The organism is Paenibacillus sp. NMA1017, from assembly GCF_058895805.1.
In genome coordinates, this window is record NZ_JBZXYR010000003.1 from 1 (window position 1) to 115,343 (window position 115,343).

113 protein-coding genes and 1 tRNA gene are annotated in these 115,343 nt (G+C 45.0%); 85 read left to right on the top strand and 29 right to left on the bottom strand.

The window, feature by feature from the left end:
- Positions 1-334: 334 nt before the first annotated feature.
- Both AC5ELV_RS08685 and gyrA read right to left on the bottom strand, forming a co-directional pair.
- The gene (locus AC5ELV_RS08685; RefSeq protein ID WP_493430397.1) at positions 335-1,423 is read right to left on the bottom strand and encodes an HD-GYP domain-containing protein; all 1,089 of its coding nucleotides are present in this window, start codon (positions 1,421-1,423) and stop codon (positions 335-337) included.
- Between the two features lie 215 nt (positions 1,424-1,638).
- Positions 1,639-4,203 carry a DNA gyrase subunit A gene (gene gyrA / locus AC5ELV_RS08690; RefSeq protein WP_493429875.1) on the bottom strand — a complete coding sequence of 855 codons (2,565 nt, stop codon included), beginning with the start codon at positions 4,201-4,203 and terminating at the stop codon, positions 1,639-1,641.
- Positions 4,204-4,669: 466 nt separating this feature from the next.
- On the opposite strand from gyrA, the gene AC5ELV_RS08695 reads away from it, so the two are divergent.
- Positions 4,670-5,497, top strand: coding sequence for a YheC/YheD family protein (locus AC5ELV_RS08695; RefSeq protein WP_493429876.1), 828 nt, complete (start codon positions 4,670-4,672; stop codon positions 5,495-5,497).
- Positions 5,498-5,638: 141 nt separating this feature from the next.
- On the opposite strand, the gene gyrB is transcribed toward AC5ELV_RS08695, so the two are convergent.
- The 6 genes from gyrB to dnaA all read right to left on the bottom strand — a co-directional run bounded on the left by gyrB (position 5,639) and on the right by dnaA (position 11,959).
- Complete coding sequence (gene gyrB / locus AC5ELV_RS08700) at positions 5,639-7,549, bottom strand: DNA topoisomerase (ATP-hydrolyzing) subunit B (RefSeq protein ID WP_013308100.1); 1,911 nt, start codon at positions 7,547-7,549, stop codon at positions 5,639-5,641.
- A gap of 30 nt (positions 7,550-7,579) precedes the next feature.
- A complete protein-coding gene (gene remB, locus AC5ELV_RS08705; protein WP_007433255.1) occupies positions 7,580-7,831 on the bottom strand; it encodes an extracellular matrix regulator RemB in 252 nt (83 codons plus the stop codon).
- A 16-nt stretch (positions 7,832-7,847) separates the two neighbouring features.
- On the bottom strand, positions 7,848-8,963 hold the full coding sequence (gene recF / locus AC5ELV_RS08710; RefSeq protein ID WP_013308098.1) for a DNA replication/repair protein RecF: 1,116 nt from the start codon (positions 8,961-8,963) through the stop codon (positions 7,848-7,850).
- 54 nt (positions 8,964-9,017) lie between these two features.
- Positions 9,018-9,236, bottom strand: coding sequence for a S4 domain-containing protein YaaA (gene yaaA, locus AC5ELV_RS08715; RefSeq protein WP_023986416.1), 219 nt, complete (start codon positions 9,234-9,236; stop codon positions 9,018-9,020).
- A 47-nt stretch (positions 9,237-9,283) separates the two neighbouring features.
- A complete protein-coding gene (gene dnaN, locus AC5ELV_RS08720) occupies positions 9,284-10,426 on the bottom strand; it encodes a DNA polymerase III subunit beta (protein WP_493429877.1) in 1,143 nt (380 codons plus the stop codon).
- Between the two features lie 186 nt (positions 10,427-10,612).
- On the bottom strand, positions 10,613-11,959 hold the full coding sequence (gene dnaA / locus AC5ELV_RS08725; RefSeq protein ID WP_103049703.1) for a chromosomal replication initiator protein DnaA: 1,347 nt from the start codon (positions 11,957-11,959) through the stop codon (positions 10,613-10,615).
- A gap of 1,071 nt (positions 11,960-13,030) precedes the next feature.
- Between dnaA and rpmH the strand changes: the two genes are divergently transcribed.
- From rpmH to AC5ELV_RS08780, 11 genes are all read left to right on the top strand, one after another.
- Positions 13,031-13,165 carry a 50S ribosomal protein L34 gene (gene rpmH / locus AC5ELV_RS08730; protein WP_007433250.1) on the top strand — a complete coding sequence of 45 codons (135 nt, stop codon included), beginning with the start codon at positions 13,031-13,033 and terminating at the stop codon, positions 13,163-13,165.
- Positions 13,166-13,428: 263 nt separating this feature from the next.
- Entirely contained in the window at positions 13,429-13,779 is a 351-nt protein-coding gene (rnpA, locus tag AC5ELV_RS08735; RefSeq protein WP_013312817.1) for a ribonuclease P protein component, read from the top strand.
- A 71-nt stretch (positions 13,780-13,850) separates the two neighbouring features.
- On the top strand, positions 13,851-14,717 hold the full coding sequence (locus AC5ELV_RS08740; RefSeq protein ID WP_493429878.1) for a YidC/Oxa1 family membrane protein insertase: 867 nt from the start codon (positions 13,851-13,853) through the stop codon (positions 14,715-14,717).
- Positions 14,714-15,475: an RNA-binding cell elongation regulator Jag/EloR gene (gene jag, locus AC5ELV_RS08745; protein WP_493429879.1), complete on the top strand. Its 762-nt coding sequence runs from the start codon at positions 14,714-14,716 to the stop codon at positions 15,473-15,475. The genes AC5ELV_RS08740 and jag overlap by 4 nt, the downstream gene beginning before the upstream one ends.
- A 128-nt stretch (positions 15,476-15,603) precedes the next feature.
- Positions 15,604-16,980: a tRNA uridine-5-carboxymethylaminomethyl(34) synthesis GTPase MnmE gene (gene mnmE, locus AC5ELV_RS08750; RefSeq protein WP_493429880.1), complete on the top strand. Its 1,377-nt coding sequence runs from the start codon at positions 15,604-15,606 to the stop codon at positions 16,978-16,980.
- 97 nt (positions 16,981-17,077) lie between these two features.
- Positions 17,078-18,967: a tRNA uridine-5-carboxymethylaminomethyl(34) synthesis enzyme MnmG gene (gene mnmG / locus AC5ELV_RS08755; RefSeq protein ID WP_493429881.1), complete on the top strand. Its 1,890-nt coding sequence runs from the start codon at positions 17,078-17,080 to the stop codon at positions 18,965-18,967.
- Entirely contained in the window at positions 18,967-19,689 is a 723-nt protein-coding gene (gene rsmG / locus AC5ELV_RS08760; protein WP_023991153.1) for a 16S rRNA (guanine(527)-N(7))-methyltransferase RsmG, read from the top strand. Before mnmG ends, rsmG begins: the two co-directional genes overlap by 1 nt.
- A 429-nt stretch (positions 19,690-20,118) precedes the next feature.
- Positions 20,119-20,937: a nucleoid occlusion protein gene (gene noc / locus AC5ELV_RS08765; protein ID WP_013312811.1), complete on the top strand. Its 819-nt coding sequence runs from the start codon at positions 20,119-20,121 to the stop codon at positions 20,935-20,937.
- A 186-nt stretch (positions 20,938-21,123) separates the two neighbouring features.
- Positions 21,124-21,885 carry a ParA family protein gene (locus tag AC5ELV_RS08770; protein ID WP_023991152.1) on the top strand — a complete coding sequence of 254 codons (762 nt, stop codon included), beginning with the start codon at positions 21,124-21,126 and terminating at the stop codon, positions 21,883-21,885.
- The gene (locus AC5ELV_RS08775) at positions 21,878-22,720 is read left to right on the top strand and encodes a ParB/RepB/Spo0J family partition protein (RefSeq protein ID WP_013312809.1); all 843 of its coding nucleotides are present in this window, start codon (positions 21,878-21,880) and stop codon (positions 22,718-22,720) included. The genes AC5ELV_RS08770 and AC5ELV_RS08775 overlap by 8 nt, the downstream gene beginning before the upstream one ends.
- Before the next feature lie 197 nt (positions 22,721-22,917).
- Positions 22,918-23,439, top strand: coding sequence for a DUF4446 family protein (locus AC5ELV_RS08780; RefSeq protein WP_013312808.1), 522 nt, complete (start codon positions 22,918-22,920; stop codon positions 23,437-23,439).
- Here the strand turns inward: AC5ELV_RS08780 and yyaC are convergent.
- A complete protein-coding gene (gene yyaC / locus AC5ELV_RS08785) occupies positions 23,393-23,998 on the bottom strand; it encodes a spore protease YyaC (RefSeq protein WP_103049709.1) in 606 nt (201 codons plus the stop codon). The genes AC5ELV_RS08780 and yyaC overlap by 47 nt on opposite strands.
- Before the next feature lie 374 nt (positions 23,999-24,372).
- Here yyaC and AC5ELV_RS08790 point away from each other — a divergent pair, with 374 nt between their 5' ends.
- The 3 genes from AC5ELV_RS08790 (at position 24,373) to AC5ELV_RS08800 (ending at position 25,705) form a co-directional block, all read left to right on the top strand.
- Positions 24,373-25,323 carry a mechanosensitive ion channel family protein gene (locus AC5ELV_RS08790; protein ID WP_493429882.1) on the top strand — a complete coding sequence of 317 codons (951 nt, stop codon included), beginning with the start codon at positions 24,373-24,375 and terminating at the stop codon, positions 25,321-25,323.
- Complete coding sequence (locus AC5ELV_RS08795; protein ID WP_025723137.1) at positions 25,313-25,537, top strand: DUF951 domain-containing protein; 225 nt, start codon at positions 25,313-25,315, stop codon at positions 25,535-25,537. Before AC5ELV_RS08790 ends, AC5ELV_RS08795 begins: the two co-directional genes overlap by 11 nt.
- 77 nt (positions 25,538-25,614) lie before the next feature.
- Positions 25,615-25,705: transfer RNA gene (locus AC5ELV_RS08800), tRNA-Ser, on the top strand.
- Between the two features lie 187 nt (positions 25,706-25,892).
- Here the strand turns inward: AC5ELV_RS08800 and AC5ELV_RS08805 are convergent.
- Entirely contained in the window at positions 25,893-26,153 is a 261-nt protein-coding gene (locus AC5ELV_RS08805) for an XRE family transcriptional regulator (RefSeq protein WP_493429883.1), read from the bottom strand.
- Positions 26,154-26,419: 266 nt separating this feature from the next.
- Between AC5ELV_RS08805 and AC5ELV_RS08810 the strand changes: the two genes are divergently transcribed.
- Positions 26,420-26,554, top strand: a complete 135-nt coding sequence (locus AC5ELV_RS08810; protein WP_493429884.1) for a hypothetical protein — start codon at positions 26,420-26,422, stop codon at positions 26,552-26,554.
- Between the two features lie 97 nt (positions 26,555-26,651).
- Here AC5ELV_RS08810 and AC5ELV_RS08815 read toward each other — a convergent pair whose 3' ends face one another.
- Positions 26,652-26,969 carry a hypothetical protein gene (locus AC5ELV_RS08815; RefSeq protein WP_493429885.1) on the bottom strand — a complete coding sequence of 106 codons (318 nt, stop codon included), beginning with the start codon at positions 26,967-26,969 and terminating at the stop codon, positions 26,652-26,654.
- A gap of 366 nt (positions 26,970-27,335) precedes the next feature.
- The gene (locus AC5ELV_RS08820; protein WP_013312803.1) at positions 27,336-27,530 is read right to left on the bottom strand and encodes a YjzC family protein; all 195 of its coding nucleotides are present in this window, start codon (positions 27,528-27,530) and stop codon (positions 27,336-27,338) included.
- Between the two features lie 318 nt (positions 27,531-27,848).
- On the opposite strand from AC5ELV_RS08820, the gene rpsF reads away from it, so the two are divergent.
- The 32 genes from rpsF to AC5ELV_RS08980 all read left to right on the top strand — a co-directional run bounded on the left by rpsF (position 27,849) and on the right by AC5ELV_RS08980 (position 61,232).
- Positions 27,849-28,133 carry a 30S ribosomal protein S6 gene (rpsF, locus tag AC5ELV_RS08825; RefSeq protein WP_013312802.1) on the top strand — a complete coding sequence of 95 codons (285 nt, stop codon included), beginning with the start codon at positions 27,849-27,851 and terminating at the stop codon, positions 28,131-28,133.
- Between the two features lie 49 nt (positions 28,134-28,182).
- Positions 28,183-28,674 (top strand): single-stranded DNA-binding protein, encoded by a 492-nt coding sequence (ssb, locus tag AC5ELV_RS08830; protein ID WP_013312801.1) that lies wholly within the window; start codon positions 28,183-28,185, stop codon positions 28,672-28,674.
- Between the two features lie 21 nt (positions 28,675-28,695).
- The gene (gene rpsR / locus AC5ELV_RS08835; RefSeq protein ID WP_013312800.1) at positions 28,696-28,968 is read left to right on the top strand and encodes a 30S ribosomal protein S18; all 273 of its coding nucleotides are present in this window, start codon (positions 28,696-28,698) and stop codon (positions 28,966-28,968) included.
- Between the two features lie 525 nt (positions 28,969-29,493).
- Entirely contained in the window at positions 29,494-31,233 is a 1,740-nt protein-coding gene (locus tag AC5ELV_RS08840) for an ABC transporter substrate-binding protein (protein WP_493429886.1), read from the top strand.
- A gap of 68 nt (positions 31,234-31,301) precedes the next feature.
- Entirely contained in the window at positions 31,302-32,264 is a 963-nt protein-coding gene (locus AC5ELV_RS08845; RefSeq protein WP_039272122.1) for an ABC transporter permease, read from the top strand.
- Between the two features lie 11 nt (positions 32,265-32,275).
- Positions 32,276-33,199, top strand: a complete 924-nt coding sequence (gene opp4C, locus AC5ELV_RS08850) for an oligopeptide ABC transporter permease (RefSeq protein ID WP_493429887.1) — start codon at positions 32,276-32,278, stop codon at positions 33,197-33,199.
- Positions 33,200-33,212: 13 nt separating this feature from the next.
- Complete coding sequence (locus AC5ELV_RS08855; RefSeq protein ID WP_493429888.1) at positions 33,213-34,196, top strand: ABC transporter ATP-binding protein; 984 nt, start codon at positions 33,213-33,215, stop codon at positions 34,194-34,196.
- Positions 34,193-35,158 (top strand): ABC transporter ATP-binding protein, encoded by a 966-nt coding sequence (locus AC5ELV_RS08860; RefSeq protein WP_039272116.1) that lies wholly within the window; start codon positions 34,193-34,195, stop codon positions 35,156-35,158. Before AC5ELV_RS08855 ends, AC5ELV_RS08860 begins: the two co-directional genes overlap by 4 nt.
- 159 nt (positions 35,159-35,317) lie before the next feature.
- Entirely contained in the window at positions 35,318-36,259 is a 942-nt protein-coding gene (locus tag AC5ELV_RS08865) for a D-alanyl-D-alanine carboxypeptidase family protein (RefSeq protein WP_493429889.1), read from the top strand.
- 234 nt (positions 36,260-36,493) lie between these two features.
- Positions 36,494-37,552 (top strand): LCP family protein, encoded by a 1,059-nt coding sequence (locus AC5ELV_RS08870; RefSeq protein ID WP_493429890.1) that lies wholly within the window; start codon positions 36,494-36,496, stop codon positions 37,550-37,552.
- Positions 37,553-37,597: 45 nt separating this feature from the next.
- Positions 37,598-38,026: a CBS domain-containing protein gene (locus AC5ELV_RS08875; RefSeq protein ID WP_013312792.1), complete on the top strand. Its 429-nt coding sequence runs from the start codon at positions 37,598-37,600 to the stop codon at positions 38,024-38,026.
- A 121-nt stretch (positions 38,027-38,147) separates the two neighbouring features.
- Positions 38,148-38,450 carry a MazG-like family protein gene (locus tag AC5ELV_RS08880; RefSeq protein ID WP_013312791.1) on the top strand — a complete coding sequence of 101 codons (303 nt, stop codon included), beginning with the start codon at positions 38,148-38,150 and terminating at the stop codon, positions 38,448-38,450.
- Positions 38,451-38,455: 5 nt separating this feature from the next.
- The gene (locus AC5ELV_RS08885) at positions 38,456-39,373 is read left to right on the top strand and encodes a DUF2232 domain-containing protein (protein ID WP_493429891.1); all 918 of its coding nucleotides are present in this window, start codon (positions 38,456-38,458) and stop codon (positions 39,371-39,373) included.
- Positions 39,374-39,384: 11 nt separating this feature from the next.
- Complete coding sequence (locus AC5ELV_RS08890; protein WP_029518947.1) at positions 39,385-41,373, top strand: DHH family phosphoesterase; 1,989 nt, start codon at positions 39,385-39,387, stop codon at positions 41,371-41,373.
- Positions 41,370-41,813: a 50S ribosomal protein L9 gene (rplI, locus tag AC5ELV_RS08895; protein WP_013312788.1), complete on the top strand. Its 444-nt coding sequence runs from the start codon at positions 41,370-41,372 to the stop codon at positions 41,811-41,813. Before AC5ELV_RS08890 ends, rplI begins: the two co-directional genes overlap by 4 nt.
- A 2-nt stretch (positions 41,814-41,815) precedes the next feature.
- On the top strand, positions 41,816-43,174 hold the full coding sequence (gene dnaB / locus AC5ELV_RS08900) for a replicative DNA helicase (protein ID WP_023991136.1): 1,359 nt from the start codon (positions 41,816-41,818) through the stop codon (positions 43,172-43,174).
- Between the two features lie 376 nt (positions 43,175-43,550).
- Complete coding sequence (locus AC5ELV_RS08905) at positions 43,551-44,837, top strand: adenylosuccinate synthase (protein WP_029518946.1); 1,287 nt, start codon at positions 43,551-43,553, stop codon at positions 44,835-44,837.
- A 202-nt stretch (positions 44,838-45,039) separates the two neighbouring features.
- Positions 45,040-45,864, top strand: a complete 825-nt coding sequence (locus tag AC5ELV_RS08910; protein WP_029518945.1) for an ABC transporter permease — start codon at positions 45,040-45,042, stop codon at positions 45,862-45,864.
- A gap of 53 nt (positions 45,865-45,917) precedes the next feature.
- Positions 45,918-46,949, top strand: coding sequence for an ABC transporter ATP-binding protein (locus tag AC5ELV_RS08915; protein ID WP_493429892.1), 1,032 nt, complete (start codon positions 45,918-45,920; stop codon positions 46,947-46,949).
- A 98-nt stretch (positions 46,950-47,047) separates the two neighbouring features.
- Positions 47,048-48,217: an extracellular solute-binding protein gene (locus tag AC5ELV_RS08920; RefSeq protein ID WP_493429893.1), complete on the top strand. Its 1,170-nt coding sequence runs from the start codon at positions 47,048-47,050 to the stop codon at positions 48,215-48,217.
- A 2-nt stretch (positions 48,218-48,219) separates the two neighbouring features.
- A complete protein-coding gene (locus tag AC5ELV_RS08925) occupies positions 48,220-49,062 on the top strand; it encodes an ABC transporter permease (protein WP_493429894.1) in 843 nt (280 codons plus the stop codon).
- A 31-nt stretch (positions 49,063-49,093) separates the two neighbouring features.
- Positions 49,094-50,608, top strand: a complete 1,515-nt coding sequence (locus tag AC5ELV_RS08930; protein WP_493429895.1) for a hypothetical protein — start codon at positions 49,094-49,096, stop codon at positions 50,606-50,608.
- On the top strand, positions 50,605-51,072 hold the full coding sequence (locus AC5ELV_RS08935) for a hypothetical protein (protein WP_348623991.1): 468 nt from the start codon (positions 50,605-50,607) through the stop codon (positions 51,070-51,072). The genes AC5ELV_RS08930 and AC5ELV_RS08935 overlap by 4 nt, the downstream gene beginning before the upstream one ends.
- Positions 51,065-52,072, top strand: coding sequence for a CehA/McbA family metallohydrolase (locus AC5ELV_RS08940; protein ID WP_493429896.1), 1,008 nt, complete (start codon positions 51,065-51,067; stop codon positions 52,070-52,072). The genes AC5ELV_RS08935 and AC5ELV_RS08940 overlap by 8 nt, the downstream gene beginning before the upstream one ends.
- Positions 52,073-52,099: 27 nt before the next feature.
- Positions 52,100-52,816 (top strand): GntR family transcriptional regulator, encoded by a 717-nt coding sequence (locus AC5ELV_RS08945; RefSeq protein WP_493429897.1) that lies wholly within the window; start codon positions 52,100-52,102, stop codon positions 52,814-52,816.
- A 147-nt stretch (positions 52,817-52,963) separates the two neighbouring features.
- On the top strand, positions 52,964-53,620 hold the full coding sequence (locus AC5ELV_RS08950) for a hypothetical protein (RefSeq protein WP_493429898.1): 657 nt from the start codon (positions 52,964-52,966) through the stop codon (positions 53,618-53,620).
- 365 nt (positions 53,621-53,985) lie between these two features.
- Positions 53,986-55,509 carry a peptidoglycan DD-metalloendopeptidase family protein gene (locus tag AC5ELV_RS08955; protein WP_493429899.1) on the top strand — a complete coding sequence of 508 codons (1,524 nt, stop codon included), beginning with the start codon at positions 53,986-53,988 and terminating at the stop codon, positions 55,507-55,509.
- A 232-nt stretch (positions 55,510-55,741) separates the two neighbouring features.
- Positions 55,742-56,473 (top strand): response regulator YycF, encoded by a 732-nt coding sequence (gene yycF / locus AC5ELV_RS08960; RefSeq protein ID WP_493429900.1) that lies wholly within the window; start codon positions 55,742-55,744, stop codon positions 56,471-56,473.
- A gap of 71 nt (positions 56,474-56,544) precedes the next feature.
- Positions 56,545-58,299, top strand: a complete 1,755-nt coding sequence (gene walK / locus AC5ELV_RS08965; RefSeq protein WP_493430398.1) for a cell wall metabolism sensor histidine kinase WalK — start codon at positions 56,545-56,547, stop codon at positions 58,297-58,299.
- Positions 58,296-59,636 carry a YycH family regulatory protein gene (locus tag AC5ELV_RS08970; protein WP_493429901.1) on the top strand — a complete coding sequence of 447 codons (1,341 nt, stop codon included), beginning with the start codon at positions 58,296-58,298 and terminating at the stop codon, positions 59,634-59,636. The genes walK and AC5ELV_RS08970 overlap by 4 nt, the downstream gene beginning before the upstream one ends.
- Positions 59,637-59,654: 18 nt before the next feature.
- A complete protein-coding gene (gene yycI / locus AC5ELV_RS08975) occupies positions 59,655-60,419 on the top strand; it encodes a two-component system regulatory protein YycI (protein ID WP_028540969.1) in 765 nt (254 codons plus the stop codon).
- A 6-nt stretch (positions 60,420-60,425) separates the two neighbouring features.
- Entirely contained in the window at positions 60,426-61,232 is an 807-nt protein-coding gene (locus tag AC5ELV_RS08980) for an MBL fold metallo-hydrolase (RefSeq protein WP_023991120.1), read from the top strand.
- On the opposite strand, the gene AC5ELV_RS08985 is transcribed toward AC5ELV_RS08980, so the two are convergent.
- Complete coding sequence (locus AC5ELV_RS08985) at positions 61,201-61,407, bottom strand: hypothetical protein (RefSeq protein ID WP_025723164.1); 207 nt, start codon at positions 61,405-61,407, stop codon at positions 61,201-61,203. The two genes, AC5ELV_RS08980 and AC5ELV_RS08985, sit on opposite strands and share 32 nt — an antisense overlap.
- 503 nt (positions 61,408-61,910) lie before the next feature.
- Here AC5ELV_RS08985 and AC5ELV_RS08990 point away from each other — a divergent pair.
- A complete protein-coding gene (locus AC5ELV_RS08990; RefSeq protein ID WP_493429902.1) occupies positions 61,911-63,146 on the top strand; it encodes a S1C family serine protease in 1,236 nt (411 codons plus the stop codon).
- A gap of 84 nt (positions 63,147-63,230) precedes the next feature.
- On the opposite strand, the gene AC5ELV_RS08995 is transcribed toward AC5ELV_RS08990, so the two are convergent.
- Positions 63,231-64,952, bottom strand: a complete 1,722-nt coding sequence (locus tag AC5ELV_RS08995; protein WP_493429903.1) for a cellulase family glycosylhydrolase — start codon at positions 64,950-64,952, stop codon at positions 63,231-63,233.
- 214 nt (positions 64,953-65,166) lie between these two features.
- Here AC5ELV_RS08995 and AC5ELV_RS09000 point away from each other — a divergent pair, with 214 nt between their 5' ends.
- The 4 genes from AC5ELV_RS09000 (at position 65,167) to AC5ELV_RS09015 (ending at position 67,769) form a co-directional block, all read left to right on the top strand.
- Positions 65,167-65,931 carry a class I SAM-dependent methyltransferase gene (locus tag AC5ELV_RS09000; protein WP_493429904.1) on the top strand — a complete coding sequence of 255 codons (765 nt, stop codon included), beginning with the start codon at positions 65,167-65,169 and terminating at the stop codon, positions 65,929-65,931.
- A 105-nt stretch (positions 65,932-66,036) separates the two neighbouring features.
- A complete protein-coding gene (locus AC5ELV_RS09005) occupies positions 66,037-66,204 on the top strand; it encodes a CxxH/CxxC protein (RefSeq protein WP_013373879.1) in 168 nt (55 codons plus the stop codon).
- Positions 66,205-66,316: 112 nt separating this feature from the next.
- Entirely contained in the window at positions 66,317-67,252 is a 936-nt protein-coding gene (locus tag AC5ELV_RS09010) for an AraC family transcriptional regulator (protein ID WP_493429905.1), read from the top strand.
- A 28-nt stretch (positions 67,253-67,280) separates the two neighbouring features.
- Positions 67,281-67,769 carry a DinB family protein gene (locus AC5ELV_RS09015; protein ID WP_493429906.1) on the top strand — a complete coding sequence of 163 codons (489 nt, stop codon included), beginning with the start codon at positions 67,281-67,283 and terminating at the stop codon, positions 67,767-67,769.
- A gap of 82 nt (positions 67,770-67,851) precedes the next feature.
- Here AC5ELV_RS09015 and AC5ELV_RS09020 read toward each other — a convergent pair whose 3' ends face one another.
- Both AC5ELV_RS09020 and AC5ELV_RS09025 read right to left on the bottom strand, forming a co-directional pair.
- Positions 67,852-68,196 carry a helix-turn-helix domain-containing protein gene (locus AC5ELV_RS09020; protein WP_493429907.1) on the bottom strand — a complete coding sequence of 115 codons (345 nt, stop codon included), beginning with the start codon at positions 68,194-68,196 and terminating at the stop codon, positions 67,852-67,854.
- A gap of 62 nt (positions 68,197-68,258) precedes the next feature.
- Positions 68,259-68,603, bottom strand: coding sequence for a helix-turn-helix domain-containing protein (locus AC5ELV_RS09025; RefSeq protein ID WP_069012356.1), 345 nt, complete (start codon positions 68,601-68,603; stop codon positions 68,259-68,261).
- Between the two features lie 165 nt (positions 68,604-68,768).
- On the opposite strand from AC5ELV_RS09025, the gene AC5ELV_RS09030 reads away from it, so the two are divergent.
- Positions 68,769-69,620 carry a DNA-binding protein gene (locus tag AC5ELV_RS09030; RefSeq protein ID WP_493429908.1) on the top strand — a complete coding sequence of 284 codons (852 nt, stop codon included), beginning with the start codon at positions 68,769-68,771 and terminating at the stop codon, positions 69,618-69,620.
- A 161-nt stretch (positions 69,621-69,781) separates the two neighbouring features.
- Positions 69,782-70,261, top strand: coding sequence for a 23S rRNA (pseudouridine(1915)-N(3))-methyltransferase RlmH (gene rlmH, locus AC5ELV_RS09035; RefSeq protein ID WP_013312768.1), 480 nt, complete (start codon positions 69,782-69,784; stop codon positions 70,259-70,261).
- 45 nt (positions 70,262-70,306) lie between these two features.
- Here rlmH and AC5ELV_RS09040 read toward each other — a convergent pair whose 3' ends face one another.
- Positions 70,307-71,689 (bottom strand): hypothetical protein, encoded by a 1,383-nt coding sequence (locus tag AC5ELV_RS09040; RefSeq protein WP_493429909.1) that lies wholly within the window; start codon positions 71,687-71,689, stop codon positions 70,307-70,309.
- A 708-nt stretch (positions 71,690-72,397) separates the two neighbouring features.
- On the opposite strand from AC5ELV_RS09040, the gene AC5ELV_RS09045 reads away from it, so the two are divergent.
- From AC5ELV_RS09045 to AC5ELV_RS09115, 15 genes are all read left to right on the top strand, one after another.
- Positions 72,398-74,245, top strand: a complete 1,848-nt coding sequence (locus AC5ELV_RS09045; RefSeq protein ID WP_493429910.1) for a DEAD/DEAH box helicase — start codon at positions 72,398-72,400, stop codon at positions 74,243-74,245.
- On the top strand, positions 74,245-74,676 hold the full coding sequence (locus AC5ELV_RS09050) for a hypothetical protein (protein ID WP_493429911.1): 432 nt from the start codon (positions 74,245-74,247) through the stop codon (positions 74,674-74,676). The genes AC5ELV_RS09045 and AC5ELV_RS09050 overlap by 1 nt, the downstream gene beginning before the upstream one ends.
- A gap of 210 nt (positions 74,677-74,886) precedes the next feature.
- The gene (locus AC5ELV_RS09055; RefSeq protein WP_493429912.1) at positions 74,887-75,819 is read left to right on the top strand and encodes a ParA family protein; all 933 of its coding nucleotides are present in this window, start codon (positions 74,887-74,889) and stop codon (positions 75,817-75,819) included.
- A 33-nt stretch (positions 75,820-75,852) separates the two neighbouring features.
- Entirely contained in the window at positions 75,853-76,500 is a 648-nt protein-coding gene (locus tag AC5ELV_RS09060) for a hypothetical protein (RefSeq protein WP_493429913.1), read from the top strand.
- Positions 76,501-76,933: 433 nt separating this feature from the next.
- On the top strand, positions 76,934-77,266 hold the full coding sequence (locus AC5ELV_RS09065; protein ID WP_493429914.1) for a hypothetical protein: 333 nt from the start codon (positions 76,934-76,936) through the stop codon (positions 77,264-77,266).
- Between the two features lie 102 nt (positions 77,267-77,368).
- Positions 77,369-78,250 (top strand): phosphotransferase family protein, encoded by an 882-nt coding sequence (locus AC5ELV_RS09070; protein ID WP_493429915.1) that lies wholly within the window; start codon positions 77,369-77,371, stop codon positions 78,248-78,250.
- Positions 78,251-78,827: 577 nt separating this feature from the next.
- Positions 78,828-80,612 carry a M3 family oligoendopeptidase gene (locus AC5ELV_RS09075; protein ID WP_493429916.1) on the top strand — a complete coding sequence of 595 codons (1,785 nt, stop codon included), beginning with the start codon at positions 78,828-78,830 and terminating at the stop codon, positions 80,610-80,612.
- Between the two features lie 360 nt (positions 80,613-80,972).
- A complete protein-coding gene (locus tag AC5ELV_RS09080) occupies positions 80,973-81,326 on the top strand; it encodes a hypothetical protein (protein ID WP_493429917.1) in 354 nt (117 codons plus the stop codon).
- A 216-nt stretch (positions 81,327-81,542) separates the two neighbouring features.
- On the top strand, positions 81,543-83,507 hold the full coding sequence (locus AC5ELV_RS09085) for a GTP-binding protein (RefSeq protein ID WP_493429918.1): 1,965 nt from the start codon (positions 81,543-81,545) through the stop codon (positions 83,505-83,507).
- A gap of 104 nt (positions 83,508-83,611) precedes the next feature.
- Positions 83,612-84,172 (top strand): DUF4303 domain-containing protein, encoded by a 561-nt coding sequence (locus tag AC5ELV_RS09090; RefSeq protein ID WP_493429919.1) that lies wholly within the window; start codon positions 83,612-83,614, stop codon positions 84,170-84,172.
- A 141-nt stretch (positions 84,173-84,313) separates the two neighbouring features.
- Positions 84,314-84,841 carry a hypothetical protein gene (locus AC5ELV_RS09095; RefSeq protein WP_484669116.1) on the top strand — a complete coding sequence of 176 codons (528 nt, stop codon included), beginning with the start codon at positions 84,314-84,316 and terminating at the stop codon, positions 84,839-84,841.
- Positions 84,842-85,126: 285 nt separating this feature from the next.
- Positions 85,127-86,461 (top strand): SMI1/KNR4 family protein, encoded by a 1,335-nt coding sequence (locus AC5ELV_RS09100; RefSeq protein ID WP_493429920.1) that lies wholly within the window; start codon positions 85,127-85,129, stop codon positions 86,459-86,461.
- 278 nt (positions 86,462-86,739) lie between these two features.
- Positions 86,740-87,273, top strand: a complete 534-nt coding sequence (locus AC5ELV_RS09105; protein WP_493429921.1) for a YceI family protein — start codon at positions 86,740-86,742, stop codon at positions 87,271-87,273.
- A gap of 225 nt (positions 87,274-87,498) precedes the next feature.
- Positions 87,499-88,113, top strand: coding sequence for a class I SAM-dependent methyltransferase (locus AC5ELV_RS09110; protein WP_493429922.1), 615 nt, complete (start codon positions 87,499-87,501; stop codon positions 88,111-88,113).
- 44 nt (positions 88,114-88,157) lie between these two features.
- Positions 88,158-88,619 (top strand): DUF8821 family protein, encoded by a 462-nt coding sequence (locus AC5ELV_RS09115; protein WP_307350663.1) that lies wholly within the window; start codon positions 88,158-88,160, stop codon positions 88,617-88,619.
- A gap of 77 nt (positions 88,620-88,696) precedes the next feature.
- Here the strand turns inward: AC5ELV_RS09115 and AC5ELV_RS09120 are convergent, their stop codons facing one another.
- The 3 genes from AC5ELV_RS09120 to AC5ELV_RS09130 form a co-directional block, all read right to left on the bottom strand.
- The gene (locus AC5ELV_RS09120; protein WP_493429923.1) at positions 88,697-89,638 is read right to left on the bottom strand and encodes an NAD(P)H-binding protein; all 942 of its coding nucleotides are present in this window, start codon (positions 89,636-89,638) and stop codon (positions 88,697-88,699) included.
- A 91-nt stretch (positions 89,639-89,729) separates the two neighbouring features.
- Positions 89,730-90,617 carry a LysR family transcriptional regulator gene (locus AC5ELV_RS09125; RefSeq protein WP_493429924.1) on the bottom strand — a complete coding sequence of 296 codons (888 nt, stop codon included), beginning with the start codon at positions 90,615-90,617 and terminating at the stop codon, positions 89,730-89,732.
- 120 nt (positions 90,618-90,737) lie between these two features.
- Positions 90,738-91,826 (bottom strand): GntR family transcriptional regulator, encoded by a 1,089-nt coding sequence (locus AC5ELV_RS09130; protein WP_493429925.1) that lies wholly within the window; start codon positions 91,824-91,826, stop codon positions 90,738-90,740.
- A 128-nt stretch (positions 91,827-91,954) separates the two neighbouring features.
- Between AC5ELV_RS09130 and AC5ELV_RS09135 the strand changes: the two genes are divergently transcribed.
- Positions 91,955-92,077, top strand: a complete 123-nt coding sequence (locus AC5ELV_RS09135; RefSeq protein ID WP_493429926.1) for a hypothetical protein — start codon at positions 91,955-91,957, stop codon at positions 92,075-92,077.
- 194 nt (positions 92,078-92,271) lie between these two features.
- Positions 92,272-92,571, top strand: coding sequence for a hypothetical protein (locus AC5ELV_RS09140; protein ID WP_493429927.1), 300 nt, complete (start codon positions 92,272-92,274; stop codon positions 92,569-92,571).
- A 135-nt stretch (positions 92,572-92,706) separates the two neighbouring features.
- On the opposite strand, the gene AC5ELV_RS09145 is transcribed toward AC5ELV_RS09140, so the two are convergent.
- Positions 92,707-93,300, bottom strand: coding sequence for a TetR/AcrR family transcriptional regulator (locus AC5ELV_RS09145; protein WP_493429928.1), 594 nt, complete (start codon positions 93,298-93,300; stop codon positions 92,707-92,709).
- A 116-nt stretch (positions 93,301-93,416) separates the two neighbouring features.
- Between AC5ELV_RS09145 and AC5ELV_RS09150 the strand changes: the two genes are divergently transcribed.
- The 8 genes from AC5ELV_RS09150 to AC5ELV_RS09185 all read left to right on the top strand — a co-directional run bounded on the left by AC5ELV_RS09150 (position 93,417) and on the right by AC5ELV_RS09185 (position 102,740).
- Complete coding sequence (locus tag AC5ELV_RS09150; RefSeq protein WP_493429929.1) at positions 93,417-94,835, top strand: MDR family MFS transporter; 1,419 nt, start codon at positions 93,417-93,419, stop codon at positions 94,833-94,835.
- Between the two features lie 520 nt (positions 94,836-95,355).
- Positions 95,356-96,969, top strand: a complete 1,614-nt coding sequence (locus AC5ELV_RS09155; RefSeq protein ID WP_493429930.1) for a xylulokinase — start codon at positions 95,356-95,358, stop codon at positions 96,967-96,969.
- Position 96,970: 1 nt separating this feature from the next.
- Entirely contained in the window at positions 96,971-97,666 is a 696-nt protein-coding gene (locus tag AC5ELV_RS09160; protein ID WP_493429931.1) for an L-ribulose-5-phosphate 4-epimerase, read from the top strand.
- 34 nt (positions 97,667-97,700) lie between these two features.
- Positions 97,701-99,125, top strand: a complete 1,425-nt coding sequence (gene araA, locus AC5ELV_RS09165) for an L-arabinose isomerase (protein ID WP_493430399.1) — start codon at positions 97,701-97,703, stop codon at positions 99,123-99,125.
- Between the two features lie 170 nt (positions 99,126-99,295).
- Positions 99,296-99,811: a P-loop NTPase family protein gene (locus AC5ELV_RS09170; protein ID WP_493429932.1), complete on the top strand. Its 516-nt coding sequence runs from the start codon at positions 99,296-99,298 to the stop codon at positions 99,809-99,811.
- 138 nt (positions 99,812-99,949) lie between these two features.
- Positions 99,950-100,738, top strand: coding sequence for a class I SAM-dependent methyltransferase (locus AC5ELV_RS09175; protein WP_493429933.1), 789 nt, complete (start codon positions 99,950-99,952; stop codon positions 100,736-100,738).
- Positions 100,739-100,976: 238 nt separating this feature from the next.
- Positions 100,977-102,476, top strand: coding sequence for a malate:quinone oxidoreductase (locus AC5ELV_RS09180; RefSeq protein WP_493429934.1), 1,500 nt, complete (start codon positions 100,977-100,979; stop codon positions 102,474-102,476).
- 138 nt (positions 102,477-102,614) lie between these two features.
- Positions 102,615-102,740: a hypothetical protein gene (locus AC5ELV_RS09185; protein ID WP_442955628.1), complete on the top strand. Its 126-nt coding sequence runs from the start codon at positions 102,615-102,617 to the stop codon at positions 102,738-102,740.
- Between the two features lie 62 nt (positions 102,741-102,802).
- Here the strand turns inward: AC5ELV_RS09185 and AC5ELV_RS09190 are convergent, their stop codons facing one another.
- Positions 102,803-103,549 (bottom strand): SDR family oxidoreductase, encoded by a 747-nt coding sequence (locus tag AC5ELV_RS09190; RefSeq protein WP_493429935.1) that lies wholly within the window; start codon positions 103,547-103,549, stop codon positions 102,803-102,805.
- Between the two features lie 185 nt (positions 103,550-103,734).
- On the opposite strand from AC5ELV_RS09190, the gene AC5ELV_RS09195 reads away from it, so the two are divergent.
- Positions 103,735-104,658, top strand: coding sequence for an AraC family transcriptional regulator (locus AC5ELV_RS09195; RefSeq protein WP_493429936.1), 924 nt, complete (start codon positions 103,735-103,737; stop codon positions 104,656-104,658).
- A 70-nt stretch (positions 104,659-104,728) separates the two neighbouring features.
- Here the strand turns inward: AC5ELV_RS09195 and nudK are convergent, their stop codons facing one another.
- Positions 104,729-105,691 (bottom strand): GDP-mannose pyrophosphatase NudK, encoded by a 963-nt coding sequence (gene nudK, locus AC5ELV_RS09200; RefSeq protein ID WP_493429937.1) that lies wholly within the window; start codon positions 105,689-105,691, stop codon positions 104,729-104,731.
- A gap of 1 nt (position 105,692) precedes the next feature.
- Entirely contained in the window at positions 105,693-106,877 is a 1,185-nt protein-coding gene (locus AC5ELV_RS09205; protein WP_493429938.1) for a MerR family transcriptional regulator, read from the bottom strand.
- A gap of 189 nt (positions 106,878-107,066) precedes the next feature.
- Between AC5ELV_RS09205 and AC5ELV_RS09210 the strand changes: the two genes are divergently transcribed.
- The gene (locus AC5ELV_RS09210; protein WP_493429939.1) at positions 107,067-107,642 is read left to right on the top strand and encodes a histidine phosphatase family protein; all 576 of its coding nucleotides are present in this window, start codon (positions 107,067-107,069) and stop codon (positions 107,640-107,642) included.
- Positions 107,643-107,732: 90 nt separating this feature from the next.
- On the opposite strand, the gene AC5ELV_RS09215 is transcribed toward AC5ELV_RS09210, so the two are convergent.
- Positions 107,733-108,758, bottom strand: a complete 1,026-nt coding sequence (locus AC5ELV_RS09215) for a DUF4367 domain-containing protein (RefSeq protein WP_493429940.1) — start codon at positions 108,756-108,758, stop codon at positions 107,733-107,735.
- Entirely contained in the window at positions 108,731-109,309 is a 579-nt protein-coding gene (locus AC5ELV_RS09220) for an RNA polymerase sigma factor (RefSeq protein WP_493429941.1), read from the bottom strand. The genes AC5ELV_RS09215 and AC5ELV_RS09220 overlap by 28 nt, the downstream gene beginning before the upstream one ends.
- Before the next feature lie 306 nt (positions 109,310-109,615).
- Here AC5ELV_RS09220 and AC5ELV_RS09225 point away from each other — a divergent pair, with 306 nt between their 5' ends.
- Positions 109,616-109,948 (top strand): hypothetical protein, encoded by a 333-nt coding sequence (locus tag AC5ELV_RS09225; RefSeq protein WP_493429942.1) that lies wholly within the window; start codon positions 109,616-109,618, stop codon positions 109,946-109,948.
- A 63-nt stretch (positions 109,949-110,011) separates the two neighbouring features.
- Here the strand turns inward: AC5ELV_RS09225 and AC5ELV_RS09230 are convergent, their stop codons facing one another.
- The 3 genes from AC5ELV_RS09230 to AC5ELV_RS09240 form a co-directional block, all read right to left on the bottom strand.
- Entirely contained in the window at positions 110,012-111,457 is a 1,446-nt protein-coding gene (locus AC5ELV_RS09230; RefSeq protein WP_493429943.1) for a DEAD/DEAH box helicase, read from the bottom strand.
- 329 nt (positions 111,458-111,786) lie between these two features.
- Complete coding sequence (locus AC5ELV_RS09235; RefSeq protein ID WP_493429944.1) at positions 111,787-112,233, bottom strand: GNAT family N-acetyltransferase; 447 nt, start codon at positions 112,231-112,233, stop codon at positions 111,787-111,789.
- A gap of 79 nt (positions 112,234-112,312) precedes the next feature.
- Positions 112,313-112,894: a TetR/AcrR family transcriptional regulator gene (locus AC5ELV_RS09240; RefSeq protein ID WP_493429945.1), complete on the bottom strand. Its 582-nt coding sequence runs from the start codon at positions 112,892-112,894 to the stop codon at positions 112,313-112,315.
- Positions 112,895-113,211: 317 nt separating this feature from the next.
- Between AC5ELV_RS09240 and AC5ELV_RS09245 the strand changes: the two genes are divergently transcribed.
- Both AC5ELV_RS09245 and AC5ELV_RS09250 read left to right on the top strand, forming a co-directional pair.
- Entirely contained in the window at positions 113,212-114,273 is a 1,062-nt protein-coding gene (locus AC5ELV_RS09245; RefSeq protein ID WP_493429946.1) for an LLM class flavin-dependent oxidoreductase, read from the top strand.
- Positions 114,274-114,297: 24 nt separating this feature from the next.
- Positions 114,298-115,236 (top strand): alpha/beta hydrolase, encoded by a 939-nt coding sequence (locus AC5ELV_RS09250; protein ID WP_493429947.1) that lies wholly within the window; start codon positions 114,298-114,300, stop codon positions 115,234-115,236.
- The last annotated feature ends 107 nt before the right edge of the window (positions 115,237-115,343 follow it).

The window sequence follows — 115,343 nt, forward strand, 5'->3', positions numbered from 1 at the left end:
TCAAACTCTCCATTAAAGACCAACCGAAGCTGGTTTATAGAAAGAGCGATAAGCTCATTTTGAAACTGACGAGATAAAATATCTCTTGTTTGATTTTGCGAACAAAATCGTTTTACTCACTCGTTGTTCAGTTTTCAAAGATCAAACATTTATTGTCGGCCTTGGCGTTTCTTTCAACCCCTCAGCAACTTTTATAGTTTATCATATTTTCTAGAGTTATGTCAACACTTTTTTTCAAAAGTGTTTTTCGCTCTTTTTGATAAAACTTGAAGCGACAAGAAGTAATATATCATACTTTCTTTATATTGGGCAACTGTTTTTTTAAAATACTTAGTTAAGTAACAATACACTCGATATAAAGCTCTCTTTGCAGCATTAAGTTAATGATTTCCCCATCTACTTGAATCAACGGACGAGTCGGATGATCTCGATCAGCAAATATAATTTCCCCTGTACGATTATCATTGAGGCGCACCTTGGTTCCATTATTGAATTGGGTTAACTTATGAATAAAAACTTGTACGACACTTGGGTCCAGCTTTCCAAATGATTCTGACTTGATTTGCTCTAGAACTAGATACGGTGATTGGGCAGGCCGGTATGTTTTCTCTAGAGTCATAGCATGGAATACATCAGCCACTCCAACGATTTTAGCGTAAATGTGGATTTGTTCTCCTTTAAGACGCAGTGGATATCCGGTACCGTCCACTTTCTCATGATGCTGAAGAGCCGCCAAACGCACACCTTCGTTAATAGCTTTCACATTTTTAAGCAACTGGTATCCTAGTGATGTATGGCGACGTATTTCTTCTTGCTCTTCCCACGTTAGTTTGGAGGGCTTGTACAGAATGACCGGGTCCATTTTAGCGTTCCCTATGTCATGAAGCAATCCAGCAAAAGCCACTTGCATCCAATCCTTTTGAGGTAATCCGATCCATTGTGCAATGGAGTAGGAAGTAAGGGAGGTTAGCACGGCGTTGTGAAAAATATAGTCCACTTCGATCATGGAGGGCGGAGTATAGGTCATTACATTATAGCGCTGAATGTGCACCAGTAAGGACTCCAATTGTCCCCGTAGCTCATATATAGATAAATTAGAGACGAGTACCGATTGAAATGCATTCTTAACGAGCATCACCATTTTGTCATACTCATCCTGAAATTGTTCAGATTCATCTCGTCCATCTAACGATGGTCCTTGCGATTCAGATGTCCCAGATCGAACTGTCGTAGACTCGCTACTGGATTTTGTAAGATCATCCGTCCCTACCTCAACCTGCTGGATCAGGAACGCCTGTAAAATCTCCAAGTCACGTGGCAGCAGAATGCGCCCTTTCGGCAGCAGCAAGCTGCCCATTTCTGTAAATACATCGCTTTGCAATCTAAGTCCTGCTTTTAATTCGGATACGGGTACAGTTGTCATGGTCAACCTCTCTGTTCTCACAACAGCTGCTCCAGCTGCCAGTTATGATGTCATTATATTACTTGGGAATGATCCTGTACATTCATTTTATGCCATTTAAAGCATACTTGTCTGAATTCGTTAATCAGAAAATGAAAAAGACTCTCCAACCAAATAGTCAGAGAGTCTTTTTCATCTAAAATTTAATAACCACTGTTGTTTCCATATTCGATCTCTTATTCGCCCTCAGAAGATTCTGGGTCGCTGCCTTCCGTATCTTCTGTATTCGTTTCGAGAGTTGGTTCAACAGATGATAGAGATGAGCCTTCTCCAGCTTCCCCATCCTCTAATAATTCTTCAAGCAGTTCATCCTGCTCCTCATTCTTGTTCGCTCGACAAACAGTTGCAACCGAATCATCATCGCGAATATTAATCAGCCTTACCCCTTGTGTATTCCGACCCATCGTGGAGATTTCCCCCATGCTAGTCCGAATCAAGGTGCCACTAGCTGTAATGATCATCAGATCCTCTTCGGTTTTTACAACCTTGAGACCGACAACCGGACCATTTTTATCCGTAACATTAATCGTCTTGATCCCCTTACCTCCACGGCTTTGGATACGATAATCCACAACAGGGGTACGCTTGCCATAACCTTTGGCCGTTACAATCAGGATATCCAGGCTGGTATCCACGATGTCCATACCAATTACAGCATCACTCTCATCAAGGTTGATCCCTTTAACCCCTGTAGCGCTACGGCCCATAGACCGTACATCACTTTCAGGGAAACGGATAGACATGCCTTGTGCTGTACCAATAATCATTTCCTGCTGTCCGTCCGTGAGCTTCACTTCGATCAGGGCGTCATCTTCACGCAAGTTAATGGCGATCAAGCCACCTTTGCGGATATTTGCATAATCGTCAAGCGGTGTCTTCTTAATAATTCCATGCTGGGTCGCAAAGAATAGATAGCTATCCTCCACAAATTCCTCAATTGGAATCACCGCATTGATCGATTCACCCTGTTCAATCTGAATCAGGTTAATAATCGGCGTCCCCCGGGCTGTCCGGCTTAGATCAGGAATCTCATAAGCCTTAATCCGATATACCTTACCCTTGTCGGTAAAGAATAACAAATGATGATGTGAATTCGTAATGAACAGATGCTCTACGAAATCCTCATCTTTGGTATCCATACCCACTACACCACGACCACCGCGTTTTTGACTGCGATAAGTAGTAACAGGAAGGCGTTTGATATATCCCGTATGGGTTACAGTAATAATAACATCTTCACGCGGAATGAGATCCTCATCCAGAATACTCTCTTCACCCACTGTAATTTCAGTGCGACGTTCATCAGCGAAACGTTCCTTAAGTTCATTCAGCTCTTCGCTAATGATGTTGAGTACCAGATGCTCGTTCGCCAAAATCTCACGGTATTCCGCAATCTTTTGTATTAGCTCGTTATATTCGTTTTCGATCTTCTCACGTTCCAAACCGGTTAAGCGTTGCAGACGCATATCGAGAATAGCCTGAGACTGCTCAAGAGTGAGCGAGAAACGCTCAATCAGTCCTTCACGAGCTGCTTCTGCAGTTTGTGAAGAACGAATCAAGGCAATAACTTCGTCCAAATGGTCAAGAGCAATGCGCAAGCCTTCCAGAATGTGCGCTCTAGCTTCGGCTTTTTTCAGATCAAATTCTGTCCGGCGACGAATAACTTCGACCTGATGTTTGAGATAATGATACAAGACATCCTTCAGGTTCAAAATCTTCGGTTCGTTGTTTACAATGGCAAGCATATTAATACCGAAATTCGACTGCATAGCCGTATGTTTAAACAAATTATTCAGAACGACATTCGGGTTCACGTCTCTACGCAACTCAATAACGACACGCATACCCGTACGGTCCGATTCATCACGGAGATCCGTAATGCCTTCAATACGTTTGTCACGTACTAATTCGGCAATTTTCTCAACCAGGCGAGCCTTATTCACTTGGTAAGGCAGCTCATGCACGATAATCCGTGCTTTATTACCAATCTCTTCTATGGTGGTCTTCGCACGCATGGTCACAGATCCGCGGCCCGTCTGGTACGCCTGACGGATACCAGAGCGTCCTAAAATATAACCTGCTGTCGGGAAATCGGGCCCTTGAATATAATCCATAAGTTCCATCGGCGTAATGTCAGGGTTTTCGATCAGTGCTTGTACACCATCGATAACCTCTCCCAAGTTATGCGGAGGAATATTGGTAGCCATCCCGACTGCAATTCCGCCGACGCCATTCACCAGCAAGTTAGGATAACGTGCAGGTAATACGACGGGCTCACTCTCTTCACCATCGTAGTTCGGCATAAAATCAACGGTTTCTTTGTTCAAATCACGTAGCATTTCCATGGCAATCTTGGACAACCGTGCTTCAGTGTAACGCATCGCAGCCGCCATATCTCCATCCACAGAGCCAAAGTTTCCGTGTCCATCCACCAACATATAACGCAAAGAAAAATCCTGCGCCATCCGCACCATCGTATCATATACAGCCGTATCACCATGAGGGTGATATTTACCGATAACTTCGCCGACGATTCTTGCCGATTTTTTGTAAGGCTTATCTGGCGACATGCCTAGCTCGGACATCGCGTACAAAATACGACGGTGTACCGGCTTCAGTCCGTCCCGCACATCAGGCAAGGCACGGCTAACAATAATACTCATGGCATAATCCATAAAGGATTCGCGCATTTCCACTCCGATATCCCTATTGATGATTTGCGAGTTATTTTGATCCGCCATGCTGGTCCTCCTTCTTATCCTTCAATACAATGCTCTCTATGTGAAAAGCCTAACAAGATACTGCCTATACACTCCGCTCTCTGCGCAGGATTTTGGCTGAAATCCTTATCTGTATAATTATATTACTTTCACAAAAAGAGCACAATTAAACGCATCTGTCCTCTTTACAGCGTAAATCCCTCGTCATTCTCTCTCTGCCTGTAGCAGATCGCTATTCTCTTGTACAACTCACAAGCCCTGATTATAACAAATTCCCCAGAGCTGGGGATTAGCCCCCACCATAAGGGCCTTTTCCACATACAATACGTATACGGTCAGGGTTCACTTAGCAAAATTCCGAAAAACGCCGTATTTCTCTATTATATCATTGTTTTACGCGCTTGTCCTTTAGTTTCCCTTGTTTTGTCAAAGTGTTGCGGATTCCAAGTACATGACTCATATTTCGAAAAGAAAGGGATGAGATTACTTGTCTATTCAGCGAGTATCCAGTAAGTGGACCAAAACAAATGCCATTCTCCCCAATCCGACATTGGCCGCTTATGTACCAGAAACACGATTGTACACATTTGATCACTTGAATGAAATGTTGGCCGTATATGGCACTGTCTATATTAAGCCGGATAACGGTACTTATGGAAAAGGGGTTATGCGGGCAGAGAGGCTAACAGAGCCGCTTCCGCCGACGGAAGAAGGAATCATCGAAGAGAGAACTTGGTATGTGCTTCGCTATGAAGTAGATACCTTCACCTTCGAAAGTCTAGAAGATCTGCATAGAGTGGTTTCCTCTCGCATACGAAAACGTCCATATCTGATCCAGCGTGGAATCCCACTTCTTCAGCATGAAGCACGCCCCTTCGATCTGAGAGTATTAACCCAGATGAACTTGAGACACCAATGGGAAACAACGCTTATTGTAGGACGCGTAGCTGCTCCTGACAAAGTTGTCACCAATCATCACAGCGGTGGGACAACGCGCTTTTTCAATGAACTGGTCGCTCCATACATGGATGTAAAGGAAGCTGTACGACTGGAGCAAAAATTATCGAAAATGGGCGAACGGGTAGCCTGGCAGTTGCATAAAAAATACCCACGTTTAAGGGAAATTGGATTAGATGTGGGACTGGACCAGCAAAATTATCCGTGGATTCTGGAGGTTAATACGAGACCAGCAATCAAGGTGTTCTCTTCCCTTCCAAACAAAAGCCTCTATCATAAAATATTCAGATATGCAGTAGGCTACGGCCGGTACTCTTCATCCACGGGCAAACCCGTACGCTCTAAGAAAAAAGCCTAGAACAATGAGATTAAATATTCAAATACACCCGGGCTGGTTAATGACAAGAAAAGGGACGCCCATTTGGGCGCCCCTCGTGAACTCTTACAAAATACTACCTAATGAGCACATAATACAGCCACTAGGAAGGAATATCACATATTAAAAATCGAGATTTTTCACGTACTTGGCATGTTCTTGGATAAAGTCACGACGAGGTTCTACATTATCACCCATCAAGGTATTGAACAGTGTATCAGCCAGCATCGCGTCACTGACAGTTACCTGAAGCATAGTACGACTCTCAGGGTCCATCGTAGTTTCCCAAAGTTGGGTCGCGTTCATCTCACCCAAACCTTTATAGCGCTGTACATTGTACTTCGCATTCTCTCCAAATTCCCTGATGATCTCATCACGTTCCGCCTCGGAGTTCGCATAACGTACAACTTTGTTACGCTCCACTTTGAATAGTGGTGGCTGAGCAATATAAATATAGCCTGCATCAATGATTTTACGCATGTACCGATAGAAGAACGTCAGCAACAACGTACGAATATGGGCACCATCGACATCCGCATCTGTCATGATAATGACCTTGTGATAACGGGCTTTGGCGATGTCGAAGTCGTCCCCGATCCCTGTACCCATTGCTGTAACCATCGACCGGATTTCATCACTGGACAAAATACGGTCCAAGCGTGCTTTTTCAACATTCAGGATTTTACCGCGAATCGGCAAAATAGCTTGAAAGTGACGATCACGACCCTGCTTGGCCGATCCCCCTGCGGAGTCACCTTCGACGATGTACAGTTCACTAATTGAAGCATCCTTAGAGGAGCAATCCGCCAGCTTGCCTGGGAGCGAACTGATTTCCAGCGCACTTTTACGACGTGTAAGCTCACGCGCTTTACGCGCTGCTTCCCGGGCACGTGCTGCTTGTAATGATTTATCAACCACACGGCGGGAAACAGACGGATTTTCCTCTAGGAATTCCTGAAGTTTCTCTGCAAATAGGGATTCGACAATCCCTCGCACCTCACTGTTACCCAGCTTTGTTTTGGTCTGACCCTCAAACTGTGGTTCTGGAATTTTGACGGAGATAATTGCCGTCAATCCTTCACGCACATCGTCACCGGTCAAGTTGGCATTGTTGTCCTTAATTAAGCCATTTTTACGTGCATAATCGTTAATAATCCGGGTTAATGCACTCTTGAAGCCTGATTCGTGGGTTCCGCCCTCATGGGTATTGATGTTGTTGGCAAAAGAATAAATATTTTCGGTATAGCTGTCGTTATATTGCAATGCAACTTCGACCTGAATCATATCACGCGAGCCTTCGACATAAATCGGCTGTTCATGTAACGCTTCTCTTTTTTGATTCAAGAATTGCACATATTCACTGATTCCGCCCTCGTAATGGAATGTATCGCTGGCTCCCGTCCGTTCATCAGTCAAGCTGATTGCAATGCCTTTATTCAGGAAAGCCAACTCACGAATCCGCGTTTGGAGCGTATCATAATCATATACGGTCGTTTCTGTAAATATTTGGTCATCCGGATAGAAGGTCGTTTGGGTACCCGTCTCGTCTGTATCGCCGATGACTCTGACATCATACTGCGGAGCACCACGGTGATACTCCTGCTCATACAGATGTCCATCCCGTTTAACATGAACAATCATTTTGCTGGAGAGAGCGTTCACTACGGATACCCCAACCCCGTGCAGACCACCGGAGACCTTGTACCCTCCACCTCCGAATTTACCGCCTGCGTGAAGTACAGTCATAACGACTTCCAGCGCAGATTTTTTCATTTTGGCGTGTTCGCTTACCGGAATACCGCGTCCGTTATCTGTAACGGTAACGCTGTTATCTTCGTGAACCACAACTTGAATGCTGTCACAGTAACCCGCCAGCGCTTCGTCAATGCTGTTGTCCACAACTTCCCAGACCAGATGATGGAGACCTTTGGCGCTCGTGGAGCCAATATACATCCCGGGACGTTTCCGAACCGCTTCCAGGCCCTCGAGGACCTGAATCTCGCCCGCATCATAAGACGGTTGATTCATAGACATGCCTTTCACCTACTTCTATAGATTCTATGGTTAAGCATTGGCAACAAACTGGTTTGCCCGCTTTTTGAGTGTTGTTGAGGAGATGGGGGAATAATACACCGTATTCTGAGTCACTACGATGGACTTGGCTTCCTCTTCGCCAATCATCTCGACATGCTTTTGCTGTTGGGCGTGGTTCACGTATTGCTTGGAGATTTTAGAGGATTTTTCAATCGAGATATCGAAAATAGCCACAAGCTCTGACGAGCGGATGATTTTTTCTCCACCCAGATGAATATACATAGCGGTCACTCACTCCTTAGTGTTCCACATGCCCGTCGTGGACGTGATAAATATTGGCATCCTTGAGTCGTTCTGCGTTCAAAGTCTCAACCCCGGTTGCCGTGATAAAGGTCTGTACCTTGCTTTGGAAAGTCTCGATCAGCTGGGTCTGACGGTAGGGGTCCAGCTCAGACAAAACATCATCCAGCAGCAAGACAGGATATTCACCAATTTCCTCATGAATTAACTCTATTTCGGCCAACTTCAAGGACAGGGCCGTCGTCCGCTGCTGCCCCTGAGAGCCATACGTATGCACTTCTCTGCCGTTAATGGCAAAGGCCAAATCATCACGATGGGGTCCCGCCAAAGTCATGCCACGGCGGATTTCCTGTTCCCTCATTTGGGATAACTTTATCATAAATCGCTCCAATAAGACAGCTTCATCTTCTTCCTCCGGCTCACTGAAGGAGGGAACATAGGTTAATTTTAACTCTTCTGTCCCACCTGCAATCCCTTCATGAATGGCCTGAGCCCACTTTTGTAGCTTTGTTATAAATTGTTTCCGCTTTTTAACAATTTTAACACCATGCTCAACAAGTTGCTCATTCCATACCTCCAGCATCAGCTGCACTGACGCCATATCCTTACCCCAAGCCTGCTTGAGCAGGTTGTTTCGCTGAACCAATACTTTCTGATATTGCTGCAAATGATACAGATATCCTGGCGCAACCTGTCCGATTTCCATGTCAAGAAACCGGCGGCGAACCCCCGGTGTTCCTTTAACAATTTCCAGATCCTCAGGTGCAAACATGACCACATTTAACGAACCAATAAAATCGCTCAGTTTTCGCTGCTCCAGTCCGTTGATCTTTGCTTTTTTGCCTTGTGTGGATAACGCGAGATCCAGTCTGATTTTCCCGTATTTTTTATCCACATCCGCAGCTAAGTGAGTGGAAGTAGCCCCGAAAGAGATTAACTCCTTATCGCGGGACGTTCGATGACTTTTGGTTAGAGCCAGTACAAAAATAGCCTCTACCAGATTCGTTTTGCCCTGCGCATTTTGTCCGATCAGCAAATTAACGGGTCCAAATTCATTCAGCTCCAGTTGTTCATAGTTCCGGTATTGCTGCAAAACAATGTTGTTCACAAACACATAGGGTCCCCCTTGTTACTCCGTACCTAAAAGGAGTCCTTGCCACCCAGGCGATCATGCTCCTGCTGTAACTTCGAAACTTCCGTTGTCCTCTACTTCTACGGTATCACCCGGGTACAGTTTTCTTCCACGACGTTCTTCCGGTTCACCATTCACACGGACTTGTCCCTCTTGCAGCAGGGCTTTAGCCATGCCTCCTGTGGATACACAATCGGCTAATTTTAAAAATTGATCGAGCTTGATGTATTCGGTCTGTATAGATATCTGTTTCAAGGCTTGTTCATCCTTTCGCTTGTCCTCGGGTGGGTTAACGCTAAACGTCAGTTGGTTGTGCGATATGGCAGGATGATATACAGCGCATTGCTGGAATCTGCCGGTTTTAAAATAATGGGACTCATAATGCCGGTAAAAGCAATCGTCAGCTGCTCGCTGTCAATCACCTTGAGCACGTCGAGCATGTATTTGGAGTTGAACGAGATTTTGAGCGGCTCTCCCTCAAATTTGGACACCGTTACTTCCTCACGCACTTTGCCAAGCTCAGAGGAACTAGAGGAAATTTCCAAACCTCCATTTTCCAGCGACTGCATTTTTACAATATTCGTTTTTTCCTCACGGGACAGCAAATAAGCACGGTCAATTGACTCACTTAAACTTTTTGTATCCACAATCAGTTCTGTTTTGTAGGAGGTCGGAATAATTCTAGAAGTATCAGGATAGGTGCCGTCCAAGATGCGGGAATAAAATAGCACCCGATCTACTTTGAATAATACCTGATTGTCCGCTACTACGATATCCACAAGCATATTTTGATCCGGAATAATTTTGCTCAGCTCATTCAGCGTTTTGCCCGCAATGACAACATTGCTAAAGCGCAAGCCTTCAGACGTCTCCAAATGAGCGCTGCGGGTGGCAAGGCGGTGGCGGTCCGTTGCGACAAACTTTAGTTCCCCCTCAGCCAGATTCCACAACACGCCGGTTAAAATGGGTGTCGTTTCGTGGGTGGAAATGGAGAACACCGTCTGTTTAATCATATTTTTAAGTAAATCTCCTGGCACAGAGATGACTTGATTTTCTTCAATGTTGGGAAGCACCGGGAATTCTTCAGGGTCCAAGCCAACAATCTGAATTTCAGTTGCACCGGACGAGATAAAGGTTTGGAATTGGTCTTTTACCTCCATACGGATCTCCTGCGACGGCAACTTTTTGATAATTTCGACAAAGAATTTGGCAGGCAGCACAACACTACCGGGTTGTTCGACCTGAACGACAGTTTGGTCACCATCCTCCATCGGAATAAAGGATTGAATGGAGATGTCTGTATCGCTGGCGGTCAGTGTGACTCCCTGGTGATTCACATCCAGCTTAATACCACTCAGAATTGGAATCGTAGTCCGACTTGATATCGCTTTGGATACATGTTGTATAGCCTCGTTCAAAACGTTTTTCAGAATGCTGATCTTCATAAGTTCCTCCTACGGGTTTTAATCCTTCAAGCACGCGTTGACGCGGGCCTTATTTAGGTGATGTATATCTTTAAAATATATTAGTAATAGTAATAGGCGCACTGAATATGTGGATAAGTCACTGTAACCCTAATAAAATCAAGCCTATCCACATGTGTATAAATTGTGTATAGGCTCTGAACTTGTTCAGGTTGGATTTTTGATTTTTTCTATTAGGTTGTTGATAACTTTAAACAGATCCTGATCCACTTGAATGGATTTGGAGATTTTTTCGTGCGCATGAATGACAGTCGTATGATCACGCCCACCGAAAGCTTCGCCGATTTTCGGCAAAGAATAGTCGGTTAGCTCACGAGACAGGTACATGGCAATCTGTCGTGGAAAAGCTACAGCCTTCGTCCGCTTACGCGCTTTAAAATCCTCCAGCCGTAGATTGTAAAATTCCCCGACTTGATGCTGTATATCCTGAATCGTGATCATTTTTGGACGGCTGGACGGGATAATGTCCTTCAACGCTTCAGCCGCAAGATGACTTGTTACATCCTGATTGGTTAAGGAAGAATAGGCGACAACGCGTATTAGTGCCCCTTCCAGCTCACGGATGTTCGTATCAATTTGATTAGCGATATACATCATGGCCTCATTGGGAATATCCAGGTTTTCCGCCCGCGCCTTTTTCCGAAGAATAGCAATTCTCGTCTCCAGATCCGGCGGTTGAATATCCGTAATAAGTCCCCACTCGAAGCGAGAGCGCAGCCGTTCTTCCAGCGTTGGAATTTCTTTAGGCGGCCGATCGCTTGAGATTATAATCTGCTTGCGTTCCTCATGAAGCGCGTTGAACGTGTGGAAAAATTCCTCCTGCGTCGATTCCTTGCCCGCAATGAATTGAATATCATCAATGAGCAAAATATCAATGTTACGATATTTATTCCGGAAACTTTCCCCGCGGTTGTCACGGATGGCATTAATGAATTCATTCGTAAACTTCTCCGACGATAAATAAACGACCTTGCTGGTCGGATTGTGCTCCAAAATATAGTGTCCGATAGCGTGCATCAGATGCGTTTTCCCCAGCCCCACACCACCGTATAAAAACAGCGGATTGTAAGCTTTGGCCGGCGCCTCGGCGACGGCCAACGATGCCGCATGGGCAAAACGGTTCCCCGATCCGATGACGAATGTATCGAATGTATATTTGGGATTCAGCATATGGGACACAGCTTCTTCATGAACGACCGGCTGCTGCTGAGGTTGTTGCTGAAGGTCGACCTCGGCGGGCTTGTTCTCTTCAATAACGAACTTGACCTCTAGTTGTTTGCCCAAAATTTCATAAACCGTTGCTCCGACTAGCTTGGTATAGCGGCTTTCAAGCCATTCCACGGCAAAAGTTGTCGGTGCAGAAATCACAATGGAGTGGTCATTTAGTTTCGCTGCCTTGGTAGCCTTAAACCAAGTGTCGTAACTCGGCTTACTCAGCTTGGTTTGTATGATGGATAGAATTTGCTGCCATAGTTCAGAGGTATGGCTGTCCACAGACGTCACTCCTTTTAAATCCTGACATTTTACCGAATTAAGCTGCAGAGAGCTGCTCTTGGCGCTTCGGCAAAACGCCTAAAATCACAAAAATGTTGTTGAAGGCCATAAAAAGACATACCGCCGCCTAAATCATGCGGCAGTGTGGTGAGAGAACGCAGCACAAAATGACCCTGAAAAATAGCTAATGGAAATTCCGCTGCTGACCAGCAGAAGAAAGGCGATATTTCTCAGGAGGGAATGTGCGGCACGATCCGTTCTCTTGATCCCGCAGGCCAAAACGGGATTGCAATATGTCGAAATCAAATGAAAAATGTAGAATATATCCCCAGAATCCCGAATCCGCACAAAAATAAAAAGATGGATAAATTGAACTTGTTCACAACTTTATCCACAGGGTGTTGATAATATGGAGGGTAAAACAACATATTCACATTCAAAAGTAATATCATCATAGCAAAAGAAGCCTTGTATTTCAATGACTGGTGGTTATTTATCCACAAATTCAATCTGTTGTGTACAATTTTTATTCACAACACAAGATATTGTTTATAATTTGTTCAGTTTTCGACAATAACTCTTTTTTACTCTAAAATGTTATGCACAGGTTATGACCATTTAAATCACAATTCAGTTTTTTTTGTGGATCTGTGTACAACAGCTGTTGCCTTTTGGTCATAGAGGCTTATTTTTCTGTTGAAAATTTCCGGTAACGTTTCCGACAATATTTTTGAACGAACCTGATAACGTTGATCTGAAAATAGGATGGATTCAAGTTACAGAATGAATAAATGTAAAAAACAGTTTTTGGAGGAGCGAAAACGACAAATAGAATACTGATGATGGAGGAGAGGTGAAAGAAATTTTATGAAGTAAGGGAATAAAAGAGTGAAGTGAGTGAGCGTGGGAAGGGGAGGAGGCTTCCTGAATGCGAAAAAGAGGGAGAGGATTCACAAGTACATTGACTTTGGCCGCTATTTGTGGTTAAATGTACAAAGGTGTTTTTTGTGGAGATTGCTACGTTAGGTATATTCCATATAAAACGTATTCCTTGTAAGGAGGTGCAGCACAATGAGACCGACTTTCAGACCGAATGTCAGCAAACGTAAAAAAGTTCACGGCTTCCGTAAAAGAATGAGCACGAAGAATGGCCGTAAAGTTTTGGCAGCTCGTCGCCAAAAAGGTAGAAAAGTATTGAGTGCGTAATGCGTGCATAAAGACCACTACGGTGGTCTTTTTTTTCATAATTGAGGTATTCAGGGATTGGATCCCTTCTTTTATTGTTGTAAAAATGTAGTGAAAGAAGAGGGAGAAGTCCAGCATCCTGTCCTATATTAGATGAAGCTTTTGAAAACGGATATAAAATAAGCGAGATTACCATGTTGGAATGTTGTCCATACTTCTTACTATATAAAAGGTATAGGTTAGCTTACCGACATGTGTAAAAGAGATGAGCAAGGAGAAGCGCCGTGCAAAAAAAATTGCGTCTACGAAACCGGGCGGACTTTGGGCGCGTATACCGCCATGGCAAATCTTTTGCCAACCATCAGTTTGTGGTGTACTGGTTCCGCCGCAGAGAGGTAGAGCAGTTCCGCGTCGGAATTTCGGCCAGCAAGAAGATCGGCAATGCAGTAGTTCGCAACCGGATGCGTAGAATCGTTAAGGAAATTGTGCGCCATCATGAGCATGAATTGGTGGAGCAGATTGACCTGATTTTCATCGTTCGTAAAGGTGCGGTTACCATGTCGTATCAAGAGCTGGAGAAAAGCGTGCTGCACGTTCTACGCAAAGCCTCGCTGCTCAAGTCTTCACGCCGATAGTCAGTATCTTTGTCCTACAGGATATGGTATGATTTACGTTGGAATGGATTGGTTAAGAAAGGGGTTATGAAGTGTCGCGTTTGAAGACTCAACGGGGAAAATGGTTCCTCCTGATTGCCTTATTGGCACTTGTTGCTGTGCTGTCCGGATGTGCCCAGACGGCCCACAATTCTTACACGACGGCAGACTTGGCCAATGGATCGTTTTGGCAAAGATATGTCGTTTACTGGTTTTCGTATGCGTTAGATACATTTGCCCAATGGTTCTCTGGAGAGTATGGCCTGGCCGTACTGATTCTGGTGATTATCGTGCGAACCATTATTTTGCCGCTTACACTCAAGCAAGTACGTAGTTCCAAAGCTATGCAGGCCATTCAGCCACAATTAAAAGAAATACAAGCGAAATACAAGGATACGCCTGAAAAAGTCCAGCAAGAGACGATGAAGTTGTTCCAGGAAAATAAGGTCAACCCGATGGCTGGCTGTCTTCCTTTGGTAGTACAGATGCCCATTTTCATCGCGCTTTATAATGCCATTTATTATAACTCGGCATTGCGGGATCATGACTTCTTGTGGCTCCAGTTAGGTAAACCGGATCACTTGTTTATCCTGCCGATTTTGGCAGCGATTACGACATTTGTCCAAACCTGGATGATGATGAAAATGAATCCGACGCCGCAGCAGGGACCGATGCAATTTTTGCTGTATGTCTATCCGGTGCTGATTCTGTTCATGTCGTACAACTTCCCATCCGCTTTGCCGTTGTACTGGTTCTACAGTAATATTTACACGATCATTCAAAACTATTTCCTTTATCGGAATAAGGATAAAGAAGCAGCACTGGCGAATGTGAAAACAGCCAGTCTCGCGAAAACAGGTTCCTCCAATAGCAAGAGAAAAGGTGGCAAAAACACGAAGGGGGCTAAAAAGTCGAGATGACCAAAGTCGTGACATCAGGAAAAACCGTTGAAGATGCTGTAAAACAAGGACTCTCCCAGCTGGGAGTAAGCCGTGAACGGGTAACCGTAAACGTGTTGGAACAGCCGTCAAAAGGATTCCTGGGGTGGCTCGGGGTCAAGAAGGCGAAGGTGGAGCTTACGCTGCTCTCTGAGCCGTCTCCTGAAACCACACACGCGGCTGAACCTCATGTATCGGCTCAAGCGCCTTCTAGCGTGGGACAGGCTTTATCAGAAGAAACTGGGCCTGTTGTGCAGGAAGCACAGATGAACATGGAAGCACCCACGGGACATATAGATCCTTATGAAGAGGCGGTGCGTTTCATCCGTGAAACAGCAGCAGGAATGGGACTGGACGTTGAAGTCGATGTCCGCCACCGCAAGGATGAAAGTACACTGGATATCTCCGGTCCGTCGCTCGGTATGTTGATCGGCCGCAGAGGACAGACATTGGATGCATTGCAGTACCTGACGAATATCGTTGCCAACCGTCATTCTGACAAATTCATCCGAATTGTGCTGGATGCCGAGCAATTCCGTGCACGTCGGCAAAAAACGCTGGAGGATTTGGCAGATCGGTTGGCGAACCAGGCTGTTCGTTATGGCAAGGAAGTGGTACTGGAGCCAATGCCGTCACAGGAGCGGAAGCTGATTCACGCCAAGCTTCAACAGCATGCGCAGGTTAGAACATACAGCAAGGGGGACGAGCCCAATCGGCGCGTCGTCATTGCTAAAAAATAATCCGACGCAATGGCTCTCTGCAAGATGCAGAAGCCATTGCTTTTTTTCTTATATTTCTCGCTGAAACGGCTGCCGTCCTTGATGAAGGACGGTAATGCCGTTTCTACTTGATAGGAGGTAGAAACTTTATGCTGAGCGATACTATAGCTGCCATTGCAACGGCTGTCGGCGAGGGCGGCATTGCGGTTGTACGGGTCAGCGGACCAGAAGCGGTCACGGAAGTGGAGGCTTTGTTCCGTAGTAAAACGCCTCTAAGCAAGGCTCCAACGCACACGGTACACTACGGACATATTATAGATCCTCAAAGCCAAGAAAAGGTGGAGGAAGTTTTAGTTACAGTGATGCGGGCGCCACGCTCTTTTACAACAGAAGATGTCGTAGAAATCAGCACTCATGGCGGGGTTGTAGCCGTCAAACGAGTGATGGATTTACTACTGCTGCAAAATATACGTCTGGCTGACCCAGGTGAATTTACGAAACGTGCTTTTCTGAATGGTCGTATTGACCTGAGTCAGGCGGAGGGTGTCATTGACTTAATTCGCTCCAAATCAGATAAAGCCTTTTCGGTGGCTTTGAAGCAGGTAGATGGACAACTGTCCCAGAATATTCGGCGTTTGCGTCATGTTTTGGTGGAGACACTTGCTCATATTGAAGTGAACATTGATTATCCTGAGCATGATGTTGAATCTTTTACATCTGACTTAATCAAGGATAAAAGCAGTCAGGTCATGACGGAAATTGATCGACTGCTGCATACGGCGGAGCAGGGAAAGATTTTGCGTGAAGGGCTGACTACAGCGATTGTAGGAAGGCCAAATGTGGGCAAATCGTCACTGCTGAACACATTGGCTCAGGGCGAGCGGGCAATTGTGACCGATATTCCGGGCACAACCCGTGACGTTATTGAGGAATATGTGACGATTAATAGTATTCCGCTCAAGTTGCTGGATACAGCTGGAATTCGCGAAACGATGGACGTCGTGGAACGGATCGGAGTAGAACGATCGAGAACGGCGGTTAGTGAAGCGGATCTGCTGCTCATCGTAATTAACGCCAACGAACCACTGCATGAGGATGAAATGGCATTAATGGAACAAATCCGCGGTAGACAAGCGATTGTCATTATGAATAAAATGGACTTACCGGCCCAAGTAGACCGGGATTTGTTGCTGCGTTATGTTCCTGAAGAGCTTATCGTACCGATGTCTGTAAAGGAAAATGAGGGAGCGGACCGACTGGAGCAGGCGATATCGAATCTATTCTTTAGCGGCAAGCTGGAATCAGCGGATATGACATATGTCAGCAACGTACGGCATATTGCTTTGTTGAAGAAGGCGCGCCAATCGCTGGTAGATGCCTATGAAGCCGCTGATCAATTTGTTCCGATTGACATGATCCAGATTGATGTAAGGCTGGCATGGGAGCATTTGGGGGAGATTGTAGGCGATACTGCGCATGATGCGCTAATAGATCAAATATTTTCACAATTTTGTCTCGGCAAATAGAACATTCAAGCATGGCTGATATAAGCCTGCTATCGTTATAGATATACAAGAGCATATTCGGCGTGAAGACCGGAATGTATAAGGAGGTAAGAAAGGTATGGGTTACCAAGGAGGCGACTATGACGTAATTGTCGTAGGCGCGGGCCATGCGGGCGTAGAATCAGCCTTGGCAGCAGCACGGATGGGCTGTCGCACGTTGATGATCACAATTAACCTGGACATGGTCGCGTTCATGCCCTGCAACCCGTCTATTGGGGGGCCTGCAAAAGGGCATGTGGTGCGAGAAATTGATGCACTGGGCGGCGAAATGGGTCGGAATATCGATAAGACATTTATCCAAATGAGAATGTTAAATACTGGTAAAGGCCCGGCGGTTCATGCATTGCGTGCACAAGCAGACAAGTTCTCTTATCAGCATGCGATGAAGGAAACGATGGAAAAGGAACCGAATCTGACTTTACGTCAAGGTATGGTTGAAGAGCTGATTATGGAAGACGGTCATTGCGTAGGTGTAATTACGAAGACGGGCACAGAGTATCGAAGTAAAGCAGTTGTCCTGACCACAGGCACTTATCTGCGCGGAAAAATCATTATGGGCGAGCTGATGTATGAGAGTGGTCCGAACAACCAACAGCCTTCGTTGAGATTGTCTGAGCATTTGAGAGAGCTGGGTTTTGATCTGGTTCGATTTAAGACAGGAACGCCGCCACGTGTGCATAAGGACACGATTGATTTTAGCAAAACGGAAATACAACCGGGTGATGATCAACCGAAGTTCTTTTCCTATGAAACGAAGTCTTCGGATAATGAACAGCTTCCTTGCTGGCTGACATATACTTCAGTAGAAACACATCAGATTATTAATGATAACTTGCACCGTGCGCCCATGTTCTCTGGCCTGATTGAAGGAACGGGACCACGTTATTGCCCATCTATCGAAGATAAAGTGGTACGTTTCAGTGATAAGCCTAAGCACCAAATCTTTTTGGAGCCTGAAGGTAAAAACACATCTGAATACTATGTTCAGGGCTTGTCGACTAGCTTGCCAGAGGATGTGCAATTAGCTGTGCTGCGTTCGATTCCGGGGATGGAAAAGGTAGAGATGATGCGCAATGGCTATGCTATTGAATATGATGCAATGGTGCCTACACAGTTATGGCCTACTTTGGAAACGAAGAAAGTCCCAGGCTTGTTCACAGCAGGTCAGATTAACGGTACCTCCGGTTACGAAGAAGCTGCGGGTCAAGGGATTATGGCAGGGATTAATGCAGCTCGCAAGGTGCAGGGGAAAGAGCCTGTCGTATTAGACCGTTCGCAAGGCTACATTGGGGTTCTGATCGACGATCTGGTGACGAAGGGGACGAATGAGCCTTATCGTCTGCTGACGTCGCGTGCAGAATACCGTCTGTTATTGCGTCATGATAACGCGGACCTGCGATTGACTCCGATTGGGCATGATATTGGCCTAATTACGGATGAACGATACGAGCGCTTTTTGGATAAAAAGCAAAAGGTAGAGCAAGAGATTGAACGTTTGCGCTTGGCGAAGGTTCGTCCGGTTGATATAAATGAGATGCTGGAGCAAGGCGGATCTGCACCAATACAGGATGGCAGTAATTTGTTAACGGTGCTGCGTCGACCAGAGATCAGTTATGCGCAAGTAGCACAAATCTCACCTTCACCTATAGCTCTTACTGAGGAAGAACAGGAGCAGGTGGAAATCCAGATTAAGTATGCAGGCTACATTGAAAAGCAATTGATGCATGTGGAGCGTCTGCAAAAGATGGAGAAGAAGAAGCTCCCAGAGGATATTATATACAATGAAGTTCAAGGACTGGCCATTGAAGCTAAGCAGAAGCTTGAAAAGATCCGTCCGATGTCGATTGGTCAAGCATCCCGTATTTCGGGTGTAACTCCTGCGGATATTTCCATTTTGCTGGTTTATCTGGAGCATTATAACCGCGTAACGGCAGCAAGGGGATCATAATGGACGCGATACAACAGCAATTTAAGCAGCGATTGGCAGAGCATAGTATTGTGATTAATGACAGTCAGTTAGAGCAGTTTGAAACATATTACCGTGTGCTGGTTGAGTGGAATGAAAAAATGAACCTGACGGGTATTACTGAGCGTGATGCAGTGTACACCAAGCATTTTTATGATTCTCTTTCCCTGGCCTTTTATGTTCCGTTAAAAGATGTGGAAAGCCTAGCTGATATTGGGTCAGGTGCAGGCTTTCCAGGCATTCCTTTGAAAATATGCTTTCCGCAGATTCAGTTGACTATTGTAGATTCGTTGAACAAACGTATACAATTTTTGGCCCATGTAGTAGAGCAGTTGGGTTTGGAAAATGTTGAACTGATTCACAGCAGGGCAGAGGAATTGGGGCGTAAACCAGGATACCGCGATAGCTATGATCTAGTGACAGCCAGAGCTGTTGCCCGCCTCGCGGTATTGAATGAATTTTGTTTGCCGTTTGTCCGTGAAGGGGGATACTTTGCCGCGATGAAGGGCAGTGATCCTACAGAGGAAATCAAGGAAGCTTCCTACAGCTTGAAAGAGCTAAAGGGAAAAATCAAACATGTTCAGGCTTTCCAGCTACCTGTTGAAGATGCAGCCAGACATATGATTATTATTGAGAAAAGAGCGGCTACACCACGGAAATATCCGCGTAAGCCGGGTACTCCTTTGAAGACGCCGTTAGTGTAATTGTTTGAAAGAAAGTGAATGTTTCACGTGAAACATTCACTTTTTTTATGGTTGACAGACTCTTTACATAAAAGGCACTTTGCTAAAATGCGTTCTTGTTTACATGTGGGAGGAGATGGATAGATAGTTTCGAAGAAGATGCATAATTTATTCTCTGATCCTTCCGAAAAGCTGGTAGAGACGATAGGATTATGGCTGGAAAAGTGATAGAATAGAGATAATCGTTTTAATGTAAGTTGACTGCTCCTGTACCCATGAATTCAGATATACATATAGGGGAGTGGGACAACAAATGTCAGGGGAGTACGTGGACTGTACCCGCTTACGGCGCTGTTTCATATAAAAGGGTCTACGATCCGCGTAAGGAACTGTTTTTCACGAAGCGCTGTTAGTATGGTGCTATTATGAAATTAGGTGGTATTATACGGAATGAAAGAACAATTTTCCAAGCTATTTGGTTTGACGGAGCGATCTACTGGGGACGAAATAAAACAAATTCCAGTTCGGGATATTGTCAGCAGTCCTTATCAGCCCCGCACCATATTTGACGACGAGAAGATTGATGAGCTATGCCAGACCATTAAGACGCATGGTGTAATTCAACCGATTGTCGTTCGTTTCCGTAATGGACAATATGAGATTATAGCAGGGGAACGTCGTTGGAGAGCTGTCACCAAGCTGGGTATGGAAACTATTCCAGCCATTGTTCGTGAGTTTAATGATTCACAAGCTGCATCCATCGCGTTGATTGAGAATCTTCAACGGGAAGGGTTAACTGCGATTGAAGAGGCTGTAGCTTACCAAAAGCTGATTGATCTACATCAACTCACCCAGGAAAGCCTTGCTCAACGACTTGGCAAAAGCCAATCCACTATTGCTAACAAGATACGGCTGCTTCATCTGCCGGAGAGAGTGAAAGAGGCTCTAATGGAACGGAAGGTATCCGAGCGTCATGCTCGTGCATTATTGTCATTAGAGACCGAAGAACTACAGTACAAGGTTTTAGATGAAGTCATTGCCAAAGAACTCAATGTGAAGCAGACAGAGGCACGAGTTGCCTTTTATAAACAAGTATCCACGAATAAGAAATCAAAGCGGATTTCCTTTACCAAGGATGTCCGGCTTGCGCTGAATACGATTCGTCAATCCATTGATATGGTGTCTGGCTCAGGCTTGGATATCAAAACCAAGGAATCTGATCATGAGGATCACTATGAGATTGTCATTCAAATTCCCAAACGTAAGTAAGGGATGAAGCGTACAGGCGGCAGCAATTGCCGCTTTTTCTGTCTAACGCCGAATAAAACCGCAGCATACTCAATTCTATTCTGAAATTGCCGTTATCCGTAAGTTAAGGACTAAGTAACGTCTCCATAGAGCATTTTGCAATCGTGGAGTGTAGCAGGATTCCGATTAAATTATGAGGTGAATGAAGTGTCAAAAATTATAGCCGTAGCCAATCAAAAGGGCGGAGTAGGCAAAACAACTACTTCCGTTAATTTGGGCGCCGGACTTGCTTCCCTCGGCAAAAGGGTATTGCTCGTGGATATCGACCCGCAAGGTAATACAACCAGCGGTGTGGGTATCAATAAGGCGGATGTGGCAAATTGCATTTATGATGTACTCATTAACGAGGTTGATCCTAGTGAAGCTATTGTCAGTACACAGGTTGAGGGATTAGATATTATTCCGGCAACCATTCAGTTAGCAGGCGCGGAAATAGAACTGGTGCCGACCATTTCTCGCGAATTGAGATTAAAAAGATCGCTTCAACTCGTTAAGCATAATTATGATTATATATTAATTGATTGCCCTCCATCGCTGGGTATTTTGACGCTCAATTCATTGACGGCTTCCGATTCGGTCATTATTCCAATTCAGTGTGAATATTACGCATTGGAAGGATTAAGTCAATTGTTGAATACCGTGCGATTAGTGCAAAAACATCTGAACACTTCATTGCAAATTGAAGGTGTGTTGTTAACCATGTTTGATGCCCGCACGAATTTGGGTATTCAGGTGATTGAAGAAGTGAAAAAATATTTTCAAAGCAAGGTTTATCAGACGATTATTCCACGCAATGTGAGACTCAGCGAAGCACCATCACATGGCCAGTCCATTATTACGTATGATCCCCGTTCCCGTGGGGCAGAGGTATATATTGAGTTGGCAAAGGAAGTGGTATCTTATGAGTAAACGGTTGGGAAAAGGACTTGATGCACTCATTCCCTCCCTTACGGTCAATGAAGAGGATAAGGTTGTTGACATTCCGCTCAGCCAGTTGCGTGCGAACCCGTACCAGCCTCGCAAAACGTTTGATGAAGAGTCCATTAAGGAATTAGCCGAATCCATTCGTCAGCACGGTGTTATCCAACCTATTATTGCACGTAGTGTATTGCGAGGATATGAAATCATAGCCGGGGAAAGACGGTTTCGGGCGTCTCAATTTTGTGGGAATCCGACGATACCTGTGGTTGTTCGCAATTTTACGGATCAGCAGGTGATGGAGATTGCCCTGATTGAGAACTTGCAGCGTGAGAATTTGAATGCAATGGAAGTAGCAGTAGCTTATCAGGGATTAATGGATCAGTTTTCTTTAACTCAGGAAGAGTTGTCCATGAAAGTGGGGAAATCACGTTCTCATATTGCCAATTTCCTTCGTTTGCTCGCATTGCCTGAAGAAGTTAAAGATCATGTTTCACGTGGAACATTGTCTATGGGACACGCTAGAGCTATTGTTGGGCTCAAAGATCCAGACATGGTGAAACAGTTAGCACAGCAATGTATTGAACAGCAGTGGAGTGTTCGCGAACTGGAGGAAGCTGTACAGCAGTTGGATCATAAGCCTGGTGAGGCGAAAGCCAAAACAAAGGTACGAAAAAAGGACCCCTATATTGATCATATGGAAGAGTCCCTGCGTGAACGCTTTAAAACAACTGTGAAGATCAAGCACAATAAGGATAAAGGCAAAATTGAATTGAATTATTACAGCCAGCAGGATTTGGAAAGATTACTGGAGCTATTACAGTAGTTTGTTAAAATATGGACATGTCTCCTTGAGCCAATGGAAAGTGAGATATGTCTTTGCTTTGTCTGGAATTGCAGGAATTAGAATGGTTTTGATGGATAAACTAATAGCCTTGTGTTATTTGTTTCGCTGTTCTCAAACATATAAAATATAAGTATGCAGTAACATGATTTTTGAGGTAGAGGAGTAGAAGCGAGCATATGGCTGAATTGAATGGACTAATCATGGAACAGCTTGCCGGAATCGTTGCAGGGATCGTGCTTATTTTGCTCATCCTGTTGATTGTTATTATCGTGCAGGGTGCAAAACTGAAGAAGATGCGGCGAAAGTATGAAACCATGATGGCAGGCAGCGGTGTCGAGAATTTGGAAACGCTGCTGATTGATTTGAAGGTACAGATGGATACGATTGAGGATGAGCAGGAAACCCATCGTGCAAGTATGAAATCACTACGCAGCAAACTGACTGGCTTAAAGGGACATATAGGTATCAAACGCTATAATGCCTTTGGTGAGAGAGGAAGCGATTTAAGCTTTTCTCTGGCTATTGTAGACGACAATCAGGATGGCATGGTATTAACCGGCATTTATAACCGAGATGGATCATATGTGTATGCCAAGCCTCTGGAGGCGGGACAATCCACCTATTCCTTATCACCTGAAGAAAAAGAAGCCGTTACTCTTGCGCAGCAAGCAGGACAGAACGGTAATGCCACTCCTTAATCGCGGAGTATAGGCTGCCAGCAATAATATCTGATAATTTCATTACCAAATTTAGTCTCGTATTTTGCAGCACGAAGTATTCCATGAAGCCGCCGACGTTAACGATACCAGTCAAATGGATATCGCCGACCGGCGGTAATTCTTTATTTACACCTGCTCCCGGCTTGAGAGGGCCTTCTGAAACCTGAATGCATCCAACACTGGAGGTTTGTCCAAGACATGCATCTATGCCAATGATATAAGGCTGTTCATATCGGTCTTGTATGCCGTTCAGCGTCGTTTGCAGGTTCATGGCATGTACAGGCTCCTCTAATGTACCGTATAGGTTAAACAGAGGGCTTTTGTAGCGTGATAAATGCGTACCTACGAGCGGACCCAGGCAATCTCCAGTAGAACGGTCGGTGCCGATGCAAATAATGACGATATTTTGCAGACTCGGCGCCTGATGCAGATGGAACAGCAGACGATGGATGATGGCTGATTGGATCCCGGGGTCTGTGTGTGATATTTTTAAGCTTAGGGGTTCTTGCCCCGGAATGAAGTCAGATGGATGAGTCATGGAATCTTCCTTTCGTTCTGTAATGGAGTGTGCGGGTTATGCTCGCTGTACCTTGGAGAATAACAATTAGCCTGCGGGTAACATTTATGCTCAAGATAGTAGCTAGTATATGGATAAACTTGTGCTTTTATACTCGAAGGAAGTAGATTATTCATAGCCATATGTTTGAAGTCAGTAGATAAGCTTATATAGTGAGGATTTTGCAAAAATCCAATAAGCGACTTCTAATGAACAAGATATAGATCGAAATGGTCTAGTTCGTCTATATCTTGCACTTCGGAGCGACTGGAATCGAATTTTGCAAAATCCTGATAGTAGGAAATAGAATTCGGGAAGCAGGAAGAGTAGTTCCCTTGTTTAAGGAGGAGTACAGCATGACCTTTATACATTGGTTAGCCGATAATGTAGGTACGGATGACGTAGTGAAAGATGCGATTCACTGGAAGGATGCTGTATGGAAATGGCTTACTGATAGTGCGATGTGGTCGACCTTTTTATTTGTAATTTTGAAAATCGCGATTATTTTTATCATCACACGTATCTTTATTCGAGTTATTAATAAAATTATAGATAAGTCGATGCAACAAAAGGGAGATAACGGCAGGTTCCGATTAAATACAAGGCGGTTAACAACCGTTGGAGAGTTGCTGAAAAATGTAACCAATATTGTATTTAATTTTATTTTAATTATGCTAGTGCTATCGCAAATGGGCATTAATCTCGGCCCTCTGATTGCTGGAGCTGGAGTGCTTGGATTAGCCGTTGGTTTTGGGGCACAGAGCTTGGTTAAGGATGTAATTACTGGATTCTTTATTATTTTTGAAGATCAATTTGCCGTAGGAGACGTCATTCAAACAGGTACTTTCAAGGGTACGGTGGAAATGATCGGGCTGCGTACAACTAGATTGGTGAGCTGGAAAGGTGAGGTGCACATTTTACCAAACGGCTCAATTACAACGGTAACGAACTTCTCCATGTCTAATGCGTTGGCGGTAGTGGATGTACCCATGAAGGCCGAGCGTAGCCTGGAGGAAGCAGTTGGCTTGGTAAAACAGGCAATCCAAGGCATTGAAGAGTCCAATGTACAGATACTTAATATACCGGATGTGTTAGGGGTTCAGTCCATGACCACCTCAGAGTATATTGTGCGTGTTGTGGCAGAATGTATGCCGAATACAGGGGCCGTGGTAGAGCGTGATATTCAGAATAACATCAAGAAGGCTCTAGAGGATGAGGAACATCGTCAGGCCGCCTTGGAGACGGCGATAACCCTAGAAAAAGAAGATGAGCAAGGCAAAAAAGGGGGAGAGAAGGGTGGAGCGTAAGTCATTTGAACTAGGGGACATTGTACAGATGAAGAAGCCTCATCCGTGCGGAACGAATGAGATGGAAATTATCCGCATGGGGATGGATATTCGAATCAAATGTGTCGGTTGCCAGCATAGTGTGCTGATTCCGCGTGCCAAGTTCGAAAAGAACATGAAGAAAGTGCTGCGATCAAAGGCCAACGCCGACGAGCAAAACACAGAAGCGAATTGAGCCAAGAAAGATGAATGGTGATGAACCAGAATCAGCTTGCGTCACAGTTGCAATGATGATATAATTATCCTTGCTGCGGAAAGGTACCCAAGAGGTCTAAGGGGGCTGACTCGAAATCAGTTAGGCGTCGCAAGGCGTGCGTGGGTTCGACTCCCACTCTTTCCGCCACTAACTTCATTAAATAAACCGATCTCTTACGCCTTGGGTGTAGGAGATTTTTTTGATTCATGGAAGATATTTTGAAGGTATATATGCTGCTATCGTGTTCACGAAGTAAAGAACTTAGAAGGGTTTTATACTTTTTGGAAGGTAAGAATCGTATTATTAAAAAAAGTACGCGCTATCCCAAAGTGGATTAGCGCGTATTTTCTGTGCTTTGAGGGACGTACTGAATGATATCTTCAATACCAAATGTTTGTTCCAAGCCGTGGCTACGGGCGATTTCGTTTATCGCATTTAAGATATTGACCAAGGTTTCCAGCTTAATGGTTTTTGTATCGCCACTTGCTAAATCAAGAATTGTAGCAGGTCTTGTTTTCGACTCCACCGCGATCTTGTTACGTGTAGCTCCAATCATTTGTAGTGTTTCACTCAATTTAAAATGAATTTGACTCACATTAATGAGCCTCCTTAAGGAAATATTGTGGTTTACAAAATTACTAAATTAGTTATTTGTATTATATCCTACACTACCTATATCGTAAAACTTTTTTCGTATATCCCATTGACATACTACTCACCGAGTAGTACTATTTTCTTGTATTGTATTACTAATAAAGTAGTACTTGTTAAGTTTTATTGGTTTTAGATTTACATACTTTTGCTCCATATTACTTGGAAAGAAGGATAACTTTATTTTCATTAGGAAAGGGGAAACGATGTATGAGTAAATCGTTGGGATTGGAATGGGCTTCGATGGTATACGGACCATATGATTTGCCGCATATGTATGAGATTTCCTGTTCGATGAATTGCTGTGTCTGCGAGAAAGGGGAGACATACAGCTCGACCTTGTAAAAGACAAGGGTTAGGTTGTTCCTTCTGAGAGGTATCATTACAGCAAAAAAATGCTCCTGACAGCAGAGAAATCATTGCTGTTAGGAGCACTCTTTTGTTATAGCTGGTTAGGCGGGTAATGATAGCGTTTTGTTTTTTTTGAGCCAGAGATCATCAGAAGGATCGCTGCAATCAAATGGAGTGCCCAGCCTACAAAGGGTATCCAGGCCAGCAAAGACGTGAGTACTCCCCATACAGAGCCGTAGATCGCCTCCTGATTGCGTAACGACAGGATAAGTGTTACTGCATGCAGGACAAGCATAAATCCTAGAGCCGAGTAGCCGGTCCCCACGACAATAGCTCCCCCCACAATCGGTACGGCAAGCACCAATTCGAATATACCTGATATCCACTTTAATATTCGAGAATAGCTCATCTTTAAACCTCCGTAGATAGTAGGTCTTTGTACTTGGATATATTCTAGCAGAAGGAGCTGAATTAATCTGCATTTTACCAGGATATGCAAAAAGTCCGATAATGCAACAAAGGAGGACCACAAAGGTCCTCCATCGTAGGCGATACATTTTTAACAGGATACGATCTGTCCAATCACATCATGAAACTCGGTGTACTGACTAGCAATACCGTGTTGAAAAGACAGTGTCCTTTTACACAAACCTAACGCTTCTAATGCCCTGAATGGATCTCCTAACAGTTTGTTCGGCTACGTCGTCCAACGGAACCACACCTCTCTGTTGTATCGCCTAATCATAATATGGCCAGGATTCCGAAGAAATATACATTAGTGGACGCGAGCTTTCGTTTTTTTCTTCCACTTGCGATTATGGTTGGCGGTCTCCGGAAAAGAATCGCCTCTTTCCAGCGTGACTTGCTGCGGATTTTGGATTTCAGTATGGAAACTCTTTTCTCCAACCTCCATATATACGCCGTCGTTTGGGACCTTATCCCCTGGTTCAAACTCAGTCTTTTCACCCATACGGTGCTGCCTCCTTAGATAAATGAATTTGGACTGCAACGGTTATTGTGCGCTGTCTTGAACAGAAACATGCGAAACTGGGTACACAGATACTGAGCGAATCAAATGATTTCCTTTATATATGCGAAATTTTTGATATGCTACATAATTGTATAAAGCTAATGATACTCAGTGTTTTTAGCCGTTTTAGGCTTGTGTATTGAATTTGTAGGTTGCATTCAGTTGTTCGATTTGGTAAACTGTTTTAGTGCGAGCTTAGGCTCGTTCCTTGCTCTCAACTGAGATTGAGGGCCTTATGTCCATAAGGAGGTGTAAAGAATGCGCAAATATGAAGCGATGTATATTATTCGTCCTGACATTGAACAAGAAGCTGTTCAAGCGACAGTCGATAAATTCCAAGGTATCATCTCTAACGGCGGTGGCGAAATTACGAGTCACGATGTAACTAAACGCCGTCTTGCGTATGAGATCAAGAAATTCCGTGATGGTTCTTTCGTTCTGGTAAACTTCACAGCAGAACCTGCTGTTGTTACTGAGCTTGAGCGTATCATGAAAATTTCTGACGAAGTAATTCGTTATCTCATTACGAACGACGTAGCTTAATTATTGTACGTGATTATGTAATGAACAACGCTCAAAGGAGGGGATTGGATTGTTGAACCGTGTCATTCTGATCGGTCGTTTGACCAAAGATCCAGAGCTGCGCTATACACCGTCTGGTGTAGCAGTAACCCAGTTCACCCTGGCTGTAGACCGTCCGTTTACGAGTCAAGGCGGCGAACGGGAAGCGGATTTCTTGCCGATCGTAACCTGGCGTCAGCTTGCTGAAACATGCGCTAACTATCTTCGCAAAGGTCGTTTAACGGCTGTTGAAGGCCGTGTTCAGGTGCGTAATTATGAGAACAATGAAGGAAAACGTGTATACGTGACTGAAATTGTAGCTGATAATGTGCGTTTCTTGGAATCTAACCGCGATGGCGGTAACGGTGGCGGCAATAGCGGTGGAGCTGCGCGTGAGGAGTCTCCTTTCGGAGGCGGTAACAGCAATAGTGGACGCGGGAATAATAACTCGCGAAACAATCAGGATCCTTTTTCCGATGACGGAAAACCGATCGATATTTCGGATGATGATTTACCATTTTAATTGGGAAAGGACTGACAAAGAATGGGCTTCAGACAAAGAGAAGGCGGAGACGATAACAAAAGACCAGCTCGTCGTGGTGGTCGCAACAAACGTCGTAAAGTATGTTTCTTCACTGTGAACAAAATTACTCACATTGACTATAAAGATACAGACCTGCTTAAAAAATTCATCAGCGAACGTGGAAAAATTCTTCCTCGTCGTGTGACTGGAACAAGTGCGAAATATCAACGTATGTTGACAATCGCTGTTAAACGTTCCCGTCAAATCGCATTGCTTCCTTACACTACTGAATAGTAGTGGATGGAAAAAAGAGACGTTCCCGATCCCGGGAGCGTCTTTTTTTGTGATTTTTTATATTGACAACAAGTCCCATCTATTGTAACTTACTAATAATACAATCCATGTTTACCCATAAACCATAGTATACCTTTTAACGGCTTGTGAAATTGCAGGCTCCCCAACTCGCCAGAGTAAACATTTTGACACTCCTGAATGTTATTATTTATTACATAAAGTCCTGTTTTTTTGTCATTTCCCACAAGTAAAATTCATAAACTTTACATAAATAGATATTTTGCATTTTTATATTACATAAAAAAAGATATTGACGTGATATTATTTTACACTTAAGATAAACCTTAATAAAAATGTAATGGTTGTTAACGCACAAAATTGACCAGAGGTCTAAAACACGTGTTTACGCTATTAAGACAGTAAGGAGGATGTGCAAACTTCATTTTCAAACCTCAAGCTTTAACGAATCACCGCAGGAATGAGACAGGCTGTTAAATAAAGAACCGACTAAGGGGGATTAACAGGATGATGCAGACGAAGAAATGGGTTTCTTTGCTTATGATGCTTACGATCGTTGGTGTTCTGTTTGCAGGATGTAGCGGAGGTGCCAATGAGGCACAGCCACAGCAAGGCAATGCGGACAATAAAACAGAGGGAAATGAAGGAAGTGCACCTGTTACGGAGGGCGTTATTAAAGCGACTGATCTGTCGCAAAATCCTCCGGGAGCGACTAATCGGAAAGATAACATTGTAGTAGGTATGACATCACCTAAAGGGGTATTTAACCCGCTATTCTGGCAAACGACTTACGATTTATATGTAGTCAGAACAGTATTTGATTCCTTCTTGCAGGTGAAGGCAGATGGTACATATGAAAATAGCTTGGCTGACAAGGTTGATGTATCACCGGATGGTCTAAAATATACATTCCATCTGAAACCAGGCGTGAAGTATAGTGATGGCACGCCAGTAACCGTAAAGGATTATGCTTTCGTTCTCAAGGTGCTGCATGATCCGAATTATGATGGAGAAACGGATGTTTTGTCTTTTAAGATTAAAGGCGGTAAAGAGTATCACGATGGCAAGGCGAATGATATCTCTGGTATCAAAGTCATTGATGATAACACAGTAGAGGTAACGGTTACAGAAGCAACAGCGTATACAAAGGATTTTCTGGGTGAGCAATACTTCATGCCAGAAGCTTATTACGGAAAAGGGTTCAAAAAGGGTAACCTGGACAGCATTAAGGCGCTTAATAATAAGCCAATCGGTTCTGGTCAGTATGTACTGAAGAGCTTCTCCCCGGGTCAACAAGTCGTTCTTGATGCGAATCCAAACTACTTCAAAGGCGCACCAAAAGTGAAGTCAGTTATTTTTAAAACAACAACAGAAGAAACAAACCTGTCTATGCTACAAACAGGTGAAACGGACATGGACAACGTTACGGTCACTGAAGATAACGTAGAGGAATTGAAGTCTCTGGGCTTCTTGGACGTGAATATTATGCCGACGAACGGCTATGGATACATTGCGTTTAATCACAAAGAAAAGAAATTTCAAGACCCTAAAGTACGTCAGGCTCTGACCATTGGCTTGAACCGCAAGGAGATTGTGCAGGGCGTATATGGTCCATATGCGAATGTTATTAACATTCCACAATCTACAGAATCTTGGTCTTATACGGATGAAGGCATCGAGAAATATGAATTTGATACAGCTAAAGCGAAGGCTTTGCTGGATGAAGCAGGCTGGAAGGTTGGCGCTGACGGAATTCGCGAAAAGGACGGCGAAAAGCTGACCATTAACTTCTCTGCAACTGCTGATAATCCCGTAGTAGAGGCCTTGCTGCCAATCATGTCCAATAACTATAAGGAACTGGGCATCAAGCTGACGTCCGAAACCCTAGATTTCAATGCCATTATGGATAAAAAGGATACGGGCAAGTTCGATATGTTCTTCGCGGCTTGGGGCTTAACTCCAGACCCGGATACAACGACTTTTATTACGAATGGTGCACAAAATGATATCGGCTATTCCAATAAGAAGGTCGATGAATTGACGCTTGCTGGTAAGCATGAACTGGATCAAGAGAAACGCAAATTGATTTACAAACAGCTCTATCAAGAGCTGAATAAGGATCTACCAACTATTTTTATGTACCAACGCAGAGATATGTGGCCAGTTAATGGACGTGTATCTGGTTTAGAAATTACGCCTTACAAAGACTTTGAGTTCACTCTGCATAACGCTCAGATCGCTCAATAAGGGTTGCCAATCGTATGCTCAGCTCTCACGAGCTGGGCATATCACTTTATTCGTCTGGAGGAATGAATATGAAGCAGTACATTATTCGAAGACTGCTGCAACTCATCCCCACACTTATTGGCATATCCATTATCGTATTTGCGATTTCAGCCATGGTGCCGGGTGATTATATTACAGCCAAGCAGAACCCGAATATGACGGCCGAAAAGGCGCAGCAGCTACGACATATCTACGGGCTGGATAAACCGGAGTACCAACGCTATTTTATATGGGCCGGTAATATGTTAAAGGGGAATATGGGTGATTCATTACAGCATAAGCAGCCGGTAACGAAGGTCATTGGCAATTATGTATGGAACTCATTTATTATCGCTTTTTTTAGTCTTATTTTTAGCTGGCTGATTGCAGTTATTGCAGGAGTATTTTCAGCTAAATTCCAATATTCATTATTCGATAAGTTTGTCACATTATTCATTTTCTTATGTATGTCGCTGCCTTCATTTTTTATTGGTCTATTGGTCATCAAAATATTTGCCCTGGAGTGGGGAGTTCTCCCGGTTGGGGGCATGACCACAGCAGGGATGGAGCCAGGCTCGTGGGCATATATGGTGGATGTTCTCAAGCACATGTTCCTGCCGACACTCGTACTTACGATGCTGAGCACAGGAAGTCTGACCCGGTATTTCCGTACAGGCATGTTGGAGGTCATTCGTCAGGATTATATTCGTACCGCACGCGCCAAAGGCTTGAAGGAACGTACAGTTATTTTCAAGCACGCACTGCGCAATGCACTGATTCCAGCCATCACACTACTTGGCTTCGAGCTTCCGGCCTTATTTGGTGGGGCGATGATTCTGGAGAAGGTATTTGTGTGGCCAGGCGTGGGTCAGGTCTATCTGGAGTCGATCAGTATGCGGGATTATCCGTTTATGTTGGGTTTCACGATTTTCTTAGCGGTACTTACGCTTATCGGTAATTTGCTCTCTGATGTATTGTATGGCATGGCAGATCCAAGAATTCGCTTGAAGTAGGAGGGATACTATTGTCCGCAGAAACAGTCACGATTGAAACGAATCAAAAGGCGGCGATCCGTCCTGAAGCGTCTCCATGGAGAATCGCCGTTCGCCGTTTTAACCAAAACCGTCTGGCTTTGGCTGGTCTCGTTATATTAATTCTGATGGTTGTCATTTGTAGTTTTGGACCGATGATTTCACCTTATCATCTAGATGATTACAAGCTAGCTGACAAAAATTTATCGCCTAATGCTAAGTACTGGCTTGGTACAGATAAGTTTGGTAGGGATATTTTGCTGCGTACGATGCTGGCTGGCCGTATTTCCTTGACGGTAGGGCTGGTCGCCACGTTTATTTCGGTTATGATCGGAGCGACGCTGGGTGCGCTGGCAGGGTTTTATCGTAAAGGCGTGGATACGGTTATTATGCGGATTGCCGATATTTTCATGGCACTCCCTACATTACCACTGCTTATTATTTTAGGTGCTGTTCTGTCGGATTTGAAGGTCGATCCGTCGGATCGCATTTATTTTCTGATGCTCATTATCGGGGTCCTGAGCTGGACTAGCTTGTCCCGTCTGGTCAGGGGACAGATTCTTACACTGCGTGAACAAGAGTTCATGCAAGCGACGGAAGCGCTGGGCTTGAGAGACCGCCGTAAAATATTCCGACATCTGCTGCCGAACACCATTCCTACCATTATTGTTACGGCTACGCTTGGGGTAGCGGGTGCGATTATTACAGAATCTGCACTCAGTTACTTGGGAATCGGCGTTGTGCCGCCCACACCTTCGTGGGGGAACATGATATCGGCTGCGAATAACCTAATTGACTTCCGCAAACGGCCTTGGATATGGGTCCCACCGGGTATGTGTATTCTAATTACAGTTGTAGCGATTAACCTGATTGGTGACGGTTTGCGTGACGCGCTAGACCCTAAAATGAAGAAGTAGGAGACGAACGTTTATGGAAAATGCTTTGATTGAATTTCGTAACCTGAAAACCCACTTTCATACCTCTAACGGAACTGTCAAAGCGGTCAATGACGTCAGTTTTAAAATTCGTGAGGGTGAAACGCTCTGTGTGGTAGGAGAATCTGGCTGCGGTAAAAGTGTAACAGCGATGACGATGATGCGGTTGATTGATTCTCCCCACACCTCAGACGGACAAATCTGGTTTGAGGGCAAGGACCTCCTAAAACTCAATAAAGGTCAAATGCAGCAAATTCGCGGCAATGACATCTCGATTATTTTTCAGGAACCCATGTCTTCTCTGAATCCCGTGCTTACGATTGGGGAACAGATCACGGAGCCGTTGCTGATGCACACATTAATGAGTAAAAAAGAAGCACATGCTCGAGCAATTGAGCTGATTAATTTGGTGGGGATTTCGCGGTCGGAAGAAATATTCCATTCCTATCCTCATGAATTGAGTGGCGGTATGCGCCAGCGGATCATGATAGCCATCGCATTAAGCTGTAATCCGAAGCTATTGATTGCGGATGAACCAACAACGGCACTGGATGTTACGATTCAGGCACAGATTCTAGATTTAATGCGGGATTTGAAGGATAAGCTTAAAACGTCCATTATGCTCATCACGCACGACTTGGGCGTCGTGGCAGAAATGGCGGATTATGTAGTTGTTATGTATGCTGGAAACGTCATTGAAGAGGCGCCTGTCATTGAGCTGTTTAAAAATCCGCAACATCCATATACGCAAGGTTTATTAAAGGCGAAGCCCGTCATTAATCAGAAAATGGATCGACTGTATTCCATCCCAGGACAGGTACCAAACCCGATTGAGCTGGGAGAAAATTGCCATTTCCATGATCGGTGCTCCCATTGTATGCAAATTTGCAAGGATCAGGCTCCTCCTTTGAATGAAAAGGAGAATGGTCATAAGGTTGCCTGCTGGCTATATGAGGAAGAAGGAGGGCAACGGGTATGAGCGAGCCTTTGATTCAAGTGGAAGGGCTGAAAAAGTATTTCCCGATCACAGGCGGGATTTTTCAGCGTACGGTCGGACATGTGAAAGCGGTCGATGATGTATCTTTTAACATTCATAAGGGTGAATCCTTCGGTCTGGTAGGAGAATCGGGTTGCGGCAAAAGTACGATTGGACGTACGATTCTCAGATTGATGGATAAGACAGAGGGATCGGTACGATATAAAGGCGAAGACTTGCATGCGTTAAACAAAGAGCAGATTCGTGCGCTTCGTCCAAAGCTACAAATCGTCTTTCAGGACCCTTTTAGCTCACTGAATCCGAGAATTAAGGTCGGTGAAGCCATTGGAGAGGCGTTGCTGGATCACGGGTTGATTGATCGTAGTGAGCTGCGGAAGAAGGTCAATGAAACGCTGAACATTTGCGGGCTGTCCTCGTATCATTATGATCGGTATCCGCATGAGTTCTCTGGTGGTCAGCGTCAGCGGATCGGGATTGCTAGGGCTTTGATTTTGAATCCTGATTTTATTGTGGCTGACGAGCCGGTATCTGCTCTGGATGTGTCTATTCAGGCCCAGATCATTAACTTGTTAAGTGATTTGCAGCAGGAACGCCAACTGACCTATCTGTTCATCTCGCATGATCTAAGTGTAGTCGAGCATCTGTGTAGCCGGATTGGTGTGATGTATCTGGGTTCAATGGTAGAGCTTTCCTCCAAGGAGGAACTGTTCAGTAATCCGCTTCATCCGTACACGAAGGCGCTGCTATCGGCAGTACCGATTCCCGATCCCACGATCAAGAGACAACGGATTGTGTTGAAAGGAGACATCCCATCTCCGGCCAATCCGCCTTCAGGATGCAAGTTTCATACACGTTGTCCTATGGCAGAAGCGCGTTGTAAAACAGAGACTCCGGTATACCGCGATGCGGGCGATCAGCATTTTGTAGCCTGTCACTTTGCTTAAAATATAATAATTAGGAAGCAAAATATCCGTCATTCTGAAAGTAGAATTGACGGATATTTTGGCGTGGAATAAGAAAGGTAAAAAAATTGTATCTTTTTTTCGAAAAATTGCAGACAAAATGGATTTTTCATCGTCTAATAAAGTATGGAGGTTATTACGATGATGAAAAAACACTGGTTACGTTGGGCTATTGTCGTCCCGGTACTTATTATATTGATTTTTATTACACTTGGGCCCCGCCTGTTGATCGGAAAGCCGAATGTGGATGCAGAGGCTGCGGTGCTGATGGACATGCATACTGGGGAATTGCTGATGGATGTGAACGGTGATACGCCTATGCCTTCCGCAAATATGTCCAAGCTCATGACTGAGCTATTGGTGCTGGAGGATATTCGGGCCGGACGGTTAGGCTGGAATGATGAAGTGCGAATTAGCCGTTACGCGAGTACGGTGGGGGGTGTAAATCTGTCCCTCCGGTATGGTGAAAGGATGACCGTATCCGAATTGTTCCAGAGTATGGTTGTGTATTCAGCGAATGATGCTGCTGTCGCGTTAGCGGAGCGCTCAGCAGGGAATGAATCAGCTTTTGTGAAACGTATGAATGGGAAAGCTGCCCAAATTGGGTTGTCATCCGATAGTCGCTTTAGCAATGCATCTGGGGCCGGTCAGAGTGAATTGGGGCCGAATCACCCTGAGGATATTCTGGGAGAAACGAAAATGACAGCAAGCGACACGGCAAAGTTGGCCTCCTATTTGATTACGTCACACCCGGAGATTTTGAGAACGTCCAGCCGTACACAGATGGAGTTGAAGGATAAAGGTATCTACATTAGTAATACGAACTGGATGCTGCCTTCCTTGGCTGGACCGTACTCTTACGCGGGAACAGACGGACTGAAAGCTGGATACACAAGCGATGCTGGATACTGCTTCACGGGTACAGCTGAGCAGCATGGAAGACGGCTAGTTGCTGTGGTGCTGGGTGCACCGAGCAAGGAGGAGCGTTTTGAGCAGACACGGAGGTTGTTCGATTATGGTTTTTCCCTGTCGACTTCTTTCCCGGTACGACTGCAAAATTTGGTGAAACTGGCTCCACATTAAGGAAAAAAATGATTTTGAAAGCTACATAGGATACGAATATCAACATGAATTGGGCTTTGCCGTAAGGGCGAAGCCTTTTTTGGCATGAATTCGAGAAGCTGACCACGCCATGATACTTTTGACAACAAGGTAGCAGACCTTTTATGCTTTGAGGGGAAGTTTTCGCTTCATGTGGGACCAATTCGGTTTAATGAAGAGATGGGATTTGTGACGGAAAGAAGGAAGGTACCTGTTATGGAGAGAAGACATAGGAGAAGGACCAGTGGAAAGCCCAAAAAGAAAAAGAGGTTTACCGCTCTATATATTTCATGTATTGTTTTACTTTTGATTGCAGTGGGAGGCTATCTGTTCCGCAAACAGCTAACACTGGTGGCTTTTGATTGGTTTGTATCACCGACGTTGGAAAGCAAGTTGGAGAAATCCTATCAGCCGCGACAATCCGGGGAACAGCAGCAGCAAGAGACAGTAGCTTACCGTAAGGAACCTTTTTCGGTGCTGTTACTGGGTACGGATCAAAGGCCAAATGAAAAGGCGCGTGGTCGCTCGGATACGGTTATGTATGCAGTAGTACGGCCCGCGGAATCGCGTGTGCTTTTGGTTTCCATTCCAAGGGATACGTACGTACAGATTGCCGGGCATGATCCGAATCGCGATGGCGAGGATGATTTTGATAAGTTGGGGCATGCTTATGCGTTCGGAGGCGAAGATATGTCCTTGGCTACAGTAGAGAGGTTGATGGAGCATAAGGCCGATTATTATGCTACGATTAATTTCCAGGGTATTCAGGATGCTGTGAATGCAGTGGGTGGAGTTGTGCTTCCAATCGACAAGCCCATTGAGAATAAGAACCCGCTGCATATCAAGTTCCGTATTGAGGCGGGCAAGCCGCTTTATAATGGTGAGGAAGCCATGTATTATGTTAGATATCGGGAAGATAGCGACTTCAACCGTACAAAACGGCAGCAAATTTTCTTGAATGCTATGGCGGATAAGCTGCTGAATATCAACGGAATTACCAAGATTCCAGAGTTGCTCGATATTATGGGAGCCAATTTCAAGACCGATATGGAACCTACTTTTATTACTGGGCTTGGCAAGCAGGCTATTTCACAGGGGAATCCACAAATTTCAAGTTTTACGATTACGGGGGAAGGGTTCAAGAAGAAGGGCCTGTATTATGACCGGGCTAATGAACAGGAACTTGAATATGCCAGACTCATCATTGCAAACTGGCTAGATTCCGATACAACCCCGCAGACGCTGAGGCTTCCCGACAAGCAGGACATTCAGTGAGTAATCAATGGATTTATATTTGATTTTGAGGGGGATTCGTTTCTCATGAATATCGCTTTTTTCTTGCTTCCCAAACAGGAAGTTGCTTGTGTAACGGCGGATGCTACTTTACGGCAAACGTTGGAACGGATGGAGTATCACCGTTTTACAGCGGTTCCTATTTTGGATAAGGAAGGTAGATATACAGGTACGGTTACAGAAGGTGATCTGTTGTGGCATATGAAAGAGTCCGAGGGGAAAATCACCTTTGAAAACGCTTCTAAGTTTATGCTTAAGGACGTTCCGTTGCGGGTTACGATGAAGCCCGTATCCATTGACGCGAACATGGAGGATTTAATTAATTTGGCTAAGGTGCAGAACTTTGTGCCCGTCGTAGATGATATGGAACGGTTTATTGGCATTGTACGTCGCAGCCAGATTATTGAGTATTGTGAAAAATTTGTATCCAGGGAATCGCTTAATACTTCAAGCTAAAATAAGCGGCAAAGCTGCTCCGAAAATAACAATTTACCCTATGGGGTAACAGTTATTTTCAGAATAGGATATGCTATAATGGAGAATAAAGCTTTTTCAGAGGGGTGTGACTCTTCATCATATGCCTAAAGAAATGGATGTAGTTAAACGAGCCAAGGTTATTGAATGGCTTAAAACAGAGGTGCTGGACCAAGTCTCCCGTCTGTTTAAGGCAATGTGGGAAGGCAGTACAGCCCGCATTGGTGATTGCTTGGCGAGCTTAGTGATGAGCAGTTATATTTTGGGGAGGCGCCTTGGAGTGTCTTACCGTGAATTGGATGATCTACTCATCGACAAGCTAAGAAAGCACAGAAAAGAAGGACACCAGCTGGAGGATTGGTATCAGGACATTTCCGCACTGGAAGAACATATGCGTAAGAGGTGAAAACGTTGAAATTCCGCTTGGCAACTGTAGCATGGAGCGTCATTTATTTGCTTCTGCTGCTGACTCTATTGACACCATTAAGAATCATTACCGTATTTTTGCTGATTGTGCCTGGCGCTGTATTGTTTTCATCGCTGCCTTTCAAAGGATTTCTGGTCCACGTCATACCGGTGCTGTTAATTATAGCGCTACTCGATGTGTATTCGCTGCTCCCTGCGATTTATTTTCTGATTCCTTCAATCATGATGGGACGGATATATAAAAGGGGAGGACCTGCTTTTCAGGCGTTGATGACCGGAATGGGCATTATTTTGGCCGAGTTGTTGGTTGTTCTGTTTATCGCCACGTATTCCTTTGGGTTTGATCTTGCGCAGTATCTTCGTGATCAGGCTGCGATATCGGCAAGTATTGTACAGCAGGTTTTGAGTGCTAATCCGATGTTTTCAAACATGAATTGGACGGCAGAGGATACGCAGAAACTCGGCACAATGCTGATTGGAAAAATTCCGTATGTGCTGATCGTGACCTCGTTCATATTGGCAGTAATTACGCATGCTTTGGCACGTCCGGCATTGAGCAGTCTCGATGTACCAGTACGCAAAATGAAGCCTGCCCGCGAGTGGAGGCTACCGCGCGCGCTGATCTGGTATTATCTGCTGGCAATTGTAATTGAATGGATAGCAGGGTCTTCCGATAGCGGTTGGATTCAAATGGTCTCCATTAGTATGCTGCCGCTGATTCATGCATGTTTTATTATCCAGACAATTGGTTTTGTATACTTCTGGACGCATAGCCGTAAAATGAGCCCGGTGATTGCGTTGCTGCTGTCACTCGTCGTTCTGGTGTTCCAGCCGCTCCGCATTATAGGTATTATTGATTTGGCCTTTCCGCTGCGTGAAGCTATTACAAGATCAAAGAAATAGGGTGAACAGTCATGCCTAAATTTCTACAAAAACGCTGGCACGGCTATCAGACGGTCTGGGCGTTTTTGCTGCTGCTAGTGCTTGTCATATGTATTTCCATGTACAACTGGGAACTGGGTGTGATAGGACTGCTGCTGTCATTCTTGCTCGGCGGGCTGATGCTGAAGACGGAATTGGATTTTCGTCGGGAACTGAATCAATATATCAGCGGTCTTTCCTTCCGGATCAAGCGGGTGGAAGGGGAAGCGATTAGCACATTGCCGTTCGGCATCATTTTATACAGTGAAAATCGAACGGTAGAATGGCACAATCGGTTTGCCGGGGAGATGTTTGAGGAGCAATCGCTGATTGGTGAGTCTCTTCATGATTTGTTTCCTCAACTCGCAGGTGCTCTAAGCACCAAAAAGGAAACAAAGGAGCCTGCTCGTGAGCTGAAGGTGGAGCTACAGCATGATGAGCGTCATTATCAGTTTCTGATCGTGCCCGATGAGCGTCTGATATATTTGTATGAAGTAACGGATTTGGCGGTGCTACGCAAGCAGTATGAAAACGAGCGATTGGCGCTCGGTATCGTCATGCTCGATAATATGGACGAGGCTGCTCAGGGGATGGACGATCAGCAGCGCACCGCGCTTATTGCGAAGGTGTCAAGCGAGATTACATCTTGGGCTAATCAGTACAATATTTATTTGCGTCGATTATCTTCTGAGCGTTATCTCATTATGCTAAATCATAAAGCGCTCCAGGAGCTGGAACAGAGTCGATTCGTCATTCTGGATACCGTAAGGGAAATGACGGCGGATTTGAAAGTACCGATGACACTGAGTATTGGCTTGTCCTTCGGTGCAGAGAGCATCAAGGAGCTAGGCGAGCTGGCCCAATCCAGTCTGGATATGGCGCTTGGACGTGGGGGCGATCAGGCAGCAGTGAAGGCGGGACAACGCCTGTCCTTTTACGGAGGCAAGTCCAATGCTGTCGAGAAGCGGACCAGAGTACGTGCCCGAGTGATTGCACATGCGTTGCGTGATCTGATGCAGGAGAGTGACCGCGTCCTGATCATGGGACACAAAATACCGGACATGGATGCGGTGGGAGCCGCCATCGGTGTGTGGAAGGCTGCGGCACTTTACAATGTAGAGGCACATATCGTACTCGATAAATCCAATCCGTCTATCGACCGAATGATGGAGCAGGTAAACAAGGATGAGAATTTATCGCAAGCTCTCTTGACGCCAGAGCAGTCGCTCCAGCTGATGACTGAGCACAGTCTGCTGGTCGTGGTGGACACGCACAAGGCCTCCATGACGATTGAGCCGCGTCTGGTGCAAACGGCCAGTCGGGTGGTGGTTGTCGACCATCATCGTCGGGGCGAGGAATTTATTAATGATTCGGTTCTGATCTACTTGGAGCCCTATGCGTCATCGGCCTGTGAGCTGGTGACCGAGCTGCTGCAATATATTCATGAGAAGGTCCAACTGACACCGCTGGAGGCAACATCACTGCTGGCAGGGATTACGGTGGATACCAAGCATTTTTCCCTGCATACAGGCTCGCGTACATTCGAGGCAGCCGGCTTTTTACGGCGTAGCGGAGCAGATACTGTTATGATCCAGCGCATGTTAAAAGAGGACCTGGATGAATATATTGCTAAGGCGGAAATTATTAAGCATGCTAAAATGATATATGGGCATATCGCTATTGCGGTAACTGAGCCCGGACAGAAAATACCGCAGCTCCTGATTGCTCAGGTGGCGGATTCATTACTCAATATGACGGATGTACTGGCCTCCTTTGTGGTCAGTGAACGTCCTGACGGCCTGGTGGGGATCAGCGCCCGTTCACTCGGACGCATGAACGTACAGGTCGTCATGGAACGGCTAGGCGGCGGAGGACATCTGACGAATGCGGCGGTTCAGCTGGATTGCCCGCTGGAGGAAGCTAAGCGCAGAGTGGTCGACGTGCTGGCCGAAATTGATGGGGAAGAGGGGTTATTTGAATGAAAGTGATATTCATTAAAGATATGAAGGGCCAAGGCAAGAAGGGGCAAATTAAGGAAGTGTCGGACGGTTATGCAGCGAATTTCCTGTTGCCGCGTGGTGTTGCCCGTCCAGCGACAGAAGGAAATATGAAGACGCTGGAAAACCAGAATGCTGCTGAGGAAAAGCGCAAGCAAGAGGAAAAGGAAGAGGCGCAAGCGCTCGGCAAAAAGCTGGAAGAGACAACGGTTCAGCTCAAGGCGAAGGCTGGTGAAGGTGGACGGCTGTTCGGCGCGATTACAAGCAAGCAAATCGCGGAGGCAGTAGCTAAAACTGGTATCAAGCTGGACAAACGCAAAATTGAGCTGGAAGAACCGATTCGTACGTTGGGCGTGACTCAAATGACCGTTAAGCTTCATCCTGAGGTCAAAGCTACGCTGAAAGTACAGGTGACTGAAGAATAATTATGGGCGGCGAATTTTTTGATCGGATTCCTCCGCAAAATCTGGAGGCTGAACAGGCGGTTATCGGGTCTATCTTGCTCCAGTCTGAAGCACTGATTACCGCAATGGAGCGGGTGCAGACCGAGGACTTTTATGATAAGGCTCATCAGATGATTTACGAAGCAATGATTGAGCTGGGTGAATCCGGACAGCCGATTGACTTGGTTACGCTGACCTCGAAAATTCAGGACAAGGGACAGCTAGAGGATATCGGTGGTGTCAGTTATCTGGCGAAGCTGGCTCACGGGGTGCCAACAGCGGCTAACGTAGATTACTATGCCCAGATCATTGAAGAAAAAGCGATGCTTCGTCGCTTGATTCGTGCAGCTACACAGATTGTGAGCGAAGGCTATAGCAGTGGCGAGGATGTCGCTGGTATGCTGAGCGATGCTGAGCGCAAGATTATGGAGATATCCAACGGGCGCTCAGGTAGTGGCTTTATTGCCATACGCGATGTCGTGATGGAAGTATTTGACCGCGTTGAATTGCTGCATCAGAACAAGGGCAACACGACCGGGATTCCGTCCGGGTTTGTTGATTTGGACAAGATGACGGCGGGGTTCCAGCGCAATGACTTGATCATTGTGGCCGCCCGTCCATCCGTAGGTAAAACAGCGTTTGCTCTGAATATTGCGCAAAACGTTGCGGTTCGGGCAAAAGAAACAGTAGCCATCTTCAGTCTGGAGATGTCGGCCGCTCAGCTTGTGCAGCGGATGATTTGCGCCGAGGCCAATCTGGACGCGAACGTCATGCGGACAGGTGAGTTTAAAGGCGACGACGATTGGGCTAAGCTGACGATGGGCATTGCCGCCTTGTCAGAGGCGGAAATCTATATCGATGATACGCCCGGCATCACTGTGGCTGATATCCGTGCCAAATGCCGCCGTCTCAAGACGGAAAAGGGACTGGGCATGATCGTAATCGACTACTTGCAGCTTATTCACGGACGAGGCAAAGCAGGCGAGAATCGGCAGCAGGAGGTATCTGAAATCTCACGGACATTGAAGCAAATCGCTCGTGAACTTGAAGTGCCTGTAATTGCCCTCTCCCAGCTGAGCCGGGGTGTGGAGCAGCGTCAAGACAAGCGACCGATGATGAGTGACTTGCGGGAATCGGGTTCTATCGAGCAGGATGCTGATATCGTGGCGTTTCTGTACCGGGATGATTACTATAATCAGGAAACAGAAAAGAAGAATATTATTGAGATTATTATTGCCAAGCAGCGTAACGGCCCGGTCGGTACGGTAGAGTTGGTCTTTCTCAAAAATTATAATAAATTCGCTAATTACGAGCGTGCCCATTCGGATGCGTTCGCCGGATAACATATTAGTATCATTAGAAAAGGCTCTTTCGACGCGGATTTCGCGATCTCGAAAGGGTCTTTTTTTATAGAATTCACTATTTTCATATAAGGAATGAAACTCTCAATTACGAACAATACTATTTTCATGTAATATAATGTTCGCTTTTTATTTGACTTTAAAAAATGGTGCTGTTACACTTATAGTGCTGCTTCAACGCAGTGGGGAGAACATTACGCCCGGGGCTTTCCGAACCTACGGAATGTCTGCGACGGACGTTTTTTCCTGCTGTCCGCGAACGCTCCATATTTGCTCGCTCAGGCGGTTGAAGTCGGATATGCGTAGTGTGTCAGCTCAAAATCAGAGTGTCTGTGGGCACTCCACGGAGGAATGAAACATGTCAACTGTAGTCGTTGTGGGAACACAATGGGGAGACGAAGGCAAAGGTAAAATCACGGACTATCTGGCGGAAAGCGCTGAAGTGGTGGCCCGTTACCAAGGCGGAAACAATGCTGGTCATACGATTCTCATTGACGGTAAAAAGTACAAGCTGAGCCTGATTCCATCCGGCGTTTTTTATGAAGATAAAAAGTGTGTTATTGGCAACGGCATGGTAGTAAATCCAGCCGCTCTTATTGAAGAAATTACTTACATTCATGATAATGGCTTTTCCACAAAAAATCTGGTCATTAGTGACCGCGCACATGTGATTATGCCGTACCATATGACGCTGGATGTGCTGGAAGAAGACCGCAAAGGTCCTAACAAAATTGGTACTACCCGTAAAGGGATCGGCCCTGCTTATATGGATAAAGCTGCACGTAACGGTATTCGTATTGCTGATTTGCTGGATGCAGAGGAATTCGAAAAGAAGCTGCGCCATCAAACGAAGGAAAAAAATCAAGTGATTGAACAAGTATATGGCGGTGAGCCATTGGATGTAGAAGCAATACTGAAACAGTATCTGGAGTATGCTGAATTTATCCGTCCTTATGTAGGAGATACGTCTGTCGTGTTGAATGATGCGATTGACGCAAATCAAAAGGTACTGTTTGAGGGTGCGCAAGGCGTTATGCTCGATATCGACCAAGGTACGTATCCATACGTTACGTCCTCCAACCCGTCGGCAGGCGGCGTATGTATTGGTTCCGGTGTGGGACCATCCAAGATTCAACAAGTCATCGGTGTAGCTAAGTCGTACACAACTCGTGTAGGTGATGGCCCCTTCCCAACTGAGCTGAACGATGAAGTCGGCGATTATATTCGTGAAACTGGTCATGAGTACGGTACGGTTACAGGTCGTGCTCGTCGTGTTGGCTGGTTTGACAGCGTCGTTGTGCGCCATGCCCGTCGTGTCAGTGGATTAACAGGTCTTTCCCTGAACTCGCTGGACGTATTGACTGGCCTGAAAACGGTGAAAATTTGCACAGGTTACAAGTACCGCGGTGAGGTGATTACGCATTATCCGGCTAGCCTGAAAATGCTGGCGGAGTGCGAAGCGGTATATGAAGAAATGCCAGGTTGGAGCGAAGACATCACTGGCGTGAAAACGCTGGAGGAACTGCCTGAGACTACACGCAATTACGTACAACGCGTGTCTGATCTGACAGGTATCCCAATTGCTATTTTCTCAGTTGGGCGTAATCGTGATCAAACGAACCAGGTGCTTCCGATTTATTTGTAGGACAAGAATGATATAGCTATGGATACATGTTCAAAGAGAGAGGCTGTTAGCAGCCTCTCTCTTTTTTATTCTGTGAAGTGTTAAATGGTATCTTCCCCTTTACATAATCTTATCTTCCTTGTCGATTTGTGATAACAAACCCTCTCTATAATCCAAATAGAAAAGAGATTCGGACGTCTAGACGTCTTGAGAGGGATGAATTATGAACTGGTATCTTCGCTCACTCGGCACACGCAAAATTGTGGAATTCATCGTGCTTGTCATTTTCGTCATTTTTTTCCTGGGGCCTCTGACCAATCTCCTCCTTTTGGCGGTTTCGGGAAAATGGCAGTATCCTGCACCGCTCCCGCAGAGCTTGTCACTGGAATGGTGGAAGTTCGTACTTACCCAGGACGATGTAGTCAGCTCGATTTCCCTATCCTTCCTGATTGCGATCACCGTTACGGTCTGCTCCATTATCGTATGTATTCCTGCTGCTTATGCCTTTGCACGAATTTCTTTCCCGCTCAGTAAGTGGTTTCTTTTCTCATTTCTGCTTACGCATGCTTTTCCGAAAATGGGTTTGTATGTGTCCATTGCCGTACTATTCTACCAATTCGGGTTGATGAACACCTTTGCAGGCATTGTGCTTATCCATATGGTAAACACGCTCATGTATATGACCTGGATTCCTTCCTCTGCCTTCCGCAGCGTACATCGTGCACAGGAGGAGTCAGCGCGGGATGCTGGAGCCGGACCATTTCGAGTGTTTTGGAAAATCACCTTTCCTATGGCGCTGCCCGGCATTGTTGTCGCCTCCATCTTTACCTTTCTTGCTTCACTAGATGAAGCACAGGGGACACTTCTTGTCGGAACGCCGGACTATAAAACAATGCCAGTCATCATGTATTCCATCATTGCTGATTATCCGAGCACAACGGGCGCTGTTTTCTCTGTCATTCTTACCCTGCCAACGATCATTCTGCTATTGGCAGCCAAGCGTTTTGTAAGTGCGGATGTACTGGCAGGCGGATTTCAGGTGAAATAACGTAATTGGTCAAAAGAGGAGTTTGTAAAATCCTGAAAAAGGAGCCTAAGCTAATGCCCATTCAATTATCCATTCAAGAGTTAACCAAGCGCTTCAAGACAGGAGACGGAGTCAAAAGCATTTCACTTGACGTGATGAAGGGAGAGCTTGTGACACTGCTGGGACCTTCCGGCTGTGGTAAAACAACCGTGCTTCGCTCCATTGGCGGCTTTTTGGACCCAGACAGTGGGGACATTCAAATTCAGGGAAAGAGTGTACTCAAGCTGCCGCCCGAAAAGCGTCCGACGGCTATGGTGTTCCAAAGCTATAATTTGTGGCCGCATATGACCGTGTATGACAACCTGGCTTTCGGGTTGAAGATTCGAAAGGTGAAGAAGGCAGAGATTGACCGCCAGGTGAAGGAAGCGCTAGCGCTGGTTCGGCTAGAGAGCGCAGAGCGTAAAACGCCAGGACAGCTCTCGGGCGGTCAGCAGCAGCGGGTAGCACTCGCTCGGGCTCTACTGCTAAAGCCTGATGTATTGCTGCTGGACGAGCCTTTTTCCGCACTTGATGCCAAATTACGCATGGAGATGAGAGAAGAGCTGCGCGATATCCAGACTCAGACAGGGATGACGATGGTGTTCGTCACCCATGATCAGGAGGAGGCGCTGTCCATTTCCGACCGAATCGTCGTTATGAATGCGGGCCGAATTGAGCAACTCTCTTCACCGCAGGAGATTTATGACAAGCCACAGTCACTTTTTGTAGCGGGTTTTATTGGCCGTATCAATTTATTAAAGGGGGTGAGCACAGGTCGCAGTGTCTCTGTGAGCGGAATACCGTTTGCGCAAGAGAATGAATACACAGGTGAATCCATGGTTGGTGTTAGACCAGAGGATATTGTTCTGACGACGGAAGAAAATGGTTCTCTAGCCGGAACGATCAGACAAGTGATGATTCTCGGGCATTATGCGGAAGTTTCGCTGGATAGCGGTACCCATCATCTGAAAATGTTTGTGCCGCGTGAACGAGCGGCCGAGCTGCGCAGTGGAGAGCACATCAGATTCAGCTTCAGTAAAATGGTTACTTTTCCAGCAACACAGTGAAGATTCACGATTAACCTCTATATCGCATCAATGTCCATCACGAACGCATCATCTGGTGATGCTGCGAACTTGTGCAACTATCTAAAGGAGGCAACAACGTGTTTGGGAAAAAGAATATGGGTCTGGTTTTGGCAGGGGTACTTAGTTTATCGTTGTTGGCTGGCTGTGGAAATGGCGGTAATGCCGCCACGGCTACAGGAGAAGCCAAGTCTACAAAAGCGGGAGCCGCTACGGGAACGACTGAAATTTCCTTGTACACTGGAGGGTCTCTGAACGTCAAAGAACTGTGGGAAACGTTAATCAAGGACTTTGAAGCTAAAAATGATCACGTTAAGGTCAAACTGGTGTATTTGCCAGCAGGGACTGGAGGCGCATCTACACTGGATCGTCTGATTGCAGCCAAGAAAAGCGGACAAACCGATACAGATATCGACCTGTACGAAGGCAGTCTGGATGACATCACCAAAGGGGTAGGCGAGAAACTGTGGGAAACGGTGGATGCTGCCAAGGTTCCAAATTTGAAGAATGTGGATGAAACGTATCTCAAGCAAGTCAACAATCAGGCCATTCCATACCGTGCCTCTTCGGTTGTACTTGCCTATAACAGTGCAAAAGTAGCGACACCTCCGAAAACAGCCGACGAGCTGTACACGTGGATTCGTCAGCATCCGGGTAAGTTTGCCTATAATGATCCGTCCACGGGTGGGTCAGGCAGCTCGTTTGTGAACACGGTTATCTATAATTTCCTTCCACCAGAGGCGATGAACAGTGATGATCCGGCAAATATGAAGAAATGGGATCAAGGCTTCTCACTGCTCAAGGAACTGGGTCCTTCAATGTATCAAAAAGGAGTCTATCCTAAGAAAAACCAAGGTACCCTTGATATTTTAGCAAGTGGAGAGGTAGACATGGTTCCAGCATGGTCTGATATGGCGCTCGAACAACTGGCTAAAGGGCTGCTTCCAGACACGGTGAAGCTGACACAGATCGACCCTGCTTTTACAGGTGGCCCCTCTTATCTGATGGTTCCTTCGCTTTCCTTCAAAAAAGAAGCCACTCAGGAATTCTTGAATTATATACTGACACCCGAAGCGCAAACGGTGGTTATTAACAAAATGTACGGCTATCCGGGGATTAAGTGGAATCTGATGCCAACGGAACTGCAAGAGAAATTCAACAGTGTATCTTCTGGATACCGCAGCTTTAACAGCGGAGAGCTTCAGCAGGAAATCTACAAACGCTGGCAAAGTGAAGTAGCAGGCGGTTGATCATGAGTTCATTGTCCAAAAGGGGGATGCTGGGGCTTGCCCTGGTCATCCCGTCTTTTCTCATTTTGCTGGTCGTCGTTATTATTCCGATTCTCTATGCCGTGAAGGAAAGCTTGATTGATCAGTATGGAACGGGCTACGGGCTGGCCAATTATATCCGGCTGTTCACGGAACCTGCCATGCGTAGAAATATCATGTATACGATTAATGTCACGCTAGTCTCGACGGCCCTTACTCTGGTCATCAGCTATGCTTTGGCGATTTATCTGAGATTCGGCAAAGGGGTTGTCGTGAAGTGGATAGGTCGGTTGTATTTTATTCCGATGTTTGTTCCCGGCGTAATTGCAACGTATGCGATCATTACCATGTATGGCAATCACGGTTGGGCTGCACGTCTTTTGCTGCCGCTTGGCATTGAAACGATTCCGAGGATTATTTATGACTACAAAGGGCTGGTGCTGGCTAATTTGTGGTTCAACATTCCGTTCGCAACCATGCTGCTCAGCTCAGCACTTGCCAGCATTCCAAACGCTGTCGTCGAAAGTGCCAGAGATGCTGGAGCCAGCACGATTCAGCTGTTTAGCCGCTTTATTTTACCCCTTTCCTACAAAACGATGTGGGTTGCGGTGACCTTCATTTTTATGGGAATCATGGGCAGCTTTACGGCTCCCTTCCTGATCGGTGCCAACTCGCCACAGGTGCTGGGTGTTGCGATGCAGCAGGTGTTTTCCAGCTATCAGGAGACGCATACGGCCAGCGCAATGGCAGTATTTATGTTTTTACTGTGTTCTTTTATGGGCTACTTTTATATTCGGACCATGGTGAAGGATGCGGATGCCAGCTAGTCCGTCGTTATACACTAAGGAGGTTACAGGGATGAACAGCCAAGCAGAGGTGCAAATTACCGGGTTTAGTGGGCGAGTGTGGGAAAAGGATCTGCTGGATTGCGGTTATCGAATTGCCTTACACAAGGCCGAGGTTGAACTCAGTCCGGGAAACGGATTCCGGTTTACATTTTCCATGCCAGAAGACGGATACGCGGAGCTTGATCTGTTCGCCAGATCAGACAGTGACTGGGCTGCGACAGATCGAGAATCTGCCTTCGTACGCCTCTATCTGAATGAAGCCTATAATCAAGATGTCATTTTGTACTATGGTAGCAGCCAGGGAGTGTACACCCGTTTGTTGGGATATCTAAAAGAAGGCGATTATGAGGTCTATGCCGAATTTCGCGAACTGGAATCGGCTCCGCTTGTATCACGAGCATGGATCGACGGGGTTGAACTGCGCTGCGTGGCTGATTCCTCTCCAAGAGCGCTGATTTATCGCCATACCCCGCTTTTATATGGCCGCAATCTGTCACATCCCTATGAGAATCGCTTTACGGATACACCGCTTGTTTTGTTCTATTCCATAGAAGTGAACGAGGAGAAGACAGTCATTGAATATCAGATGATGTTCAGCCATGAAGATGAGGGAACGCCTGCGCCACTGCTTATGAGCAAATGGGGAAGAACCACCGATATCGAATGGATGTACCGCGTCGAGCTGGATGGAGATGGCAATGTTCTGGAAGCTGTTTTCCAGGGGGCACATCATATTACGACTGCGTTTAATGGCAATTATGATCTGGGTGGGCATCCTGTTCTCCAATCCGCAACAACCAACGGAAACTTTAAGGATGATATTACATCGGACTATCGTTTTATGCTGTCGCCTGCTTTCCAGTGGAAACCAGAGGAAGAGCCGCGTGAGGCGGTCATGAGCCGTTTTCCTTTTGCCTATCAGGTCACTGGGTGGGAAATGGAACGTCAGCAGGAGCTGGAAATGCCATCACAGGCGTCTTCCATTACACTTGCACACCAGCGTAGCTATGTGTTTATCCAGACTTCAAAACGCCCCTTGCGGGATTCAGGCAGCGAATCGTCTCCAGGGTTCAAGCCGGGCTTCAATCGGCGCGAGGAGGATGCCTGTGTCGATGTCCAGCTTCGTCTTCACGGCTCGGAGCAGTGGTATTCATCGTGCCACCATGATCTGAGACTCGGGGAATTTAGGGCCGCTTATGAGGGGGCAGAGTCACACTTTTCTACCACGGTCAAGCTATCTGGAGAGGCTGTGCTTGAGGATATAGCTGAAATCAGAGCCGTATTGCTGGAAGGCGGTGCGGACAGTATGGAAGTGGCTGGACTATGTGCTTTTACGTTAAACGAGGATAATCTCCCGCAGTTTCCGGGTATTCGTACAGACCGGGTAATTGAGCTGACGCGGCTTCAACCCGTAGGTGTTTTATGGGCGGCAGACAAAGACATGTCGGGTGATGAAGAACATACTGTGAATGATGTGGTAAAGCATGTTGTGGATGAACCGTCTAGCCAGGATGGGGAGTCATGAGCAGACTACTGTATGTGGAAGGAACGGTCGACAGAACCTGCACCCAGAGCCATATTACGTACTCTTTTCATATTCCACAGCCGACTGAAACGATCCGTATTCACTTCTCTTACACGCCCAAGTTATTGGAAGATCAAGAGCAAGCACGAGAAATCATTGAAGAAAGCATGAGCAAATACGGATACGACGAGCCGGGGCATTCATCCGATCTATGGAAGAAGTATATACCGCTGCAAAATTTATTAACGCTGTCTGTCGATGATCCTCTCCGTCACCGGGGAAATGCACACCGTCCCGAGATGCAGCAGGAGCATTGGCTCGGTTCGTCTGCGGCTTCGCCGGGATTCCTTGCAGGAGATAATCTGGCGGGCATGTGGCGGATTACGGTCAGTCTGCATGCCGTTGTGACCGAGACGCTTGCCTACCAAATTCATGTATTGGGGGAGGAAGCAGCATATGCTTAAATGGATTCCAGCTGAGCTTCACACCCATACGCTTCACAGCGACGGCAAACAAACGCTGGAGGAGCTTGTTCAAAGCGCAGTGGATCTGGGACTTGAATGCATCGCTATGACGGATCACAACACGCAATCGGCACTTGCGGATCAGGAACGGGTTCAACGGCAGTTCGGTCTCCCGATCATTTCAGGGATGGAGTGGACGACCTTTTACGGGCATATGCTGACGCTTGGGGTTGACCGCTTTATCGACTGGCGTGTACTGGGGCCAGATGACATTCATGAGGGGATTCGGCAGGTGCATGAGCAGGGAGGCATTGCAGGGATTGCCCATCCGTTTAGGATCGGAAGTCCGATTTGTACGGGGTGCTTTTGGGAATACACGATTCAGGATTGGCATGAGGTGGATTATATAGAGGTCTGGTCAACGCTTATACCATCTATTAAGCGGGATAGCCAGCGGGCGTTTGCCATGTGGACCGATTTGTTGAATCAGGGGTATCGTATCACTGCGGTAAGCGGTCGGGACTGGCATGTATCTACACCGAATGATGCGCTTCCGGCTGTTACGTATCTGGGGGTTCATGATGAAGCAGAAGAGCGAGAAGGCTTAGCAGACAGGGCAGTTGAGGCGATTCGCCACGGTTCAGTGTCAGTTACGATGGGACCGTTACTGACGATGTGGGCACAGATTAAGGGCAGAGAACATCGTTATCACATCGGCGAATGTCTAGAGCTGACTGTAGAGGATTCACTATCTGTGACGGTCCAATTGGATGTGGCAACAAGAGCAACCCATTACAACCTCGAGCCTCAGAATCTTCGTCTTCTACTGACAAGTAGTCATGGAATATGCTCCGAGATTCAGATCCCTGCTCAAACAGGAGAATATACGCTGTCATTGCAAGACCCTCTAGGAAAGGGCTGGATACGAGCCGAGCTTTACGGCTGCATGGAAGACTGCGTGATGATGATTGCTTTTACGAATCCGATTTATATGGATTAACACAATAGAAAGGCTGGGCTTCGGACGGTGTCAACCAAACAAGAGAACATCAAGCAGCGTATAGAAGAATATATGAAGGTTAATCAAATGGGTCCGGGGGATCGGCTGCCGTCGGAAACTGCACTTTCCCAATCGTTTCGTGTCTCGCGTACGACGCTACGGGGAGCTATTCGTCAACTGGAATCGGAAGGTAAGCTACTAGTAAAACACGGGAGTGGTACGTTTGCTACTTGTCCGCTGCCGAGTATTCCAAGCTCGCTGGACCGCCTGTACAGCATCGGTGACATGATTCGTTCGGCAGGGCTACGGGAAGACGAGCAGCTGGAATCCATTCAGAGAATTTCGGTTTGTCCTCCTGATATTGCCGAACAGATGAAATTTTCCGAGAATGAGCCCATGATTGCTCTAGAGCGTACACGCACTGCCAACGGAGAGGCTGTAGCCCACTCTATAAACTGGATGCCTGAGAAGTTAGCTAGTCCCATTTTGGAAGGTGACTCTTTTTCAGGCTCGCTTTTTCAGAGTCTTGAGTTCAAGGCGGGGGTACGAATCGTCGGAGCGTATTCCGAGCTTACCGTTCCCAACTATGACGACGCACATATGGCACGTCTGTTGAAGCATCCGCAGGCTACGGTATTACTATTGAAGCAGCTTCACTATGATGAAATGAACAGGCAGGTGCTGTATTCTCTGGATTATGTCCGCAGTGACATTTTCCGTTTCTGGGTGCGTCGTACGCGCTGATTCAATCAGAATGTGGCATCTTCTATTGAATTGTGCTAGTTTTACATATTCCATGGGTTAAAAATCGTCATATCTCGTCAATACTGATCTATATGCACTTCATGATGATACACACATGGCAGGATGCGTATAAGGAGGTAACGGGATATGAGGTGGCTTGGATGGCTGCTAAAAAAAGGAATGACGGTCGTGTTGGTTAGCGCACTAACGCTGGCAGTGACAGGTGTAGTCGTTAATGCTTATGTTCAATCGCTGCTGCGGCAGTTTAACATTCAGCTTGATCATCAGCCTATATGGGGATTGGGTTGGCTAAAAGGCAGTGCGGGTACTGACCAAAGCACAGACGCAGGGAAGAACAAGACGACAGGAAGTGACTCGGGAAGTGTAAAACCGCCTGATGATGCGTTGCCTGTCATGGGACAGGGCTTAGAAGAAAGCGGAAATGAGGCTGGTGGCGCAGCCAATGGCAAGGTATCTCAGGAGGGAGCCACGTCGGCCGGAGCATCTGGCAACGAGTCACGGAAACAAGCAGAAGGTACAGCTACACCTGAAACGAGTATTGAAGGCCATGATTTGGTTATTACGCCCGACCATTTGACGGAAAAGAAGAACAATTTACCGGCGGCACAGAAGCAGGAGATTTTTGCGATTCTGATGAATAAGCTGCCGCCGGAGGAGATGCAGAAAATATCAGCCGCGATGGAAGGCGGTCTCACTGAGCAGGAGCTTCAGGATATTCAGCAGGTGCTTGCGAAGTATTTGACCAAAGAGGAATATAACAAGTTGATGGATTTGCTTAAATGAGTATTTTGCAAAAATCCAATAAGTGACTTCCAATGAACAACATATGGATCGAAATGGGTTAGTTCGTCTAGATGAATTCATGGGCAATGCTTATGCTCAAAATAGGACTGTAGAATCCGCGCATGGCGCGGATTTTTTTGCGTGCCAGGAAGGAATTGGGGTGTAGTTGAATTCTTTGTAAAGGCTATGTTAAAGTAAACAGTGTTGTGAAAAGGTTAAATTTTTGAAACCTTTTACGCAACTATGCAAGGGTAGATAGCGACTAATATCATAGATACTTGTGAATACAGGCTAGATTCATAGTGTGAAAGACCAATAACGAACGCATTTATATAGAGATAAGATATGCTGAAAAGGAGAGAGTCATGAAGGTTTTGAGGGAGCAGGATTCACCAGACAGCAGGAATGCAGATTCAAACGTTGCAGACAAGCCTGCTGTGGAAGCGAGGAAAATAGCAAAGTGGTGGGGCGGTCGGAGAAAATGGCTGAGCTGGACGGCAGGCGGTGTGGTGATTGCAGGCAGTCTTATTTTTGCGAGTAATCAGTATGTCGGGGCTAACACAGTTCCTTATTATAAAGTGTATGTAAAAGGCGTCGAGGTCGGAAATATCTTGAATGAGCAACAACTTAAACAGCTGTACGCAACGAAGAGCAAACAGTATAAGGACAAGTATCCCGGCGTAGATATGGTGCTCAATACGAGCGCAGTAACGACAGACATTGAGAAGGCATATAAAGCGGATATCGACAGCGCAGCCACGCTGAAGAAGCTAGATGGTATGCTGACAGCGTATGCCAAAGGGGTAGAAGTGAAGGTCAACGGTCAGACGGTTGGCATTGTAAAGGACAAAGCGACTGCACAGGCGGCTTTAAAGCAAGTACAGAAGAAGTACACACCTGTGGGTGAGGGTACATCTACAGGCATCAAGGGGCTGGTTCGCAAAACATCCGTGGGCAGCAGCCATGCGAGTGCTAGTACTAAAACCCCTAAAGCATGGCTGGAGTCTGCCAGTATCCGTGAGAAAATCGCGTACGAGCCTGTGAAAGCAGACCCGAACAAGGTACTGACGGAGGCTGAAGCAGTCAAAGTGTTGACGGAGGGGCGTGAGGCTCCTATCACGTATACAGTGCAAGAAGGCGATTCTTTGTCGTCGATTGCAACTAAATTTAATATGACCGCTTGGGAGATTAAGCAGAACAATCCCGGCTCGCGTGAGCTGTATTTGCAAATTGGGGACGAATTGAAGCTTACTGCGCCGAAGGCTCCGGTTACGGTGCGAACAGTAGAGAAGGTCGTCGAACAGATTGCCATCGAGCCTGAGGTTGAGATTCGCCAGAGCGATGAACTGAAGGCAGGAGTTACCAAAGTGGTCAGACCGGGACAAGCGGGTCTTAAAGAGATGGACTATCGTTTGACCAAGGAGAACGGTGAGGTTGTGCAAGAGGAATGGCTCGGTCAAAAGGTGCTGCAGCCGTCTGTTACTGAGGTGGTTCTTAGAGGAACGAAGGTCGTGGGAGAAGGCTCAGGACAGTTCGCTTGGCCGGTGTCCGGCGCATCGATGTCGAGTAGCTTTGGCGCACGTTGGGGACGTATGCATGAGGGCGTGGACTTGGTCGGTAGTGCTGATATTCACGCATCAGATGAAGGCGTGGTATCATTTGCAGGTCAGCAGAATGGATACGGCAATGTCATTATGATTGATCATGGCAACGGCTACCAAACCGTGTACGGGCATTTGAGTAGCATTGGCGTTCATGTAGGACAGGTGGTTCAGCAAGGCGAGTCGATCGGGGTCATGGGGAGCACAGGGCGCTCGACCGGAACGCATCTGCATTTTGAAATTCGTAAAGATAATACGCCACGCAATCCAATGACGTATTTAAGATAGGTTAGATGTTTATAGCGAGAGTTACATGATTTATGAGGATCAAGGGGAAAGGCCATGTTTTTCTGCATGCTTAACAGTAGGTGCAGACATGGTTTTTTTCTGCGTAAAGAAAAGCGTCTGGAGAAGTAATGGAATGGCGCACGGGTGTGATAGAATAGAATAAACATCTTATAGGTACTGACAAACGAAAGTTAATTATAGATTATGATCCGTGAAAAGAGGTGAACGCTGTATGCAGGGAACGATTCTGGTAGTGGATGATGAACAGCCCATCGCTGATATTTTGAAATTTAATTTGGAAAAAGAGGGCTACCAGGTGATTTGCGCCTTCGATGGAATCAGCGCGGTGGATATTGCGGTCAAGCAACAGCCTGACCTGATTCTGCTGGATCTGATGCTGCCGGGCATGGATGGCATGGACGTATGCCGCGAGGTGCGCGGGCATCAGCTCCAGACGCCGATTATTATGCTGACCGCCAAGGACGGCGAAATCGACAAAGTGCTGGGGCTGGAGCTGGGTGCGGACGATTATGTGACAAAGCCGTTCAGCACACGGGAATTGCTGGCACGGGTGAAGGCACAGATGCGCAGACAGCAACGCGGCGGGGCAGGCGCGTCGGAAAGCCGATCGCAGGAGGAGAAGCAGGGGCTGCGCGTGGGCGACCTCTTTTTTGATACGGATATGTATACAGCTTACAAAAACGGAACACCGCTTGACCTGACGCACCGCGAATATGAGCTATTGCATTATATGGCGAAGAATGCCGGAAAGGTCATGACGCGGGAGCATTTGCTTCAGGCGGTATGGGGCTTCGAATACTACGGGGATGTGCGGACAGTAGATGTGACCATTCGGAGGTTGCGCGAGAAGATTGAGGAGAACCCGAGCAAGCCAGAGACCATCCTGACGCGCCGTGGTCTTGGATATATCGTGAGCGGGGGCAAAGGTGGCCTGCGGGCATGAGATGGCTGTCTTTCTTTCGTACCATTCATGCAAAGCTGATTATTATCTATGTGCTGCTTATTTTAGTGGCGATGCAGCTAATCGGAGTCTATTTTGTCAGCTCGATGAAGAACTCTCTCACGAGTAATTTTACGCAGGATTTGCAAGCACGGGCGGAGATGCTGTCCGTGCTGGCGGAGCAGGATCTGAGTGGCAGTGACGGCAAGATGGAAGAAGACAGCGTGGAAAGCCTGCGCGCACGCGTGAATAATTTATTTGATTTTAGCGGCGCGGAAATTCAGGTGCTGGATGCCAGCGGGAAAGTGTTGATTACTTCCCAAGGTTCACACGCTGATTATGTCGGACGCAAAAATACGCAGACAGTGGTCAGTCGCGCACTCCAAGGTATCCGTGATAACGAGGAATACATGGTGGACGAGGATAATGTCCGCAAGAAGGTCGTCGCCAAGCCCGTCATCAGCCAAGGCAAGATTGTCGGCGCGGTGTACATCGCCGCTTCGATGACCGAATTGTACGACACGATGAAACGCATTAACAATGTGTTTCTCTCAGGTATGCTCATTGCGCTGGCGCTAACGGCTGTGCTGGGCGTGGTATTGGCCCACACGATTACGCACCCGATCAAGGTGATGACACGTCATGCAACGGAGGTTGCCGAGGGCAAATTCGACCAGCAGATGCCTGTATTTGGTGAGGATGAGATCGGCAGGCTCAGCGTGGCCTTTAACTATATGACAGGCCGTCTGCGTGAGGCACTATCTCAAAATGAAGAGGAGAAGGAGAAGCTCTCCTCCATCTTGACCAACATGAGCGACGGTGTGGTCGCTACTGATGACAATGGCCGGGTCATTCTGGTCAATCGTCGGGCCAGCGCCATGCTGGGCGTGAACGAAAACGAAATGACCGGCAGGCATATCGCGGTACTGCTGGGGATCGACCCGGAGGAAACCGAGGCCCTGTATAGCGGCTCTTCGGCCTCCACGCTCTTGCAGCTGGAGCCAGCCGGTCAGGATGAACCCATCGTTATCCGTGTGACATTCACGCCGATTCATCGGCGGGAATTTGGCATTACGGGAACGATTGCCGTACTCCAAGACGTGACGGAGCAGGAGGAGATGGAGACGACACGGCGGGAATTCGTAGCGAATGTATCACATGAGCTGCGCACTCCGTTGACGACCATCCGCAGCTATGCTGAGGCGCTGGATGACGGCGCGATGGCTGAACCGCAGCTCGCGGAGCGTTTTGTAGGCGTGATCCGCAACGAGACAGAGCGTATGATCCGGTTGGTTACGGATTTGCTGCATCTGTCACGGCTTGATTCCAATGAGGCGCCTTTGCGGATGCAGCCTGCGGATGTGATGGAGATGCTGGACGAGGTCGCAGATCGGTTTTCTTTTCAAATGAAGCAAAAGCACATTCGCTCAGGGATGTTCGTAGAGCAGGGAATCGGTAAAGTCGTGATCGATCGGGACCAAATTGAGCAGGTGCTGGACAACCTGATGTCCAATGCGTTGAAATATACGCCAGATGGCGGGAGTATTCGGATTGAAGCTCGCCGCAACAGTGAGGGAATGCTGTCCATTTCGGTACAGGACACCGGGATTGGTATCCCCAAAAAAGATCTGGACCGGATTTTTGAACGGTTTTATCGTGTAGACAAGGCGAGATCGCGCAATATGGGCGGCACGGGACTGGGACTGTCGATTGCCCGGGAAATTGTAAAGGCGCATGGGGGCCAGATTTTTCTGGAGTCGGAATACGGTCAGGGAACCTGCACGACCTTTACGCTACCCATGTCGAGTGAAGGGAGGGAAGCACAGTGAAGGAACGTTTGAAGTCCTGGACGCTTATTTTGCTGGTTGCTTCCAGCCTGGTACAGACCTATTTTTTGATTTACCGCCTTCCGGGCAGTGATTCTGTACTCACTTCAGAAACGAACTATGTCAAAACCGAGAGCATGGGACAGGAGAAAAAGATTGAGAACCTCGTGTTTCCTGATAAAATGCTCATTCACCAAGGTGAGAAGAAGCATACCGTTTTTTATCCGGGTGTTACTTTTTACGATTTAATTTATACACGGCTGGAAAGCCGAAGCTTTAACAACTTCCAACGTCGAAGTATCCAATCGGCGGACTGGGCGCAGATTCGCAGCGAAAATGAAGGCATTGAATTATCTTTTTCAGGCGGGGTTCCGGTTTCATTACTGGAGCGGGTCATGCGTCTGACGCCGGATTCGGTGTTTCAGGGAGAGACGATTAACCGCATTTGGATTTATATAGACGAAAAGAATGCCAAGCCGCATGCGCTCTTTTTCAGTGCTAGAGGCGATGTGGTGTATGAGGCGAACCAGTTCGACATGACGGTAGAGGACATTCGGCAGCATGTGAATTTCGGTAAAAATGCCCCGTTGTACGAGCTGGTGGATAATCAGTACTACATTCCCGTGAATGACCTGGAAACTGTGCAGCCTGTGGTGTATGCCGGATTGTTTACGACGGAGCAAATGCAGCGGAATTTGTTCTTCGATCCGGGGATTACGCGCAATATTCAGGAGAAGGATGGATCCCAAATTTATACAGACAGCAAGCGTAGTCTGCAAATCAAGCAGGAGCAACGTTGGATGAGCTATACCGATCCCAGTGCGCCGGGGGCGAGTGGAAGCAGTCCGATTAGAGACGTGCTGGCCGCAGTTGATTTTGTGAATCAGCATGGTGGTTGGGATGCTTCGTATCAGCTGAAATTGAAGAGCAGTGATGAAAATCGTACAACTGTGATGTTTCAGCAGTATTATGGTGCTTATCCAGTGCTGGACACACCATCGTTCCGCTTTGGTACGATTTCGCTGCAAATCCAGCAGGAAACGGCATCTGTCTATGAACGTTCGTTGCTGTATCTCAAGGGAGGAGAACAATCCTCGAAGAAGGTTATGCTGCCGGGCGGCGAGTCCTTGAAGATGCAACTGGAGACTGTAGGCAAAGGGAAGACGATTCGAGATCTGACGCCCGTATATCAACCGGAGCTGACCAATGATGGATTGAAGCTTGCTCCTGAGTGGCGCGTTACGCTCAGTGACGGTTCTGTTGCAGAAATTCATGCGGTTCCTGTAACGACAGCATCCAACACAACACAAACGAAGCCAGACTGGGAGACAAAGAAATGACAGGAAGGGGGAACGGGAATGGATTGGAGCCGCGCCAAGAACGTATTGATATGTACATTTTTGCTGCTCAATGTGGTATTGGGTTACCAATTGTGGCATGATGCGCAGGAAACGGCAGGCCCGAATCTGGATTTTACTTCATTGGATGAAAATACGCAGCGCTTAATGGAAGAGAAAAGCATTCAGGTGCTGGCTCCGATTCCCGGTGATACCCCGCAGCTGCCTAAACTTTCTTACACATACGTTCATAGTGGAGAAAAGGATGATCGTGTACAGCTGGTGAAGCCGGTGGATAGCAAACTGGTATTCACCCATGATGCGCTAGTGGAGGCATTAGAGCCACAAATCAAGGATATCGATAACTTTCAGTATGATCCGCTGGATGTTCAGGAGGAGTTGGCATCCGGACAAGCAGATGCTTTTGTGCTTCATCCACTGGTTCAGGGCAAGTGGCCGCTATTTAATGTGAAGCTGGCTCTGTTTTACAGCAATCAGAAGATTACAGGGTATCGCAAAATTAAGGTCGATCTCCAGCCTTCCGATGAGGCAAAGAAAATGCTGCCTGCGTCCAAAGCACTGGCAAGGCTGATCGATGGCTATTTGCCGCGTGATACGATTGTGAAGGATATCCGACTCGGTTATTACGGACAGACCTTTAACTCCGATAGTCAGGTGGCTGCCCCCGTGTGGCGGTTTATGCTGGACAACGGGAAAGGTGTGTATTACGTGCAGATGAACGGAGATGTCATTAGTCCAAAGACAGAACATACAGAAGGGTCTTGAACAGATATGGGGATTTCATTTACCGTGCTGTCGAGCGGTTCGACCGGCAACGCTACCGTTGTGCGGAACGAAGACACGACATTGCTCATCGATGCAGGTCTCAGTGCGAAGCGTATTGACGAATTGCTGAAAGAACGCGATCTGAGCGGAGAAGAGTTGGATGGTATTTTGGTCACGCATGAGCATTCCGATCATGTTAAAGGACTAGGCGCCATGGCGCGTAAATATAATTTACCTATATATGCTAACGAGAAGACGTGGTTTGCCATCAGCAATGCTGTTGGACAAATTGCAGATGATAACCGCAGAATATTGGAGACAGGCGCAACGCGGGAATTTGAGTCATTACGCGTAGAGTCTTTTGGCATATCCCATGATGCGGCTGAGCCTGTAGGGTATAGCTTTTATGATGGGGCAGAGAAGCTCAGTGTAGCGACCGATCTTGGCTATGTCAGTGACAAAGTGAAACAGGCGATATCAGACGCGGATGTATTGGTGCTGGAGTCTAATCATGATGTGGAAATGCTGCGTATGGGTCGCTATCCGTGGAACATCAAGCGCCGTATTCTCAGTGATATCGGTCATTTATCCAATGAGATGGCGGGCGCGATTCTTAGCGAGCTGCTGACGGGCCGTACGAAGCGAACGTATTTGGCACATTTGAGCCGCGACCACAATATGATGGAACTTGCGAAGCTGACTGTACGTGGGGCGATGGAAGACCGCGGCTGTTTTTACAAGGACAGTGAATTTCGATTGTGCGATACGTACTATGATCGTCCTACACCTTGGGATAAGGTAAGTGAGCCATAAAGCTGTCCAGCTCGGCGGCTTTGCGTTCTACCTCTTCACGGGTCACCACGCCTTTGTCCACCAGTAGTTCAATCAATGTACTTAGCGCCAGTGTATTGCGGTAATGCTCGTCTTTCAAATCCGCAAGCTTGGCAGCCATGCGAACTTCATCCATAGCCGAACGATGTGAATTCATCATATATTCCTCCTGTAAAAATATTTTAGAAATGGCGTGCAATGAGCTTGGTTCTGCCTGTGGTTTTGCTGGGTGCTGTGATACAATAAAGCTAACAACGGAAAGCTTTCTGAAGGAAGGCTCTCATCGAAAGTATAGGCAGCTTTAAGCGGACGGGAACAGGCCAGAACGTCTCTATGAGACGATCATTTTGTAATAGAATAGAAGACTTGTTACTATTGTAGTCCATTGGTTTGGAAATCATTCCTCTTTTTTCCTCTATTCGGGGTCAGATTCGGCGTGTATGCTAATTTATGAGATTCGGTTGCTTAGGAAGGCACCATTTGTGGTGATTAATAAGTAGGCCGGAACGCTTGGTTGCTGGATTCCGATGATAAGGGATATTCAATCCATTTGAGATGTTCAACGGAGCAGGTTCTCTGTAGCATAGGTTGGCGCAAGCCCGAATAGCCCTAATTTTTTAGTGAGTGTCGGTGCATGACAACGAAGGGGAGAGGATTAGCATGGGCTTGTTTGAGGACGATTTTTATTCAACAAAGGTATCCACACGTGCGGCTAAAAAAATGGCATTTAAGGCGCGCCGTGGAGGACGTGGACGTTGGCCACACAGGAAGCGTGGAGTAAGTCCGGTGCAAGCTGCTGTCATTAGCGGTGCAGTCAGTGCAGTGGTTGCTGTGCTTCTGTTCAGCTTTATTACAGGCCTGCCCTCCACTACGGCGATAACGGGAGCCAGTCACTATCCCTTGCGGCAAGCAGCGGGTGATCCGTATGACCGGATTGTACAGGCGGCAGCCAAGGTGCGCCCAGCCGTCGTCAGCATCGTGAATCTGAAAGAGGAAGATGGTAAAAGCACGGAACAATCCGCGCTTGGATCGGGTGTCATTTTCCGAGTGAGTTCGGGCAAAGCCTTCATTATGACGAATAACCATGTGGTCGAAGGATCGGATGATCTGGATATTGTAACGGTAGACGGTGTCAGAAAAGAGGCAAAGCTGATCGGCAAGGATCGCATTAGTGATATCGCTGTACTCGCAGTTGACGATAAAGGCATTAGCACGGTAGCGGATATCGGCGACTCCAGCAAACTTCGTCTGGGTGAGACGGTCATTGCTATTGGCAATCCGCTCGGCCTGGGAGACACGCTTACCTCCGGTATTGTGAGTTATACGAATCGCATCATTCCGATTTCCATTAACCAGGATGGCGTGTATGACTGGGAGCAGCATGTCATCCAGACTGATGCGGCGATTAATGAGGGAAACAGTGGCGGCGCGCTGGTCGATCTCGACGGACGTGTGATTGGCATCAACACAATGAAAATCGCTGATACAGGTGTTGAGGGACTTGGCTTCGCCATTCCCGCCAATGAGGTGATGAAGACGGTGAATGAACTGGTTGAGGACGGCAAAATCACCCGCCCTTATCTAGGGGTATACACGGTCGATCTCAATAATGAATATGCACCGCTGGATGAAACTCAGCGCAAGGAGCTCAAGTTGCCGGACAGCGTGAAGAATGGGGCAGTCGTTCTGGAAGCCCACGGTCCTGCCAAGGAGGCTGGCTTGAAGCTGAACGATGTCATTACAGCGTTTGATAGCGAACCGATTAACTCAACGCTTGATTTACGTCGCTACTTGTACGATACCAAGAAGATTGGCGATGAGCTGAAAGTTACTTATTACCGGGCTGGCAAGGAAGAATCGGTGATGTTAAAATTAACAGATAAGCCGGAAGGCTAAGGTAACTTATAGGCTTAACTATAAAAAGGCGTTCACCGGCTTAGTTCCGGGAACGCCTTTTTCGATCTTCTGCTGCGCCTTAGATTAAGATGTCGTTCCCGTCACACGGGTTCCGCTCTTGGTGATTTTGTATGTCACCACATCGCCACTCCAAAAATGGAACTTCAGCGTGACGTCACCATCTTTTACACTATTAAAAAATTCAGGAAGTAGCTTGATGCCATTGGCATCATAGGCAGGGGCAAAGGTATTGCCAAATTCTTTATAAGGTGTCCAATCCTGTGGACCCGCATTGCCACCATTCGTATAAACAGCTTCCATCGTGGCAAGCTGGCTACCACGGAAGTCCGTTGGAATGGTAAAGGCTTGTGTAGTCCCTTCGACAGGACTTAATTTTGGAGTATCATACACGACTACTTTGAAATTCCAGTCTGCTCCCTTATTAAATTTGGCGGTAATGACGGCATTCTCGCCATATTTACCGGAAGTAGTCAGGCTGGTAAGCAGGCTGGCCTTGAAGGTTAATGTGTCTCCGTTCAGCGTGTAGTCGGTGCCTTGCTTTAGTTGCTTGCTGCCCACACTGAGTGTTTTCAGCTGATTGCCGTTCAGGTTTAAGGTGACCTTGGTGTCCTGAGCTGAGGTGCCTTTCTTCAAGTGAATGAGGTCACGGTCTGCATTGGAGGAACGCCCTTTTAGGCTGGCTCGGATGACGTTAAAGAGTTCGGGATCAGACCATTTGTACGTTGTGCGGTTAAAATGCTGGCCGTTATCCCAGAGTATGCCTGTTATTTTCTTCTCCTTCATGTAGTAGGTCAGGAACTCGAAGAATTTTAGCTTTTCGCCCTGTTCAATAACGCCTGTATGTTTATCGAAGCCGAGTAGACCGAATTCACCTACAATAACCGGAATACCTTTGGCTACAAAGGTGTTATAGACGTTATCAAAGGTTTGGATGATATCGTTTTTAGTATCTTTATCAAAAGTAGTATGGCCCGCAATATTTACACTGAAGGGCCAATAACCATAATAGTGGACGGTGGCAATCAGATTGGGATCGTTCAGCTTGGTTATCGTGTTATACAGCTCGTTGATTTTGGCCTGAGCAGGTGCGGTGTCCAAGCCAGGCAGAACAAGAGGACGAGTGGCATTTTTACCGCCAGAGGCGCGGACAATTTTGTGGAAGGATACATTCAGTTCTTGGAGCATCTGATTCATTTTCGCTTCATCCGTAGTCCCTCCTTCGGAGAAACGGGGTTCGTTAATACTTTCGAACATCAGCTTGTTAGGCTGGTCTTTAAAGCGCGGGGCAATTTGTTTCCATAGTGCGTTATAGCGAGCCAGCACCTCATCATGTTTGGGCTCCATACTGCTTACCCACGTCCATGAATCATGATGGACATTGATCATGACGTACAGATTGGCATCTAGTGCCCAGCGAACAACCTCTTCCACACGGTTCATGTAGGCAGACTCAACGGTATAGTTCGGTGCTGCTCCAATGTGTTTATCCCAGGTGACCGGGATGCGTATGCTTTTGTACCCTTGGGCAGCAATTTGCTGAATCAACGCCTGAGTAATACGCGGATTGCCCCAGGCTGTCTCATCCGCCCCGACAGCATCCAGAGAATTTCCTAAATTCCATCCAGGCTGCATGGCTTCTACATACGATTGCATGCTGCTCGCAGCCGCAGTTTGCGGTGCTTGTCCGTCAGATTCGGCAGCAGCGGCGACGGATGCGAACGTAGATAACAATAGAGTGATGGCAAGCGTCAACGACAGCAATGAAACGGGTCTTCGTTTTAACATAACAGGCCCCTTTACAAAGTTATTTTTGAAAGCGCTTTCTAATAAAACACTACCATACTATTTGAATATGGAATACCTGTATAATTCATGTAAAAATCATGTGTTTATTAGATATTTTAAATTTGTAAGCGTAATTATTGAAAAAATACAGAAATGAGTGTAGAATCTATGACCCTACAACATCCTCTAATACAAAAGAAAGAAGGAGATGAATATGAATAAGTGGGACACGGAAGAGGCCATTCGACGCTGGGATATGCATGCAGAAAACTTTACGGCCAAATACACTGAGGAAGGGGATCGGTCTCGCGAAGTCCTGCTGAATCCGGCATTGCAAGCCTGTATGGGGCCCCTTGAGGGCAAAAAAGTGCTGGATGCCGGCTGTGGCGAAGGTTATCTAGGCCGGAAAATGGCCAAGGCGGGTGCTTTGGTAGAGGCTGTCGATTACTCGACAGAGATGCTGAGGCTAGCCAAAGAGCGAACGCCGTCAACGTTGGGAATTACATATCACCATGGCAATCTGGAGAAGCTGGAGATGTTCGGGGACCAGAGCTTTGATCTGATCGTGTCCAATATGGTCATACAGGACTTGGCTCATTATGAGCAGGCGATTGTCGAAATGCGGCGGTTATTAGTTTCAGGAGGCCGCTTTATTTTTTCTATTCTGCATCCGTGCTTTCTGACGCCGCAGAGTGGATGGGTGAAGGACGAGACAGGGAAAAAGCTGTATTGGAAAGTGGATCAATATTTCAACGAAGGCCCCCTGGAGCAAGCGATTCCTTATGATCAGGAGGAAAAGCTTTTGTATTTTCACCGTACGCTGGGCAGCTATGTACAGACCATTGTTGAGGCGGGTTTGTTGTTGGATGGGATGATCGAACCGAAGCCGTCTGCTGACATGCTGGAGAAATATCCCCATTTCCGTGAAGACCTGAACGTCAGTAATTTCCTCATTTTTAAGACCAAACGTCAGGGATAGTGGGCAAGCCCTTTCCTTTCCGCGTCAAGTGTGGTAGAACAAAAGAAGGCAGTTTTGACACACTTACAACAGGAAGAGCTTCAAACGGAAAGGGATGCAACTGGAATGTACGTGGTATGTAAAGAGCATGTGGAACTGGCAATTGATATGTTCGTCGATGAATACGAGGATGCACCGGATGTCGTCGATCTCAAGGAAACGAAATTTTCGGATTGGGACCCTCCAGTGAAGTGCAAGGAATGTGAGAAGAAAGCAGAGTTTTTGGTCGTCTAAAAAAACAAGCACGGGCGTTTCGGGCAGAAACGTCCTTTTTGTATATCAGGATTTATTACATACATAGAGCTATATTTATTCCCATCACTACTGAGACAGGAGTGAACGATGGATGGACCCTTTGCTGCATTCACTGTTTCGTCCGCTTCAAGTCAATGGAAGTGATCTCTCCACGTATTATATCGAACAAAAGCCGTCTGCTGCACTGAAAGCTTACGTGGCCTGTTATTGGGAGTCCGGTCCAGCTAATAGGGAAGTAGAGGGGAATCTAGCAGCTTCGTGTGAAGGCACCGTTTTGTTAAGCTTGCCGCAGGAAGAAACCATGGAGCGGGTATTACCTGACGGCTGTACGGATATTCTATTAGAATACGATCCGGTGAATAAGCGTCAGGAACTCTCGTACTGTGGGACATTTACGCAACCGTTTGTATCTACCAGACAAGCAGAGTCCGATACACGCATTTTTGCGGTGCGATTTTTTCCCGGTGGTGCACATTATTTTCACGGTATGCCGACTCACTTGTTTACAGGCGGTAATTATCGCTTGGAAGATCTCTGGCCCGAAAGCATCGCCGTCATAGGTGAGCGCATTATGGAAGCGCAGAATTTCAATGAACGGGTGCGCATAATGGATGAGTATCTTAACCAGCTTCTGCTGCGCCAACGTACGAACGATTGTGACCTGATGAAAAACCTGTTACATCGCATCTTCATGAGCGGTGGGAGTGTGGGGGTGAAGGAGCTTGCGGAGCGTGAGGCGATCAGTGAAAGACAGCTTAACCGCAAATTCGGGCAATGGATTGGGATCAGCCCGAAAAAGTTCAGTGAAGTCGTCCGCTTCCAGAGCGTTCTGCACAGTATCCAAAGCGGCGGGGGTCTGGATTGGACAGAGCTGGCATTGAAGCACAGCTTTTTCGACCAGGCGCATCTGGTCCGCGATTTTCGCAGGTTTTATGGCGATTCCCCGCTTACTGCGGCTAAGGATTTACGGAAGTTGTCCGATTTTTACAATACACGCCCAGAGGCTTCAGCTATACTCAAAATATGAATAAGAATGGCAAAGGAGAGATGAGAATATGAGTGGAACGCTGCAAGTTCGTGATCATCTGCTAAATGAGCTGGAGACGGGAGTACGGACGGGGGAAGCCTTGATCCGTAAAATACGCCCAGAGGATTGGAGCTTTCGCCCACAGGACAATTTCCGCTCGCTGCTGCAGTTAGTGCATCACTTTGTACTTATTCCAGCTTCGGATCTTGCGATTATGCAGGAGAAGTCCGAGGGTGAAGTGGGAGAGATTGAAAATAGCCTGTCCGGGGTAGAAGATCCCGAGCGCTTGGCTACGACTTTCAGGGAAAACTTCGAGGCTTATAAGGCTTACATTCTTTCGCTTAGCGAAGAAGATTATCTGAATCGTTCGACGAAGGCCTTCTATATGGAGCACGGACATTTGCAGGTCCAATGGCAAATTGAGACCGTGACCCACGTGTTCCATCATCGTTCGCAGATTTATAATTATCTGAAGCAACTGGGACATGAAGTGAGCTTTTTTATGTTGTACGCTTGATTACTTTTGTGAAGATTTATGGAGGGCACCTGTGCGGTGCTCTTTTTTGGTTTTATTCAAGGATTTTTTAGAGTGGAATGACTTACTCGAACGCGCGCGAAACTTCTTTATTAACTCGTCTGAGAATGCTGATTTGCTCCTCATTCAATCTGCTGGTCAACGCAACAAACTCATCTATCGCCTCTTGCCGAATCGTTTCGTCTTCAGTCATATGTTCTTTGGAAAACATTAACTCACTGATAGACACGTTTAAGGCAGTTAACACTTTCTCCAAGGTATCAATCGAAAAGTTTCTTTCGCCACGCTCTAATGCACCAATATATCGATAGTCCAAGCTTGCGATGTCAGCTAGCTTTTGCTGTGTAAGTCCCTTTGCATTTCGAATAGCCCGGATTCTTATACCCATTTGCTTGCGTAATTCTGTCATATAACCACCTCATAACAAGCTTATGGAAGATGAAGTGTAAAATTCAGATAGAAGGGAAGAGTTTAATTCTTTTTTTGCTGTAACTCAACTAAACCAACAATGTTTTTAGTAATAGTAGTAAGAATTTCGAGCTCTGTTGTTTCTCTTGAATTTATGAGTAACATAAGCTCATTTATGATCTGTTTTCGATCCGTATTTTCGTCGAATTGAAAAAGTTCAAAGGGTGGAACTTTTAATGCTAGAATTATTTTTTCCAACGTCTCCAATGAAATATTTCGATCTCCACGTTCTACTCCACCAATATAACTGTAATGAAGTCCTGCTGCTTCTGCTAGTTGTTCCTGTGTCCATCCTTTAGCTTTTCTTAGTTCTCGTATTCGGTTTCCGACACTTTCTGGTAAACTCATGTAATCACCTCCACTTAAGGTTAGAAGAGGAGAGAATATCGTTACAGACCATCTTGTACAAAATAAATATATATAAAACTGTACTTTTAAGTACTTTTTATATTGACCTCCTTTTCCTCTTTCTATACAATTGGCTGTAAATGGAAAAACAAGGAGGACCTATTCTTGAGAACTTCTATCCTGGAATCACTCAAACCGGACATCATTGTTGAAATGTTAGAGATGGCTGTGGCTTTTGGAAATTGGAAAAAGGTGATGGAGACGGCAGATATTTTGTACCAATGTGTACAACGTATCTATGAAGAACGACAGTATCATAAAGCAATGGAATTACCCATCCCGCATGTCAATTTAGAACGTCCGTTGGTATATTATTTTGGGCTCAGTCACCTGATGTGTGGAATGGCTCACCAGAACCAAGGTACATATGAGCAGGCAAGGGAGTGCATCTATAAGTATGCTGAGCTGGGGTGGATGGAGGATTTAAAGGAGGAAGACAATCAGGTTGTGGAGGAATTCAGGTTTTTAGCCAAAACTAATTTATATGCAGTAGATATTTTGTCTGGAAATATAGAGCTTGTCGAGGAATACGTAGCCTTTTTGCAGGATAATCTAGAGGAAATATTACCGGGGCTGAATACCATATTACAGGCAGCGCTTATGTATCATTTGGATGTAGGAGATATTTTACATACGTTTGCAGAGCAGATTGATGAATTCGGGAGTTATGAAGACGCAGAGAACGTATCTTACTATTATAGCTATTGCTATCATTTGGCTTTGTACTATCGGAAGTGTGGCAGATTACAGGATGCAGTGGGACTTACTTTGCGGGCGATGCAACTAGCTGATCAGTCGGGTAATGATCGTAATTTCAAGAGATGTACGGCATTGTTCGAATCATTACGGGAGTCAGCGACAGCGGAACAAATCAGCCAATATCGACAGATGCTAATGCAGTGTGTTGATGAATATGAAATGGATAGGCATTTCATTGTAGAGGGCGTAAATGAATGATCCGCTATAATCTGAACAGGGAATAGGCTCGTAGTGGAGAGGAAATAGATAGGTAAGAGACGTTGCAGGTGCTAAAATAACTATGTTAAAGGTATTTTTTCATGTTAGGGATCGTAAATGCGATTTTACATTATCATTCGACATAGATAGGGGTATGGAATTTGTTTATTCAACTTATAGGTGTTGGCAAGTTAAAAGAGAAGTATTTGGTCATGGGCATTCAGGAATATGCCAAACGGCTAGGGCCATACATCAAGTTCCAAATGATCGAAGTAGCCGATGAAAAGGCTCCAGACACACTGAGCGAGGCGGAAGTCCGACAGGTCAAGGAGCGAGAGGGCGAGCGCATCCTTGCTCATGTGAAAAGTGAAGCACATGTCATTGTGCTTGCCATCGACGGCAAACTGTGGAGCTCGGAAGAACTCGCAGAGGAATTGGACAAACTCGGCACCTATGGTACAAGTCATGTTGTCTTCGTCATTGGCGGCAGTCATGGTCTCTCTGACGAAGTCCTTCGCCGCGCCCAGCAGAAGCTGAGCTTCGGAAGGATGACCTTGCCACATCAGCTGATGCGATTGGTGCTGGTAGAACAGATTTATCGGGCGGTGAAGATTAATCGTGGGGAACCGTACCATAAGTAACGGCAACGCAAATTTGTGCCTATCGATAGATACGGTGAATATAAATTATAGTTTGAGACTCCCTATGAGTATTTTTATTAGGAAATAGTCAAAAGTAAGAACCGTTATTAAAAACACACTAGCGATAAAGTAGAATACTGCTATATGAAGTCTTTTGCGATAATATAAATAGCTAGCAGTAGCAATTAAAAACAGTGTGGGAAAGGCTATTGATAGTGAGTTAAATAATATTTTCAGTAATCTAAACATTGTATTAATTTCACGATTTATTGAAATAAAGTCCAGCAGTGCAAACACAGCGAACCCGCTAAAAGCAATACTTAGAATAATCATTTGGGTTCGCAAGTTGTAATTATCAGCAAACTGCCGTAGCACAATCGGTAATTTTGAAATTCTTGATGGAATCGATTTTGAGAAATAGATAATTATCTGCAATGCAGAAAGAAACCGATTAAAAGCGGTGCCAATAAATTTAGTCACGCGATGCCCCCACGAAGTACTAACGGATTCATCAGTTAACAATGAGTTGTTGTACGCAATAAAATCATTATTACTTCTGATAAGTAACTCGTAGCTTTCTCCACCATAGTATACGGATTTTTTTAGAAGGATAACAACATCTTCTACGTCTTCAATATTATGAAGATGCAAAGCAGTTAAATAACTGTTTCTGGCTTTTTTCTGTAAGGCTTCTTCTTTGCGATCCAGTAGAAGTAATCCTATAAATGAACCTATGATATATGGCATCAGAGTCACGTTAATAAACTTATCAAACAACTCTTTAAACGTATTGCTATTTGTTAGATTGAGAAATTCTTCAAAACCTTTTGCATCAAATCCTATAACAAATGTATTAATGCTGTTTGATACATCTTGTGATACAAATAATAGTAATAGTATCAACGCATTAAAAATGTAATTCACGAAAGTAAATGCATTTTTTGATCGTTTAAAAAAATATGGCGGTGTAATACCGATAATAAGTACCTGAATAAAAATTGAGACGAGCAAGTTCGATAAAAAATATGATCTATCCGACGCAATGAAAATAAAGCCTACTCCTACGTGAATTAAATTATCAATAAAGCCCTGAAATTCCACACTAGTAAACGAAGGCGGGGTTCCTGTTTCAAGAAACTTCATTGAAAAGGCAAGTAGCGAAGTAATAATTAATAGCAGTACCATGAAGGAGATTATTAGAATCATTAGACCAAAGAATGTCGAAACCAATATCATTAACACAGGACTGACTTTTGAATGGCTTAACCTAATTATCAGTATGAACGCAAATGCAACCAAGAAGAGAAATGGTAGCGTAACATCATTATTGTTGAGTATGGATGGACGATTAAATATCACTTCTACCCCAACTAATAATGTGGACACTAATAAAAAACACCCGATCAACAATTTAATGGCATTATGCATAATACTCTTCCTGTGAAGCAAATCATTAAAGTAAGAGTTAATATAAAAATACTGTAGGTCTTTCAATCCCTTTATCGACTTGAAAACTCTCCAACTCAATATAAACGCAGCATATATTGAGTAGCTTGTAGATATTATCATAAGCAGAGTGAAAATCGGGTATTTATGAGTCAATACAACTAACATAATATTCATGGAATTAAAAGCAAAAAATCCATTAAATGATAATATTTTTTCATGCAACCACTTAAAAATAATAATTCCCTCCTGTTGATTGTCATTAGTTTTATATGAAAATGTTGCCGATAACCATATTTCGATTATCGGCAACATTTTCATAGTATTTGAGACAGCTAGTTTATTTATTCTTTAAGCATACCGATTATTTCATCACAGGATTTACAACTATTGTATAAATTCAAGATTGTTTCATTTCTTCCTCAGAAAACCCGGAGGATTTTGCGATGATATCGATATATCACATCATCATGCCCTAAGACACACGAAGTAGATACGCACGTTAATGAATTCGCGTAGTCATATGTTATTGTAAGGAAGTATCTGAATCATCCGAGTTTATCCTATCAATAGATACAGTGAACCGTATCATAAGTAACGGCAACGCAGATAAATTTAGGACTAAAGAAGGAACTCAATGATTGATGTCGAATCCATATTATACAAAATGCCCCAAAGGGAGTGCGCATATTGACTTACTTCATAGAGACTGTTCCTAATATTATTGATAACAAAAAGCTTAGAGAACCACAAATTGAAGCTTATATTAAGATTAAGGAATATTTTGAAAGTAACCCGACAGGCGAAGCATTGGTAGTTTTACCTACTGGTACAGGTAAGAGTGGTTTAATATCAATTGCACCTTATGGGGTTTCGTCTAAGAGAGTCCTGGTAATAACTCCAGGTCTGGTGACAAAAAAGAGTGTGGTTAAGACATTGCATCCATTAGAGGATAATTTCTGGCTGAATCAGGATGTAATATTCTCCCCTGAGGATATGCCAGTGGTGGAGGAATATGAAACTGACATGTTAATGTCTAGCTTAGAGAAATGTAATTTTGTTATTACGAATGTCCACAAATTAAATATTAATAGCCCAAATTCTTTATTAAGTAAAGTACCACGAAATTTTTTTGATTTAATTATTGTAGATGAGGCTCACCACTCTGTAGCAAATACATGGGTTGAAGCCTTACGGTATTTTTCAGAAGCTAAGAAATTGCACGTAACAGGGACTCCTTATAGAGGTGATCATCAAGAATTGCCAGGCGAGGAGATTCACAATACATCTTTATCTGAAGTTATGGCATTGAAATATGTAAAATGGCTTAGGAAAGCAACCATTAACAACGACAATTTATATTTTTCTATTCCTGGTGACCCTAAAAAATATAGTAAAGATGAAGTTCTTGCTAAAAAGGAAAAAGAGTGGATTGAGAAATCCATCGCGCTTTCCAAAGAATGTTCAATGGATGTTATAGATGAAAGTATAAATCAACTTAAAATCATCAAAAATACTTCTCCTAATGTTCCGCATAAGATTCTGGCTGTAGCATGTAGTATTGAACATGCAAGAGATGTTGCATACTGGTACAAAGAAAAGGGGAGTACAGTCTGTATCGTTCATAGTGGGATGAAGCCAGATGAACTTGAAAAAGCATTTGTGGACATTGAGGAACATAGATGTGAAGTGGTTGTTTCCGTAAACATGCTAATGGAAGGGTACGATCATAAATATTTGACAGTTTTATCTCTTTTTAGGCCTTACAGGAGTTTAAATGCATTTGCACAAGTAGTAGGGAGAATTTTAAGAGCTATTCCTAGTGATGAAATAACAGATTTTGCAATAGATAATAATGCAGTCGTTATATTCCATGAAGAGATAGGTCTAAATTTAATGTGGGAAGTATTCTCTAAGGAAGTTGAAAATAGCAAAAAAATTCCTGTGAAAGATTACGAGATATCTGATAGAGAATATACAAAACGAGAAATTGTATATGCCTCTATTGAAAAAGATGAGTATTTTATAAGTGATAAAGAATCGTACCTCTCTGGGCTTGATTTCAATGAAATGTTTGAAGAAGCGAGACGTCAAATTGATTCAGAACTGGAGAGTAAAATCCAAAAACTCAGAGATGCAGGGTTTAGTGAGGAAGAAGTACTCGCAGCGAAAGATGCATTAAGAAAGCAGTCAATTACATCCAAAAAAATGGAGCTTGATGAGTTATTACTATCCAAGAGACCAGAGTTATTAAGGAAAAAAACCAGAGGGCTCTTATTTAATAATGCTAATGAAGCTGTACAAGTAATACTTTCCGAAAAGGATATTAATCCCAAAGGAACTGAGTTATATTTTAAATTTAATAAGATAATCCATAACTTAAATAGTGATTGTACCAATGATGGAATATTGGTAAGATACATTAATGCAAGATTATATTTAAAATACGGCCCTGTTAAGAAAAGAGAGCCGGAGGCGCTACTTGAGTCACAGAAGTATCTTGGTGTGATAATTGAAGAGCTGAGGAGGATGCTATAGTGGAAATAACAACTATGATAAACAAGAAAATCAATGAATTGATAAATTTATTGCTTACTGATGGGGTGCAACCCTACGATTTAATTGATAATATCTTTTTACATGAGTATGATGAGATATCTTATAAGAAACAAAATGGAATGATTATTGGTGAACTTACCTTTTTGGAAAACATAGCTTCAAGAACTTTAAAAATTAAACTTAGATATCACTATACCCTTGATAAGACGTTGGTAAAAATAGAAGAGGTAATGTGCGGAGAAGCAAAGTTACTGTGGGATAGAAGTTCTACTGAAACAAAAATCCTTGATGAGTTAGTAGGTTTATTAATCGAGGTTTATAATGAAAGCCAGATGTCGAATTTCATTTCAACTTTACCTGATAATCTCAAATCAAAAATTGAGAATAAATTATATAACTTAACGGCGTAAAATAGGAGAGAGGCAGGGCATTAGTGCCTCTCTTCTATTTTTTTGTGACCAATTTGCTATGGCACAGGAATAAATGAAACTCAAGGAATGCGTTGCTTACTTTGTTTAATGTATTACCATCTGATAAAGCAGGAAAATCTAATTAATTGAAGAAAATTAATATATGGGAAAATATACCCAAGACAAAAGAACTTTAAGGAGAGGGAGAATTTGAGAACAATTTCGATAATAAATTATAAAGGCGGAGTAGGAAAAACTACAATTTCTGCTAACATTGCAGCTGAATTAGCCTTCAGGGGAAAAAGAGTTTTAGTTATTGATTTAGATCCTCAGGCTAATTTAACGTTCTCCTTTATTGATGTCTTAATGTGGCAGAAATTAGTCGAGCAGGGCAAGACTATTAAGCATTGGTATGATGAGTTTCTTGATAATGATAGAGACTTAAGTCTGAGTACTCTAATAGTAAGTCCTAGTAATATAAAAAATCAGCTAGAGAACTACAAATCGGTTGGGAAGGTTGATATAATAAGTTCCCATCTTGAACTTATTAATGTGGACTTAGAGCTTGCAACAAGATTGGGTGGGGCAACAGAAAGGACTATTAGAAGTAACTATCTTAGACTTTTGTCTCGTTTGAAGAAAAGGATTAGGGAGCTAGAGAATAGTTATGATATATTGATAATAGATTGCCCGCCTAACTTCAATATTGTCACACAAAATGCGATTATCGCAAGTGATAATTACTTGGTTCCAGCAAAGCCAGATTATTTATCAACTTTAGGTATTGACCAGTTAATCAGACACATTGAGAATTTGAAAAATAACTATAATGAATATGTTTCAAAAGCGAATACACAGGAATGGAATATTATAAATCCGGAAATAATAGGTGTTATATTTACAATGGTGCAGATTTACAATGGTGAACCAATTGGTGCCCAAAGGAATTATATGGCTCAAGTCCAACGTACTGGAACTGTTACATTCGAAAGCTTCATGAGAGAAAATAAAACAATCTTCTCAAGTGCACCTGAGTATGGTGTACCCGTTGTTTTAAAGGGAAATGTAAATGGAACGTATCGGGAAGTTAGAGATGAACTTGAAGGAATTGTAACCGAGTTGATTACAAGAACGGGTCTGTAACCTTGTATCATAAATTAAGAAGAAGGTGTTGAAATGTCTAATTCAAAAAACGATCTGATATTAGTGATGAGGTTGTTTCAGAATTTCATACAGGGACTTTCATCAAATGAGTTGGAAAGTATTCTAAATGGTAGGGGTACAATAAAGTATGCTGAGAAGAAAATTCCATTAACAGTCAAACAAGAATTTGATGACCTTATAGCAGAGTTATCTAGACTTAATTATGAACAAGAAATTGTCACAAAGTTAAAGTCCAGCCTGATTCTTAGTTCTAAAAATAAGTATATAGAATTATGTAATTATCTCGATATTCAAATAAAGTCAAAAGAAAGCGTCAGCTCAATTGAGCAGAAAATAGCGCAGTACATTTTAGAAAATAAAGATTTTATTATGCTAACTCTAAATAATCATGCCGATACAAATACAATTATTCAAAATATTTCATACAAGCTAGAGGAATTTAACGATCCTCAAAGTGCCATTGAATTCCTCAAAAGCAATGATTTATTGTTAGCAAAAAACAATTTAATATTATTAGCTAAACAACTCAATGTTTACCTAGAGAAAGATCTGAATAATGATGCAATCATTAAAAAAATAGTTGATGCAGTTGTAGTGGCTAAATTGAGGTCACTTGCAATAAGGAATAATAAAGGTTTAGATCCTAAAAAAGAAGATTAAGCTAAGGAAAAGCTGTGGTACTGTACCGGCAGCTTTTTTTCGTTGCCGAAGCAACCAATGAGGTGAACCGTATCACAAGTAGGGCGAAAAGAAAATCACCGCTAATTGAAACGTCAAAGAACAATCAATGTCCTTGACGCTTCTCCGACGTTTACGTTGAAGGCCTCGGTTGGTTGTGATATTTTATTAATTCAAGAAATATATTGAAAATAACACAACGAATCAAACTTTAGGAAAAGGAACCTTTTGAAACAGATATCCATGGACACACATATTTATTGGCATTAGAAAATGATAGTTACGGACAAGAGGTTTTCCTACAACATAAATACGAAGATGACCAAGAATATGATTTTAGTCGCAATCAGATTTAATTGATTTTCTTAATGAATTTGTATCTAAACTTAGCATTCATGTTGAAAGGAGAATGGAGATGACTGTAAACCTTATCTTGAATTATATGGATGGAGATTTCATCGAAACCATAGAAGCTCCAATTTATAAAGCGTATCGCAAGGGTACTTCTTTTCAACTGTATCGTTTAAATCGCAACCCTACTCGTATTGAACACAAGGAATTGTTGGTTATCGATGAATCGGGGATTGCCCCAGAGTGTATGTTTAAAAGTGTTACAGAATTTTGTGAAAAAATTATCCCCTATTTATTGAATAGGAAAAGTGAGTCATTGTTTTTATTTGGGGAGTACTATGATGCAGAGAAAGATAAGATGATGGACATTGATGATATTGAGATTCCCTGTTTATAGGCGGGGCAGCCACCTTACAAGAAGAAGAGAAAAAGTAGTCGGATTTGAGTCGGTTTTCAGAGAAACAAACCGGAAGAATCGCTCCAAAACAGGAGGTTACATATGAGTTCTATTCTAAAAGTTATAGAAAAGCTAAAGTTGAACGTCTTGAATATTGAGGATGTCCCAGATTCATTTAGTTCTGATGTATACAAACTTACTCTTGCCAGTGGAGAAAACGTTTTTGTAAAAATTCCATTTAACAAGGATAAACTATTCCGTGAATTTCAGATGCTTGAAACATTGAAGGGCATAATACCTGTTCCTAGGGTATTGGACATTTGGTACGGGGATGAAAGTACTACTGGAGCATTGCTTCTTTCAGCAATTCAAGGTATGCCTTGTACAGGAGACATTGATGAGAAACTCTCTTTTCAAATTGGCGTGTATCATGCTATGCTCCACGAGGTTAAAACTGCTGGGTATGGTTACCATGTGACTGATGGTTTTAAGCTACTTGACCAAAATAATTGGAGAGTACATATCAGAAGTAATTTCGAAAAGTGGAAAGAGCCATGCAAAGAGATTCTCGACTCAGGATTGTATGAAAGATGTATTCTTCACTTTGATGGAGTTTTCTCTGCTTTACCGGATCCTGACGGACCATGCATTGTTCACATGGATTTTAGACCAGGTAATATATTGGTGAATGGTAACGAGGTTGCTGGCATTATTGATTTCGAGAGTGCCCGTGGAGGATCGTCGGAAATAGATTTTACAAAAGTCAATCGATATATTTGGGAAGTCAATCCAAGAACAAAGATACCGTTTATTGAAGGTTACCAATCGATTCGACCTATGTTGGCTCTGGAAAGTGTGCTGCCATTTTATGATTTTTACGATGCTTTCTGCGCAGTTGTTTGGTGTAAAAAGAGAGGAATTGAAAAAAATCAAACGTTCCTTCAGGAAAGTATTCTTACTTTAAGAAATTCGGTGGGTTATTGAGTTCAGGTGTCTGATGTTCATTAGATGTATTAGAAAGGTCATCCCCCTGAGGGATGGCCTAAAAACTTGCCCCGGTCATTTTTTATCAGATTAAGAACTTCTTTTTCCATAATCCCACCTCAAGTCTCTGTAATATCATATTGATAATATTCACTTAGCGTTCTTATGAATGCCTTGTAGTCATCTTGCTGAGTAGTTGAAGTAAATAAAGGTTTTACTCCATTTGCTTCTTTGTAACCTTCAAAGTTCTCACTTTGAATTTCAACCAACTAATAATCCGCTTTACTAACTAAGCAATCACGGTGAACCGTATCATAAATAACGTCATGTTTTGAAGACCGCGGAATTCCGTGGCACCGAAGGGTTCCGAAAGTGATTTAGTCCTGATGTAGCGAGATATGCTATAATTTGGGCATGAAATTTTGCTGCGGATCGGTTGTCTCCATCCCATGTCATGACCGGCTGATTCTATACGAACCCAAACGAAGGGAAAGGACGTGAACACATGTAAGCTCCATGCCTAACCGCTACTGCGATAACCAACTAAATATGCCCAAGGGCTAAGGAGCGAATGAGCATGGAGATGACATGGGAACTGGAGAGCCTGTATCCGTCCTTCGGATCGGAGAAGTATCGGGAAAACCAGACGCGGGCGTCGGCGCTTGTACAAGATTTAAAGGAATGGACGGCGCAGCATCTGCAGGAAGGCGGACACAGCCGCGCAGAGGCGTTGCCGACGCTGGAGACCTATTTAACGCGTTATGATGCATACCGGAGTATTTATCTCTGCCTCTTCAGTTATGCGGAACTGCGATTCAGTATAAATGGTAGTGATGATGAGGCAATGAATGCGATGGATGAGCTGGAGCAAATGGAGGCAGTGGCGGAACAAGCCCGTATCGCCTTCGGCAAATGGCTTGCGGAGTTGGAGAACTTAGAGTCTCTGGCAGTAGAGTCGGCTTATGTGCGTAGTCAGCTTTTCTATTTACAGGGACTGCGGCAGCAGTCAACGCATCGACTAGGGAAAGAAGCGGAGACAGCGATAACCTTGATGCAGAGCACTGGCTCCAAAGCATGGGGGAGACTGTACATGCGGACCATCTCAAGCTTGCGTAAAGATCTGGTAATTGGCGGGAAGACCCAGAGTGTGGGGCTGTCGGACCTGCGGAATCTGGCTTATGACGGTGAGGCGGCTGTGCGAAAAAAAGCATACGAATTGGAGCAGGAAGCCTGCGCGAGCGTGGCGGAGCTGAGTGCGGCTTGTATTAACGGCGTGTGTGGGGAAGCAATTGCGATATGTGGGTTGCGGGGCTACGCCTCTCCGCTGGACAAGGTGCTGGAGGCGTCCCGGATGGAGCGAGGGACGCTAGAGGCGATGATGACGGCAATTCGTGAAGGACTGCCGGCCTTCCACCGCTATTACAGAACTAAAGCACGGTTGCTAGGGCATTCCGGAGCTTTGCCTTTTCATGACGTGTTTGCCCCGCTGGAAGGGAAAGCGTCCGCTCTAATATCTTACTCCGCAGCGAAGGATATCATCGTGTCTGGATTCCATCGGTTTAGCGCGGAGCTAGGCAGGTTCGCTGACCGTGCGTTTCTGCGGCGCTGGATCGATGCAGAGCCGCGTGCGGACAAAGGCGGGTTCGGGATGTGCGTCGATATTTTCCCTATTGGCGAAAGCCGAATCATGACTAGCTTCAATGGCCATTATATCGACGTCAGCGTGCTAGCGCATGAGCTTGGACACGCCTATCACAGCAGTTGTCTGATCGGACAACCGATGGTGAACACGGATTATCCTGTGCCGCTTGCAGAGACTGCGTCGATTTTTTGCGAAAGTCTAATTCAGCAGGAACTGCTTGAACTCGCGCCGAAGGGCGCGTCACTTGCATTGCTGGAGCGCACGCTGTCTGACGCTGGTTATTATATCGTCGATTTCTATGCTCGTTATTTGTTTGAGAGCCGGCTGTACGAGCGAAGACAGTTCGGAGCTTTGTCTGTTCAGGAGTTGAACAGCTTGATGCATGAGGCGATGGTGGAGGCTTACGGCAATGGCGTGGATGCGGCAAGCATTCATCCTTACCAGTGGATCAGCAAAGCCGGTTATTACATGGCGGGGAATGAGTTTTTGAATTTTCCTTATTCATTTGGCTTGTTGTTCTCCAAAGGCCTGTACGCCCGGTATAAGAAGCACGGCGGTGATTTCGTGCAGCGGTACCGCACATTTCTAGAAGCCAGCGGTTACACTACCGTTGCGGAAGCTGCAAGGCTCATGGATGTTGAGCTGGATTCGCCCGCCTTCTGGCGGGAGGCGATGGCTTTGCTTGCGGAGGAAATTGGAGCATTTGCCGACGAGGCGTAACGTCCCGAACTGAGGGCATACAAAAACAAATTTTTTTAAGAAAAGGGCCATCCACCAAGGATGGCTCTAAACTTGCTGTTACAGCTAGCGGGGGGAACCGTAGCATAAGTAGGGGCAAGTTTTACTTGCTTTTTTATGCAGGAACTACACGGTATGTGTAACGTGAAGAGGGTCATGCTGTTGCTGGAAAGTATTCAAGCTGAATTCAAGAAGGAACGCATCGCTGGAAAACTAAACGTAAAGTAGAGAATCCGAAGGCAAACGGTAAAAGGCTTCGTGACTCATTGCGATTTAATTCAAGACTTTCGCCAATTCCGTTTGTCCCGGTGTTTAGCTGATTAAATTTGAAAGGACAAAGTTATGAACAACTTAATAATGAAACATTGGTCTGCTGAACAACGTGAGTTGCCTGGGATTAATTGCATTGCTTTTGCTAATGGTAACGTAATTATTCTAAATGTCGGGACATATTACAATCCTAACAACAATGAGCGCTCAATGTACTGTTCTCCCCAGTGTGATACAACTATTGAGAGTATTGAAAAATATAACACCGGACATTGGACAATGGTTGATGCGTGGACGAGTATTGACTATCAAGGTGGTAAAATCTATGGCGGGGATGGGCAAATGGGAAATGAAGGCTTCATTGCTTGCACAGATACAAACGACAGTTTGGTTTGGGGTATTTTTTTGATGAAACAAATCCTATAAAAAAATTAAGTGTAAAAGATAAAATTTTAATTGCTATTAATGAACATGAAGATATGAGGATTGAAATTAACCTGGATACCCTTATAGATATCAAGATGACCTCTCTCAGGTAACCACTGTAGACCCTCTCTCAAAACCAACTCCTACCCACTCTCCCGATTTCTATGCTTTAATAAAATGAGTAGTATTAACAAGAAGCGTTGAAAGTGGGATTCTATGAAACGACTAACGATTGGCCTGTTCGCCCATGTGGATGCAGGTAAGACGACTTTTGCGGAACAGCTGCTGTACCATACGAACAGTATCCGGTCGCGGGGGCGGGTGGATCATCAGGATGCGTTTCTGGACAGCCACGACATCGAGCGGGCAAGGGGCATTACGGTGTTCGCAGATCAGGCGGTAATAGAATATAAAGGAGACAGCTATTATTTAATAGACACGCCCGGACACGTCGATTTCTCCCCGGAGATGGAGCGGGCGATTCAGGTCATTGATTATGCCATCCTGATTGTAAGCGCAGTTGAAGGTGTCCAGGGTCATACGGAGACGGTCTGGCAGCTGTTGCGCAAACATCGGATTCCGACGTTCTTCTTTATCAACAAGACGGATCGGATCGGTGCGGATGCAGGCAGAACCGAGGCGGATATCCGACAGCAGTTAACGGGGGAAGTATGCTGCATTACACAGAGCTTGGCTGACGGCATAGTTGGCGAGCCGCTGCGGGAGGCCATGGCAGAGCGGGATGATGCCTTACTGGAAGCTTTCCTAGAGGGGAGAGAGGATTCCGGCTTCTGGCTGGAGGCCTTGCAGAGGATGATAGCGGCGGGTCTCCTCTTCCCCTGTGCTTACGGCTCTGCGCTTCAGGATACAGGCGTCATTGAATTTCTGGATCAGCTGCATCTGCTGACGACAACCACTTATGACGAGAATGCTTCGTTCCAGGGGCGGGTTTATAAAATTCGGCACGATGCAGGCGGAGCGAGACTCACGTTCATTAAGGCGCTGGGTGGTCGGCTGAAGGTGAGGGAACAGCTTAGTTACGAGAGCGGCGGGGTTCAATATGACGAAAAAGTTACGCGGATCTTCTTGTTTAACGGCCTTAAATCGCAGCCGGTGGAACAAGTGGAAGCCGGCGATTTGTTTGCGGTTGCCGGCTTGTCCGCCGCCGAAGCTGGGCAAGGCCTTGGGTCGATATCAGACAAGTTAACTTACGATTCGGAGCCGACGTTACAGTCGAAGGTATTATTTGACAATTCAATACATGTACAGAAGGTGCTCGGTGCTTTTCGCACGCTGGAGGCGGAGGAACCGTCTCTAAACGTCGTTTGGGATGAGAAATTGCAGGAGATTTCTATCCGCGTCATGGGATTGATTCAACTGGAAGTGCTAGAGCAGCTTGTTAGAGAGCGGTTTGGCTTTGCTATCTCTTTTGGACAACCGGAAATCTTGTATAAGGAAACGATTCAATCGGCTGTGAAAGGGTACGGCCACTTCGAACCGCTCAGGCATTATGCGGAAGTGCATTTGCTGATTGAACCGGGAGCAAGAGGCAACGGCATCATGTTCGATAGCAGATGTCATGCCGATGATCTGAATATCAGCTATCAAAATCTGATTCGGAATCATCTCTACGAACGGGAGCATCACGGGCTGCTGACCGGCATGCCAGTCACCGACGTGAATATTACGCTGCTGAGGGGCCGCGCGCATAAAGAACATACCCACGGCGGCGATTTTCGTGAGGCTGCCTTTCGAGCACTACGGCAGGGTCTGGAGAAGGCGGACAACGTACTGTTGGAGCCCTATTACGATTTCAAAATCAAGGTCGCTATCGATGAAATGGGCAGGGTTCTGTCCGATATTCAGCGTGCTTCAGGTATTTTTAATCCGCCGCAGACAACCGGAACGCAAGCGGTGGTCACGGGCAGGGTGCCCGTGTCGACTTTCATGAACTACAGTGCCGAATTTGCATCCTTTACGCATGGACGAGGCAGTATCCGCTGCGTGTTCAGCGGCTACGACCGCTGCCATAATACGGAGGAAGTCATAGAACGAATGGGCTACCGCAAAGGGGCAGACCCACTGTATACATCCTCCTCCATCTTTTGCGCCAAGGGGGCGGGTTACTCGGTGCCATGGGATGAGGCGGAAGCCAAGATGCACCTTGAATTAGAACCTTAATCGTCATACTTCCAGGATTCGGGTGGAAAGTAGGTAGATTTAGGACAAATAATCTTTAGAATGGAAGTAAGATATATATTTTATAGGGCTAAGGGGCGATTGTCGTGGAACCGACGCAAGGAATAGAGGCGCTGGCGGCAGAGATTGCCGAAGTGGCTAGGACGTCCTTTCGCACTCTTTTTGAAAATGGCGAACGTTACTATTACTGCACGTTATTCACTTCTGGAGAGGGGCATGCGCCAAGCATCTCCGCCTGGTCATGGGAGGCCTTGGAGAGGGAAGCGGCCAGGCAAGGAAACGAAGGCGACACGCCGGGACCAATGATTGCGGAACTCATCAAGTGGTCCTATGCCGATTCACCCTATTGTTGTTTCAGGGATGAGAACTTCGATGATGTTAAACAATTGTTTATGGAGGGTCCTTCCATTGCGGAGCTTGAAGCTGACGAATGGAATCGTGAATTTGATTCAAGGCTGAAGGCCATGGAGCTGGCGATGAAAATGCTCGATGATGAAGGCTTGTTTGCCTTGAATCAACCGCGAGAGGCTGTATGCGTCCTTGTCGAGGTCATGCCGCCGGATGAGATCAACACCGAAATCGCCCTGCGTTTGAATCGGGCGGAGTCTCCGGCTATGCAAGCATGGCTGGCGGAAGCGGCGGAGTAAGGGTATTCGCGTTTCTTGAGGGAGAGTTGTAAAATGCCTAATCATCAAGCGATTTTTGGCGTGCGTATGTCCCATTCGCACAATCAGGCAGCCCGCCTCTGGCGTAAACTGAATTATAATCAGTGAGCGAGGTGAACTTCCATGGCACAATCGAAAGAGATGCGTGCACGGGCTAAGAAGTTTCAAGGCCGTCCGGTCTGTGTCACCCTGCACAGCGGAGAGACTTACGTCGGCTACATCACCGACGTTAATCGCGGTGGGTTGATACTTGCCAGTGCTGGAGCTCCTCCACGCGCTTCTTCCGGGAAGCAAGATTCCCGATCTCTCAAACGCAGAGCCAGTTCGCATGCCCCGGGCGTCCGTCTCGGCAACCGGAAAAGCGGTGCACGTAAACCGTCTGGCCGTTCGCGCTCTCGCAAGCCGGACGCCAAGGTGTCGGCATTCCTGCCGATGATGGGCTCGCTGTTAGGCGGCCTTGGCGGCTCCACTGCGGGCGCAGGAGGGCTTGGCGGTATGCTCGGCGGCGGCTTGCGGCTGTTCGGCATGATCCAGAAATTTGTCCCGGTCGTGAAGATGGGCTACGGCATGATCAAGTCCATTCGCCCGTTTCTCGGCGCCGTTAAAGGCTTGATGCCCTCGGCCAGTCCGGCCACGCCGGATAACGAATAATCGTATACCTGTGAACTTTAAGCCCCCCTTGGAGTGATCAAAGGGGGCTAGTCCACAAACCATTATCACTACCACTGTCTATCCAAATCGGTTTTAACTCGGAATAGCCCATTTCTTTTAGTAAATCCCAGGCATGATCCAGAACTTGAGTCCCTTCATATGGATTTTTCCTGTGGTACTCTAGATACATATCATTTTAAAGAGGTACGACCCATAGAAAAATAATAAAATTGCTGGATAAGCAAACAAAGGAAGCCTGGCTATGGTCAACAGGAGGGTTCAAATATGTGGTTTGGGAAGAAAGAAACGCAACTGGTTCGAATAAAGAACAAATTGAGTCAAGCTATGCGCAAAGATGCGGATTTCTCGGTGTTTGGAGCATCCTCACATCAATATAGGGTTAAAGAGAAGCTTACAGCAAAAGAGCTGGCGGACTGGCAAACCCACAATCAGGTCACACTTCCTGAGCCTTACGCGCTGTTTTTAACGAACGTCGGCAACGGAGGCGCCGGCCCCTATTATGGGATTTATCCGATTGAAAAGGCAACTTCCTATACCGAGCGCCAGGCACTCCTTGCAAAATCCGTTCTGCATCCCGGGATGAGCAAAGAGGAATGGAACCATCTGATTGAGCCCCTGACCAAGGATGAGGACATTCCCGATGAGGAATACGACGACACCTGTAATAAGGTGTTGGGCGGCATGTTGTGCATAGGTACCCAAGGCTGCGAATACGACATGTATCTCGTACTTGAAGGAAAATATAGGGGGAGAATTGTGTACACCTCCGATTTTCATCCCGATCATCCTTTTTTCTTTGTCTATGAAGGCAGCTTTTTGGATTGGTACGAGCGCTGGCTGGATGAAATTATTCTGGATTATGATACCGGGTGGTTTGGCAGTCGAATGCCGGGTGATGAGAATGCGCTGATCCAGATTTATCAGAGAGCTCCAAATGGAGAAATCCAAGCAAAAGCGCTTGATGGAATGTTCAAGTTTAAGAAAGTCTCTCAGCCAACCCTTGGTTTTTTGAAAAATATTGCGGAACAAAGCCCAAAAAATCGGACCATAGCCATTTGGCTCATCTGCAAAACTTCTTTTGACGCGGGTAGAAAATATCTTCTGGAGCTGTTGCAATCGGATGGGCATGAGGATTTACTGCAAGCTTTACAGATTCTGCACGCTTCCAGTAAAACTGAGGATTTAACGGAGTTTATTCCAGTGATCTTACAAAGGCTTGACAGGATTCACGATCCGGAAACGTTGCGTTATGCAGGGTATATCTTGGAAGATTACGGTGCGATTACGCTCCAGAACTTTGCGCCTTTCTTGTGTCGCGCGGACCTCACAATGCAAACTACTGCCATCTATGCCGCGCGCAATTGCGAAAACAAGCTGGGAAGCTGGCAGATCATTGAACAGATGCTGATGGGGGGCGGCGCGCAGGTTCTGAATAACTTGATTTTATACTGGGACATTATTCCACATGAGAAGTTGCTACCTTACTATAAGGCGGTATGGCCGGAATATAGAAGAAATCCGAATTTCAGAGAAAAATTTATCGGCTGTTTGCGAGAACTACATTTGCCAGATGATTATTTCGACAAAGACGAATCGTGAGGAAGGTGTGTATGAATTGTCCATAAAATGTCAACGGATAAAATTTAGAGTATCAGCCTTCAGATGATCAGCACCTGCGAGCTCACCTTTGATTTAATTATGACGTGGCGGAGCTTGAACATTCCGAAATCGGATTCGAGGAAGGCGAAAAAATGCTAAAACGCTACTGACATCCTGTTGTCAGTAGCGTTTTTGTATATTAGGAGCATGCGAATAGCGCAGGTTTTGGAGATAGGAAGACCTTTCTCAAATCTTATAATAGAGGGTGGAATTTATTTATGAGCAATATCAAGTGGGAAGTTGATCCGGACCACAGCTCCGTCGAGTTTTCGGTGACGCATTTAATGATTAATAGAATTAAAGGAGTATTCGAGCATTTCCAAGCGATCTTGAGTTTTGACCCCAACGATTTAACAACCATGGGTATTCAGGCTTCCATAGATGCAAATAGTATCACAACTCGCCAATTGCAACGAGATGAGCACCTGAAGAGCGACGACTTCCTTCATGCAGCCAAGTATCCAACCATTACGTTTCAAAGCACCAGCTGCGTCCCTGCTGGCGAAAGGCAATATGAACTTACGGGCAATCTAACTTTGCATGGAGTAACAAAACCTATCACTTTTCATACTGTTTTTGAAGGACTAAATAAAGACCCTCGCGGCCGGGAACGTGTAGGATTTCATTCAACAGCCAGTATCGAACGCAATGAATTTGGCTTGACATTCAACTCGCCCCTGGAAAAAGGTGGGGTTATTGTCGGAAATGAAGTGAAAATCGAGCTTTATATCGAAGCAATTAGAATAGATTAGTGATCCTAAAGGCCATCCTATTAGCGGGGTGGTCTTTATTCAAAACTTGCCGTTACAGGTAGAGTGGTGAGCCGTATCACAAATAAGAGCGAAATTTTTGAAGCAAAATAGTTTTGTTCTCCATAAGCATGAATAAGAATGTGGACTAAATGCTAATACTTCGATAGAATAGCATTCTATATTGCTGTATTCAGGATTTTATTAAGGCGGATTGGAGAGGTAAACATGGGGAATACGGATAAGTTTGAAATGATAGCGAATATATATGACACTTCTGAAAGAATTCAAATTGCAAAGGCATCATCTGATGCCATTCGTGAATATGTAGTTGACGCTAATAGTAAGAAAGCTGTTGATTTCGGGTGTGGAACGGGTCTTGTCGGAATGAACTTGTTAAACGATTTTAATTCTATGCTTTTTCTGGATACTTCACAAAATATGATTAATCAAATAAAGCAAAAAATTACTGATCTTCATATTCAGAATGCAGATACATTATGCTTTGATTTTGAAAAGGAAGGTCTATCGGATCTTCATGCTGACTATATTTTTATGGCTCAGGTTTTACTTCATATTCATGATGTTGAATTTGTTTTATCCAGATTATTTGATGTTCTAAATGAAGGAGGACATTTATTAATCGTAGATTTTAATAAAAATGAAAAAGTAGTTTCAGACATAGTTCATAACGGATTTAATCAAGAAGAGCTGGCTGACATTATGACTAAAATAGGGTATAGAGATATTCAATCCAAAACTTTTTATAATGCAAGTAAAGTATTCATGGGACAAGATGCATCTATGTTTATTCTTGATTCTCAAAAACCGTACCATAAGTAGCGGCAAGTTTTTTGGGGCATAATGAGATAAAAGGAGAGATGGAAATGTCCTATATCGTTGATTTTAATAATGTGTCTACGGTTGGTTTAGAGTCTTCACCTGTAGTAGAGGCGCTTGCTGGTTTGCGTGCTAATGAAGCCCGTTACTTTATGAACAAATACAAGCATGAATTTACGGTTGTGCCAGCTAGTGAAAGTCAGGAGACCCTTGATTATGTGAACCGGGTTCTGAAAGAGCGTGATATTGAATTTGCGGCCAAACCTTTAGAAACGTCACGTTTTCAAGTGGAAAATATTAAATTTGCTTACGTCTTTTATGAGGATGGTCTTGGGGTCAACGTCATGTATACGGTGGATGACCCTAAGAAGCGGGCCGTTGGTTTTAAGCTTTCTGAGGGGATGGAGGTACCCAAGGAGCTAGAAGGGAAGTTTAAGTTTGCTAGGCAGAAGTCAAAACTAGCCGGAACCATTCGGGGTTCGTTTTTTGTAATTAAAGGAGAATACTAAAGTAGGCAAAAGCGCAATTGGAGAAATCGGATGTAAATCAGCTTCCGATCTCTCCGCAAACATGATCATGACTTGGATTAATTATCTTTGGAGTGTCGTTCACCCACTTGGTACTCATTCGCATGTTCAAACATATATTTCACCGTTACGGGATCTTGGTCCGTCAGCTTCTTGAAGTCGTCCGTAAATATATCCATTTTCCCTAAGCGAATAGCTTGTCCAAAGGTAACCATACCTTCAGAAGAGAAGGGAGCTTCGGAGTCCTCCGCAAATTTGCCATCCGTTGTTCTGGGAACTCCCATGGCATCAAATATGGCGTAGTTTTCTTCATCCGTGGTCTGCTTGTAGGTAATATGATGACCCGTTACTTCATTTCCAATCTCGATAAAGTCTGACATGGTTATTAATTCAGGACCATTTATATTTAATATTGCCTCATGATAATGGCTTGCTGCTAATGCATAAGCGACAGCTTGTGCACAATCTTTCCGTGAGATATAGGCCATCTTGCCGTCACCCTGGTTGTTTTTCAACACGCCGTCAGACTTCACATAGGTGAAGTAATTGGTAATCATGGCTTCCGCATATTGCGAATTACGCAGGAAAATATAATCTAGGCAGACACTTTTGATATAGTCTTCCGTATAGACATGGTCCAGTTTTTCAACACTTGGATTGGATTCATCCGCCGCGTTAACCAATGAAGTATAGATGATTTGTTTTACTCCGGCTTCTTTCGCCGCATCGACCACGTTTTTGTGTGCATTTTGGCGTTTTTCCCCCACAAAAGGCATGGAGATTAAAGCAAGCTTATCTGCATTAGCAAAAGCTTCTGCAAGACCGTCTATTGTATTGAAATTGGTCACATGTGTTTCAATACCTTGTTCTGCATACTCTTGTAAAGATGCCGGATCATATGCACAAAAAATAATTTGGTCTTTTTCTACTAATTTTAATAAATATTCAGCTGCTTGTCTGCCCAGGTTGCCATCCACACCCGTTAATAATAACTTACCCATGTTTGTCGTCACTCCTTGCTGAAATGATCTACACTTATATATTATGTGAAAAAAATAACAAAGTATAATACAAAAAACTTATGGGCTATTGCTAAAACGAATTTTGTATTTGTTGTAGAAATGAGTATAATGCCGGATTTGAATTGTTTTTTAAGTAGCCTATTTCGATTTTAAAAGTATGGTGTGAACCCTGTATGGGAATAAGCCGGACCTCTTCTTTCAGGTCAGCAAGATCATAGTTATCTGGAAAAAAGCCAATTAAATTCTCTGTGATGATATAAAACAGCTTGGTTTCGACATCGTCTGCGGTTCTAAGGATGTTGGGCTGGTAACCATCTTCTATGGCATGTTGAATCATTAAATAATAGGAGTCTCCAATAACCATTGGATTCAGCATGACAAGCGGATATTTATATAATTCTTCCTTTGAGATGGATTCAAAACAGAAGAGAGGATGATGTTTACTTACAGCCGGGTAGTATCGTCCGCTATATAATGTATGGGTTAGAATGTCCTCTTTCCCTTTGAACTCTGAGTCAAAGGCAACAGCCACGTCGTGTATTCCTTTTTGCAGATACTCAGCGATATCCTTTAGCAATACTTTATTTAATTCAAGTTTAATCTTAGGATGATTTTCCTTAAATGAAGGGATGAATTTTAACAAGCTTTGGATATCTGTGATTGCAGCATATTCGATACTCAATAATTGGGCATTATATTTTTGAAAGTTTTCCATGCTTGTTTTCATATGATTATATTGCTTCCAGAGCACGACGGCTTCTGCATAAAACAGCCATCCCGCTTTGGTGGGCTCAATCGGAATTTGTTTTCTATCAATCAACTGAATGTTGAACTCATCCTCAAGTGAGGCCATTTGTTGGCTAATCGTAGTTTGCGATACAAAATTCTTCTTTGCTGTTTCGGTGAAATTTCTGCATTCAACGAGATCTATAAAATATTTCATCCTTTTTAGATTCATGTTTACCTCCAATTGTATGAGATTTATTATAACTTACGTTTCCGCCATAAATTCAAGCCAGCAAACCCTAATGTTAATGGCAAACTGGCCGTTCATAATTGGAGGTAATATGAGCACCATCTACTTCAGTCTCTTCTTTACCGTCTCCCCTTCAATTAACACAGGTTGATAATAGGTGTGGTTGCGTAGATCCTTCTTCCCTTGCAGTTTCTTAATAACCCAATCGGCGGCATCACGTCCCATTTGTTCCTGGGGGTGTGTTAATGTCGTGAGTTTGATGTTTGCATTCTTGGAAATATAGGAATTATCTTGACCAATAATGGATATGTCTTCGGGAACAGATATACCAAGTTGTCTGCATACATGTACAGCTTCTAATCCTACCTCGTCGTTATAGCAGACAATTGCGGTTAACCCGTCTCTTTGTTCGGTTAGGAATTTTTTTAAGTTGGTGGACAGGTCCTGCTTCGTCTCTGTATAGAATGAGAGCACTTGCTCTGGGTGAAACCGTAATTTGGCTTCTCCAAGCGCTTTGATATAGCCCTTCATTCGATGCTTTCCTTGTAAATCGTCCATTTTGGCAATGATACCAATGTGTGTATGTCCGTTAGTAATCAATTCTTTTGTTGCCAGATAGCTGGACTGTACGTCATCGAGACAAAAGAAAGGGACCTCCAACTCTTCATAATAAGCATTAATCATGATGAATGGGACATCCTGCTCCTTGAACGTCAGATAGTAGGAGATATTGGGATTATATAGATTGCTCTTCGTAGGCTCAATGATCAAGCCATCCACACCAAAGGACAACATCATCTCCAAAGCTTTCTTTTCCTGTGCGACATCATTATTGGTACTAGCTAATAGTAATGAATAATTATCTTCATTCAATCTGGCTTCAATCCCGCGAATAATAGAAGGGAAGATGTAATCGGAAATGTAGGTGGTGATGACTCCGATGGTTTTATTACTGGAATTCCCGCCGGTTTTTGATCGGAATTGGTTGCTGACATAGGTGCCAGATCCTTTTTCACTTCTTAAAAAACCCTCGTTGGATAGTTCTAAAATAGCCTTTCGAACCGTCTGGCGACTAACTTGATACTTATCCTGCAGAGCCGATTCCGTTGGAATTTGTTCTCCTACGCTGTATGCTCCTGATAGAATGTTGCTCTTTATATCCTCAAGGATGACCTGATACTTTGGTTTCACTTTATTCCTTCTTTCCTGGTTGTCCTAATACTAATTTACCTACTCACAATATTTGTATGTACATATTTTAGCATAATTATGAGCTTATTATAATCCATAGCCTAATATGCATTAATACTGAAGGCCAAGTGGGGCAAGTTGTACCCGAAGGAGATGCGGCTCTGGTCGGTGATCTGGAGGTGAAGAAGAAACTGAACAACATGTTTGAAGCGCGATACTTGGTGCAGGAAGGGCGAGAAGAAACAGCCTAATTGACGGTAATAAGTGAACCTGATGAGGATTTAAGTGAGGAACTTCTTTCATATCAAACAATTTATGGGATACGTGTAATTGTCATAGCTGAAGGGTAGAGGCTAATTCTAATAACCATTTGGCTCATATAATTCATTTATTTGAACCAGAAAAGACAGGCGACACATACAGTTTGGAAGGCAATGACCTGTATATGACAGAAGAGTTAAACCGGAATTACAACGTCATTGTGATGGGTTGTAGAGTGCTTGGCGAGCGTATTCAAGAGAGATTTTCCTCGGCAAACGTTCGGCTTTTATGCGGATCAGCAATGCCTTATGATTTGGCACGATTTTATCGAACTATAGAACGGTGTAAAAGCTTCTCTGTACAGTCGCTTAGATTGTTTGTTCCTCATGATCTGAAGACATATGTGCTTAAAACGATAGACCCTAGCATTTTTTTGGGTGATCCTTTTCATGATTTATTTGAGTCGTTTGCCAACGATGTTTAAAAAAGGTTGAGCAGATTTTATCTTGCTCAACCTACATTCATAAATACAAATTCCTATTAACAAAAATTGAAAAAACATTAAAAAACAATGGTAGGCATTTCGTATAATAGGTTTCTCAAAGGGCGGAATTGCTAATCACCGCTTTAACACAAGTGGCAAGAATACTTCGTCCACAATCTCAGCAATCGTCTGCTCAGACATTGGTCTATTATAAAGTATTAACTCATTGCGGGCCAAATCTCCTGGCAAAGTAAGCATCCGGGACGTAACGGATTCGGCTGACACCTCTCCTCGGTCAACGGCTCGCTGTAGCACTATTGTCATTGTCCTGTTATGACGTCCTTCGGGGAATAGCAAGGATGCAAGCGGCATGGCCCCGATTTCCGTTACAAGCCCATAGAAAGCCTTTAACATCACTTTGGTAGTGTTCTGATTCATCGCTCTAAGCACACCGCAAACATCATCTCTCAAATTCCCGTAATTAGGAACCTCCTCCAGAGGCAAGGGAACACGTTCCCGAATCGCCGCCAATACAATCTCAGCGCGGTTGGCCCATCGCCGGTAAAGTACGGCTTTGCTTGTTCCCGACCGTTCCGCCACTCCATTCATCGAAAGATTAGAATATCCTTGTTCTTTCAATTCTTCCCGTACCGCCTGTAGTATAGCTGCTTCCAGTTCTTTGCCTGTGCGTCTGTTTTTCAATTTATCTTGGTTTTGTGAATTGGACATATTGTTCTCATACTCCTTAAAAAAATTCGTTGCGTTTCATATAGCGATAGTATATCATAGGCACAAATAAGAAACTCTAAGTTTCTTATTTGTGTGATCAAAGGGAGGTTTTCAACTTGCAAAAACAAAGTTCCGAAACGCTTGAATCGGCTGAATGGCAGGCGGCCGCGAAGAAAATGATGTGGATTCTAATGATCGGGATGATGGCCCCGCTATTTGACACGACGATAACCAATGTTGCTATTGATACGCTGGTTCGGGAATTTAATACCTCGGTGTTAACCATTCAATGGGTTATGACCAGTTATCTGCTTGCGCTTGGCATGGTCATCCCCATTACCGGCTGGGCGGTGGAGCGATTTGGGGGCAAGTCTATTTGGCTATTTTCCCTTGGCATGTTCTTGCTGGGTTCTGTTCTATGCAGCTTGGCGTGGAACGTGGAGAGCCTGATTTTTTTCCGTACCATACAGGGGATTGGCGGGGGATTGCTGATGCCGACTATGCAGACATTGGGAGTACGCGCCTCCAGAGGGGAAAATATGGGCAAAATGATGGCCACGGTCGGTTTGCCGGCGCTTCTTGGACCGATTTTGGGACCAGTGCTGGGAGGCCTCATCATTAATCATCTGAACTGGAGATGGATTTTCCTGGTGAATATTCCGATCTGCATCGTTGCCATCATTATGGCGTGGAAGGGACTGCCCAATGAAGAGCGCGGAACCCAAACGTTGCGGCTGGATCTGCTGGGACTGATGCTGCTTTCCCCGGCCATCGTCCTCATTATTTACGGTCTTGGAGAAGTAAGCTCACACCACGGTTTCGGCCATGCCGCGGTTCTCGTTCCCGTTATAGCGGGTTTAGCGCTTTTGACTGTGTTTGTCGTCTATGCTTTTCGCAAAGGAAACGAAGCGTTGCTTGATGTTAAGCTGTTCCGGGTGCGTTCTTTAGCCGTGTCCTCGACACTGCTCTTTTTATCCGGCCTGACCACTTACGGGGCGATGCTTCTGCTACCGTTATACTTCCAACAAGTCCGCGGCGAATCCGTGCTTATATCCGGTCTGCTGCTCGCACCGCAAGGGGTAGGGATGCTGCTGACAAGATCGCTTGCCGGCAAACTAACGGATCAGATCGGTTCGAAGCCCGTCGTTCTTGTCGGAACCCTGCTTACCTTGCTTGGAACATGGCCATTTACACAGCTTAGCGCGGATACGAGCTATTTTTATTTGAGCGCAGCATTGATCGTGCGGGGGACAGGATTAGGGGCTGTGTTTCTGCCGGTCATGGCTTCCGCCTATATTGGCCTGTCTTCGAAGCAAATCCCGCATGCCAGCAGCACCACTCGTATTATGCAGCAAATCGGCGGTGCCTTTGGCGCATCGGTTATCGCTATTATTTTGCAGAACGAGTTGAATTCGATCGTGTCACATGACCCAGCAGCCGTAGCTCTTGCGTTCGATCATGCGTTTATCTGGTCGATTGGCTTCTCTGCACTGGCACTAATTCCGGCAATACTTCTGCCGAGAATAAAAAGATAAATTAAAATTAATTCACAATACTAAGGTCAAGCGAGCTTTCATTGGCATGTTATACCGTGTTCGAAAGCTTCTGTTTGCTACTAGCGGAGCTATTACGATAATCATGTGCTTGTCACAATCAGCGGTAAATCACGCTGCGGTCCACCAGCTCGTACCACCCATCGCATCGCATTAAACCTCAAACCTCAAACCTCAAATAGTGACCTTTCGGGGTCTTCCTTCTTGGGGTTTTCGTTCTACGTACAACAAATCTTTTATTCAATCCCATCAGTCTTATCGTATTTCGTGTCTTCTCATCATACTCCTTATAGCTCATTCGCAATGGGTTTATAGTTTGCATACACGCCCTAAAGGAAAAGTAGATAAATTCTCGGTTTATCAGAATATTTGTATGTATAACTATGTATGTGTGTTGACAAATGTACGAACAAAAAATATACTAAGGTTGTAAATTAAAGAAAGCGCCTTCTTTCAATTATTGCGATTATAACAGTTGTTCAGAGAGAGGAGTCACGTGAGCATGGATCAAGACATTAAACAAGCGATTACTAAGGGAGAAACCGCACTTGGTATCGAATTTGGATCCACACGTATCAAGGCAGTGCTGATTGATCATCATTTTGAAACAATCGCATCTGGAAGCTATGAGTGGGAAAATCTCTTGGTAGACGGTTATTGGACGTACAACTTAGAGAGTATTATTACGGGTCTGCAAGAGGCTTATAGTGAAATGAAGCAAGAGGTTGAACAAAAGTATGGAATCACCCTTCGTACCGTTGGTTCTATAGGATTCTCTGCAATGATGCACGGATATATGGCTTTTGACAGCGAGGGCGAGTTGCTTGTTCCGTTCCGGACTTGGCGGAATGCGACAACTGGTACTGCGGCAAAAGTGTTAACTGATAAATTCCAATTCAACATCCCTGAGCGATGGAGTATTGCTCACCTGTATCAAGCTATATTGAACGAAGAGCAACATGTCCCTCAAATTGATTTTATGACGACGTTAGCTGGATATATTCACTGGCTGCTGACTGGCAATAAAGCCATTGGCATCGGAGATGCATCGGGTATCTTTCCAATTGATGAAACTACACATGATTATAACCAATCGATGGTTAAGCAGTTTGATGAACTCATTGCGTCCAAAGGCTACGATTGGAAGTTAGAAGGAATTCTCCCTAAAGTTTATATTTCAGGCGAGCAGGCAGGTGTACTAACTGCCGCGGGAGCCAAAATCCTAGATAAATCCGAAGATTTACAACCAGGTATTCCGCTTTGTCCTCCAGAAGGTGATGCGGGAACAGGGATGGTCGCCACGAATAGTGTGAGAAAACGGACGGGCAACGTCTCTGTGGGAACCTCGGTTTTTGCCATGCTTGTATTAGAAAAGGATCTCTCAGCGGTATATCCGGAAATTGATCTGGTGACTACACCGAATGGTAATCCGGTCGGCATGGTTCATGCCAACAACTGTTCAAGTGATATCAATGCTTGGCTGGGATTGTTCCGTGAATTTTCTGAGGCAATGGGGCAAAAGACGGATCCGAATCAATTGTTCAGTGTGTTGCTGAACAAGGCTTTGGAAGCGGATCCAGATGGCGGTGGTTTACTCAGCTATGGCTATTTGTCAGGGGAGAATATCACCGGAATAGAGAAAGGCAGACCGTTGTTTGTCCGCTCTCCTGAGAGCCGTTTCAATTTGGCCAATTTCATGCGGACTCATCTTTTCACTGCGTTTGCTGCTTTGAAAATCGGAATGGATATTTTGACAAAGAAAGAAAACGTCGCAATTGATAGTATTCTGGCTCACGGTGGTTTATTTAAAACCCCTATCGTCGGACAAAAAATTGTTGCGGCTGCCATGAATGTCCCGGTATCAGTGATGTCAACAGCTGGAGAAGGCGGGGCGTGGGGGATTGCTATTCTGGCTTCTTACATGAAGAACAAGGATCAACAAGAAAGTCTGGAAGACTTCCTCGACCAAAAAGTATTTAGAGATGCTGAGGGGCAAGAAATCTCTCCCGACAGTTCCGACGTTAAAGGATTTGAAGCATTCATGGAACGCTACACACAAGGCCTAGCGATTGAACAGGCTGCTGTAGATAATCTAGTGGAAAACTGGAGGAATTGACGTGTTAGAGCAACTGAAAGAAGAAGTATATCAAGCCAATCTGGATTTGCCTAAACATGGACTCGTGAAGTACACCTGGGGTAACGTAAGCGCTGTTGATCGTGAGAGCCGCTTATTCGTTATCAAACCTAGTGGTGTTAATTATGACACGATGAAACCTAGCGATATGGTGGTTGTTGATTTTGATGGCAATGTAGTTGAAGGAGAAATGAGACCTTCATCAGATACACCGACTCACGCCGTACTTTATAAGCATTACGCAGAGATCGGCGGTATTGTACACACACATTCGACTTGGGCGACCATTTGGGCTCAAGCAGGCTTGGATGTACCTGTAATGGGGACTACTCATGCAGACACCTTCTATGGTTCTGTTCCTTGCGCCCGTTTCTTGACACAAGAGGAGATTGATCGTGGTTACGAAGCGGAAACCGGCCGTGTCATCATAGAAACTTTTGAGCAGCGCGGACTGGATATTTTAGCAGTGCCGGGTGTTCTGCTTAAGGGTCATGCGCCCTTCACCTGGGGCAAAGATGCGAAATCGGCGGTAATGAATAGCGTCGTGTTGGAAGAAGTTTCGAAAATGAATTTATTCGCACGAGAATTGAATCATTTTGCTGAAGAATTGCCACAACGCATTCTAGATAAACACTATTTACGCAAACATGGGAAAGACGCGTACTACGGGCAAAAGTAATATAAACTAAAAAATTATGAAAAGAGGATGAATGATGTCAACAGTAGGTACAAAACAGTTCTGGTTTGTCGTAGGTTCACAACATCTGTATGGGGAAGAAGCATTAGCAGAAGTCAAAGCACACGCACAAGAAATGACCGATGCCTTAAATAAGAGCGGTGTTCTGCCTTATCCGCTTGTATTGCAAGATCTGGCGGTTAGTGCAGACAAAATCACCAGCCTCATGAAAGAAGTCAACTATCGTGACGAAGTTGCTGGTGTCATCACTTGGATGCATACCTTCTCGCCTGCGAAAATGTGGATTCGCGGAACTAAATTGCTGCAGAAGCCGCTGCTTCATTTGGCTACACAGTACAATGAAAGCATTCCTTGGGCTACAATTGACATGGACTTCATGAACCTCAATCAGGCAGCTCATGGTGACCGTGAATATGGATTTATCAATGCCCGTCTGAAGAAACAGAATAAAGTGGTCGTAGGGTACTGGGAACGTGCGGAAGTGCAGAAGCAAATCGCAGAGTGGATGGATGTAGCGGTTGCTTATAACGAAAGCTTCAATATCAAAGTTGCCCGCTTTGGCGATAACATGCGTAACGTTGGCGTTACGGAAGGTGACAAGGTCGAAGCTCAAATTCAATTCGGATGGACCGTTGACTACTTCGGAATTGGCGACCTTGTTCAGTACGTCAATGCTGTGAAAGAAGAAGAGATTGATGCTTTGCTCGCGGAATACTCCGAACTTTATGAATTCGATTATGGTACTTATAGCAAGGAAGCTTGGGAAGCCAGTGTAAGAGTGCAAGCAAGCTATGAAATTGCTATTAAACGATTCCTGGATCATGGCGGCTATACTGCCTTCACTACGAACTTCGAAGACCTCTATGGTATGAAACAGCTCCCTGGTCTTGCCGTTCAACGTTTGATGGCACAAGGATACGGCTTCGCCGGTGAAGGGGACTGGAAGACGGCAGCGCTCGATCGTCTGCTTAAAGTCATGAGCCATAACCAATCCACTGGCTTTATGGAAGACTACACCTATGAATTGGCGGCTGGTCAGGAATCGATCCTTCAATCCCATATGCTTGAAGTTGACCCAACGTTGGCAAGCAACAAGCCTAAAATCATCGTTTCTCCGTTAGGTATCGGCGATCGTGAAGATCCAGCCCGTCTGGTGTTTGACGGCAAGGCAGGAGACGGTGTAGTTGTTTCCATGGCTGACTTTGGCACGCATTATAAACTGCTGATCAATGAGGTTACTGCATTTGAACCGACGGTTCCTGCTCCAAATCTTCCAGTGGCCCGTGTACTGTGGAACGTGAAGCCAAACTTCCAAGATGGGGTTAAAGCATGGATTGAGAACGGTGGCGGTCACCATACCGTGGTTTCCCTGAATCTAACCACAGACCAAATTGTTACTTATGCAAAACTGGTTAACCTGGAATACGTAATTATTAAATAACTAGAAGATATCCATCTATAAAAGCATTGGGTCAGTCCTCAGGACCCAATGCTTTTACTGGTTTTCTAAGGATGTCGAGATAAAGGAAAGGTTCCTAAGCTATCTGGCGATATAGCGAGACAACTGGATTCTCTTTAAGGTAATCAATTAATTCATAAGGATGTGATACTATGGCGAATGTACCAGCTACGAAAACGAAACTGGTTATCGTTGAAGGCATACCTGGCTCTGGCAAATCCACATTATCTAGATACATACATGACATGTTAAACACACATCAAATAGAATCGGAACTATTTTTAGAAGGGAACTTACGACATCCCGCTGATTATGAATCGGTTGCATGTATGCCAAACGAAGAACTTGATCGGCTTCGATCAATCTATTCCGAGGCGTTTCATTACATTGATCCGTTTATATCTTTGAAGGGCAACGACTCTTTAATCGCATATGCGCTTGCGCAACAATCAGCTCAAAATGAAATTCCTTCTAGTTTGTATGAGGAAATCCGGCGTTATGAAATCTACGATGGAGTACCCGTAGAAAAATATTGCGAGTTGATGGTTCAACGTTGGAGTTCTTTTGCTAAGGATCAGCGAGAAAAATCATTTATTATGGATAACTCCGATTATGATTGGGAGAATCAACAACAGACCGTTTCGAATATCATGATGAAGTATTTATAAACCGTGAAGCTCATTCCAGGAAACGTTAGTGCAATTAGAAAGGGCCTGTCCCGTAAAGGTTGGCCCAAAAACTTGCCGTTACAGGCAGCCCCGTGACTCTCATGTTTTAAAAGTTCAGTAGAGAGAAGGTTATAAGCTATGAGTGACTATGGTCCAGATCTATTTAAAGGTACCGCCTGGTACTACTCTAGGTATCGACCTCCTTATCCTTCGTCGCTTATTCGGTTTTTAGTTAACAAGTTTTCTCTGAATGGGGAAGGTCGTTTGCTTGACTTAGGATGTGGAACAGGTCAGTTAGCTCTAAGATTTAGTGATTGGTTTGAAGAAATAGTAGGTGTAGATACTGAATCAGAAATGCTAGATGAAGCAAATCGCTTCTCCAGTGATAAAAGGTTGGACAATGTTAAATGGGTACAAGGAAGGGCAGAAGAGCGTGTAAGTGACTGGGGGTTCTTTCGCCTCGTTATAATTGCGAAAGCATTTCATTGGATGGATAGAGAGTCCATTCTTGACCTTCTGTATAACAGTTCTGATGCTAATGGTGGCGTAGCTATTATTGATAACACTGGGAAGCAGGAACCCTTACTTTGGCAACTCAAGGTGAACGAAGTAGTGAAACGTTGGCTAGGAGACGCAAGAAGAGCTGGTAATAGCACTTACACTCCCCCAAAGGAGAGGTATGAGGATATTGTAAGAAAATCTGGATTCAAAAATGTCCAAAGACATATTTTACCGAGTTATTCATATACATGGACTGTTGATTCGATCATTGGAAATCTGTACTCTACATCATTTGCTTCTAGACGGTTTTTTGGTGATAATCTAGTACGATTTGAAAATGATTTAACATCTGTTCTACTAGATATGGACTCCACGGGTGTGTTTACCGAAGAATTGTCGGTGTCTGTTATTACTGCTAGTAAGTGAAGCCCCAATAATACAGCGTGTTGAGGTCAATTCTTATTATTTTGCAAAGAAAATTCTCACTTTTTAGCAGAAATGATTTATAATTATCAGATAATAGACAATATAATTTTTAAAAGATTATATTTTAGTTATAATAGAGACAGAAAAGATATGTTCCTGAGTGGAGCCTTGCTTCTTGTATCACCTAAGCAGGAGGGCCTGCTCTTTTTTGCAAATATAAGAGATAAGGAAGGTTTTTATGAATAGCATTCAGAAAAATACAGACGTTATCTTAATTGGTGCCGGAGTCATGAGCGCGACTCTGGGATCATTGCTGAAAGAGTTAGCACCAGAATGGGAAATCAAAGTGTTTGAGAAACTCGCAAACGCAGGAGAAGAAAGCTCTAACGAATGGAATAATGCAGGTACAGGCCATGCTGCACTGTGCGAGCTGAACTATACATCCGAGAAAGCTGACGGATCTATAGACATTCGTAAAGCTGTAGACATTAATGAGCAGTTTCAGCTTTCAAGACAGTTTTGGTCTTTTCTTGTCAACAGCCATTTGATTCGTAATCCACAGGACTTTATCAAGCCAATACCTCATATGAGTTTGGTAACAGGAGAGAAAAATGTATCTTTTTTGAAAAAAAGGTTTAAAGCGCTTTCAACTATTTCTCTGTTTCAAGGTATGGAATTTTCCGATGACCCTGAAAAGCTGAAGGAATGGATTCCGCTGATTATGGAAGGCCGTACATTGAATGAGCCAATCGCGGCAACCAAAATCGACTCTGGAACAGATGTCAACTTTGGTGCTTTAACACGCATGTTGTTTGAGCATTTAAAAAGTAAAAACGTCGAGATCAATTACAAGCATAGTGTAAAGGATATTAAACGTGCGAGCGACGGCTCGTGGAAGGTCAAAGTCCATAATCTGGATAACGGTAAAATCGAATACCATACTGCTAAATTTGTCTTTATCGGTGGTGGGGGTGGTAGTTTACCTTTACTGCAAAGAACCGGTATTCCTGAGTCCAAATATATCGGGGGATTCCCGGTAAGTGGACTATTTATGGTATGTAACAATCCTAAGGTTGTCGCCCAGCATCATGCAAAAGTATACGGTAAAGCAAAGGTTGGTGCTCCTCCCATGTCTGTGCCGCATCTGGATACAAGATATATCGGTAACCAAAAAGCACTGCTATTTGGACCGTTTGCCGGCTTCTCACCGAAGTTCTTGAAAACGGGCTCAAATTTGGATTTGATCGGTTCTGTAAAACCCAATAACCTCATTACGATGTTGGCGGCAGGCGCAAAAGAGATGGCATTGACCAAATACCTGATCCAGCAAGTGATGTTATCGAATGAAAAGCGTCTGGAAGAATTACGCGAGTTTATTCCGAACGCCAAAATCGAGGACTGGGGGATCGTGGTAGCGGGCCAACGTGTGCAGGTGATCAAAGATACGGAGGGCGGTAAAGGAACACTTCAATTTGGTACAGAAGTGGTTAGTGCTGCTGATGGTTCGGTAGCTGCACTGCTCGGCGCTTCTCCGGGGGCTTCTACTGCTGTTCACGTTATGCTGGAAGTACTGGAAAAATGTTTCCCACAACATATGGATGAGTGGGAACCAAAAATAAAAGAAATGATTCCTTCTTATGGGGTGTCACTAGCGAAAAACCCAGAGCTTTACCAAGAAATTTATGATTCCACAACGGAGGTGCTGGGTCTGGGCGAAAAAGAACCGCTTCATCGTTAATTTTTTATTTGCTGATCGTTCCCAATATGATAGAATGCAGCCAGACAGAAAAGAAAGCAGCGCTATAGGCTCTATTCAGTTCCAGTTGTCCAATGAACTGGTGCAGCGGATTGCCACCTCGGCCTGGTTAAAACGCAGATGGGCGGGGAAAAGGCAGAGCTGTCGGTGGAGGATGGGGCGAAAACGGCGGTCCGACTGGCGACCCTGCCGGAGGATGGTCCAACGGGCGGATTCTATTACATGGATGATCGGCTTCCATGGTAAAGCTTTATGCATAAATAGATAGGGGCGCACCCACAAAGAGGAGGTGCCCCTATCTATTTATATTACATTTGTGCGGTTGGACGGATCACGATTTCGTTCACATCAATATCGGCCGGTTGTTCAATTGCGAATCCAATTGCACGGGCTACCGCGTCAGGTGTCATGGCTAGTTTATCCCGAATGGCAGCGAGTTGATCTCTCAATGCTGGATTGGTCATACCCTCTGTGAAATTCGTCTGCACGATACCAGGCGAAATGATGGTCACGCGCAGCTTGTCGCCAGCCTCCTGACGCAATCCCTCTGAGATCGCGCGCACGGCGAACTTCGTACCGGAGTAGACCGACTGGTTCGGCACAGTCTTATGTCCTGCTACAGAAGCGATGTTCACGAAATGTCCGGAACCCTGCTTGCGAAAGATAGGCAGTGCTGCGGCTATTCCGTACAAAACGCCTTTAATGTTGACGTCAATCATGTCCTCCCAGTCCTCGACACACAGATCTTCTAGAGGGGAAATAGGCATAACGCCAGCGTTGCTGACGAGAACATCCAGCTTCCCGTACCGCTCGCAAGCTAAATTAACGAGGTTGCACAGATCCTCGCGCCGTCTCACGTCAGTGCGTACATAAACAGCTTCGCCACCTCCATTGGAAATGCGTGTCGCCAGCGCTTCAAGGCGCTCCGCTCCGCGCGCTCCAAGCACGACTTTTGCTCCCCGCTCGGCAAGCAACAGTGCTGTTGCTTCTCCAATTCCGCTGCTTGCACCTGTAATCACGACGACTTTGTTCTCTATTCTTCCTTCCAAATGCATAGCCCAATCCTTCTTCCTTTGATCTATTTGCCTTAGGCCCTTTGTTGGCCTTGCAAGTAAATTTTAAGTAGAATTCGATTGAGACAGGTAGACCGATCAAGTTCAATTCTTGCCTAATCCTATTCGGCGTGCATATAATTAGCACATCAATATTAGCGTTCAACGGAAAGGAAGGTAAAACATGTATGATTTCGTCTTCTCCCCCCTCTGATATTTCTACGAATCTACAAGAACTGATTCGTCTGATTGATCAACACGCGTCTTCGGACGGTACGTTTGTTTCGTCTGTGCCAGGACTTTATTTCAGACGTGCAAGCCATGTGTCCGAGCTGAATCATACGGTCCATATGCCCTCCCTGTACGTGGTCGCACAAGGCTCAAAGACAGCAATGCTGGCTGGAGAAAACTATGTGTACGATCCAACAACCTACATGGTTACATCAGTTCAACTTCCCGTAACTGGTAAAATAACTCAAGCCTCGTCGAAGCTTCCTTATCTAAGTCTTCAATTATCCATTAGTCCAGACGCCATCCTGGACATTATCAAGAAGAGTCCTCCTCCATGCAACGTAAAGACTGGACGCGGCATACTGGTGAGCCAATTTGACCCTCTGCTGCTTGATGCGCTGCTTCGGCTTGTCAGACTTTCGGATACGCCTGCGGATATTCAGTTTCTTGCGCCGCTTATCACGCACGAGATCCTTTATCGTGTATTACAAGGTGAGCAGGGAGCTATAATCAGGCAATTTGCTGTAGTTGGCAGCTATGCACATAGCATCGCCAAAGCGATCCATCTGATTACCCGCGATTACTCTAAGCCTCTTGTGATTGAAGAATTGGCGAAGGAAGTAAACATGAGCCCTTCTTCCTTACACAAGCATTTTAAAAGGGTAACGGCTATAAGTCCTCTGCAGTATCAGAAGGCCATTCGACTGCAGACTGCACGCCGCTTACTGCTCTCGGAGGGATTGGAAGCCGCCACTGTAGGCTTTCGCGTTGGCTATGAGAGTCCTTCGCAGTTTAGCCGGGAATATGGACGCATGTTTGGACGGCCACCGATGAGTGATGTTAAACACTTGCGTAGTTCCCTTAGTGTCTCAGTTGATTGAAAGGTTCTTCGGGTGATCCGCGGGGGATGCCCAGAGGCAAGTTGTCTTGGGCCTGCTCAAAGAGGATATATCACACCAACGGAAGTTCGTCGAGCCGTTCGTAAATCAACAATCCTTTTTCTTTCGCCACCCTTACCATTTCATCGGCACCCTGAGAAGGTCCCCCAACTCGAAGCACGGCGTTACAGCAATCAAGCAGGCGAATGGAAGACGGATGAAAGATTCTGTTAAAAGTCTCATCTCCCAGAGTAGTGGAACCGGCTGTTGCGATAAGGGGCAAAGCATACCACTCTCCCAGCACCGGCATGTGACCAGCCTCGTAAACTTGAAGAGCAATTTCATTCATGTAGTTGACGTTCTTCTCGATTAGTACAGGATCATCATTCGTCCCAGATCGATACGGGCCTGCGATAAGGATATGAAGCGGTTTCGATTTCACTTTCAAGAGACCCTGGATCTGAGCGTATTGGAGCAGCATTATTGTCTTGGCGTCACGAATCTCGCCGCTTTCGACCATGTTTAGCACTTGAGCAAACGGAAGTTCCATCACTTCAATGTTTTCCTGCTCCTCCTCAAGGCCACCACCGCCACCCGTTGTCATATCTTCACTATACTCGGCTACATAGAAGTGCAGGATTTCGGTAACGGAGCCCGGTGACATATAGGCCTCGCCGACTTTCTGCACACGGTCGATACGGTATCCCGTCTCCTCCTCCGTCTCCCGAAGAATACCTTCTTCCGGTGTTTCTTTATCGAGTAGCCCCGCACAGGTTTCGATAAGCATTCCAGTCTCATTGCCGTTCCGATAAGTAGGCATTCGGAACTGTCTGGTTAGTACAACGGTTTGTTTGTGCCGATTATATAGCAGGATCGTTGCGCCGTTGCCGCGATCGTACACTTCACGGGATTGTGTCTCCCATTGTCCATTATTTTTTTCAAACTCGAATGTGACCTTATTTAAGATGTACCAGTTATCCGATAGAAGCTCCTCTTTTACAATCCGTACTCTTGGGTGGTACTGTTGTGCCTTCATCTCATTTCCTCCCTAGAAAGATTCCGTTCTCTTTAGTCATTTTGAGAGTTCCGTTCTGCTGCAGAAGCCGATCGACGTGGTCTCGAAACTTGTCAATAGCCGCTCCGACAAGTCGCTCTCTTGCGTTCATCGGAGTCGAAATTATATATTCGATCAGGGGTTCCGCCTCGTCGACCAACAGACAGTCCTCGTATCGAAGCAACCGAAGATCGGAAAAGCAAGAAGACAGCAAGTCCCCTCCGTTACCCAGGTGGAACCGTTTAATAGCATGATCCAGCACATGCAGCTCAGGATCGAACGAAACCGCCAAGTGTTCGACCTCTTGTAGGTGTCGAGTGCTCATCGTAGAGGTGCATACTATACCTCCTTGCTTTAAGACACGGTGCATCTCGTGGATTGCTCTTGGGATGTCCGGCACATGATACAGCATGTTGTTTGCGATAACTATATCAAATTGCTCATCATGGAATGGGATCTGCTGCGCGTCAACAGACAAAAACTTAAACTGCGAATTGTTGCTTCCTAAGCGGCAACGCGCTTCCTCCACCATCCCGCTTGACGTATCGGTAAGCGTGATGCGCCAGCTGCTTGGGATTCGTTCGGCGTTTCTTATCCAAAAGGTCCCGTCGCCGCAGCCCAACTCAAGAATGTGGGCTTCTGGTTGCACCTCCAGTTGTTCAAAGATCCAACGATGCCAGCCTTGAGGATTCGTACTGTACCTGTCGTAAAGATGTATCCGCGTTTGCAGGCGGGTCGCCGTCCGATACTGTTCCCCCCAATTTTTCTCACTCTGCACGGTTTGAATAACATCCGCCAAATGGTTCCAATTGGACCCATAGGCCGACGTTTCCATAGCATCTCGTATTGCATGCACTACGTGCTCTGTATGAGCAATTTTCTTTTGTAAAACATCGAGTTGTGCTTGCAACGAGTGTCTGATGTTCCCGTCGGATAGCGATTCTGCATCTAAAATGTCCTTTATTTTTTGTAGCGATAACCCTAGATACTTCAACATCTGAATTCGCTGTAATCTTTCCAGGTCTCTCATGTTGTAGGATCTTATAGATCCAGTGCGATGACCTCCTGGACTCAGAAGTCCGATTTGATCGTAATATCGCAATGTCCTGACCGTTATCCCTGTACGTTTGGCGAGCTGTCCTGTCGTCAGACAGTTCTCTTTGTTCATCCATTCATCACATCCAATTGATTGCTCTAGCATGTCGTTCTCAGTCAGTATACCAAGTGACGTAACGTCACCTTCAAGAAAAATTTATGCAATAAGAAACAAAAGGAAACCACCCTACCAAAAGGTGACTTGGTAGTTAGTCACGAATATCATGTAATAAAAATTCATCAGCTCTTCATGGAGGCTATTATGAAAACTTTCATTTACATGGTGAGACATGGCGAATCACCAAAGACAGAAGGGAATGAAAGAACGAGAGGTCTAACGGATAGGGAGAAATCAGATGCTTATCGAATAACTGAATTATTAAAAGGAGAGGGGATCGAGGTTTTCGTTTCAAGCCCATATCAACGGGCAATCCTAACCATTCAAGAATTAGCTCAAAGCTCGGGACAAGAAGTTTTAATAATCGAGGATCTTAAAGAAAGAATTTTTTTGAATGAAGACAACCGAATGCCCGATGATGAATTATTCCCTTTGTTAGATAAGTCATTTTCGGATCCCAACTTTTCTTTAACGGGAGGAGAGTCTAATGCAGTTTGTCAGAACCGAAGTATAACGGCCTTAAAGGATTTGTTAAAAATCTACCGCGGACGGAAAGTCGCATTAGGGACTCATGGAGCTGTAATGACTTTAATGATGGGGTATTATGACAAGCAGTACGATTTGAAATTTTTACTACATACATCCAAACCAGACGTATACAGAATGGAGTTCAATGATCAGGAATTAGTTGAGGTAAAAAGATTGTGGAATATGCCGTAATAGTTTGTGAGGAAAAGGTATAGGGACATTCTTCAAAGAGAGACCACCCTTATAAAAAGGATGGTCTCTCTTTGAAACTTTCTTGTATAGCTATTGCGATGAACCGTTAAGCAAATCTTCAGCTATTTTTACCAGGTCTTCTTTGCTCAGCGGGCTGTCCTGGTTATCGGATATGTTGTAGTGTAAACGTCTTTTTTCATCGAGCCATCCCAGTCGGTTTTTTCCTGCTTCCAAGGGCTTGCTTGCTTCACTTGCCCTGATGTAATAGGCCTTGGTTCCTTTGATTGTCAATTGCTCAGCCGAATCCTGTTCATTTTGCATGATGGTTGTCTTTGTGACTTCAGAAGTGTATTTGGTGACGGTAATGTTTACATAATCGTTTCCTCTCGCATACCGGGCAAAGGAGGAGTCTGATTTGTCCCAGCTCAGCCTTTGAATAAACAGATTTTCACCCTCCGGTGCAGCTTTGGCCTGTTGCATCAGTTTATCGGTTAAAGATCGATATTCCTTTTTGGTCATCATCCCAGGGTATGCAGTGACTGGATAGACGTATCCGAATTCAAACTGATAGCCATCCGGTAGATGAGTGGGGTTGCTGAATAATGGAGCCTCAGTCCGCTTGATTTCATTTTGTAGGCTGTTGAAACTTGAAAGTTCAGCCGGTTTGTACGCAAACAGGGCCGGATTAGATAGGTTGTTTTGATTCATAGAATCGTCCTTGACGTAATAAGCGGCATACTCTCCTGGTTGCAAACGGTCTCTCACTTCTTCGTTCCACCGTGCGTAGGTGGAGGTATAGGTTTTGGAGGCGTCCGTTTCAGTAGGTGTTTTGGCGGTATTTAATACAACGTCGCCCTTACTGTTGCGGAATTCAAGATATTGTGAAGCTGCGTATCCGGTCACAGAGGCCCCTACTACAAAAAGCAAAATCATGATGGGGACGGTGATGCGAGGCTGAAAATGGACTTTTCCTATATTCCCCTTTTCGAGCATCGTCTTTTGGTAGACCTGTTCCATTACTTTGTCAGAAACGTCAAAAGCTTGGATTTTTAGGACACTCTCTGATTCCGTCATCATGTCCATGTTTTTTAAGCCTCTGTCTTGTAATTCACGCATTTTGGGTCCTCCTTTTGGGGCTCCATTATTTTTTTGAGCTTTGTTTTTGTCCTGCCGTATTTTTTCTTGATAGCTTCCTCGCTTTTGTTCATAATTTCCCCGATTTCTCCAAACGATTTTTCTTCAAAAATGCGCAGCACCAACAGGTTTCGCTCCTCTGCATTCAGTTGGTCCAATGCCCGACTCAGCGGTTCACTGAAAAGCTGACGTTCCATAACCTGCGCTGGACTGTCTGAAGTCATGTTAGTTGGGGTGAACAGGGTAAGTTTAAATTTGCGTTGTAGATTCTTCCTGCGAATCAGGTTCAGGCAGTGATGATAGGCCATTTTATACAGCCAGGAGGAGAAGCCCACTGTGGGCTTGTACATACTGATTTTCTCGAAAGCACTAACGAAAATATCCTGAACAGCCTCTTCCGCTTCCTGCTCGCTTCCTAATATCCGCCAGCAGTATACAAAAATCTGACGTTGATACTCCTTTACAATGTAGGCGTAATCCTGGATCTCGCCAGCTTGGACCCGTTTAATTCTAGATTCGATTTCCTCATTCAAAGATTTAGGCACCCCCTCTGATCAAAAAGAAAACTATATCTGTATAACAAACGAAGATGACCGAAAGGGACACCTTTTCTAAATTTCTTTAGTATTAGATCAACTCTCTAAGAGAATACGATAAAGCAGAACAATTATCACCAACGTTGTTGGTTTCATAGAGTTAAAGGTATATTGTGGAAGTGGGGGTGTTAAAATGAAATTAAGATATTGATAAGAAGGAGGTCTACGGAATTCTTCATAAAAAGCCTTATGAGGGCGCTTTGGGGCGATCTCGTAAATAAATAGGAGAGGATACGGTTTCTAATGAATGAAAGTGCTAAGAAATATAATTTTGATAATGTGATGCTTTACCTTCATGATCAAATGAAGCTGCTGCCTAACCTAGAATCAAAATACATTGGATTAACCATGCCATTTCCTCGACAAGCTGCGCTACGGAATAGGATGGTTGAGAGTATTGAGACATTAATAGCATACGATGAGGATGTTTCGGACTTCAATATGAAATTGGACAGCTTTGTACCAATTGAAGATGATACTCAGTTAACAGAGAAATTTAAAGTGATTTATGATATCGATAAATGGAGAGATGAATTAAACGATCAAGAGGTAAACTCGGCAATCCCGCCCGTATAGCTAACGATAATCATCGGCTGTTTACGGGAGGAGTGCCTCACCCTCTTTTATGCAGCATATCTTCTACTTATTCCCTTTGCGTACCTTTAACAGCTTGCCCTTTACGGTTGTATTCTTCATAATCTCAAGCACCAGTGGACCTTTGCCATTCAGAATCTCAACATCTGTCGCATAATCCAGAATCGTAATAATCCCGATATCATCTGCAGTGACCCCGTCAAGCTTAGCGATGGTCCCCACGAAGTCGACAGCTCTAAGCTTTTTCTTCTTACCGCCGTTAAAATTCAGCTTCATAATCTGCTGGTTTAATTGCTCGCGCTTATCTTTTTTGAGTGCGGTTTTTACATGCAGTTTCTGCTCAAAATCTTCTCTACGGAGATCAACAGCCTCTTCTGAGGGGGCCTTTACCTGCGGAATTGCGAATCCAATATATGCTTCAATATCAGCTAATCTTCTGCCATCCTTAGGAGTGATGAGAGAAATGGCTTTCCCCGTTTTGCCAGCACGTCCCGTACGTCCTGTGCGGTGAACATAGCTTTCCTTCTCAAGGGGAATATCGTAGTTAATGACATGGGTGATATTCGTGATATCAATTCCTCTGGCGGCAACATCTGTCGCAATCAAGTAACGGAATTGCCCCCTTCTGAATGCATTCATTACCTCAAATCGCTCGTCTTGCTCCATGCCACCATGAATGCGATCACATGGATATTCAAGATCAGCCAATGCTCTGAATAATGTATCTACATTCTCCTGCGTACGACAGAAAATAATGCAGCTGTCAGGATTCTCAACAATGAGCAGATCTTGCAGTAGTGCCAGCTTGTCTGACTCCTTCACCTGAATAAGAGAGTGATCAATTGTAGCGGTCGTTATACCGGCTGCTTTTATTTCAATTTCGACAGGATCGTTCATATACTTGTGTGACAGTCTGGCTACATCCTCAGGAAAAGTAGCGGAGAATAACATGGTAACCCGGTCACTAGGCAGTGCTTGAATGATCGACTGAACTTGCTCGATAAAGCCCATATTCAGCATTTCATCAGCTTCATCAATCACGAGATAGGCAATCCGATCTAACGGTAGCGTCCCTCGTTCGATATGGTCCAGTACACGTCCTGGCGTACCTACAGCCACATGCGTTCTTTGTTTTAACTCAGCCTTTTGGATATGAAAAGGATGTTTCCCATAAAGGGGGGTTGCTTTTATCCGCTTAAAGCGTCCAATGTTCGTGATGTCTTCGGTGACCTGTAACGCGAGTTCGCGGGTTGGCGTCAGGATTAAAGCTTGGGGCTTATTCTCATTCCAATCTACTAACTCACAGAGTGGAATGCCATATGCTGCTGTTTTGCCGCTACCTGTTTGCGATTTGGCGACAAGATCCTTCTTCTCAAGCGCAACAGGAATAACTTCCGTCTGAACCTCTGTTGGCGTCTCATAGCCCAAGCTATTCAGCGCTCTTACAATTTCTTCACTTAATGCGTAATCTGTAAAATGCTTCTGACTCATTTTCAACCTCTTCTGCGCTGTATTTGAATACCATTACATATATAATGTCATCGTGTATCGAACTTATACTCATCTAGTATACTCTATATCCAGACTTACTCTGATACATATCAACGATTAACTGTTTGTCTAACCGTATCCTTGGAGGAGTGTTTAGAGAATGGACGTAGAAACGAGCCTATTCTAAGCAGCAAAGGGAGGCCATGAAGGCACGGGTATCGGCATGTTTCCATATCCGCATGCGTGAAAACATGTGTTACGAACAAAGGGCACCCAATCGGGTGCCCTTTGAACTGCCGTTAGCGCGGAAAATCGTATCAAAAGTATTGTTACGATGAAAAGTGAATCCAATCTCTCCCTTGGACAGCATCCATCTTTTTAAAGAAAATTTGAGCGCGTTTATTCTCGGTAGAAGTTATCCAGGTCATATGAGCATAGCCTTGATTTTGTGAGTATTTTTGACATTCTAAAAAAAGCTGTGTTTCTACTTCTGTATCTCTAAATGGTTCCAATACAAATAGATCGTTCATAACAGTGACTTTGTCTGCTTTCATCGTGCTAAAGGTAAAGAATAATGTAGCAAAGCCAATTAATTCTCCATTTTGTTCTGCCACAAATTGTATACCGCTTTGCTGCTCAAAAAGGGTTTGTATCAAATTATGAATTTTTTCGATAGGTGGCCTAGGGTTTTGATAAAAACCAACGATGTATTCATACATTAACTCGGTTAAACTGTTTAAATCATCAGGCTTAGCGTTTCTTATTAAAAATGACATTAGATGTTACTCCCTTTTCATTAGTTTTGAATTATTATACATAATAAAGCATATATATTCAAACTGAATTCATTCCGAATTACTTAAGAAGTGTAAGTGTCACCTCTATCGTGTTATCAATAAATGATCGTTCTGGACGAGACTTTATCATTACGGTCAGTCCAATTAACGATACGACTAACGCCTGTGATACAGCCTTCGCATCGAGCCTGATCTCAAGCTCACCTGATTGTATACCTCGTTCAATGGTTTCTTGAAATATAACCGATAGGTACATTTGATGTTCCCTTGTAAGAATTTCAAATTTCTCATCATGAGGTGCAAGTTCAACCATTGTATTGATGCAAAAGCATCCTTTTCTAGGGTTTTCTGCATATTCTTCATCGACCACACCCTCAAAAAAAGTTCGAAATGCTTCTTTTACAGATGGATTGCTTTGAAGTTTGGTTCGGATCAGTAAAGCACGGGACATCATGTATTTGCGTAGCGCAGCTTCGAACAATTCCTTTTTGCCCCCAAAAGTGGAGTATATACTGGGGCGTTGAATTTCCATTCTGGAAGTTAAATCACTTAATGAGGTAGCCTCATATCCCTTCTCCCAAAATATTTGCATAGCTGCATCTAATACTTTATCTTCGTCAAATTCGCGGATTCGTCCCATAATCAATACCTCTCATTACTCGTAATTTTATTTTAATTCAATGACTCTGATCATAATTGTCAGGGAACTTTATTTACGTACCAATTAGTATGTTATTATTTTATATTTAGCCCGTTATATTGTCAAATGCAGATTGGTTTACCGCACCAAGGAGATATAAGTATGAGGATAAATTAAAGTATTTTTACTATGTTTATTGACAGTATTCTTTTTGATGAGTTATATTTACTGGGAAAAATATTTTACTGATCGGTATGATATTTTACCGGTATTTAATTAGCATACAAAGAAAGCTATTAGAATAGGAGAGATGGACGATGGAGATAGGTATTACTTCGTTTGTAGAAACAAAGCCCGACGTTCAGACCGGTGAAGTGATAAGTCACGCACAGAGATTGCGCGAAGTTGTCGAGGAAATTATCCTTGCTGATCAAGTGGGGCTTGATGTGTTTGGGGTAGGAGAGCATCATCGGAAGGATTATTCGGCATCTTCACCAGCAGTTGTGCTGTCCGCGGCTGCAGCGCAGACGAAACGGATTCGGCTGACCAGTGCAGTGACAGTGCTTTCTTCAGCTGATCCCGTTCGCGTTTTTCAGGATTTTGCTACGCTGGATGGGATTTCGAATGGACGTGCGGAGATTATGGCGGGCCGGGGTTCCTTTATTGAATCTTTTCCACTGTTTGGCTATGACTTGGAAGACTATGATGAGCTGTTTGAACAACATTTGGAATTGCTCCTTAAAATACGGGAGTCCGAAAAAGTAACCTGGAAAGGCGGACATCGGCCAGCGATTAACCATTTGGGTGTGTATCCACGACCGGTTCAGAATCCTTTACCGATATGGGTTGGCAGCGGGGGCAGGCAGGATTCTGCCATCCGTGCAGGTCTGTTAGGACTGCCCTTGATGCTGGCGATCATTGGTGGAAATCCGGTGAATTTTGCACCGCTTGTACAGCTTTATAAGAAGGCAGCAGCGCACGCTGGTCATGACGAATCGCAGCTTAAGGTTGGATCGCACTCGATAGGGTTTGTCGGAGAGAATAATGAACGAGCTGCAGATACATATTTCCCTTCTACGATGGCAGGTATGAATAGATTAGGCAGGGAGCGGGGCTGGGCGCATTATGATCGTTCTAGCTACGATGCCGCGCGCAGCTTTGAAGGTGCGCTGTATGTTGGCGATCCTGAGACTGTTGCCCAGAAGATCATTCACCTACGCAAACATGTGGGCGTTACACGCTTTATGCTGTATGTTCCGTTAAGCACGATGCCGCATGCCGAGGTGATGAGGGCCATTGAGCTGCTGGGAACAGAGGTAGCACCCCGAGTTCGGAAGGAAATAGCTCAATGGGAAGCGGAGACGGAAAAAAGATTATAAAAACCAAACATAGGAGTGATTCGCATGGATTTTGAAAATCGTTTGTACCCAGAATTAAGGCCGGTAATCGCACAATTCCCTGGTTTTCAACTGGAAGAAAATTTAGAACTGAGCAGAAGCTATTTATCGAGTCCTCCCATTGAGCAGTCGGAGCACGTACGCACGACAAGCCGGATGATTCCGAGCGTAGCAGGCGAGATATTAGTCAAAATCTACGAACCTGCCCAGCGAACTGACGTTAAGCTTCCGGCCATGCTGTGGATTCACGGAGGAGGCTATGTGATGGGGCATCCAGATATGGACGATGCTTTGTGCGAACGCTTCGTGCAGGCGGCCAAATGCGTCGTCGTATCAGTCGATTACCGACTTGCTCCCGAGCATCCCTACCCTGCTGCCATCGATGACTGTTATGCCGTTTTGACGTGGATGACTGACGAAGCTGAGCAGCTGGGCATCGACTTGGATCGGATCGCAATTGCCGGAGCAAGCGGGGGCGGCGGTCTGACCGCAGCGCTTGCTTTAATGGCTCGTGACAAAGGCGGGCCAGCCCTCATTTTCCAAATGCCGCTGTATCCGATGATCGATGACCGCAGTATTACGGCGTCAAGTCATGAAATTACGGCCGATAACGCACCATGGAACCGGAAGAACAACTTGGCGGCCTGGAACATGTACTTGGGGGATCGTACTGAAGACACCGAGGTGTCCCCATACGCTGTGCCGTCGAGAGCGGAATGCTTGGCTGGGCTACCGCCAACCTATACGTGTATAGGCCAGCTCGATCTGTTCCGAGATGAGACGATCGAATATGTAGCACGCCTTGCCCAAGCGGAGGTGGACGTCGAATTCCATCTATATCCCGGCACATTCCACAACTTTGAGGGGATGGTTCCGCAAGCAGAAGTAAGCCAGCGTGCTAGCCAAAGTTATGTAGACGCAATTGCAAGAGCGCTTAATCCTTAAACTATTAAATGGGCAGTCTCCAAAGTGATATGCTTCCAAAAAAGTAGACAGGTTAAATAATAAAACTTGCTACTGTAAGGGGAGCATATCACTTTTTGCAGTAATCT

Bases quoted from the DNA above. Each gene is read 5' to 3' on its own strand.
- AC5ELV_RS08685 (WP_493430397.1), bottom strand. From the start codon at position 1,423: ATGACAACTGTACCCGTATCCGAATTAAAAGCAGGACTTAGATTGCAA.
- gyrA (WP_493429875.1), bottom strand. From the start codon at position 4,203: ATGGCGGATCAAAATAACTCGCAAATCATCAATAGGGATATCGGAGTG.
- gyrB (WP_013308100.1), bottom strand. From the start codon at position 7,549: ATGTCTATGAATCAACCGTCTTATGATGCGGGCGAGATTCAGGTCCTC.
- remB (WP_007433255.1), bottom strand. From the start codon at position 7,831: ATGTATATTCATCTGGGTGGAGAAAAAATCATCCGCTCGTCAGAGCTT.
- dnaN (WP_493429877.1), bottom strand. From the start codon at position 10,426: ATGAAGATCAGCATTCTGAAAAACGTTTTGAACGAGGCTATACAACAT.
- rpmH (WP_007433250.1), top strand. From the start codon at position 13,031: ATGAGACCGACTTTCAGACCGAATGTCAGCAAACGTAAAAAAGTTCAC.
- jag (WP_493429879.1), top strand. From the start codon at position 14,714: ATGACCAAAGTCGTGACATCAGGAAAAACCGTTGAAGATGCTGTAAAA.
- mnmE (WP_493429880.1), top strand. From the start codon at position 15,604: ATGCTGAGCGATACTATAGCTGCCATTGCAACGGCTGTCGGCGAGGGC.
- mnmG (WP_493429881.1), top strand. From the start codon at position 17,078: ATGGGTTACCAAGGAGGCGACTATGACGTAATTGTCGTAGGCGCGGGC.
- rsmG (WP_023991153.1), top strand. From the start codon at position 18,967: ATGGACGCGATACAACAGCAATTTAAGCAGCGATTGGCAGAGCATAGT.
- noc (WP_013312811.1), top strand. From the start codon at position 20,119: ATGAAAGAACAATTTTCCAAGCTATTTGGTTTGACGGAGCGATCTACT.
- AC5ELV_RS08775 (WP_013312809.1), top strand. From the start codon at position 21,878: ATGAGTAAACGGTTGGGAAAAGGACTTGATGCACTCATTCCCTCCCTT.
- AC5ELV_RS08780 (WP_013312808.1), top strand. From the start codon at position 22,918: ATGGCTGAATTGAATGGACTAATCATGGAACAGCTTGCCGGAATCGTT.
- yyaC (WP_103049709.1), bottom strand. From the start codon at position 23,998: ATGACTCATCCATCTGACTTCATTCCGGGGCAAGAACCCCTAAGCTTA.
- AC5ELV_RS08790 (WP_493429882.1), top strand. From the start codon at position 24,373: ATGACCTTTATACATTGGTTAGCCGATAATGTAGGTACGGATGACGTA.
- AC5ELV_RS08810 (WP_493429884.1), top strand. From the start codon at position 26,420: ATGAGTAAATCGTTGGGATTGGAATGGGCTTCGATGGTATACGGACCA.
- AC5ELV_RS08815 (WP_493429885.1), bottom strand. From the start codon at position 26,969: ATGAGCTATTCTCGAATATTAAAGTGGATATCAGGTATATTCGAATTG.
- AC5ELV_RS08820 (WP_013312803.1), bottom strand. From the start codon at position 27,530: ATGGGTGAAAAGACTGAGTTTGAACCAGGGGATAAGGTCCCAAACGAC.
- rpsF (WP_013312802.1), top strand. From the start codon at position 27,849: ATGCGCAAATATGAAGCGATGTATATTATTCGTCCTGACATTGAACAA.
- rpsR (WP_013312800.1), top strand. From the start codon at position 28,696: ATGGGCTTCAGACAAAGAGAAGGCGGAGACGATAACAAAAGACCAGCT.
- AC5ELV_RS08840 (WP_493429886.1), top strand. From the start codon at position 29,494: ATGATGCAGACGAAGAAATGGGTTTCTTTGCTTATGATGCTTACGATC.
- AC5ELV_RS08845 (WP_039272122.1), top strand. From the start codon at position 31,302: ATGAAGCAGTACATTATTCGAAGACTGCTGCAACTCATCCCCACACTT.
- AC5ELV_RS08855 (WP_493429888.1), top strand. From the start codon at position 33,213: ATGGAAAATGCTTTGATTGAATTTCGTAACCTGAAAACCCACTTTCAT.
- AC5ELV_RS08860 (WP_039272116.1), top strand. From the start codon at position 34,193: ATGAGCGAGCCTTTGATTCAAGTGGAAGGGCTGAAAAAGTATTTCCCG.
- AC5ELV_RS08865 (WP_493429889.1), top strand. From the start codon at position 35,318: ATGATGAAAAAACACTGGTTACGTTGGGCTATTGTCGTCCCGGTACTT.
- AC5ELV_RS08870 (WP_493429890.1), top strand. From the start codon at position 36,494: ATGGAGAGAAGACATAGGAGAAGGACCAGTGGAAAGCCCAAAAAGAAA.
- AC5ELV_RS08875 (WP_013312792.1), top strand. From the start codon at position 37,598: ATGAATATCGCTTTTTTCTTGCTTCCCAAACAGGAAGTTGCTTGTGTA.
- AC5ELV_RS08880 (WP_013312791.1), top strand. From the start codon at position 38,148: ATGCCTAAAGAAATGGATGTAGTTAAACGAGCCAAGGTTATTGAATGG.
- AC5ELV_RS08890 (WP_029518947.1), top strand. From the start codon at position 39,385: ATGCCTAAATTTCTACAAAAACGCTGGCACGGCTATCAGACGGTCTGG.
- rplI (WP_013312788.1), top strand. From the start codon at position 41,370: ATGAAAGTGATATTCATTAAAGATATGAAGGGCCAAGGCAAGAAGGGG.
- dnaB (WP_023991136.1), top strand. From the start codon at position 41,816: ATGGGCGGCGAATTTTTTGATCGGATTCCTCCGCAAAATCTGGAGGCT.
- AC5ELV_RS08905 (WP_029518946.1), top strand. From the start codon at position 43,551: ATGTCAACTGTAGTCGTTGTGGGAACACAATGGGGAGACGAAGGCAAA.
- AC5ELV_RS08910 (WP_029518945.1), top strand. From the start codon at position 45,040: ATGAACTGGTATCTTCGCTCACTCGGCACACGCAAAATTGTGGAATTC.
- AC5ELV_RS08915 (WP_493429892.1), top strand. From the start codon at position 45,918: ATGCCCATTCAATTATCCATTCAAGAGTTAACCAAGCGCTTCAAGACA.
- AC5ELV_RS08925 (WP_493429894.1), top strand. From the start codon at position 48,220: ATGAGTTCATTGTCCAAAAGGGGGATGCTGGGGCTTGCCCTGGTCATC.
- AC5ELV_RS08930 (WP_493429895.1), top strand. From the start codon at position 49,094: ATGAACAGCCAAGCAGAGGTGCAAATTACCGGGTTTAGTGGGCGAGTG.
- AC5ELV_RS08935 (WP_348623991.1), top strand. From the start codon at position 50,605: ATGAGCAGACTACTGTATGTGGAAGGAACGGTCGACAGAACCTGCACC.
- AC5ELV_RS08940 (WP_493429896.1), top strand. From the start codon at position 51,065: ATGCTTAAATGGATTCCAGCTGAGCTTCACACCCATACGCTTCACAGC.
- AC5ELV_RS08950 (WP_493429898.1), top strand. From the start codon at position 52,964: ATGAGGTGGCTTGGATGGCTGCTAAAAAAAGGAATGACGGTCGTGTTG.
- AC5ELV_RS08955 (WP_493429899.1), top strand. From the start codon at position 53,986: ATGAAGGTTTTGAGGGAGCAGGATTCACCAGACAGCAGGAATGCAGAT.
- yycF (WP_493429900.1), top strand. From the start codon at position 55,742: ATGCAGGGAACGATTCTGGTAGTGGATGATGAACAGCCCATCGCTGAT.
- walK (WP_493430398.1), top strand. From the start codon at position 56,545: ATGCAGCTAATCGGAGTCTATTTTGTCAGCTCGATGAAGAACTCTCTC.
- yycI (WP_028540969.1), top strand. From the start codon at position 59,655: ATGGATTGGAGCCGCGCCAAGAACGTATTGATATGTACATTTTTGCTG.
- AC5ELV_RS08980 (WP_023991120.1), top strand. From the start codon at position 60,426: ATGGGGATTTCATTTACCGTGCTGTCGAGCGGTTCGACCGGCAACGCT.
- AC5ELV_RS08985 (WP_025723164.1), bottom strand. From the start codon at position 61,407: ATGAATTCACATCGTTCGGCTATGGATGAAGTTCGCATGGCTGCCAAG.
- AC5ELV_RS08990 (WP_493429902.1), top strand. From the start codon at position 61,911: ATGGGCTTGTTTGAGGACGATTTTTATTCAACAAAGGTATCCACACGT.
- AC5ELV_RS08995 (WP_493429903.1), bottom strand. From the start codon at position 64,952: ATGTTAAAACGAAGACCCGTTTCATTGCTGTCGTTGACGCTTGCCATC.
- AC5ELV_RS09000 (WP_493429904.1), top strand. From the start codon at position 65,167: ATGAATAAGTGGGACACGGAAGAGGCCATTCGACGCTGGGATATGCAT.
- AC5ELV_RS09005 (WP_013373879.1), top strand. From the start codon at position 66,037: ATGTACGTGGTATGTAAAGAGCATGTGGAACTGGCAATTGATATGTTC.
- AC5ELV_RS09010 (WP_493429905.1), top strand. From the start codon at position 66,317: ATGGACCCTTTGCTGCATTCACTGTTTCGTCCGCTTCAAGTCAATGGA.
- AC5ELV_RS09015 (WP_493429906.1), top strand. From the start codon at position 67,281: ATGAGTGGAACGCTGCAAGTTCGTGATCATCTGCTAAATGAGCTGGAG.
- AC5ELV_RS09020 (WP_493429907.1), bottom strand. From the start codon at position 68,196: ATGACAGAATTACGCAAGCAAATGGGTATAAGAATCCGGGCTATTCGA.
- AC5ELV_RS09025 (WP_069012356.1), bottom strand. From the start codon at position 68,603: ATGAGTTTACCAGAAAGTGTCGGAAACCGAATACGAGAACTAAGAAAA.
- AC5ELV_RS09040 (WP_493429909.1), bottom strand. From the start codon at position 71,689: ATGCATAATGCCATTAAATTGTTGATCGGGTGTTTTTTATTAGTGTCC.
- AC5ELV_RS09060 (WP_493429913.1), top strand. From the start codon at position 75,853: ATGTCTAATTCAAAAAACGATCTGATATTAGTGATGAGGTTGTTTCAG.
- AC5ELV_RS09065 (WP_493429914.1), top strand. From the start codon at position 76,934: ATGACTGTAAACCTTATCTTGAATTATATGGATGGAGATTTCATCGAA.
- AC5ELV_RS09070 (WP_493429915.1), top strand. From the start codon at position 77,369: ATGAGTTCTATTCTAAAAGTTATAGAAAAGCTAAAGTTGAACGTCTTG.
- AC5ELV_RS09075 (WP_493429916.1), top strand. From the start codon at position 78,828: ATGGAGATGACATGGGAACTGGAGAGCCTGTATCCGTCCTTCGGATCG.
- AC5ELV_RS09080 (WP_493429917.1), top strand. From the start codon at position 80,973: ATGAACAACTTAATAATGAAACATTGGTCTGCTGAACAACGTGAGTTG.
- AC5ELV_RS09085 (WP_493429918.1), top strand. From the start codon at position 81,543: ATGAAACGACTAACGATTGGCCTGTTCGCCCATGTGGATGCAGGTAAG.
- AC5ELV_RS09095 (WP_484669116.1), top strand. From the start codon at position 84,314: ATGGCACAATCGAAAGAGATGCGTGCACGGGCTAAGAAGTTTCAAGGC.
- AC5ELV_RS09100 (WP_493429920.1), top strand. From the start codon at position 85,127: ATGTGGTTTGGGAAGAAAGAAACGCAACTGGTTCGAATAAAGAACAAA.
- AC5ELV_RS09105 (WP_493429921.1), top strand. From the start codon at position 86,740: ATGAGCAATATCAAGTGGGAAGTTGATCCGGACCACAGCTCCGTCGAG.
- AC5ELV_RS09110 (WP_493429922.1), top strand. From the start codon at position 87,499: ATGGGGAATACGGATAAGTTTGAAATGATAGCGAATATATATGACACT.
- AC5ELV_RS09115 (WP_307350663.1), top strand. From the start codon at position 88,158: ATGTCCTATATCGTTGATTTTAATAATGTGTCTACGGTTGGTTTAGAG.
- AC5ELV_RS09120 (WP_493429923.1), bottom strand. From the start codon at position 89,638: ATGGGTAAGTTATTATTAACGGGTGTGGATGGCAACCTGGGCAGACAA.
- AC5ELV_RS09125 (WP_493429924.1), bottom strand. From the start codon at position 90,617: ATGAATCTAAAAAGGATGAAATATTTTATAGATCTCGTTGAATGCAGA.
- AC5ELV_RS09140 (WP_493429927.1), top strand. From the start codon at position 92,272: ATGACAGAAGAGTTAAACCGGAATTACAACGTCATTGTGATGGGTTGT.
- AC5ELV_RS09145 (WP_493429928.1), bottom strand. From the start codon at position 93,300: ATGTCCAATTCACAAAACCAAGATAAATTGAAAAACAGACGCACAGGC.
- AC5ELV_RS09155 (WP_493429930.1), top strand. From the start codon at position 95,356: ATGGATCAAGACATTAAACAAGCGATTACTAAGGGAGAAACCGCACTT.
- araA (WP_493430399.1), top strand. From the start codon at position 97,701: ATGTCAACAGTAGGTACAAAACAGTTCTGGTTTGTCGTAGGTTCACAA.
- AC5ELV_RS09170 (WP_493429932.1), top strand. From the start codon at position 99,296: ATGGCGAATGTACCAGCTACGAAAACGAAACTGGTTATCGTTGAAGGC.
- AC5ELV_RS09175 (WP_493429933.1), top strand. From the start codon at position 99,950: ATGAGTGACTATGGTCCAGATCTATTTAAAGGTACCGCCTGGTACTAC.
- AC5ELV_RS09180 (WP_493429934.1), top strand. From the start codon at position 100,977: ATGAATAGCATTCAGAAAAATACAGACGTTATCTTAATTGGTGCCGGA.
- AC5ELV_RS09185 (WP_442955628.1), top strand. From the start codon at position 102,615: ATGGGCGGGGAAAAGGCAGAGCTGTCGGTGGAGGATGGGGCGAAAACG.
- AC5ELV_RS09190 (WP_493429935.1), bottom strand. From the start codon at position 103,549: ATGCATTTGGAAGGAAGAATAGAGAACAAAGTCGTCGTGATTACAGGT.
- AC5ELV_RS09195 (WP_493429936.1), top strand. From the start codon at position 103,735: ATGATTTCGTCTTCTCCCCCCTCTGATATTTCTACGAATCTACAAGAA.
- nudK (WP_493429937.1), bottom strand. From the start codon at position 105,691: ATGAAGGCACAACAGTACCACCCAAGAGTACGGATTGTAAAAGAGGAG.
- AC5ELV_RS09205 (WP_493429938.1), bottom strand. From the start codon at position 106,877: ATGAACAAAGAGAACTGTCTGACGACAGGACAGCTCGCCAAACGTACA.
- AC5ELV_RS09210 (WP_493429939.1), top strand. From the start codon at position 107,067: ATGAAAACTTTCATTTACATGGTGAGACATGGCGAATCACCAAAGACA.
- AC5ELV_RS09215 (WP_493429940.1), bottom strand. From the start codon at position 108,758: ATGCGTGAATTACAAGACAGAGGCTTAAAAAACATGGACATGATGACG.
- AC5ELV_RS09225 (WP_493429942.1), top strand. From the start codon at position 109,616: ATGAATGAAAGTGCTAAGAAATATAATTTTGATAATGTGATGCTTTAC.
- AC5ELV_RS09230 (WP_493429943.1), bottom strand. From the start codon at position 111,457: ATGAGTCAGAAGCATTTTACAGATTACGCATTAAGTGAAGAAATTGTA.
- AC5ELV_RS09235 (WP_493429944.1), bottom strand. From the start codon at position 112,233: ATGTCATTTTTAATAAGAAACGCTAAGCCTGATGATTTAAACAGTTTA.
- AC5ELV_RS09240 (WP_493429945.1), bottom strand. From the start codon at position 112,894: ATGGGACGAATCCGCGAATTTGACGAAGATAAAGTATTAGATGCAGCT.
- AC5ELV_RS09245 (WP_493429946.1), top strand. From the start codon at position 113,212: ATGGAGATAGGTATTACTTCGTTTGTAGAAACAAAGCCCGACGTTCAG.
- AC5ELV_RS09250 (WP_493429947.1), top strand. From the start codon at position 114,298: ATGGATTTTGAAAATCGTTTGTACCCAGAATTAAGGCCGGTAATCGCA.